This is a genomic window from Demequina soli (assembly GCF_000971195.1).
Lineage (GTDB): Bacteria > Actinomycetota > Actinomycetes > Actinomycetales > Demequinaceae > Demequina > Demequina soli.
Genome location: NZ_BBLZ01000005.1, coordinates 1 through 115,343, shown reverse-complemented (window position 1 = coordinate 115,343; position 115,343 = coordinate 1). Strand labels below are relative to the sequence as shown.

Annotated in this window: 101 protein-coding genes and 2 tRNA genes (1 of these 103 running past the window's edge); 57 read left to right on the top strand and 46 right to left on the bottom strand. The window is 71.5% G+C overall.

Going from position 1 to position 115,343, the window contains the following annotated elements; translation table 11 throughout:
- Positions 1 to 260: the 3' portion of a heavy-metal-associated domain-containing protein gene (locus tag AOM04_RS11735; RefSeq protein WP_062464979.1), read on the top strand. Its footprint begins 130 nt before the window's first position; only the last 260 of its 390 coding nucleotides appear in the window; its start codon lies beyond the left edge, outside the window; the stop codon is at positions 258 to 260.
- A gap of 13 nt (positions 261 to 273) precedes the next feature.
- Here the strand turns inward: AOM04_RS11735 and AOM04_RS11730 are convergent, their stop codons facing one another.
- Both AOM04_RS11730 and AOM04_RS11725 read right to left on the bottom strand, forming a co-directional pair.
- Entirely contained in the window at positions 274 to 990 is a 717-nt protein-coding gene (locus AOM04_RS11730; RefSeq protein ID WP_062464978.1) for a cache domain-containing protein, read from the bottom strand.
- Positions 987 to 1,748 carry a FadR/GntR family transcriptional regulator gene (locus tag AOM04_RS11725; RefSeq protein WP_062464977.1) on the bottom strand — a complete coding sequence of 254 codons (762 nt, stop codon included), beginning with the start codon at positions 1,746 to 1,748 and terminating at the stop codon, positions 987 to 989. The genes AOM04_RS11730 and AOM04_RS11725 overlap by 4 nt, the downstream gene beginning before the upstream one ends.
- A gap of 115 nt (positions 1,749 to 1,863) precedes the next feature.
- On the opposite strand from AOM04_RS11725, the gene AOM04_RS11720 reads away from it, so the two are divergent.
- The 4 genes from AOM04_RS11720 to AOM04_RS11705 all read left to right on the top strand — a co-directional run bounded on the left by AOM04_RS11720 (position 1,864) and on the right by AOM04_RS11705 (position 5,853).
- Positions 1,864 to 2,877, top strand: a complete 1,014-nt coding sequence (locus AOM04_RS11720) for an ABC transporter ATP-binding protein (protein WP_062464976.1) — start codon at positions 1,864 to 1,866, stop codon at positions 2,875 to 2,877.
- Between the two features lie 45 nt (positions 2,878 to 2,922).
- Complete coding sequence (locus AOM04_RS11715) at positions 2,923 to 4,086, top strand: extracellular solute-binding protein (RefSeq protein ID WP_062464975.1); 1,164 nt, start codon at positions 2,923 to 2,925, stop codon at positions 4,084 to 4,086.
- Between the two features lie 94 nt (positions 4,087 to 4,180).
- Positions 4,181 to 5,047 (top strand): ABC transporter permease, encoded by an 867-nt coding sequence (locus AOM04_RS11710; protein ID WP_062464974.1) that lies wholly within the window; start codon positions 4,181 to 4,183, stop codon positions 5,045 to 5,047.
- On the top strand, positions 5,047 to 5,853 hold the full coding sequence (locus AOM04_RS11705; protein WP_062464973.1) for an ABC transporter permease: 807 nt from the start codon (positions 5,047 to 5,049) through the stop codon (positions 5,851 to 5,853). Before AOM04_RS11710 ends, AOM04_RS11705 begins: the two co-directional genes overlap by 1 nt.
- Before the next feature lie 122 nt (positions 5,854 to 5,975).
- Here the strand turns inward: AOM04_RS11705 and AOM04_RS11700 are convergent.
- The 6 genes from AOM04_RS11700 to AOM04_RS11675 all read right to left on the bottom strand — a co-directional run bounded on the left by AOM04_RS11700 (position 5,976) and on the right by AOM04_RS11675 (position 10,958).
- A tRNA-Ala gene (locus tag AOM04_RS11700) sits at positions 5,976 to 6,051 on the bottom strand.
- A gap of 81 nt (positions 6,052 to 6,132) precedes the next feature.
- Positions 6,133 to 6,209: transfer RNA gene (locus tag AOM04_RS11695), tRNA-Ile, on the bottom strand.
- Between the two features lie 80 nt (positions 6,210 to 6,289).
- Complete coding sequence (locus tag AOM04_RS15005) at positions 6,290 to 7,153, bottom strand: DUF3566 domain-containing protein (RefSeq protein ID WP_228373705.1); 864 nt, start codon at positions 7,151 to 7,153, stop codon at positions 6,290 to 6,292.
- A gap of 140 nt (positions 7,154 to 7,293) precedes the next feature.
- A complete protein-coding gene (locus tag AOM04_RS11685) occupies positions 7,294 to 8,805 on the bottom strand; it encodes a SulP family inorganic anion transporter (RefSeq protein ID WP_062464972.1) in 1,512 nt (503 codons plus the stop codon).
- Between the two features lie 191 nt (positions 8,806 to 8,996).
- Positions 8,997 to 10,475 (bottom strand): catalase, encoded by a 1,479-nt coding sequence (locus AOM04_RS11680; RefSeq protein WP_062464971.1) that lies wholly within the window; start codon positions 10,473 to 10,475, stop codon positions 8,997 to 8,999.
- 30 nt (positions 10,476 to 10,505) lie between these two features.
- Positions 10,506 to 10,958 (bottom strand): Fur family transcriptional regulator, encoded by a 453-nt coding sequence (locus AOM04_RS11675; RefSeq protein ID WP_062464970.1) that lies wholly within the window; start codon positions 10,956 to 10,958, stop codon positions 10,506 to 10,508.
- Positions 10,959 to 11,105: 147 nt separating this feature from the next.
- Here AOM04_RS11675 and AOM04_RS11670 point away from each other — a divergent pair, with 147 nt between their 5' ends.
- A complete protein-coding gene (locus AOM04_RS11670; protein WP_062464969.1) occupies positions 11,106 to 13,604 on the top strand; it encodes an FAD-dependent oxidoreductase in 2,499 nt (832 codons plus the stop codon).
- 51 nt (positions 13,605 to 13,655) lie between these two features.
- Here AOM04_RS11670 and AOM04_RS11665 read toward each other — a convergent pair whose 3' ends face one another.
- The 8 genes from AOM04_RS11665 to dnaA form a co-directional block, all read right to left on the bottom strand.
- Complete coding sequence (locus tag AOM04_RS11665; protein WP_062464968.1) at positions 13,656 to 13,922, bottom strand: hypothetical protein; 267 nt, start codon at positions 13,920 to 13,922, stop codon at positions 13,656 to 13,658.
- A 94-nt stretch (positions 13,923 to 14,016) separates the two neighbouring features.
- Positions 14,017 to 14,505: a hypothetical protein gene (locus AOM04_RS11660; protein ID WP_156160718.1), complete on the bottom strand. Its 489-nt coding sequence runs from the start codon at positions 14,503 to 14,505 to the stop codon at positions 14,017 to 14,019.
- A gap of 119 nt (positions 14,506 to 14,624) precedes the next feature.
- Complete coding sequence (gyrA, locus tag AOM04_RS11655) at positions 14,625 to 17,249, bottom strand: DNA gyrase subunit A (RefSeq protein WP_082104607.1); 2,625 nt, start codon at positions 17,247 to 17,249, stop codon at positions 14,625 to 14,627.
- A gap of 10 nt (positions 17,250 to 17,259) precedes the next feature.
- A complete protein-coding gene (gene gyrB, locus AOM04_RS11650; RefSeq protein ID WP_228373704.1) occupies positions 17,260 to 19,263 on the bottom strand; it encodes a DNA topoisomerase (ATP-hydrolyzing) subunit B in 2,004 nt (667 codons plus the stop codon).
- A gap of 357 nt (positions 19,264 to 19,620) precedes the next feature.
- Positions 19,621 to 20,223 (bottom strand): DciA family protein, encoded by a 603-nt coding sequence (locus tag AOM04_RS11645; RefSeq protein WP_082104605.1) that lies wholly within the window; start codon positions 20,221 to 20,223, stop codon positions 19,621 to 19,623.
- Complete coding sequence (gene recF, locus AOM04_RS11640) at positions 20,216 to 21,340, bottom strand: DNA replication/repair protein RecF (RefSeq protein ID WP_062464964.1); 1,125 nt, start codon at positions 21,338 to 21,340, stop codon at positions 20,216 to 20,218. Before recF ends, AOM04_RS11645 begins: the two co-directional genes overlap by 8 nt.
- Positions 21,340 to 22,467, bottom strand: a complete 1,128-nt coding sequence (dnaN, locus tag AOM04_RS11635; protein ID WP_062464963.1) for a DNA polymerase III subunit beta — start codon at positions 22,465 to 22,467, stop codon at positions 21,340 to 21,342. Before dnaN ends, recF begins: the two co-directional genes overlap by 1 nt.
- 1,225 nt (positions 22,468 to 23,692) lie before the next feature.
- Positions 23,693 to 25,087, bottom strand: coding sequence for a chromosomal replication initiator protein DnaA (dnaA, locus tag AOM04_RS11630; protein ID WP_062464962.1), 1,395 nt, complete (start codon positions 25,085 to 25,087; stop codon positions 23,693 to 23,695).
- A 235-nt stretch (positions 25,088 to 25,322) separates the two neighbouring features.
- Between dnaA and rpmH the strand changes: the two genes are divergently transcribed.
- The 8 genes from rpmH (at position 25,323) to AOM04_RS11595 (ending at position 30,528) form a co-directional block, all read left to right on the top strand.
- Positions 25,323 to 25,460, top strand: a complete 138-nt coding sequence (rpmH, locus tag AOM04_RS14370) for a 50S ribosomal protein L34 (RefSeq protein ID WP_062204973.1) — start codon at positions 25,323 to 25,325, stop codon at positions 25,458 to 25,460.
- A gap of 53 nt (positions 25,461 to 25,513) precedes the next feature.
- Positions 25,514 to 25,807, top strand: coding sequence for a ribonuclease P protein component (rnpA, locus tag AOM04_RS11625; protein ID WP_439645077.1), 294 nt, complete (start codon positions 25,514 to 25,516; stop codon positions 25,805 to 25,807).
- On the top strand, positions 25,804 to 26,100 hold the full coding sequence (yidD, locus tag AOM04_RS11620; RefSeq protein WP_082104604.1) for a membrane protein insertion efficiency factor YidD: 297 nt from the start codon (positions 25,804 to 25,806) through the stop codon (positions 26,098 to 26,100). The genes rnpA and yidD overlap by 4 nt, the downstream gene beginning before the upstream one ends.
- Before the next feature lie 14 nt (positions 26,101 to 26,114).
- A complete protein-coding gene (gene yidC, locus AOM04_RS11615; RefSeq protein ID WP_062464960.1) occupies positions 26,115 to 27,134 on the top strand; it encodes a membrane protein insertase YidC in 1,020 nt (339 codons plus the stop codon).
- Entirely contained in the window at positions 27,131 to 27,610 is a 480-nt protein-coding gene (locus AOM04_RS11610) for a Jag family protein (protein ID WP_062464959.1), read from the top strand. Before yidC ends, AOM04_RS11610 begins: the two co-directional genes overlap by 4 nt.
- A 19-nt stretch (positions 27,611 to 27,629) precedes the next feature.
- Complete coding sequence (rsmG, locus tag AOM04_RS11605; RefSeq protein ID WP_062464958.1) at positions 27,630 to 28,268, top strand: 16S rRNA (guanine(527)-N(7))-methyltransferase RsmG; 639 nt, start codon at positions 27,630 to 27,632, stop codon at positions 28,266 to 28,268.
- 377 nt (positions 28,269 to 28,645) lie between these two features.
- Positions 28,646 to 29,536 (top strand): ParA family protein, encoded by an 891-nt coding sequence (locus AOM04_RS11600; protein ID WP_062464957.1) that lies wholly within the window; start codon positions 28,646 to 28,648, stop codon positions 29,534 to 29,536.
- Entirely contained in the window at positions 29,533 to 30,528 is a 996-nt protein-coding gene (locus AOM04_RS11595) for a ParB/RepB/Spo0J family partition protein (protein WP_062464956.1), read from the top strand. The genes AOM04_RS11600 and AOM04_RS11595 overlap by 4 nt, the downstream gene beginning before the upstream one ends.
- A 71-nt stretch (positions 30,529 to 30,599) precedes the next feature.
- On the opposite strand, the gene AOM04_RS11590 is transcribed toward AOM04_RS11595, so the two are convergent.
- From AOM04_RS11590 to AOM04_RS11560, 7 genes are all read right to left on the bottom strand, one after another.
- Positions 30,600 to 31,544, bottom strand: coding sequence for a D-alanine--D-alanine ligase family protein (locus AOM04_RS11590; RefSeq protein ID WP_062464955.1), 945 nt, complete (start codon positions 31,542 to 31,544; stop codon positions 30,600 to 30,602).
- A gap of 13 nt (positions 31,545 to 31,557) precedes the next feature.
- Positions 31,558 to 32,868, bottom strand: coding sequence for an aminotransferase-like domain-containing protein (locus AOM04_RS11585; protein ID WP_062464954.1), 1,311 nt, complete (start codon positions 32,866 to 32,868; stop codon positions 31,558 to 31,560).
- An 80-nt stretch (positions 32,869 to 32,948) separates the two neighbouring features.
- Positions 32,949 to 34,274, bottom strand: a complete 1,326-nt coding sequence (gene trxB, locus AOM04_RS11580) for a thioredoxin-disulfide reductase (protein WP_062464953.1) — start codon at positions 34,272 to 34,274, stop codon at positions 32,949 to 32,951.
- Positions 34,275 to 34,371: 97 nt separating this feature from the next.
- Positions 34,372 to 35,835: a protein kinase family protein gene (locus tag AOM04_RS11575; RefSeq protein WP_062464952.1), complete on the bottom strand. Its 1,464-nt coding sequence runs from the start codon at positions 35,833 to 35,835 to the stop codon at positions 34,372 to 34,374.
- Between the two features lie 31 nt (positions 35,836 to 35,866).
- Positions 35,867 to 37,573, bottom strand: coding sequence for a murein biosynthesis integral membrane protein MurJ (murJ, locus tag AOM04_RS11570; protein WP_062464951.1), 1,707 nt, complete (start codon positions 37,571 to 37,573; stop codon positions 35,867 to 35,869).
- Position 37,574: 1 nt separating this feature from the next.
- Positions 37,575 to 39,521, bottom strand: coding sequence for a DUF6049 family protein (locus tag AOM04_RS11565; RefSeq protein ID WP_062464950.1), 1,947 nt, complete (start codon positions 39,519 to 39,521; stop codon positions 37,575 to 37,577).
- 38 nt (positions 39,522 to 39,559) lie between these two features.
- Positions 39,560 to 40,105, bottom strand: coding sequence for an NUDIX hydrolase (locus AOM04_RS11560; protein WP_082104603.1), 546 nt, complete (start codon positions 40,103 to 40,105; stop codon positions 39,560 to 39,562).
- 100 nt (positions 40,106 to 40,205) lie between these two features.
- Here AOM04_RS11560 and AOM04_RS11555 point away from each other — a divergent pair, with 100 nt between their 5' ends.
- Both AOM04_RS11555 and AOM04_RS11550 read left to right on the top strand, forming a co-directional pair.
- Positions 40,206 to 41,666: a CCA tRNA nucleotidyltransferase gene (locus tag AOM04_RS11555; protein WP_062464949.1), complete on the top strand. Its 1,461-nt coding sequence runs from the start codon at positions 40,206 to 40,208 to the stop codon at positions 41,664 to 41,666.
- 146 nt (positions 41,667 to 41,812) lie between these two features.
- Positions 41,813 to 42,760: an endonuclease domain-containing protein gene (locus AOM04_RS11550; protein WP_062464948.1), complete on the top strand. Its 948-nt coding sequence runs from the start codon at positions 41,813 to 41,815 to the stop codon at positions 42,758 to 42,760.
- Between the two features lie 20 nt (positions 42,761 to 42,780).
- Here AOM04_RS11550 and ald read toward each other — a convergent pair whose 3' ends face one another.
- Positions 42,781 to 43,881, bottom strand: coding sequence for an alanine dehydrogenase (gene ald / locus AOM04_RS11545; protein ID WP_062464947.1), 1,101 nt, complete (start codon positions 43,879 to 43,881; stop codon positions 42,781 to 42,783).
- Between the two features lie 152 nt (positions 43,882 to 44,033).
- Between ald and AOM04_RS11540 the strand changes: the two genes are divergently transcribed.
- Positions 44,034 to 44,564, top strand: a complete 531-nt coding sequence (locus AOM04_RS11540) for an Lrp/AsnC family transcriptional regulator (protein WP_062464946.1) — start codon at positions 44,034 to 44,036, stop codon at positions 44,562 to 44,564.
- 66 nt (positions 44,565 to 44,630) lie between these two features.
- Here the strand turns inward: AOM04_RS11540 and AOM04_RS11535 are convergent, their stop codons facing one another.
- Positions 44,631 to 45,923: an MFS transporter gene (locus AOM04_RS11535; protein ID WP_062464945.1), complete on the bottom strand. Its 1,293-nt coding sequence runs from the start codon at positions 45,921 to 45,923 to the stop codon at positions 44,631 to 44,633.
- Positions 45,924 to 45,966: 43 nt separating this feature from the next.
- Here AOM04_RS11535 and AOM04_RS11530 point away from each other — a divergent pair, with 43 nt between their 5' ends.
- The 4 genes from AOM04_RS11530 to AOM04_RS11515 all read left to right on the top strand — a co-directional run bounded on the left by AOM04_RS11530 (position 45,967) and on the right by AOM04_RS11515 (position 48,256).
- Positions 45,967 to 46,437, top strand: coding sequence for a DUF805 domain-containing protein (locus AOM04_RS11530; RefSeq protein WP_228373703.1), 471 nt, complete (start codon positions 45,967 to 45,969; stop codon positions 46,435 to 46,437).
- Positions 46,434 to 47,072, top strand: coding sequence for a LysE family translocator (locus AOM04_RS11525; protein ID WP_062464943.1), 639 nt, complete (start codon positions 46,434 to 46,436; stop codon positions 47,070 to 47,072). Before AOM04_RS11530 ends, AOM04_RS11525 begins: the two co-directional genes overlap by 4 nt.
- Before the next feature lie 74 nt (positions 47,073 to 47,146).
- The gene (locus AOM04_RS11520) at positions 47,147 to 47,518 is read left to right on the top strand and encodes a DUF805 domain-containing protein (RefSeq protein WP_082104602.1); all 372 of its coding nucleotides are present in this window, start codon (positions 47,147 to 47,149) and stop codon (positions 47,516 to 47,518) included.
- A 63-nt stretch (positions 47,519 to 47,581) separates the two neighbouring features.
- On the top strand, positions 47,582 to 48,256 hold the full coding sequence (locus AOM04_RS11515) for an SDR family oxidoreductase (RefSeq protein WP_062464941.1): 675 nt from the start codon (positions 47,582 to 47,584) through the stop codon (positions 48,254 to 48,256).
- A gap of 180 nt (positions 48,257 to 48,436) precedes the next feature.
- Here AOM04_RS11515 and AOM04_RS11510 read toward each other — a convergent pair whose 3' ends face one another.
- Together AOM04_RS11510 and AOM04_RS11505 are read right to left on the bottom strand one after the other, a co-directional pair.
- Positions 48,437 to 49,528: an inositol-3-phosphate synthase gene (locus AOM04_RS11510; RefSeq protein ID WP_062464940.1), complete on the bottom strand. Its 1,092-nt coding sequence runs from the start codon at positions 49,526 to 49,528 to the stop codon at positions 48,437 to 48,439.
- A gap of 17 nt (positions 49,529 to 49,545) precedes the next feature.
- Complete coding sequence (locus AOM04_RS11505) at positions 49,546 to 50,133, bottom strand: PadR family transcriptional regulator (protein ID WP_228373702.1); 588 nt, start codon at positions 50,131 to 50,133, stop codon at positions 49,546 to 49,548.
- A 237-nt stretch (positions 50,134 to 50,370) separates the two neighbouring features.
- Between AOM04_RS11505 and AOM04_RS11500 the strand changes: the two genes are divergently transcribed.
- Positions 50,371 to 52,764, top strand: a complete 2,394-nt coding sequence (locus AOM04_RS11500; RefSeq protein WP_062464938.1) for a transglycosylase domain-containing protein — start codon at positions 50,371 to 50,373, stop codon at positions 52,762 to 52,764.
- A 54-nt stretch (positions 52,765 to 52,818) separates the two neighbouring features.
- Here AOM04_RS11500 and AOM04_RS11495 read toward each other — a convergent pair whose 3' ends face one another.
- A complete protein-coding gene (locus AOM04_RS11495; RefSeq protein WP_062464937.1) occupies positions 52,819 to 53,862 on the bottom strand; it encodes a lipid II:glycine glycyltransferase FemX in 1,044 nt (347 codons plus the stop codon).
- 22 nt (positions 53,863 to 53,884) lie between these two features.
- The gene (locus AOM04_RS11490) at positions 53,885 to 55,159 is read right to left on the bottom strand and encodes a carboxylate--amine ligase (protein WP_082104601.1); all 1,275 of its coding nucleotides are present in this window, start codon (positions 55,157 to 55,159) and stop codon (positions 53,885 to 53,887) included.
- 249 nt (positions 55,160 to 55,408) lie between these two features.
- Between AOM04_RS11490 and rpsF the strand changes: the two genes are divergently transcribed.
- The 6 genes from rpsF (at position 55,409) to dnaB (ending at position 60,209) form a co-directional block, all read left to right on the top strand.
- On the top strand, positions 55,409 to 55,699 hold the full coding sequence (gene rpsF, locus AOM04_RS11485; protein WP_062464936.1) for a 30S ribosomal protein S6: 291 nt from the start codon (positions 55,409 to 55,411) through the stop codon (positions 55,697 to 55,699).
- Positions 55,700 to 55,753: 54 nt separating this feature from the next.
- Positions 55,754 to 56,260 (top strand): single-stranded DNA-binding protein, encoded by a 507-nt coding sequence (locus AOM04_RS11480; RefSeq protein WP_062464935.1) that lies wholly within the window; start codon positions 55,754 to 55,756, stop codon positions 56,258 to 56,260.
- Positions 56,261 to 56,289: 29 nt separating this feature from the next.
- On the top strand, positions 56,290 to 56,526 hold the full coding sequence (gene rpsR / locus AOM04_RS11475) for a 30S ribosomal protein S18 (protein WP_062290299.1): 237 nt from the start codon (positions 56,290 to 56,292) through the stop codon (positions 56,524 to 56,526).
- Between the two features lie 15 nt (positions 56,527 to 56,541).
- Positions 56,542 to 56,988, top strand: coding sequence for a 50S ribosomal protein L9 (rplI, locus tag AOM04_RS11470; RefSeq protein WP_062464934.1), 447 nt, complete (start codon positions 56,542 to 56,544; stop codon positions 56,986 to 56,988).
- 512 nt (positions 56,989 to 57,500) lie between these two features.
- Positions 57,501 to 58,310, top strand: coding sequence for an endonuclease domain-containing protein (locus AOM04_RS11465; protein WP_062464933.1), 810 nt, complete (start codon positions 57,501 to 57,503; stop codon positions 58,308 to 58,310).
- Positions 58,311 to 58,832: 522 nt separating this feature from the next.
- Positions 58,833 to 60,209, top strand: coding sequence for a replicative DNA helicase (gene dnaB / locus AOM04_RS11460; RefSeq protein WP_062464932.1), 1,377 nt, complete (start codon positions 58,833 to 58,835; stop codon positions 60,207 to 60,209).
- Positions 60,210 to 60,241: 32 nt separating this feature from the next.
- Here dnaB and AOM04_RS11455 read toward each other — a convergent pair whose 3' ends face one another.
- A complete protein-coding gene (locus AOM04_RS11455) occupies positions 60,242 to 61,276 on the bottom strand; it encodes a LacI family DNA-binding transcriptional regulator (RefSeq protein WP_062464931.1) in 1,035 nt (344 codons plus the stop codon).
- Positions 61,277 to 61,581: 305 nt separating this feature from the next.
- Between AOM04_RS11455 and AOM04_RS11450 the strand changes: the two genes are divergently transcribed.
- The 5 genes from AOM04_RS11450 (at position 61,582) to AOM04_RS11430 (ending at position 69,595) form a co-directional block, all read left to right on the top strand.
- Entirely contained in the window at positions 61,582 to 62,898 is a 1,317-nt protein-coding gene (locus AOM04_RS11450; RefSeq protein ID WP_062464930.1) for an ABC transporter substrate-binding protein, read from the top strand.
- Between the two features lie 76 nt (positions 62,899 to 62,974).
- Entirely contained in the window at positions 62,975 to 63,919 is a 945-nt protein-coding gene (locus AOM04_RS11445) for a carbohydrate ABC transporter permease (RefSeq protein ID WP_062465026.1), read from the top strand.
- A complete protein-coding gene (locus tag AOM04_RS11440) occupies positions 63,912 to 64,721 on the top strand; it encodes a carbohydrate ABC transporter permease (protein WP_062464929.1) in 810 nt (269 codons plus the stop codon). The genes AOM04_RS11445 and AOM04_RS11440 overlap by 8 nt, the downstream gene beginning before the upstream one ends.
- The gene (gene lacZ / locus AOM04_RS11435; RefSeq protein ID WP_062464928.1) at positions 64,718 to 67,741 is read left to right on the top strand and encodes a beta-galactosidase, LacZ type; all 3,024 of its coding nucleotides are present in this window, start codon (positions 64,718 to 64,720) and stop codon (positions 67,739 to 67,741) included. Before AOM04_RS11440 ends, lacZ begins: the two co-directional genes overlap by 4 nt.
- Positions 67,742 to 67,819: 78 nt before the next feature.
- On the top strand, positions 67,820 to 69,595 hold the full coding sequence (locus tag AOM04_RS11430) for a glycoside hydrolase family 35 protein (protein ID WP_062464927.1): 1,776 nt from the start codon (positions 67,820 to 67,822) through the stop codon (positions 69,593 to 69,595).
- Between the two features lie 46 nt (positions 69,596 to 69,641).
- Here AOM04_RS11430 and AOM04_RS11425 read toward each other — a convergent pair whose 3' ends face one another.
- The 3 genes from AOM04_RS11425 to AOM04_RS11415 form a co-directional block, all read right to left on the bottom strand.
- On the bottom strand, positions 69,642 to 70,619 hold the full coding sequence (locus AOM04_RS11425) for a hypothetical protein (protein ID WP_062464926.1): 978 nt from the start codon (positions 70,617 to 70,619) through the stop codon (positions 69,642 to 69,644).
- Positions 70,616 to 71,071: a MarR family winged helix-turn-helix transcriptional regulator gene (locus tag AOM04_RS11420; RefSeq protein ID WP_062464925.1), complete on the bottom strand. Its 456-nt coding sequence runs from the start codon at positions 71,069 to 71,071 to the stop codon at positions 70,616 to 70,618. Before AOM04_RS11420 ends, AOM04_RS11425 begins: the two co-directional genes overlap by 4 nt.
- A 321-nt stretch (positions 71,072 to 71,392) precedes the next feature.
- A complete protein-coding gene (locus tag AOM04_RS11415; protein WP_062464924.1) occupies positions 71,393 to 71,896 on the bottom strand; it encodes a MauE/DoxX family redox-associated membrane protein in 504 nt (167 codons plus the stop codon).
- Between the two features lie 55 nt (positions 71,897 to 71,951).
- Between AOM04_RS11415 and AOM04_RS11410 the strand changes: the two genes are divergently transcribed.
- The gene (locus tag AOM04_RS11410) at positions 71,952 to 72,536 is read left to right on the top strand and encodes a TetR/AcrR family transcriptional regulator (RefSeq protein ID WP_062464923.1); all 585 of its coding nucleotides are present in this window, start codon (positions 71,952 to 71,954) and stop codon (positions 72,534 to 72,536) included.
- A gap of 62 nt (positions 72,537 to 72,598) precedes the next feature.
- The gene (locus tag AOM04_RS11405) at positions 72,599 to 73,249 is read left to right on the top strand and encodes an NAD(P)-dependent oxidoreductase (protein ID WP_062464922.1); all 651 of its coding nucleotides are present in this window, start codon (positions 72,599 to 72,601) and stop codon (positions 73,247 to 73,249) included.
- A 258-nt stretch (positions 73,250 to 73,507) separates the two neighbouring features.
- Here AOM04_RS11405 and AOM04_RS11400 read toward each other — a convergent pair whose 3' ends face one another.
- Both AOM04_RS11400 and AOM04_RS11395 read right to left on the bottom strand, forming a co-directional pair.
- Positions 73,508 to 75,970 (bottom strand): lysylphosphatidylglycerol synthase transmembrane domain-containing protein, encoded by a 2,463-nt coding sequence (locus AOM04_RS11400; RefSeq protein WP_062464921.1) that lies wholly within the window; start codon positions 75,968 to 75,970, stop codon positions 73,508 to 73,510.
- A gap of 46 nt (positions 75,971 to 76,016) precedes the next feature.
- The gene (locus tag AOM04_RS11395; protein WP_062464920.1) at positions 76,017 to 76,829 is read right to left on the bottom strand and encodes a CPBP family intramembrane glutamic endopeptidase; all 813 of its coding nucleotides are present in this window, start codon (positions 76,827 to 76,829) and stop codon (positions 76,017 to 76,019) included.
- Positions 76,830 to 76,876: 47 nt separating this feature from the next.
- Between AOM04_RS11395 and AOM04_RS11390 the strand changes: the two genes are divergently transcribed.
- Positions 76,877 to 77,563, top strand: a complete 687-nt coding sequence (locus AOM04_RS11390; RefSeq protein ID WP_062464919.1) for an MOSC domain-containing protein — start codon at positions 76,877 to 76,879, stop codon at positions 77,561 to 77,563.
- Positions 77,564 to 77,686: 123 nt separating this feature from the next.
- On the opposite strand, the gene purB is transcribed toward AOM04_RS11390, so the two are convergent.
- Positions 77,687 to 79,102 (bottom strand): adenylosuccinate lyase, encoded by a 1,416-nt coding sequence (gene purB, locus AOM04_RS11385; protein WP_062464918.1) that lies wholly within the window; start codon positions 79,100 to 79,102, stop codon positions 77,687 to 77,689.
- Positions 79,103 to 79,226: 124 nt separating this feature from the next.
- On the opposite strand from purB, the gene AOM04_RS11380 reads away from it, so the two are divergent.
- Both AOM04_RS11380 and AOM04_RS11375 read left to right on the top strand, forming a co-directional pair.
- On the top strand, positions 79,227 to 79,430 hold the full coding sequence (locus AOM04_RS11380; protein WP_062464917.1) for a hypothetical protein: 204 nt from the start codon (positions 79,227 to 79,229) through the stop codon (positions 79,428 to 79,430).
- Positions 79,427 to 80,743 carry an alpha/beta hydrolase family protein gene (locus AOM04_RS11375; RefSeq protein WP_062464916.1) on the top strand — a complete coding sequence of 439 codons (1,317 nt, stop codon included), beginning with the start codon at positions 79,427 to 79,429 and terminating at the stop codon, positions 80,741 to 80,743. Before AOM04_RS11380 ends, AOM04_RS11375 begins: the two co-directional genes overlap by 4 nt.
- Here AOM04_RS11375 and AOM04_RS11370 read toward each other — a convergent pair whose 3' ends face one another.
- Positions 80,744 to 81,130, bottom strand: a complete 387-nt coding sequence (locus AOM04_RS11370; protein ID WP_062464915.1) for a phage holin family protein — start codon at positions 81,128 to 81,130, stop codon at positions 80,744 to 80,746.
- A 37-nt stretch (positions 81,131 to 81,167) separates the two neighbouring features.
- On the opposite strand from AOM04_RS11370, the gene hisC reads away from it, so the two are divergent.
- On the top strand, positions 81,168 to 82,268 hold the full coding sequence (hisC, locus tag AOM04_RS11365) for a histidinol-phosphate transaminase (RefSeq protein ID WP_228373700.1): 1,101 nt from the start codon (positions 81,168 to 81,170) through the stop codon (positions 82,266 to 82,268).
- 24 nt (positions 82,269 to 82,292) lie between these two features.
- On the opposite strand, the gene AOM04_RS11360 is transcribed toward hisC, so the two are convergent.
- Positions 82,293 to 83,255, bottom strand: coding sequence for a glycosyltransferase (locus tag AOM04_RS11360; protein ID WP_228373699.1), 963 nt, complete (start codon positions 83,253 to 83,255; stop codon positions 82,293 to 82,295).
- An 82-nt stretch (positions 83,256 to 83,337) separates the two neighbouring features.
- Between AOM04_RS11360 and AOM04_RS11355 the strand changes: the two genes are divergently transcribed.
- The 3 genes from AOM04_RS11355 to AOM04_RS11345 all read left to right on the top strand — a co-directional run bounded on the left by AOM04_RS11355 (position 83,338) and on the right by AOM04_RS11345 (position 87,414).
- A complete protein-coding gene (locus tag AOM04_RS11355) occupies positions 83,338 to 85,113 on the top strand; it encodes a hypothetical protein (protein WP_062464912.1) in 1,776 nt (591 codons plus the stop codon).
- A 64-nt stretch (positions 85,114 to 85,177) separates the two neighbouring features.
- Positions 85,178 to 86,149 carry a glycosyltransferase family 2 protein gene (locus AOM04_RS11350; RefSeq protein ID WP_062464911.1) on the top strand — a complete coding sequence of 324 codons (972 nt, stop codon included), beginning with the start codon at positions 85,178 to 85,180 and terminating at the stop codon, positions 86,147 to 86,149.
- A 77-nt stretch (positions 86,150 to 86,226) separates the two neighbouring features.
- A complete protein-coding gene (locus AOM04_RS11345; RefSeq protein ID WP_062464910.1) occupies positions 86,227 to 87,414 on the top strand; it encodes a glycosyltransferase in 1,188 nt (395 codons plus the stop codon).
- 20 nt (positions 87,415 to 87,434) lie between these two features.
- On the opposite strand, the gene AOM04_RS11340 is transcribed toward AOM04_RS11345, so the two are convergent.
- From AOM04_RS11340 to AOM04_RS11325, 3 genes are all read right to left on the bottom strand, one after another.
- Entirely contained in the window at positions 87,435 to 90,131 is a 2,697-nt protein-coding gene (locus AOM04_RS11340; RefSeq protein WP_062464909.1) for an LGFP repeat-containing protein, read from the bottom strand.
- Positions 90,128 to 90,688 carry a hypothetical protein gene (locus AOM04_RS14635; protein ID WP_156160716.1) on the bottom strand — a complete coding sequence of 187 codons (561 nt, stop codon included), beginning with the start codon at positions 90,686 to 90,688 and terminating at the stop codon, positions 90,128 to 90,130. The genes AOM04_RS11340 and AOM04_RS14635 overlap by 4 nt, the downstream gene beginning before the upstream one ends.
- A 153-nt stretch (positions 90,689 to 90,841) precedes the next feature.
- On the bottom strand, positions 90,842 to 91,768 hold the full coding sequence (locus tag AOM04_RS11325) for a sulfotransferase (protein ID WP_062464906.1): 927 nt from the start codon (positions 91,766 to 91,768) through the stop codon (positions 90,842 to 90,844).
- A gap of 24 nt (positions 91,769 to 91,792) precedes the next feature.
- Here AOM04_RS11325 and AOM04_RS11320 point away from each other — a divergent pair, with 24 nt between their 5' ends.
- Positions 91,793 to 92,824: a lysylphosphatidylglycerol synthase domain-containing protein gene (locus tag AOM04_RS11320; RefSeq protein ID WP_169816441.1), complete on the top strand. Its 1,032-nt coding sequence runs from the start codon at positions 91,793 to 91,795 to the stop codon at positions 92,822 to 92,824.
- A gap of 66 nt (positions 92,825 to 92,890) precedes the next feature.
- On the opposite strand, the gene AOM04_RS11315 is transcribed toward AOM04_RS11320, so the two are convergent.
- On the bottom strand, positions 92,891 to 94,693 hold the full coding sequence (locus AOM04_RS11315; RefSeq protein WP_062464904.1) for a glycosyltransferase family protein: 1,803 nt from the start codon (positions 94,691 to 94,693) through the stop codon (positions 92,891 to 92,893).
- A gap of 338 nt (positions 94,694 to 95,031) precedes the next feature.
- Here AOM04_RS11315 and glf point away from each other — a divergent pair, with 338 nt between their 5' ends.
- The 13 genes from glf (at position 95,032) to AOM04_RS11250 (ending at position 109,291) form a co-directional block, all read left to right on the top strand.
- Positions 95,032 to 96,195: a UDP-galactopyranose mutase gene (glf, locus tag AOM04_RS11310; protein ID WP_062464903.1), complete on the top strand. Its 1,164-nt coding sequence runs from the start codon at positions 95,032 to 95,034 to the stop codon at positions 96,193 to 96,195.
- Positions 96,192 to 98,192, top strand: a complete 2,001-nt coding sequence (locus AOM04_RS11305) for a glycosyltransferase (RefSeq protein WP_062464902.1) — start codon at positions 96,192 to 96,194, stop codon at positions 98,190 to 98,192. The genes glf and AOM04_RS11305 overlap by 4 nt, the downstream gene beginning before the upstream one ends.
- Positions 98,185 to 99,072: an ABC transporter permease gene (locus AOM04_RS11300; protein WP_062464901.1), complete on the top strand. Its 888-nt coding sequence runs from the start codon at positions 98,185 to 98,187 to the stop codon at positions 99,070 to 99,072. The genes AOM04_RS11305 and AOM04_RS11300 overlap by 8 nt, the downstream gene beginning before the upstream one ends.
- A gap of 1 nt (position 99,073) precedes the next feature.
- On the top strand, positions 99,074 to 99,802 hold the full coding sequence (locus tag AOM04_RS11295) for an ABC transporter ATP-binding protein (protein ID WP_062464900.1): 729 nt from the start codon (positions 99,074 to 99,076) through the stop codon (positions 99,800 to 99,802).
- A 55-nt stretch (positions 99,803 to 99,857) separates the two neighbouring features.
- On the top strand, positions 99,858 to 100,976 hold the full coding sequence (locus tag AOM04_RS11290; RefSeq protein ID WP_082104597.1) for a glycosyltransferase family 2 protein: 1,119 nt from the start codon (positions 99,858 to 99,860) through the stop codon (positions 100,974 to 100,976).
- 27 nt (positions 100,977 to 101,003) lie between these two features.
- Positions 101,004 to 101,870 carry an ABC transporter permease gene (locus AOM04_RS11285; protein ID WP_228373698.1) on the top strand — a complete coding sequence of 289 codons (867 nt, stop codon included), beginning with the start codon at positions 101,004 to 101,006 and terminating at the stop codon, positions 101,868 to 101,870.
- Positions 101,863 to 102,597, top strand: a complete 735-nt coding sequence (locus AOM04_RS11280) for an ABC transporter ATP-binding protein (RefSeq protein WP_228373697.1) — start codon at positions 101,863 to 101,865, stop codon at positions 102,595 to 102,597. The genes AOM04_RS11285 and AOM04_RS11280 overlap by 8 nt, the downstream gene beginning before the upstream one ends.
- Positions 102,594 to 103,553: a hypothetical protein gene (locus tag AOM04_RS11275; RefSeq protein ID WP_062464898.1), complete on the top strand. Its 960-nt coding sequence runs from the start codon at positions 102,594 to 102,596 to the stop codon at positions 103,551 to 103,553. The genes AOM04_RS11280 and AOM04_RS11275 overlap by 4 nt, the downstream gene beginning before the upstream one ends.
- Positions 103,550 to 104,719 (top strand): acylneuraminate cytidylyltransferase, encoded by a 1,170-nt coding sequence (locus AOM04_RS11270; RefSeq protein WP_062464897.1) that lies wholly within the window; start codon positions 103,550 to 103,552, stop codon positions 104,717 to 104,719. Before AOM04_RS11275 ends, AOM04_RS11270 begins: the two co-directional genes overlap by 4 nt.
- The gene (locus tag AOM04_RS11265; RefSeq protein ID WP_062464896.1) at positions 104,716 to 105,942 is read left to right on the top strand and encodes a DUF6716 putative glycosyltransferase; all 1,227 of its coding nucleotides are present in this window, start codon (positions 104,716 to 104,718) and stop codon (positions 105,940 to 105,942) included. Before AOM04_RS11270 ends, AOM04_RS11265 begins: the two co-directional genes overlap by 4 nt.
- Positions 105,943 to 105,997: 55 nt before the next feature.
- Positions 105,998 to 106,873, top strand: a complete 876-nt coding sequence (locus tag AOM04_RS11260; RefSeq protein WP_156160715.1) for an N-acetylneuraminate synthase family protein — start codon at positions 105,998 to 106,000, stop codon at positions 106,871 to 106,873.
- A 79-nt stretch (positions 106,874 to 106,952) separates the two neighbouring features.
- Entirely contained in the window at positions 106,953 to 107,933 is a 981-nt protein-coding gene (locus AOM04_RS11255) for a glycosyltransferase family 2 protein (RefSeq protein ID WP_062464894.1), read from the top strand.
- The gene (locus tag AOM04_RS11250) at positions 107,930 to 109,291 is read left to right on the top strand and encodes a polysialyltransferase family glycosyltransferase (protein ID WP_062464893.1); all 1,362 of its coding nucleotides are present in this window, start codon (positions 107,930 to 107,932) and stop codon (positions 109,289 to 109,291) included. Before AOM04_RS11255 ends, AOM04_RS11250 begins: the two co-directional genes overlap by 4 nt.
- Positions 109,292 to 109,579: 288 nt before the next feature.
- Here the strand turns inward: AOM04_RS11250 and AOM04_RS11245 are convergent, their stop codons facing one another.
- Together AOM04_RS11245 and AOM04_RS11240 are read right to left on the bottom strand one after the other, a co-directional pair.
- Positions 109,580 to 110,227, bottom strand: coding sequence for a sulfotransferase family 2 domain-containing protein (locus tag AOM04_RS11245; protein ID WP_062464892.1), 648 nt, complete (start codon positions 110,225 to 110,227; stop codon positions 109,580 to 109,582).
- Between the two features lie 119 nt (positions 110,228 to 110,346).
- On the bottom strand, positions 110,347 to 111,393 hold the full coding sequence (locus tag AOM04_RS11240) for a sulfotransferase family 2 domain-containing protein (RefSeq protein WP_062464891.1): 1,047 nt from the start codon (positions 111,391 to 111,393) through the stop codon (positions 110,347 to 110,349).
- 139 nt (positions 111,394 to 111,532) lie between these two features.
- Here AOM04_RS11240 and AOM04_RS11235 point away from each other — a divergent pair, with 139 nt between their 5' ends.
- Positions 111,533 to 113,698 carry an acyltransferase family protein gene (locus AOM04_RS11235; protein WP_169816440.1) on the top strand — a complete coding sequence of 722 codons (2,166 nt, stop codon included), beginning with the start codon at positions 111,533 to 111,535 and terminating at the stop codon, positions 113,696 to 113,698.
- A 42-nt stretch (positions 113,699 to 113,740) separates the two neighbouring features.
- Here AOM04_RS11235 and cysC read toward each other — a convergent pair whose 3' ends face one another.
- Together cysC and AOM04_RS11225 are read right to left on the bottom strand one after the other, a co-directional pair.
- Positions 113,741 to 114,853 (bottom strand): adenylyl-sulfate kinase, encoded by a 1,113-nt coding sequence (cysC, locus tag AOM04_RS11230; protein WP_062464889.1) that lies wholly within the window; start codon positions 114,851 to 114,853, stop codon positions 113,741 to 113,743.
- A gap of 1 nt (position 114,854) precedes the next feature.
- Positions 114,855 to 115,343, bottom strand: a 489-nt coding sequence (locus tag AOM04_RS11225; RefSeq protein WP_156160714.1) for a sulfite exporter TauE/SafE family protein, incomplete at its 5' end; no start/stop codon positions are given.

Genomic DNA, 115,343 nt, shown 5'->3' with positions numbered 1-115,343 from the left:
ACCACGCGACCGGCAGCGCCGTCGTGCTGCTCGAGGCCGGCGCCTCGGCGGAGGACTTCGCATTCGAGGCCGACGCCGCCGTCCACGACGCGGGCTACACCCTCGAGGGCGCGCAGGCGCGCGTCGAGCGCGCCCCCAAGTCGGGCGGCTGCGGCGGGGGCGGCGCGTGCGGCTGCGGCGGCGGCGAGGCCTCGGCACCCGAGCCCGTGGCGACCGAGGGTTCCGACTGCTGCGGCGGCGAGGGCGGCGCCTGCTGCTGAGCCGCCCACCCGTTCAGTCCGCGCGTGCGACGGCCAGCGTGCCGCCGCAGCCGGGCACGGGATGCCACTCGCCCGCCCAGCCGAGCCGGCGCGCGGGCATGCCCGGCTCCACCCCCGCATCCGTGGCGGCGATCACGCGGCCCGCGGCCGTGCCGAGCACCGCGGGCACGGCGGCGTGCCCGAGCACGCCGTCGGTGAGCCGCTCGAGGCCCGCGACGGACAGGTCCGCGCCCACCACGCCGACGACTCGCCCCTCGGCGCGGACCGGCATGGTGAGGGTGAGCGTGAGCTCGTCCGTGCACAGGTAGTCGATGTACGGGCCCGTGAGGTAGGCGTCGCCGCCCCCGACGGCGCCGCGCCACCACTCGAGGCGCGTGTAGTCATGGAAGGACTCGTCGAGCGGGTCCTCGATCGAGGCGAGCCGCCGCAGCGCGCCGTCGCGCCCGGCGAGCCCGACGCCGTTGGCGGCGCTGACCCACCACGCGAGGTGCCACGGCGCGTCCTCGAGGAATCCCGGCGCCGCGACGAAGCCGGCGCCCAGCGTGGGACCCGCGCCCGCGAGCGCGGGCGCCACGAGCCACTCGACCGTCTCGTCGACCTCGGCGGCGCGACCCGTCCCCGCCGCGAGCGCGTGCTCGAGGCGGTCGCGCCAGTCGGCGACCTCGGCGAACACGGGTCCCAGGGCCGCGCCGAGCACGTCCGCGATCTCCAGCAGGGCCTCGGCGATCATGCGACCGCCTCCTCGCGCACGGCCAGCAGGCGGTCGACGAGCCAGCCGACCTGCTCCAGGACGATGCCCCGGGCACCCTCGGGGCTCTCCTCGCCGATCGCGGCGACGAGCCGGCGGTGGCGCTCCGCGTTGCCGCGCACCACCGCGCCGTCGCGCAGCGCGAGCCACAGGAGGGGGCCGAACTCGGACTGCAGGCGCACCTGCTCGCTCACGAGCCGCGCGGAGCGCGACAGCGCGGCGACCTCGAGGCGGATGCCGTTCTCGGCGCGGCGCGCCGCCGCGCCGCTCGCCGTCGCGCCGCCCTCGACGAGCAGCGCGAGCGCGCCGACCTCGTCCGGGGTCGCGAAGAGGGCGGCTCGCTCGGCCGCGCCCGCGGCGACGAGCCCGTAGAGCAGGCCCGTGTCGCGCAGCTCGACGCGCGAGGTGGCGGCGAGGCGGCCGACGAGGGCGACGCGCGCATCGTCCCCGCTGCCGCATACGAAGCTGCCGCCCGCGCGCCCGCGACGCGTCTCGATGAGGCCCGCGACGCGCAGCGACTCGAGCGCCTCGCGCGCCGTCACGGTCGCGACGCCGAACTGCCGCCCGAGCTCCTGCTCGGTGGGCAGGCGCTCGCCCTGCTCGAGCAGGCCCAGCTGGATCGCGTCGGCGAGGCGCTGCGTGACCGCCTCGGCACGTCCGGCGGGCGCGAGGGGCGCGAAGATCGCCGCATGCGTCGCGGACCGCGCCGCGGACGCCCCGGGACCCCATCTCATCGCCATGCGGGCCATTGTCGCCGCGCGCCGGCCCCTCGGAAAGGTCTGGATCCAGAGATTTAATCGAGTTGTTACACGCGAGGCCTTGTCAAAGACATCTGGAACTAGATGAATAGCCCGCATGGATTCAGCCATCCGCCTGCGCGGCCTGCACAAGCGCTTCGGGGAGACCGTCGCGGTCGACGACCTCGACCTCGACATCGAGCCGGGGGAGTTCTTCTCCATGCTCGGCCCGTCGGGTTCCGGCAAGACCACCGTCCTGCGCATGATCGCGGGCTTCGAGCGCCCCACCAGCGGCAGCGTCGCCCTGTTCGGCGCCGACGTGACCGCGCTCGCCCCGTTCCAGCGTCCCGTCAACACGGTCTTCCAGGACTACGCCCTGTTCCCGCACCTCAGCGTCCTCGCGAACGTCGAGTACGGCCTGCGGGTCGCCGGCGTCGCGCGCAAGGAGCGCCGCGCCCGCGCCGAGGAGGCGCTCGGCCAGGTCCGCCTCGCGGGCTACGAGGAGCGTCGCCCGCACGAGCTGTCGGGCGGCCAGCGTCAGCGCGTCGCGCTCGCCCGCGCGATCGTGCTGCGGCCGCAGGCGCTGCTGCTCGACGAGCCGCTCGGCGCGCTCGACCTCAAGCTGCGCGAGCAGATGCAGGTCGAGCTCAAGGAGCTGCAGCGCTCGCTGGGCATCACGTTCGTGTTCGTCACCCACGACCAGGACGAGGCGCTCACGCTGAGCGACCGGGTCGCGGTGTTCGACGCGGGCCGGGTGGTGCAGCTCGGCACCCCGCGCGAGGTCTACGACCACCCGCGCAACAGCTTCATCGCCTCCTTCGTGGGCTCGTCGACGCTGCTCGACCCGGACGTCGCGGCCGCGCTCGGCCTCGACCGCGCGCCCATGGCGGTGCGGCCCGAGCGCGTCACCCTCGACGGCCCGGCGGGCGGCGTGCCCGGCACCATCGCCGAGGTCATCTACACGGGGCCCGAGCACCGCCTCGTCGTCGACCTCGACGGGCTGGGCGCGCGCATCACCGCGCTCGAGCCCAACACCGGTGCCGCGCGCCCCCGCGCCCGCGGCGACCGCGTGACCGTGTCCGTGGAGCGGGGCGCGGCCGCGCCCCTCGAGACCGAGCCGGCCCCCGCCTGACCCCACCGCAGCACCCAGCAGGATCCACCCACGAAAGGAACACCCGTGTCGAAGTCCCCGTCCTACGCGGCGCTCAAGGCGGGCCTCGCGGCCGCCGCGATCGCCTCCCTCGCCGCCTGCGGCACCAGCTCCTCCTCCGGTGGCTCCGAGGCCGCGTCCTCGCTCGGCGCCACCGAGGGCTCCGTCTCGATCCTCGCATGGCCCGGCTACGTCGAGGACGGCTCCAACGACCCGTCCGTCGACTGGGTGTCCGGCTTCGAGGACGCGACCGGCTGCTCGGTCACCGCGAAGACCTACGGCACCTCCGACGAGGCGTACCAGCTCATGCAGAGCGGCGGCTACGACGTGGTGGCCGCGTCGGGCGACCTCACGCTGCGCCTCATCGCCGCCGACCTCGTCGCCCCGGTCAACACCGACCTCCTCGACAACTACGCGGGCATCTTCGACTTCCTCAAGAACAAGGACTGGAACTCGGTCGACGGCGTGAGCTACGGCGTCCCGCACGGCTACGGCGCCAACCTGCTCATGTACAGCACGGACGCGGTCACCCCAGCGCCCACCAGCTGGGACGTCGTGTTCGACAAGGCCTCCGACTACGCCGGCAAGGTCACCGCGTACGACTCCCCGATCTACATCGCGGACGCCGCGGTCTACCTCATGGCCCACCAGCCCGACCTCGGGATCACGAACCCCTACGCGCTGGACCAGGACCAGTTCGACGCCGCCGTCGCGCTGCTCAAGGACCAGAAGGCCAACGTCGGCGAGTACTGGTCCGACTACCTCAAGGAGATCCAGGCCTTCGAGTCCGGCGACTCGGTGGTCGGCACCACCTGGCAGGTCATCCAGAACTCCATCACCACCGGCAACACCGACGTGGTGCTGCCCGAGGAGGGCGCGACCGGCTGGTCCGACACCTGGATGATCGCGTCCGACGCCACCAGCCCCAACTGCGCGTACAAGTGGCTCGACTACATCGCGAGCCCCGAGGTCAACGCCGCGGCGACCGCGTACTTCGGCGAGGCCCCCTCGTCGCAGGCCGCGTGCGACTTCCGCGACGACTGCGAGGCGTACCACGCCGGCGACGCCGACTACGCGTCGAAGATCTGGTACTGGACCACCCCCGTGAGCGAGTGCCTCGACGGCCGCACGGACGTCGAGTGCGTCGACTACTCCGAGTGGACCAAGGCCTGGCAGGAGATCAAGGGCTGACGCCCGCGTGCGGGGGGACGATGCGCGTCGTCCCCCCGCACGGCCCTCGCCCCGGCCGCCCGGCCGGGCCCCCGCATCGTCCCCCGAAGGAACCATGACCTCGCCTCGCGTCTCCGCCTACCTCGCCCCCCGCCGGCGGCTCCAGCTCGCCGGCCTGCTCACGGCGCCCGTGCTGTGGCTCGGGCTCGTCTACGTGGTCGCGCTGGCCGCGCTGCTCGTCACCGCGTTCTGGACCGTGAACGAGCTCACCGGCCAGGTGCAGATCGAGTGGACCACCGAGAACGTGGTCGAGGTGCTCACCGAGGCGCTCTACCGGACCGTCACGCTGCGCACGCTGGGCATCGCCGTCCTGGTGACCGTGCTCGACGTGCTCGTGGCGGTCCCGGTCGCCTTCTTCATGGCCAAGATCGCCGGCCCGCGCCTGCGCCACCTGCTGGTCATCGCGATCCTCGCGCCGCTGTGGGCGTCCTACCTGGTCAAGGTCTACTCGTGGCGCGCGCTGCTGAGCGCGGACGGCGTCATCCACTGGGTGCTCGCGCCGTTCGGTCTCGACACCCCCGGCTACGGCATCGTCGGCATCGTCCTCACGCTGTCGTACCTGTGGCTGCCGTACGTCATCATGCCGATCTACGCGGGCTTCGACCGCGTCCCCGACCGCCTGCTCGAGGCGTCCGCCGACCTGGGCGCGCGCGGCTGGAGCACGCTGCGCTCCGTGGTGCTGCCGATGATCTGGCCGGCCGTGATCGCGGGCTCGATCTTCGCGTTCTCGCTGAGCCTGGGCGACTACATCACCGCCGGCATCGTGGGCGGCACCACCCAGATGCTCGGCAACCTCGTCTACACGAACGTCGGCGCGGCGAACAACCTGCCGCTCGCCGCCGCGATCTCCCTCATCCCGATCGCGATCATCCTCGTCTACCTCGCCGCGGTCCGCCGGACCGGTGCCCTCAGGAGCCTCTGATGCAGCTCGGACGCGTCGCACGCTACGTGCTCGGCGCGGTGACCGCCGTGGTCATCGCGATGATCTACCTGCCGCTGGGCGTGGTGTTCCTCAACTCGATCAGCGCCTCGGAGAGCATGTCGTGGCCGCCGCCGGGCTTCACGCTCGAGTGGTGGGGCCGTGCGCTCCACTCCGAGGGCGCGCTGCAGGCGCTCGGCACGTCGGTCCTGGTCGCGATCGCGGCGTCGGCGATCGCGCTGGTGCTCGGCACGCTGGCCGCGATGGCGCTGTCGCGCTACCGGTTCTACGGCAAGGAGACGGTCAACCTGTTGATCGTGCTGCCGATCGCGCTGCCCGGCATCGTCACCGGCATCGCGCTGAACAACGCATTCCGCACCATCGTCGGCGTGCAGCTGGGGGTGTGGACGCTCATCGTCGCCCACGCGACCTTCTGCATCGTGACCGTCTACAACAACGCGTTCGCGCGCCTCAACGCCTCCGGCACGCGCCTCGAGGAGGCGTCGCAGGACCTCGGCGCGGGCCTGTTCACCACGTTCCGCCTGGTGACGTTCCCGCATCTCAAGTCGGCGCTCCTGGCCGGCGGGCTGCTCGCGTTCGCGCTGAGCTTCGACGAGATCATCGTCACCACGTTCACCGCCGGTCCCGGCGTCACGACGCTGCCGCTGTGGATCCTGCAGAACATGTTCCGTCCGTCGCAGGCGCCCGTCGTCGCCGTCATCGCGGTGATCCTCGCGGTGCTGTCGGTGGTGCCGCTCGCGATCGCGCAGCGGCTCACGGCCAAGGACGCGGCGGCCGTGTCACGGTAGGCGGCGGGGCGGGTGGGGCACTGACGGGAGGCGCACCCTCAGAACCCCACCCGCCGACCCGACCCGCGCATCGTCCCGCGGGAACCACGAAGGCCCCCGCCGCGGCGGGGGCCTTCTCGATCTGGTGGAGCCTAGGGGACTCGAACCCCTAACCCCCTGCTTGCAAAGCAGGTGCGCTACCAATTGCGCCAAGGCCCCGTGCGTGGGAGACAGTCATCGTCCCACAGTCGGGAGTGGTTCTGAAGGTGACGAGCGCATCGTGCAGCCATCGAATCACCGTGGTGGGCCCAGGAGGACTTGAACCTCCGACCTCTTCGTTATCAGCGAAGCGCTCTAACCGCCTGAGCTATGGGCCCCTTCCGCAGCTTCAGCGCCGCGGCCCTCAACGATACCGGAATGCCGCCGTGAGACAAAATCGCCCCGACGGCCGCCTCCGTCAGTCGTCCGTGAGGGTCACGTAGACGCCGCCGACGACCGACGACACCACGTTGTAGAGGAACGCGCCGATGGTCGCGAGGGCCGTCAGCAGGACCACGTTGACCACCGACAGCAGGATGGTGGCGCTCATGATCTTGTTCCGGTCGAAGAACTGCATGATGTTCACCTCCTGGTCGGTGGTGAACAGCTTGACGACCCACTCGTTGACGAGCGCGAAGATGCCCATGCCGTTGAGCACGTTCCACAGCACGAAGACGGCGACGACCATCATGATGCCGAGCGCGATCGACAGCAGGAACGACAGCTTGAGCACGGACCACGGGTCGATGCGCGACAGCAGCACGCGGGCCTTGCGGGGGCCGCCCTTGCTCGACGGGGTCGCGAGGTCGTCGCCCGCCTTGAAGCTCTCGGCGGCGCGACCGGCCAGGCCCTTGATCCTCGCGGTGCCGGCGCCGAGCGCGGACTCGGTGCGTGCCGCCTCCTCCTCCGCGGGCGGGCTGAACGCCGCCGGGGTCGCGGGGGCGCCGGTGGGGGCGAAGCCCTGCGGGACCGTCTGCGTGGGGGCGGTCTGCGGCTGCGCGGGCGCGGCCTGGGTGGTCGGGATGCCGCCCGGGTTGGTCTGGGGGCGCAGCGCCGTGCGCTGCGGGGCCGTGCCCGTGGTCGGGGCGGACGATGCGGCGGGCGCCTGGCCGCTCACGGGCGTGCGGGTCGGGATGGATCCGCTCGTGGGCGCCTGCGGCGCGGGGGAGTCGCCGACGGGCATGAACGCGCGCCGTGCGGGGACCTGACCGGTCGTCGGCTCGGCGGCACGCGGCGCGTACAGGCCGCGGGGCGACTGGGTGGTGCGGTCGTCCGCGTTCATCAAGGCTCCCTGTCATCTGACACGCGCGAGGCGGTCCGTTCGAGCGCGCCCCGGTGTGCGCGCATCCACCCAAGCGTAACCGAGCACCACCGAGAGGTCATTCCCCCTGGTGGCGCGCCCCGCATCGGTCCCCGGCGGCGCTAGTGCCCGGCGCCGAGGTGGCCGCTCATGCGGCCGTGCATGGCGCGCGACGCGTCGTTGAGGCCGACGATCTCGACCGTCTTGCCCAGGCTCGCGTACTTGGTCTCGACCGCGTCGAGCGCCGCGACGGTCGAGGCGTCCCACACGTGCGAGTCCGTCATGTCGATGACGACGCGCGCGGGGTCGCCCGCGTAGTCGAACTGGCTGTAGAGGTCGTTGGAGCTCGCGAAGAACAGCTCGCCGGCGACGGTGTAGCGGCGCGCGCCGTCGGCGACCTCGCCGCCGGAGACCTCCGCGAGGTGGGCGACGCGGCGCGCGAACAGCACCGACGCGAGCAGGACGCCCGCGACCACCCCGTAGGCGAGGTTGCCCGTGGGCACCACGACGGCGACCGTGACGAGCATGACCGCGGTCTCGGAGCGCGGCATGCGGCGCAGCGTGGACGGACGGATCGAGTGCCAGTCGAACGTCGCCCACGCGACGAAGAGCATGACCGCGACGAGGGCTGCCATGGGGATCGCGGCGACCACATCGCCGAGCGCGACGATGAGGATCAGCAGGAAGACGCCGGCCGCGAGGGTGGACACGCGCGTGCGGGCCCCGCCCGCGCGGACGTTGATGGTCGTCTGGCCGATCATCGCGCAGCCGCCCATGCCGCCGAACAGGCCCGTGACGATGTTCGCCACGCCCTGGCCCCACGCCTCGCGCGTCTTGTCCGAGTGGGTGTCGGTGATGTCGTCCACGAGCTTCGCCGTCATGAGCGACTCGAGCAGGCCCACGAGCGCCATGCCGAGCGCGTACGGCAGCACGATGCGCAGCGTCTCGAGCGTCAGCGGCACGTCCGGGACGAACAGGCCGGGCAGGCCGTCGGGCAGCGCGCCCTCGTCGCCGACGGTGGGCACGTCGATGCCCGCGACGGCGACGACCGCGGTGACCAGGACGATCGCGACGAGCGGCGCGGGCACCGCCGTGGTCAGCCGCGGCCACAGCGCGATCACCACGAGCCCCGCGGCCGCGAGGGCGAAGACCGCCCACGGCTTGCCCGTGAGGTGGGGCAGCTGCGCCATCGCGATGAGGATCGCGAGCGCGTTGACGAAGCCGACCATCACGGAGCGGGGGATGAAGCGCATCAGCTTCGCGACGCCGAGCAGCGCGAGGATCACCTGGATCACGCCGCCGAGCATCACCGCGACCACCAGGTAGTCGAGGCCGTGCTCCCTCGCGAGCGGGCCGACCACGAGCGCGACCGCCGCCGTCGCGGCGGAGATCATCGCGGGGCGGCCGCCCGTGAAGGCGATGGTGACGGCCATCGTGAAGGAGGCGAACAGGCCCACGCGCGGGTCGACGCCCGCGATGATCGAGAACGAGATCGCCTCGGGGATGAGCGCGAGCGCGACCATGAGGCCCGAGACGAGCTCGATGCGCAGCACGCGCGGCGTGAGCGCGGCGCGCCAGGACGATGCGCGGGTGGCCTCGGGCACACCGGTGGCGGTGCGGGCGGCGGTGGGCATGGGGGACTCCGTACGGGCGGGGGGTGGGGGCCCGTCATCGTACCCGCGGCGATTCCCAATGACAGATGTGAACCGTGCGACGGGTGGGACGGCGACGCGCAGCGGCCCCCATCCCACCCGTCACATCTGTCATTGCAAATCGAGGGCCCGGGCCCCGCGGCTTGCGGGGACCGGGCCTCTCGAGGGGTACGTCAGACCGTCGCGGGCTCAGCGGCGGGCGACAGGTTCGCGCGCAGCGCGGCGCCGAGGTCGGCGTCCACGCTGGTCCAGTACTGGATCGCACGCTCGCGGATGTCGTCCGACTTCACCGCGCCCACGTGACCGGTGATGGTGTCGAGGAAGCGGGCCTTCGCGTCCGCATCGAAGACGTCGCGGTACATGGTGCCGGCCTGGCCGAAGTCGTCGTCCTCGGCGTGCAGCGTCGCGGCCGCGCGGACCATCGAGCCGTCCGACTGCCAGTTGCCCGCGTCACCCGCGCGCTCGGCGTCGGCGTGCGCGCCGCCGAGCGAGTTGGGCGCGTAGACCGGGGTCTCGGGCGAGGCGAAGGAGTAGCGCATCGAGCCGTCCTTCGCGTACGAGTGGCCGTTCGCGTCCGCGTTCCTGGGCGCGTTGACCGGGAGGTCGGCGTGGTTGGTGCCGACGCGGTAGCGGTGCGCGTCCGCGTAGGAGAAGATGCGCGCCATCAGCATCTTGTCGGGCGACGGGCCGATGCCGGGCACGAAGTTCGACGGCGCGAACGTGGCCTGCTCGATCTGCGCGAAGTAGTTCTGCGGGTTCTTGTTGAGCTCCATGACGCCGACCGGGATGAGCGGGTAGTCGCCGTGCGGCCACACCTTGGTGAGGTCGAACGGGTTGAAGCGGTAGTCCCTGGCGTCCTCGTAGGGCATGATCTGCACGCTCAGGTCCCAGCGCGGGAAGTCGCCGGCGTCGATGTGCTCGTACAGGTCACGGATGTGGTGGTCGCCGTCCGAGCCGGCGAGCTGCGCCGCCTCGTCGCCGGTCAGGCCGTGCACGCCCTGCTGGGAGATGAAGTGGTACTTCACCCAGAAGCGCTCGCCCGCGGCGTTGATCCACTGGTAGGTGTGCGAGCCGTAGCCGTTCATCTCACGCCACGAACGGGGCAGGCCGCGGTCGCCCATGAGCCACGTGACCTGGTGCGCCGACTCGGGCTGCAGCGACCAGAAGTCCCACTGCATGTCGTTGTCGCGCAGGTGCGAGCCGGGCAGGCGCTTCTGCGAGCGGATGAAGTCGGGGAACTTGATGCCGTCGCGGATGAAGAACACGGGGGTGTTGTTGCCGACGAGGTCGTAGTTGCCCTCGGTCGTGTAGAACTTCAGCGCGAAGCCGCGCGGGTCGCGCCACGTGTCGGGCGAGCCGGCCTCGCCGGCGACCGACGAGAAGCGCGCGAGCATCTCGGTCTCGACGCCGGGCTGGAACAGCGCGGCGCGCGTGTACGCGGAGACGTCGTGCGTGATGGTGAGCGTGCCGAAGGCGCCGCCGCCCTTGGCGTGCACCACGCGCTCGGGCACGCGCTCACGGTTGAACTGCGCGAGCTTCTCGACCAGGTAGTGGTCGGTCAGCGCGGTGACGCCGTCGTTGCCGACGGTGAGCGAGTGCTGGTCCGACGCCACGGGGGCACCGGCGTTGTTGGTGGTGAACTTCTCCGACATGGAGGCGCTCCTCTTCTCGTTAGGGGGCGGTCAGTCTTGGGCCGCGACGGCGGCGAGCGGCGCATCGGCCGTCTGGCAGTCGCGGCAGAGACCCCAGAACGTGACCTCGGCCTCGGCCACGACGAAGCCGTGGTCCTCGCCCGGGGTCAGGCACGGGGCCTGGCCCACCACGCAGTCGACGTCGGCGATCGCACCGCAGTGCGTGCAGACGACGTGGTGGTGGTTGTCGCCCACCCGCAGCTCGTAGCGGGCGGGGTGGTCTCCCGGCTCGATGCAGCGCGTGAGGCCGCGGCCGGTGAGGTCTCGCAGGACGTTGTAGACCGTCTGGAGGGACACGTCAGGCAGCGTCTCGACGACCCTCGCGTGGATGCCGTCCGCGGATGCGTGCGGCATGCCGTCGAGCGCGGTGAGCACCGCGCGGCGGGGCTCGGTGACGCGCAGGCCCGCCCCGCGGAGCAGGGTCGTCGCGTCGAGGTGTGTCATGCCGGCCACTCTACCCGGTTGTTTTGAGCAGTTCAAACAAAGGATCGCCGCGTCCGCGCCCCGCCAACCGGGACCAGATACCCCCAGGTGTGGATACCCCGGGGGATATTTTTGATGCAGAGCCCACATACCCCTGGAGGCATCACCATGAAGCTCATCGTCGTCGGCGGCGTCGCCGCCGGAGCATCCACCGCCGCGAGGGCGCGGCGCCTCGACGAGTCGGCCGAGATCGTCGTCTTCGAGCGCGGCCACCACGTGTCCTTCGCGAACTGCGGGCTGCCGTACCACGTGGGCGAGGTCATCTCCGAGCGCTCCCGCCTGCTGCTCCAGACCCCGGAGAGCCTGCGCGAGTCTCTCGACATCGACGTCCGCATCGCGACGGAGATCGTCGCGATCGACCGCGCCGCCAAGACCGTGACGGCGCGCGAGGTCGACACGGGCCGCGAGTACACCGAGACCTACGACAGGCTCGCGCTGTGCATGGGCGCCGAGGCCGTGCGCCCGCCGCTGCCCGGCATCGACCACCCGGCCGTCGAGGTGCTGCGCCGCATCGGCGACATGGACCGCATCAAGGCGCGCCTCGACGCGGCGCTGGCCGCCCAGAAGGCCGGCAAGCGAGGCGTCGTCACCGCGGTCGTCGTCGGCGCGGGGTACATCGGCCTCGAGATGGCGGAGAACCTCCACCACCGCGGCGTGCGCGTCGAGGTCGTCGAGCTCTCCGACCAGATCCTGCCGCCCGTCGACCACGAGATCGCCACCCCGGTGGAGCAGCACCTGCGCATGCGGGGCATCGGACTTCACCTGTCCACCGCGGCCGCGGCCTTCCAGCCGCTGTCGGACCAGGACGGCGACGACCGCGTGAGCGTCGAGCTCAACTCCGGAACCGTCCTCCAGGCGGACCTGGTGATCCTCGCCGCGGGCGTGAAGCCCGCCGTGGAGCTCGTCAAGGCGGCCGGCATCGAGCTCGGGCAGCGCGGCGGCATCAAGGTCGACGCCCACATGCGGACCTCGGACCCGTTCATCTACGCCGCGGGCGACGCCGTCGAGACGCCGCACCCCGTGCTGCCCGGCAGCTACCTCGCGCCCCTCGCGGGCCCCGCCAACCGCCAGGCCCGCGTGGCCGCCGAGAACATGTGCGGCCGCGACACCGAGTACCGCTCGACCCAGGGCACCAGCATCGTCAAGGTCTTCGACATGGTCGCCGGAGGCACGGGCGCGACGTCGCGCCAGCTCGACGCGGCGGGCGTCGACTACCGCGTGGTCCACGTGCACCCGTCGGGCCACGCCGGCTACTACCCCGGTACCGCGATGATGCACATCAAGCTGCTGTTCTCCCCGACCGACGGCCGCGTGCTCGGCGCGCAGGCGTGCGGCTTCGACGGCGTCGACAAGCGCCTCGACGTCTTCGCCATGGCGATCCGGGCAGGCCTCACGGTCTTCGACCTCGAGGAGCAGGAGCTCGCGTACGCGCCGCCGTTCGGCTCGGCGAAGGACCCCGTCAACATGGCGGGCTTCGTCGCCGCGAACACCATCCGCGGCGACTTCACCCTCTGGTACGCCGAGGAGTGGCCGCTTCCCGACGGCGCCCGCCTCGTCGACGTGCGCACGCCCGAGGAGTACGGCATCCACCACCTGCCCGGCGCCGAGTCCGTGCCGCTGGCGACCTTCCGCGACGCCGTCAAGGGCTGGACCGACAAGGACCAGCCGATCCGCCTCTACTGCGCGGTCGGCTTCCGGTCCTACCTGGCTCACCGCATCCTCGTCCAGAACGGCTTCACGGACGTCGCGACGCTGTCCGGCGGCTCGACCACGTTCGGCCACGTCCATGACGACCCCGCCGACCAGTACACGGCCCAGCCGCCCATGGAGAGCTACGCGGAGAAGGTGTCGGTCGCCTCGGCCGTCGCCGCCGCCACGGGCCAGCTGACCGACCTCGACTGCACCGGCCTCGCGTGCCCCGGCCCGATCATGCGCCTGTCGGGCGCGATGAAGGAGGCGGGCGTCGGCGACGAGATCCGCGTCACCGTGTCCGACCCGGGCTTCGCGCTCGACGGCCCCGCCTGGGCGTCGAAGAACGGCCACACCCTCGTGTCGATGGACCCCAAGGGCGCGGGCTTCGTCGCCACGTTCCGCAAGGGCGGCGTCGCGCCCGTCGCGCCGTCGGGCGGCGCCGGCGGCAACAAGCTGTCGATGGTCGTCTTCTCGGGCGATCTCGACAAGCAGCTCGCGGCGTTCATCATCGCCAACGGCGCGCTGGCCATGGGCCAGGAGGTGTCCCTGTTCTTCACCTTCTGGGGCCTCAACGCGCTGCGCCGGACGGACCCGCCCAAGCGCGACAAGAGCGTGATGGACACCATGTTCGGGATGATGATGCCCAGGGGCGCCGAGAAGCTCACCCTGTCCCAGATGCACATGGCCGGCGCCGGCACCGCGATGATCAAGAACGTCATGAAGCAGCACGACGTCCAGTCGCTGCCCGAGCTCATCCGCTCCGCCCAGGACAACGGCGCCCGCCTGCTCGGCTGCACGATGACGATGGACCTGCTCGGCATGGCGCCGTCCGACCTGCTCGACGGCGTCGAGCTCGCGGGCGTCGCGACCTTCCTGGGCGAGGCTCAGGAGTCGGGCACCACGCTGTTCATCTGAGCCACGCCGGCGCGCCGCATCGTTCTCACCAGGGACGATGCGGCGCCCGGCTCAGGCGGTCGGCGTCACGCCGGGGCCGAAGATGTCCAGGTAGGAGACGGCGATCAGCACGACGCCGGCGCTCAGCACGGTGACGATCCCGCCGAGCACCATCCCCGCGACGCTGCGCTGCCGCACCCCGAGCACGAGCGCGGCGATCGCGGTCCCGAGGGCCACCGCCCCGACCACGATGCCCCAGACGGGGGCCCAGAACATCAGCAGCGCTGCGATCCCGCACACGACGGCGATCACGTTGAGCCAGAACTTCCAGCCGTCCACGTGAGCCTCCGTTCGCGATGCCGCCGGTCCTTGGCAGGCTAGTCCACGAATGCCGCAGAAGGGGACGAAAGGACTGCGGCCCGGGATGACCGGATCACCAGCCGCCGAGCGTGACGGTGAGCGCGCCGTCGGTCAGCGCCACCCGCGCGACCCCGCCGGCCCGGGTGGGCACCAGCACGGAGTCGCCGTCCCACACGGACGCCCCGAGGCTCGCGTAGTAGTCGGCGAGCTCGCCGCGCGTGACCGACACTCCCACCGGCACCCCCTCCCGGATGACGGTGTCGCCCACATCGTCGGGCCAGGGGATGGCACCCCACAGGCGGTCGCCCGCGACCGTGAGCCAGTGGATATCGCCCGCCGCGACGGCATCGTTGCGCGAGAGCGTCGCCGACGAGGGCACGGCCGCCGGATCGGCGCCGGCGGGGCGCCCGACCGCCCCCGTCACGGCGACGAGGAGGATGACGCCCACGGCCGCCGCCGTCAGCGCGACCGCGTGGGCGCCGCTCGCACGCCAGCGCAGGACGGCCGCCGCACCCAAGGTGACGGCGAGCAGCATCCCGGTCAGCGTGAAGCCTGCACCCATCGTCGCCCCCGATCCGCACGCTAGCAGCGCGGTCGTCGAAACGCGACGGTCGGGCGGCACGGCCGGGACGCACGAGGGGCCGACCGCGTGCGCGGCCGGCCCCTCGTGTCAGGCGTGCGTCAGCCCTCGGCGGGAGCCTCCGGCGTGGCCTCGGCGGCCTCCCCGGCCACGGCCTCGTCCGACTCCTCGGCCTCGTCACCCTCGAGGTTGCGCTCGACGTTGCGGGCGATGCCGATGATGCGGTCGCCCTTGGCGGGCTTGGCGAAGATGACGCCCATCGAGTTCTTGCCCTTGACGGGAACCTCGGACACCGCGGAGCGCACGACCTTGCCGGACTCCATGATGACCAGCACCTCGTCCGTGTCCTCGACGAGCATCGCGCCGACCAGGTCGCCGCGCTCCTCGGTGAGGGTCGCGACCTTCACGCCGAGGCCGCCGCGGTGCTTGGCGCTCCACGCCGACGCGCTGGTGCGCTTGGCGTAGCCGTGACGCGTGACCACGAACGAGTAGGGGCCGTCGCCGGCGAGGACCTCGTCCTCGGCCGCCTCGTCCGACGCCTCGACGTCCTCGTCCCCGGCGACCGCGGTCCCGGCGAGGATGACGTCCATGGCGAGCAGCTCATCGTCCCCGCGGAAGCTCATGCCCTTGACGCCCGAGGTGGCGCGGCCCATCGGGCGCAGCTCCTCGTCCTTGGCGTTGAAGCGCAGGGACTGGCCCTGGCGCGACACCAGCATGAGGTCGTCCTCGGCGGACACCAGGCGCGCGGAGACCAGCTCGTCCGCGTGCAGCTCGCCGTCCTCCGACTCGACCTCGCGCAGGTTGATCGCGATGAGGCCGCCGGTGCGGTTGGAGTCGTACGCCTTGAGCTCGGTCTTCTTCACGAGGCCGCGCTTGGTCGCGAGGACCAGGTAGCCGGCGTCCTCGTACGAGCGCAGGTCGAGCACCTGGGCGATCTCCTCGCCCGGCTGGAACGCGAGCATGTTCGCGACGTGCTGGCCCTTGGAGTCGCGGCCGCCCTCGGGCAGCTCGTACGCCTTGGCACGGTAGACGCGGCCCAGGTTCGTGAAGAACAGCAGCCAGTGGTGCGTGGTGGTGACGAAGAAGTGCTCGACCACGTCGTCGTTGCGCAGGGTCGCGCCGCGTACGCCCTTGCCGCCGCGCTTCTGGGCGCGGTACTGGTCGGAGCGGGTGCGCTTGACGTAGCCGCCGCGGGTGATGGTGACGACCATCTCCTCCTCGGCGATGAGGTCCTCGATCGAGACGTCGCCCTCGTAGGGGTGGATGACCGTGCGGCGGTCGTCCCCGTACTTGCGGGTGATCTCGGCGAGCTCCTCCGAGATGATCGTGCGCTGACGCTGCTCGTTCGCGAGGATGTCGCGCAGGTCGGTGATCTCGACCATGAGCGCGTTGTAGTCGTCCGTGATCTTCTGGCGCTCCATCGCCGCGAGGCGGCGGAGCTGGAGGTTGAGGATCGCGGTCGCCTGCACCTCGTCGACGTCGAGGAGCTGCATGAGGCCCTCGCGGGCCTCCTCCACGGTCGGGGAGCGCCGGATGAGGGCGATGACCTCGTCGAGCGCGTCGAGCGCCTTGAGGTAGCCCTGCAGGATGTGGGCCTCGCGCTCGGCCTCGCGCAGGCGGTAGGCCGTGCGGCGCTGGATGACCTCGAGCTGGTGCGTGGTCCAGTGGCGGATGAAGCCGTCGAGCGACAGCGTGCGGGGCACGCCGTCGACGATCGCGAGCATGTTCGCGCCGAACGTCTCCTGCAGCTGCGTGTGCTTGTACAGGTTGTTGAGCACGACCTTCGCGACCGCGTCGCGCTTGAGCACGATCTCGAGGCGCTGGCCGGTGCGGCCCGACGTCTGGTCGCGGATGTCCGCGATGCCGGAGACCTTGCCGTCCTTGACGAGCTCCGCGATCTTGATCGCGAGGTTGTCGGGGTTGACCTGGTACGGCAGCTCGGTGATCACCAGGCACATGCGGCCCTGGATCTCCTCGATGTTCACCACCGCGCGCATCGTGATGAGGCCGCGGCCCGTGCGGTACGCGTCCTCGATGCCCCTGCGGCCCAGGATGGTCGCGCCGGTGGGGAAGTCGGGGCCCGGGATGCGTGCGATGAGCGCCTCGAGCAGCTCCTCGCGCGACGCGTCCGGGTGGTCGAGGTGCCACTGCACGCCGTCCGCGAGCTCGCGGAGGTTGTGCGGCGGGATGTTGGTCGCCATGCCGACCGCGATGCCGGCGGAGCCGTTCGCGAGCAGGTTGGGGAAGCGCGCGGGCAGGATGGTGGGCTCCTGCTCGCGGCCGTCGTAGTTGTCCTCGAACTCGACGGTGTCCTTGTCGATGTCGCGGACCATCTCCATGGCCAGCGGCGCCATCTTGCACTCGGTGTACCGCGAGGCCGCGGCGCCGTCGTTGCCGGCGGAGCCGAAGTTGCCCTGGCCCGCGATGAGCGGGTAGCGCAGCGACCAGGGCTGGACCATGCGGACGATCGCGTCGTAGATCGCGCTGTCGCCGTGCGGGTGGTACTTGCCCATGACGTCGCCGACGACGCGCGAGCACTTGGAGAACGCGCGGTCGGGGCGGTAGCCGCCGTCGAACATGGCGTAGAGCACGCGACGATGCACGGGCTTGAGGCCGTCACGGACGTCCGGCAGGGCGCGGCCGACGATGACCGACATGGCGTAGTCCAGGTAGGACCGCTGCATCTCGGTGTTGAGGTCGACAGCCTCGATCCGGCCGTGATCCATCTCGGGGGTCTCAGATGTCAAGGAACCTCACGTCCTTCGCGTTGCGCTGGATGAAGCTGCGGCGGGACTCGACGTCCTCGCCCATGAGCACGGAGAAGATCTCGTCCGCGGCGGCCGCATCGTCCATGGTGACCTGAAGCAGGGTGCGGGTGGCGGGGTCCATGGTGGTGACCCGCAGCTCCTCGTGGTTCATCTCGCCCAGACCCTTGTAGCGCTGCACCCCGTTGTCCTTGGGGATGCGCTTGCCGTTGGCGACGCCGTCCTTGAGGACCGCGTCGCGCTCACGGTCGGAGTACACGTACTCGTGGTCCGCGTTGGTCCACTTGATCTTGAACAGCGGCGGCTGCGCGAGGTACACGTAGCCGGCCTCGATGAGCGGGCGCATGTAGCGGAACAGCAGCGTGAGCAGCAGCGTGCGGATGTGCTGGCCGTCGACGTCGGCATCGGCCATCAGCACGATCTTGTGATAGCGCGCCTTGTCGATCGCGAAGTCCTCGCCCATGCCCGCGCCGAACGCGGTGATGAGGCCCTGGACCTCCTGGTTGGACAGGGCGCGGTCGAGGCGCACGCGCTCGACGTTGAGGATCTTGCCGCGGATCGGCATGATCGCCTGATTGTAGGGCTCGCGGCCGGCCTTGGCGGAGCCGCCGGCCGAGTCGCCCTCGACGATGAAGATCTCGCACTCGGAGGGGTTGCGGCTCTGGCAGTCCGACAGCTTGCCGGGCATGCCGCCCGACTCGAGCAGGCCCTTGCGGCGTGTCGCCTCGCGCGCCTTGCGGGCCGCGATGCGCGCCTGCGAGGCCTGCATCGCCTTGCGGATGATCTCCTTGGCCTCGTTCGGGTGCGCGTCGAACCAGTCGGTGAGCTGCTCGGACACCACGCGCTGCACGAAGGTCTTCGCCTCGGTGTTGCCCAGCTTGGTCTTGGTCTGGCCCTCGAACTGCGGCTCGCCCAGCTTGACGGAGATGACGGCGGTGAGGCCCTCGCGGACGTCGTCGCCCGTGAGGTTGTCGTCCTTGTCCTTGAGGATCGACTTCTCGCGCGCATACTTGTTCACCAGCGTGGTGAGCGCCGCACGGAAGCCCTCCTCGTGGGTGCCGCCCTCGGTGGTGGAGATGGTGTTCGCGTACGTGAACACGCTCTCGGAGTACGCGGACGTCCACTGCATCGCCATCTCGAGCGAGATCTTCTTCTCGGTGTCCTCGGACTCGAGCGAGATGACCTCGGCGTGCACCAGCTCGGCCTTCTTGGCGGAGTTGAGGTGCGCGACGTAGTCGATGAGGCCGCCGTCGTACTTGTACGTCACCGAACGGGACGTGGGCGCCTCGTCCGCCTCCGCATCGTCCTCCGCCGCGATGTGCTCGGGGCGCTCGTCGACGAGCGTGATGGACAGGCCCTTGTTGAGGAAGGCCATCTGCTGGAAGCGGGCGCGCAGCGTCTCGTAGTCGTACTCGGTGGTCTCGAAGATCAGCGGGTCGGCCCAGAACGTCTGCTGCGTGCCGGTCTCCTCGGTGGCCTCGCCCTGGATCAGCGTGCCCTGCGGCTTGCCGCCCTCGGCGAACGTCTGACGCCACACGTGGCCCTGGCGGCGGACCTCGGTCTCGACCTTGTAGGACAGCGCGTTGACCACCGAGATGCCGACGCCGTGCAGGCCGCCCGAGACGGCGTAGCCGCCGCCGCCGAACTTGCCGCCCGCGTGGAGGATCGTCATGACGACCTCGACGGTGGGCTTCTTCTCGGTGGGGTGCATGTCGACGGGGATGCCGCGGCCGTTGTCGCGACAGCGGACGCCTCCGTCCGCCAGGAGCGTCACCGTGATGGTGTCGCAGTATCCGGCCAGCGCCTCGTCGACGGAGTTGTCGACGACCTCGTAGACCAGGTGGTGGAGACCCCGCTCGCCCGTGGACCCGATGTACATGCCGGGACGCTTGCGGACGGCCTCGAGGCCCTCCAGGACGGTGATGTTCTCGGCGCCGTAGGCGGGCTCGTCGACCCGCTCCTCGCTATTCGCCACAGATTCGCCTTTCAAGCCGATGACGGGACCGCGCACGAGTCCCGTCCTATCTCGGCCCATTCTAGTGGCTCTGAGGGGCGGAATGGCGCGACTCACAGGCCTTTCAGGCGATGTCGACACCGCACCGAAAAGGCGTCACGGCCCCGGCCACCCGCGGAGAGGGCCACGACGCCCCCTCGCGCCGGGTCCTCGCGCAGGTTCCGGAGGCGCCCCCAGCACGCCTCCGGCCCTTGCGTCCGTACAAGGGTAGGGCGCGCCGCGCGGTGCCGACGGCCGTTCGGGATGTGGGTTATGTCACACAATGTCTTTTTTAGTGGACGACCCGGAGACGATGCGCGTGGCACCCCGGCGCGCGGTTCACCCGTACGTGTCGCGGGGGCCGCGACCCTTCACCGTGCGCGGACCCTTGGTCCACGACCGCGCCGTCGGTCCGAGCACCTTGAGCTCCGTGACGATCTCGCGGCCGAACTCCTCGTTGATCCGGTGACGGATCTGGCCGTTCATCATCTGCAGCTGCGTCGCCCACGCGGTCGACGTCGCCTTGACCGTGAGCACGCCGTCCTCGAAGCCGAGCGGCTCGCAGTGGTCGGCGATGCGGTCCCCGATCACCTCGCGCCAGCGTCCGGTCACGGACGAGACCTCGATCTGCTCGGTCCAGCCCATGCGGCGCAGCAGCGACGTCACCGCGTCGCCCATCGGCTTCGGGTCGCGACCCCGCCCGTAGGGCTGCGGGCTCGCCGAGTCGCTCGACCGGCGCGCGTCCTCCCGCTGCGCGCGACCGCGCTTCGCGCTCGTGCGCTTGGCACCGCGCTGGCGTGCCGCGAGGCGAGCCCGCTCCATCGCCTCGCGTGCCAGCCGCGCGGCGTCGACGGGGACCAGCGGATCCGACTCGGGCCCGCCCTGACCAGGGGAGACGCCCTCAGGAGTCTCCGGCGCATCGTCCCGGCGCTCGTCACTCATCGCCGACGCGCCCCTTGGTCACCGGGATCGCGCGGCCGGCGAGCGTCGCGGGGACGTCCTCGGCGACCGCCGCGGTGATGAGCACCTGACTCGCGCGCTCGAGGCGCGCGGCGAGGGCGGCGCGACGGCCCGCGTCGAGCTCCGCGAACACGTCGTCGAGGATGAGCACCGGCTCGCCGTCGTCACCCGAGTCGGGACCCGTGTCGGACGTGAGCAGGTCGTAGGTGCCGATGCGGAGCGCGAGCGCGCACGACCACGACTCGCCGTGGCTCGCGTAGCCCTTCGCAGGCATGCCGCCGAGCCGGATCTCCAGGTCGTCGCGGTGGGGTCCCGCGAGCGTGACGCCGCGGTCGAGCTCCTTGGGGCGCAGCTCCCGCAGCCGCTCGAGCAGCAGCGTCGCAATGTCACCCGGCGCCTGGGGCAGCATCTCTGCCAGGGACGACGTGTACTGGATCGCGCAGTCGCCGCCGTCCGGCGCGACGTCCTGATACGCCGTGGCCACGTACGGAGCCAGGCCCGCGACGGCCCGCAGCCGAGCGGCGACGATGCGTCCGCCCAGGTCCGCGAGCTTCTCGTCCCAGATGTCGAGCATCGTCAGGTCGCCGCGCGCGTTGCGGGAGGTCTTGAGCATCGAGGTGCGCTGACGCAGCACGCGCTCGTAGTCGCCGAGGTCGCCCGCCAGCGCGGGCTGGAGCGCGACGCACAGCTCGTCGAGGAATCCGCGGCGTCCCGACGGATCGCCCTTGACCAGCGCGAGGTCCTCCGGCGCGAAGAGCACCGTGCGCAGGACGCCGATGAGGTCGCGGGGCCGCGCGGCCCCGCGGTTGAGCCGCGCGGTGTTCGCGCGCCCGGAGTTGAGCGTCACCTCGAGGCCCAGCGAGCGGCCCGCCTTCTCGACCTTCGCGCGCACCACGGCACGCTCGGCGCCGAAGCGGATCAGCGGGGCATCGCTGGCCACGCGGTGCGAGCCGAGCACCGAGAGGTACCGGATCGCCTCGACGAGGTTGGTCTTGCCCTGGCCGTTGCGGCCGACGAACGTGGTGACGCCCGGTCCGAGCTCGACGTCTGCCTGCGTGTACGAGCGGAAGTCGGCGAGCTGGACGTGGGTGACGCGCACTAGGAGGCGATGCGGATGGGCACCAGCAGGTAGCGGAACTCGGCCGCGACGTCGCCGCCCGGCTCCGAGAGGCCCACGAACTCGACCGGCTTGGTCTCCTGCGTGAATCCGAACTGCACGAAGTCGGTGCCGAGCGCGGTCAGGCCGTCCAGCAGGTACTGGGGGTTGAACGCGACGGTGATCGGGTCGCCGTGGAGGTGCGCGGTGAGCGCCTCCGACGCCTGCGCGTCGTCGGACTGGCCGGCGTCGAGCGTGACCTCGCCCTCGGCGAACGCGAGGCGCACCGACGAGTTGCGCTCGGTCACGAGCGCGACGCGACGCGTCGCGTCGATGAGGTCCTGGGTGCGGACGGTGGCCGTGATGGGGCTCGACTCCGGGAACAGGCGACGCACCTGCGGGTAGTCGCCGTCCATGAGCAGCGACGTCGTGACGAGGCCGCCCGCCTCGAAGCCGACGAGGTCCATGCCCTGGCCGGAGCTCAGCGCGACGGTGACGTCGCCCGAACCCAGGGCCTTCGCGGTGTCCGAGAGCGTCTTGGCACGCACGAGGGCGACCGCGCTGATCGACTCGTCGGCCGGCTTCCACTCGAGCTCGCGGAGCGCGAGGCGGTAGCGGTCGGTGGCGAGCAGCGAGATGTGCGAGCCGTCGATCTCGACGCGGACGCCGGTGAGGATGGGGAGGGTCTCGTCGCGGGACGCGGCGGAGGTCACCTGGGCGACCGCCTGCTGAAGCGTGGTGCCGTCGATGGTCCCCGAGAGCTCCGGAAGCTCGGGCAGCGACGGGTACTGGTCGACCGGCATGGTGGCCAGCGTGAAGCGCGAGGCGCCGCACGTGACGGAGACCTTGGTGCCCTCGAGCGAGAGCTGGACGGGCTTGTGGGGGAGCGCGTTCGCGATCTCGCGCAGCAGGCGTCCGCTCACCAGGACCTCGCCCGGCTCCTCGACCTCCGCGGGGAACTCGCCGCGGGCCGACACCTCGTAGTCGAAGCTGGCCAGGCGCACGAGCCCCTCGGCGTCCGCGGTGATGCGCACGCCGGCGAGAACGGGGACCGGGGGACGCGCCGGGACGGCGCGCGACGTCCATGCGACGGCGTCTGCCAGGACGTCGCGCTCGACGGTGAACTTCATGCTTGCTCCTCAGGTGTCGAGCACAGACTATGCCACGGGTCCGACGTTGCCGGTAGGCCGTCGGGGGCGGCGTCGGGCGGTCGGGGCGCGAGCCGAGATGAAGGTCGTGTGGACAACATTCTCAGAGAGGGCTCGTAGTCGTATTAGGGGCCGTGGAATCTGTGGAACACGCGCATCGTCGCTGGAAATGGTGGACATCCGGATGTGTGGATCCTGGGGGTGGGAGCCGTGGACAGCACGATCGGGTCGGGGACGGCGTCGAATTCGCCCCCAGGATCCCTGTTTTTCTTCACAGGGCGTCCCCTGTGGACGGAGCACGTCATCCACGGGCGTCCACAGACTTTTCCACATTTGTGAGGGAATCGCGTCGCGCGTGTCGCCGACAAGGCCTCTGGGCGTAGGAAAAGCCGTGGCGATCAGGCATTTCGGCCTGATCGCAGCTGTCCACCGTGGGCGTGGCGAGGAGGATCGCTCCTGACGAACGATTTCGGCGTCTCCACGCGATCCCGACGACTGCTACGGCGTGTCGAAGGTCCGGATCCGCGTCCGGGTGCCCGAATCGTTCGCCAGGGCGCGTCGAGACGGCGTCCGTGCACGGGTGAGCGCGGGAGGCCGAGCTTCCCTGGGCGGCTCCTCGCGATGCCGGGACGATCCCTGCCCGGCGCACCGTCATCGGCGGCGGCGTCCCGTCCGTTCCTGGACAACGATTCGTGGCGCTGGGTGGTGCGGGAAGCGTCGTGCAGCCGGAGGCCCCGGAATCGTTGGCCTGGGCGGCTCGAGAGCCGGGCGACCGCCACGTGCGCAGCGGTCCGTGGGACGCGTCCCGGGCGCGGCCTCGCGCCGAGGCCGTCAGGGAGGCTCCTGGGCAACGATTCCGGCCCTTCCGGCCGCGGGCGGTGCTCCAGGCCGGCGACGGGGCCGAATCGTTCGCCAGGACGCGTCAGGACGTGTCAGGACGCCGCGGCCCCGGCATGGGCGCCGGGAAGCGCGGATCCGGGCCCACGGACGGCCTCGCGGCGCTACAAGCCCGCCGAGGGCCCGACACCGTCGCCAGCAGCGATCCTCAGGCTCCTCGCACCGCAGGTGACCCGACGGATCGGCCGCGGCACGCATCGTCCGCCCGCAGGACGAGGCCGCTGGGACAACGAATCGGCCCCTCCCGGGCCGTGAGGCGCGGAAGGGGCCGGAAACGTTCGTCAGGACGCCCTGGGAGGGGGCGCGGGTATCAGGCGCGCGACTGCTTGATGCGCGCGTGGATCTCGTTGACCTGGTTGTACATCTGGCGGCGCTGCGCGATCTGGTCCTCGACCTTCTTGACCGCGTACATGACCGTCGTGTGGTCCTTGCCGCCGAAGTGCTCGCCGATCTTGGGCAGGGAGAGGTCCGTGAGCTGCCGGCAGAGGTACATCGCGATCTGGCGGGCGGTCACGAACACGCGCGAGCGGCTGGTGCCCGTGAGCTCCTCGAGCGAGATGCCGAAGTACTCGGCGGTCTTGCCGATGATCGACGCCGCGGTGATCTCGGAGTCGTCGTCGGAGATGAGGTCCTTGAGGACCACCTGTGCGAGGGAGAGGTCGACCGGCTGACGGTTGAGCGCCGCGAACGCGGTGACGCGGATCAGCGCGCCCTCGAGCTCGCGGATGTTGCTCGTGATGTTCGAGGCGATGTACTCGAGCACGTCGGACGGCGCCTGGACGGCGTCCGCGGCCGCCTTCTTGCGAAGGATCGCCACACGGGTCTCGAGGTCCGGCGGCTGCACGTCCGTCATGAGCCCCCACTCGAAGCGGGTGCGCATGCGCTCCTCGATGCCGTCGAGATAGCGGGGGCTCACGTCGGAGGTGATGACCACGTGCTTGCCGGCGTTGTGGAGCGCGTTGAACGTGTGGAAGAACTCCTCGAGCGTCTGCTCCTTGCCCTGCAGGAACTGGATGTCGTCGATGAGGAGGACGTCGACCTCGCGATAGGTGCGCTTGAAGCTGAGCGACCGGTCGTCACGGATCGAGTTGATGAAGTCGTTGGTGAACTCCTCGGAGTTCACGTAGCGCACACGCGTCTGAGGCTTGAGGTGGCGCGTGTAGTGGCCGATCGCGTGCAGCAGGTGCGTCTTGCCCAGCCCGGAGCCGCCGTAGATGAACAGCGGGTTGTACGTCTTACCAGGTGATTCGGCGACCGCGAGGGCCGCGGCGTGCGCGAAGCGGTTGGAGGGACCGATGACGAACGTGTCGAACGTGTACCGCGGGTTGAGGTGCGGGTCCTCGACGACCGGGGCCGGTGCAGGCTCGGGCCGGCGCACCTGCGGGCGCGGCACGGACTCCTCCGCGCCGTCCTCGGACGGTGCCGGCGGGGTGATCGAGGCGTCGACGGTCACGGCGATGCGGACGTCGCGGCCGAGCACATCGCTCAGCGCCTCGGTCACGGGACCCCGCAGCGTGGTCTCCACGTAGTTCTTCGTGAAGTCCTCCGCCACCGCGAGGAACACGTTGTCCTCGACCACCGCGAGCGGCTTGACGAGCCGGAGGAACGACCGGTTCTGGGTGCTGAGCGATCCGTCATCCGCGAGGAAGTCGAGCGCCCCACGCCACACTGCGTCGATCGATTCCGAGGCAGGCTCTGCCGCCACTGGCCGTCACCCCCAAGCTTTCTCCACAGCGTTTCTCACAGTCGGTGCATGGCCCGTCACCTGCTCGTTACCGCGTCTCCGCGTGTCGATCTCGTGGTGGCCTGCCGTGATGGTGGAGCCTATCCTGTTCGGGTGCCCCACCCAAGACCGAGGGCGCGATTTGACCCCTCATGCGGGGAACGCGTAACGTTAGTGCGCTGATTTGACCATGCCCTGACAACACCGTGGAGTTACCGTGAGCAAGCGGACTTTCCAGCCGAACAACCGCAAGCGTGCCAAGACGCACGGCTTCCGTCTGCGTATGCGTACGCGTGCCGGACGTTCCATCCTGGCGTCGCGTCGCCGCAAGGGCCGCGGCAAGCTCTCGGCCTGAGGTTGCTGCCGGCCCACGCGCGCCTGCGATCCTCCGCGGACTTCCGTTCCGCGATGCGATCGGGGGTCCGCAGCGGCCGGCGCACCATCGTCGTGCACGTAGCGCTCACCGGCAATGCTGACCGCATGGCCGGTTTCGCCGTTTCTAAGGCGGTAGGAGGAGCCGTGGTCCGCAACCGCGTCAAGCGACGCCTGCGCGCGATCATGTCGACGCGCCTCGAGGACGTGCCCGCGGGCAGCCTCGTGGTGCTGCGCGCCCTGCCGCCGGCGGCCGACGCATCGTTCTCCGATCTGGAGGCCGACGTGGACGGCGCCCTGCGTCACGCCCTCGCGAAGGCGGCCCGATGAGCATCGCGGCGCGCGCGCTGACCGGGGCGATCCGCGGCTACCAGCTGACGATCTCCCCGCTGTCGGGTCCGCGCTGCAAGTACCACCCCTCGTGCTCGCACTACGCCGTCGAGGCGATCCGGGTGCACGGCGCGTTCGTGGGTGCGGGGCTCGCCTCCTGGCGTCTCCTGCGCTGCAACCCCTGGAGCAACGGCGGCGTCGACGACGTCCCGGCGAAGGGGGAGCGGCTATTTCGGCTTACGAGGAATAATGCCGCGATGCCGTCCGACCCGACCCCTGCCCACCTGATCTAAGGACTGACGTCTCGATGCTCGACACGCTTCTCTACCCGCTCGAGTGGGTGGTCGCCAACATCATGGTGATCTGGCACCAGATCTGGACGTGGGTCGGCCTCGATCCCGCCGCCGGCATCACCTGGGCCCTCGCCATCGTCGGCCTCGTGATCACCATCCGTGCCGCGCTCATCCCGCTGTTCGTCAAGCAGATCAAGGCATCGAGGGCGATGCAGCTGATCTCGCCGGATCTCAAGAAGATCCAGGACAAGTACAAGGGCAAGAAGGACCAGGCGTCGCGCGAGGCCATGAGCCGCGAGACGATGGAGCTGTACGCTAAGCACAAGACGAACCCGTTCTCGTCGTGCCTGCCGATGCTCATCCAGGCGCCGATCTTCTTCGCGCTGTTCCGCGTGCTCAACGGGCGCCTCGAGGGCAACGCCGCGAGCGGCACCTCGACCGCCGGCATCGGCATGCTCACCGATCAGGTGCAGTATCAGGCACAGCATGCGACGCTGTTCGGCGCCTCGCTGTCGGACTCGTTCTTCAACAGTGAGGGCTCGGCCGCGAAGATCCTGTCCGCCGTGCTCATCGTCATGATGGTCGCGACGACGTTCACCACGCAGCACCAGCTCACGCGGAAGAACCTGCCTGCCGCGGCCCTCGAGGGCCCGATGGCGCAGCAGCAGAAGATCCTCATGTACGTGCTGCCGTTCATCTTCGTGCTGTCCGGCCCGAACTTCCCCGTCGGCGTCCTCATCTACTGGACCACGACCAACCTGTGGACGCTCGGCCAGCAGTGGTACGTCATCCGCAACAACCCGGCACCGGGCTCCGAGGCGGAGCGCGCCTACCTCGCGCGCCAGGCGGCCAAGGAGGCCAAGCACGGCATCCGCGCCTCGGAGTCGAAGGACACCGTGGTGATCGAGCAGCCCCAGGTGGAGGCGCCGAAGGTCTCCGGGCAGCGCCAGCAGCCCAAGCGCAAGAGCCGTGGCGGGAGCAAGGCCAAGCCGGTCCCGGTGACCGAAGACGACGACAACAAGGACGTGTCATGAGTGACAGCATCAAGAAGCTCGACGCCGAGGGCGACGTCGCGGCGGACTTCCTCGAGGAGCTGCTCGACATCCTCGACATGGACGGCGACATCGACATCTCCGTCGAGGCGGGCCGCGCGAAGGTGGCGATCGTCGCCGAGGGTCCGAGCCAGGACCTCAAGCGTCTGGTCGGCGCCGACGGCGAGGTGCTCGAGGCGCTTCAGGACCTCACCCGCCTCGCGGTCCAGGCCGACACCGGTGAGGTGAGCCGCCTCATGCTCGACATCGCCGACTTCCGCGCGGGCCGCCGCGAGCGTCTCGCCGAGGTCGCGCGCGAGGCCGTGGCCAAGGTGCGCGCATCGGGCGACCGCGTCGCGCTCCAGCCGATGAACGCGTTCGAGCGCAAGGTCGTCCACGACGTCGTGCTCGAGGCCGGCCTCGCGTCGGAGTCGGAGGGCGAGGACCCGCACCGCTACGTGGTCGTCCTGCCCGCCTGACGTTTCACGTGAAACAACGATGACCGACGAGACGCCGACGGATCCCCTGCGCGACAGCGCGGCGGTGCGCGAGTACTTCGGGGACACCTACCCCCGAGTGCTCGCCTTCGCCGAGCTGCTTGCCGCGCAGGGCGTCGAGCGCGGCCTGATCGGCCCGCGTGAGGTCGAACGCCTCTGGGAGAGGCACATCCTCAACTCGGCTGCGCTCTCCCCGTTCCTGGGGGAGGGCCGCGTCGCCGACGTGGGCTCGGGCGCGGGCCTCCCGGGGATGGTGCTCGCGGCCATGGACCCGGCGCGCGACTACGTCCTCATCGAGCCGATGGAGCGTCGCGTGCAGTGGCTGTTCGAGGCTGCGCGGGAGTGCGGGATCGACAACGTGAGGGTCGTCAGGGGACGCGCCGAGGAGGTCGCGGAGTCGGTCGAGGCCGACATCGTCACCGCGCGCGCGGTCGCCGCGATCGACAAGCTGGTGAAGTGGTGCGCCCCGCTGTTGAGCGCCGACGGGCGGCTGGTGCTGCTCAAGGGCCGCAGTGCATCGGACGAGCTCGAGCGCGCGAAGTACACGCTGCGCAAGCACCGCCTCACGGGCCAGATCCACATCGCGGGCACCGTCGACGGCGTGGAGCCCACCACCGTCGTCGTGCTTTCCCACAGCTGATGTCCACAGGCTTCTCCACACCCTTCCGTGCGGGGAGGCGCCCCTCGAGGGCCCTTTGTCCACAGGGTTCATGCACCCCTATCAGGGGAGGACGATGCGCCGGAACCGCCGTGCGAAGCGGTGACGGCGAGCATCCCCTGGGGTAGAGTCGGGACCTCTGGGAAGCCCTCCCGCCCCGATGTCCGCGGCGGGTTGTTGTGTGTCAGAGGTCATGTTTCACGTGAAACACGACCGGCGGGAGGGGAGCGATCCTCAGCCGCGGAGGAGAAGGGAACTGCGTGTCCAACGAGCAGACGCACCATCCGATGGCGTCCGAAGGCGCGGCGCCTGGAGCGACCGGCGTTTCACGTGAAACATCGGATCCGTTCGACCGGCTCGTGGAGGACAACGACAGCCCCCTCGCCGCGGAGATGATGGCGACCGAACGCCACCGCCGCGCGCTCGAGTCCGCCACGTTCCCGCGCCCGCCCCGCACCCGCATCATCGCGGTCTCCAACCAGAAGGGCGGGGTGGGGAAGACCACCACCTCGGTCAACGTTGCGGCCGCCCTCGCCAAGCGGGGAGCGAACGTCCTCGTCATCGACGCGGACCCGCAGGGCAACGCGTCGACGGCGCTCGGTGTGGAGCACCGCTCGGGGACGCCGTCGATCTACGAGGTGCTGCTGGACGACGTTCCCATGCACAAGGTCGCACAGCGATGCCCCGACATCGACACCCTGTGGTGCGTGCCGGCGACGATCGACCTCGCCGGCGCCGACATCGAGCTGGTCTCGGTGGTGCGACGCGAGTTCCGCCTCCACATGGCGCTTCAGGCGCTGCTCGAGGGTCCGGGCAAGGACCTCGACTACGTCTTCATCGACTGCCCGCCGAGCCTTGGGCTGCTGACGCTCAACGCGATGGTGGTGGCCACCGAGGTGCTGATCCCCATCCAGTGCGAGTACTACGCGCTCGAGGGCCTCACCCAGCTCATGAAGACCGTGGAGATGGTGCGCAAGCACCTCAATCAGGACATCCACGTGTCGACGATCGTGCTCACGATGTACGACAGCCGCACCAACCTCGCCCGCGAGGTCGCGACGGAGGTGCGTTCGCACTTCCCGACGCAGACGCTCGAGCAGACGGTGCCACGGTCGGTCCGCGTGTCGGAGGCGCCGGGCTTCGGGCAGACGGTCATCACGCACGACCCCCATTCCTCGGGAGCGGTCGCCTACATGGCGATCGCACGTGACATCGCGGTGCGCGGCGCCGCGGGAGCGGAGAGCAAGTGAGCAGCAAGACCAAGCGGGGCCTCGGACGGGGACTCGGCGCGCTCATCCCCACCGAGCCGGACCTCTCGGGGGCCGAGCGGCCGCACGACGTCTTCTTCTCCGACACGTCGACGTCGACGATCCCCACCGTCACGGAGGTGTCGGAGGACGGCGAGCTGGTCCCCGTGCCCGGGGCGCGCTTCGCGCACATCGACCCGGCCTCGGTGGTGCCGAACCCGCGGCAGCCCCGCACGGTGTTCGACGAGGACGAGCTCGCCGAGCTCGTGGGCTCCATCAAGGAGATCGGCGTCCTCCAGCCCATCGTGGTGCGGCCCAACCCCGCGGGGGAGGGCTACGAGCTCATCATGGGCGAGCGGCGCCTGCGCGCCACCCGCGAGGCGGGCCTCACCGAGATCCCCGCGATCATCCGCGACACCGATGACACCGACCTGCTGCGCGACGCGCTCGTCGAGAACCTGCACCGCAGCCAGCTCAACCCGCTCGAGGAGGCGGCCGCCTACCAGCAGCTCCTCGAGGACTTCGGCATCACCCACGAGGAGCTCGCGACCCGCATCTCGCGCTCCCGTCCGCAGATCTCGAACACGCTGCGGCTGCTGCGCCTGCCGGCTCCGGTCCAGCGTCGCGTCGCGGCGGGCGTCCTGAGCGCGGGCCACGCGCGCGCGCTGCTCGGGCTCGACAGCCCGGAGGCGATGGAGCACCTCGCCAACCGCATCGTCGCCGAGGGTCTCTCGGTGCGCGCGACGGAGGAGGCGGTCGCGCTCGGCGTGGATGCCCCGAAGCCCCGCCGCGGCGCGTCCCGGGCCGGCGGCCGCACCGAGGCGCTCGACGATCTGGGTGGCCGCCTGGGGGACCGCTTCGACACGCGCGTGAAGATCAAGCTCGGACGCACCAAGGGATCCATCACCATCGACTTCGCGACGGTCGACGATCTTAACCGCATCGTGCAGCTCATCGACCCGGCGGACCCGGGGATCCACGGCCAGGCGTCCTGAACGGGCGTCCCGCGGGGACGGAGGAAGGGCCTCGGCGCATCGCGCCGAGGCCCTTCCGTGTGTCCGTCGCGTCAGGCTGTGACGCCGCGCTGCGCGGCACCGACGACGAGGTCCGCGTACACCTTGCCGAGGTCGAGACCCGCCGCCTCCGCGGCCTGTGGGAACAACGAGGTCTCGGTCATACCAGGGGTGATGTTGATGTCGAGCACCTGAGCGGTGCCGTCGGGCGCGAGGATCAGGTCGATGCGCGACAGGTCGCGCAGGCCCATGACGCGATGGAGGCGCAGCGCCGTCTCGGACGCGAGCTCGGCCTGACCGGACGAGAGGCGCGCGGGGGCGAAGTACTCGACCCGTCCCGGGTTGTAGCGCGCGTCGTAGTCGTACGCCCCGTCCGAGACGGTCTCGACCGCGGGCAGCACCCACGCATCGTCCCCCGTGCCCAGGACGCTCATGGCGAGCTCGGTGCCCTCGACGAAGCGCTCGACGAGCGCGACGTCGCCGTAGGCGAAGCAGTGGACCATCGCACGGGCGAGGTCCTCGCGGTTGCGCACGATGGACACGCCGAGCGCCGAGCCTCCGCGCGCCGGCTTGACCACCACGGGCAGCCCGAAGCGGTGGACGACGGCGTCGAGCACCTGCTCGGCACCGACCTCGCGGAACAGCGACTGCGGCAGCGTGACATGGTCGGGGGTGTCGATGCCGGCCCGGGCCATCACGGCCTTCGCGATCGCCTTGTTCCAGGCGACGCGCGCCTCGCGTGAGCCCGTGCCGACGAACGGCACCCCGACGAGCTCGAGGAGCGCCTGCAGCGAGCCGTCCTCGCCGGTGGCGCCATGAAGCAGGGGCCAGACGACGTCCACGTCGCCCGCACGCAAGGTAGGGATCAACTCCGTGTCAACGTCGAGCAAAGAAACCTTCTCGACGGTGCCCCGGAGCGCGTCCTGGACGCGGCGTCCGGAACGGATGGACACGTCCCGCTCGTGCGATAGGCCGCCGGCGAGGATGAGTGCGTGCATGACGTTCCCTTCGTCAGTACAGGTCGGGGGACGGGAAGTCGACGGCGTCGCCGGCGGCCCCTCCCGCGGTGCCGAAGATGCGCACCGTCTCCAGCTCGGCGTCCACCACCGTCGCGAGGCGGCGCACGCCCTCGCGGATCCGCTCGGGGGTGGGGAAGCAGTAGGACAGTCGCAGGTGGTCCGTGCCGGAGCCGTCGATGTAGAACGCGCTGCCGGACACATACGCCACGCGGGCCGTGATCGCGCGCGGGAGCATCGACTTCGCGTCGAGCCCGTCGGGCAGCTTGACCCACACGTAGAAGCCGCCGTCGGGCACGTTCCACGACGCCTCGGGGATGTGCTCGGCGAGCGCGGACACCATCGCGTCGCGCCGCTCGCGGTACTGCACCTGGAACTTCTTGATCTGGCCCTGCCAGTCGAAGTGGTCGAGGTACGTCGCGATCGCCATCTGCGACGCGTTCGAGGGCGACAGGATCGCCGACTCGGACGCGAGCACGAGCTTCTCGCGCACGGCGTGGGGGGCGACGGCCCACCCGACGCGATAGCCGGGGGCGAAGGTCTTGGAGAATGAGCCCAGGTAGATGACGCCTTCGGGGCTCATCGAGCGCATCGCGGGAAGCGGCTCCTGGTCGAAGCCGAGCAGGCCGTACGGGTTGTCCTCGAGCACCAGCACGCCGTACCGCTGGCAGATCTCGAGGACCTGGGGACGGCGCTCGAGCGACAGCGTGACGCCGCCCGGGTTGTGGAAGTTGGGCACCGTGTAGAGGAACTTCACGCGCTTGCCGGCGGCCTTGAGGCGCGCGAGCGTCTGCTCGAGGGCCGCGGGGATGAGCCCGTGCGCGTCCATGGGCACGTGCACCACGTCGGCCTCGTGCGCGCGGAACACGCCCAGCGCGCCCACGTAGGAGGGCGCCTCGGCCACGATGACGTCGCCCGGGTCGATGAAGATCTTGGTCACCAGGTCGAGCGCCTGCTGGGAGCCCGTGGTGACCACCACATCGTCCGGATGCGCGGAGATGCCCTCGAGCGCCATGACGTCGAGGATCCTCTCGCGCAGGTGCACGTCGCCCTGGCCCGAGCCGTACTGCAGGGCGACCTCGCCGTGCTCGACGATGAGCCGGCGGCTCATCTCCCCGAGCTCCTCGAGCGGCAGGCCGCCGATGAACGGCATGCCTCCCGCGAGCGAGACGACCTCGGGGCGGCTGGCGACGGCGAAGAGGGCCCGGATCTCGGAGGCGCGCATCTCGTGCGCGCGCTGCGCGTACGACCCGTACCAGGGGTCGAGCCGGGTGCCCTCGCGAGGGGTGGGAGTGCCGTCGCTCATGCGGCAAGTCTGGCACGACGACGGGGGTCCAGCCTGCATGCGGCTGGACCCCCGTGGCGGCGGACGATGCGGTGCGCGTCCTAGGCGATGACCTCGTCGAACAGCGCCGACAGCGCGGGCTTGGGGCGGGCCCCGACGACGGACTTCACGACCTCGCCGCCCTTGAAGAAGGACATGGTGGGGATGGAGGTGACGCCGTAGGCCATCGCGAGCTGCGGGTTGGCGTCCGTGTCGACCTTGACCACCTTGAGGCGGCCCGCGTACTCCTCGGCGAGCTCGTCGAGGAGCGGCGCGACCGCGCGGCACGGGCCGCACCAGGTGGCCCAGAAGTCGACGACCACGGGGACGTCGGACTCGAGCACCTCGGCCTTGAAGGTGTCGACGGTCGCCGGCACGGGGGCGGCGGGCAGCTCCGCGGCGGGGGCCTCGGCGGGCGCCGGAGCCTCCTCCGCGGCCTCGTCGGCGGCCGATGCGGCGTGGAGGGCGTCGAGGTAGTGCTGGGCGTCGAGGGCGGCGGAGCAGCCCGAGCCGGCGGCGGTGATGGCCTGGCGGTAGCGGTTGTCGACGAGGTCGCCGCACGCGAACACGCCGTCGACGTTGGTCGCGGTGGTGCGGCCGATGACCTGGACGTAGCCGGCGTCGTCGGTGTCGATGACGCCCTTGACCAGCTCCGAGCGGGGCTCGTGGCCGATCGCGACGAACAGGCCCGTCGCGGCCAGCGTCGACTCCTCGCCCGTGACGCGGTTGCGCACCTTCACACCGGAGAGCTTGACGTCGCCCTCGAGGCCGAGGACCTCGGAGTTCCACACGAACTCGATCTTCGGGTCCGCGGCGGCACGGTCGGCCATGATCTTGGAGGCGCGCAGCTCGTCGCGGCGGTGCACCAGGTACACCTTGGAAGCGAAGCGGGTGAGGAACGTGGCCTCCTCGACGGCGGAGTCGCCGCCGCCGACCACCACGACGGTCTGGTCGCGGAAGAAGAACCCGTCGCACGTCGCGCACCAGGACACGCCCTTGCCCGACAGGCGCTTCTCGTCCTCCAGGCCCAGCTCGCGGTACGCGGAGCCCGTCGCGAGGATGACCGCGTGCGCCGAGAACTCCTTGCCCATGCCGGTCGTGACGGTCTTGACGGGACCCTCGAGGCTCATCGCGGTGACGTCGTCGAAGAGCACCTCGGCGCCGAACCGCTCGGCCTGCGCCTGCAGGGTCTCCATGAGCTCGGGGCCCTGGACGCCCTCGACGAAGCCGGGGAAGTTCTCCACCTCGGTGGTGTTCATCAGCGCGCCGCCGGCGGTGATCGAGCCCGCCACGACCAGCGGGTTGAAGCCCGCCCGGGCGGCATAGATGGCGGCGGTGTACCCGGCGGGGCCGGATCCGACGATGATGACGTTGCGCGTGTCGCTCACGGTGCTTCCTAGGTCGAGGGGAGGCCCCACCGGGTATGGCGGGGCGGCGTCGTATGAACAGATGGTAGGGGGACGATGTTCCCGCGGGGTACGCGGGTCAGGAACCGGGGTCCGGGGGCGCCTGGATGCTCGTGGTGATCGACGGGCTCGGCTCGATCGACGGCTCGGGCTCGATGACGAATCCCGAGCCCAGCGGGGCCGCGAGCCATGCGAGCGCGACCATCACCGCGAGGACCACGCCCACGATCGCGAGGAACAGGACGACGCGCGACCCGTTGAGGGGTCCGCCCCGGTTGGCGCGCTCCCGCGCGCGGCGCAGGCTCCGGGCGATGCCCTCGGAGCGCGGCCAGCGGCGGTGAAGGGCCTCGAGCACCAGCTCCCACGTGCCCTGCTCGCGCACCACGTTCTGCTCGGCGACCATGATCTCGAGCGTGTCGAAGGCCGCCTCGTGGCGGTCGACCGCGTGATGGACGGACGCGGGCGGCGCCGAGGGCCCGAGGATGTCGTCGAGCGCGGCCACCTCGATGGCCTCGGTGGCGGCCTCCTGCTCGGCGGCGCGCGTGGCCGCCTCGCGCCGAGCCTGCTCGGCCGCCTCCTGCTCGGCGACCAGCTCGGCGCCCGCGTCGTGGATGGAGGCGGACAGGTCCGGCTCGGCGATCTCCTCGGCGAGCGCCGCCTCCGCGGACCGCTGCGCCGCGGCGAGGGTCTCCGCGGCCACGAGCGCCCGCGCGGCGGCGCGTGCGGCCTCCGCGCGCCGCTCCTCCTCGGCCGCCTCCCGGGCGGCGCGGTCGGCGGCCTCGCGCTCCAGCGCGGGCGTGAGCGCCAGGCCGTCCACGGCCGCGGGCAGCCCGATCAGGGCGCGCGAGTCCGCGGAGGACAGCGCGTCGACGAGCTCGGCGAGCGTCGCGGGACCCGCGCCGCGCATCGTCCCCACGGCCAGGGCTCGCGCGGGAGCGGGGAGGTCGTCGGGGAGGTCGTCGGCCGTCGCCTCGGCCGGGTCGATGCCGGTGAGGGCGCGCACGAGGATGGCGGCGAGCGCGTGGGCGTCGCCACGCTCGGAACGATGCGGCACGAGGCCGGCGCGCTCGGCGGCCTCGCCGTCGACGCCCAGGCCCCCGACCACGACCCGCCCGCGGGACGTCACGGTGATGCACGCGGGCCGCACGAAGCCGTGGGACAGGCCCGCGGCCTGCGCGACCGCGAGTGCGCGGGCCGCACCGCCCACGATCGCGACGGCGCGGCGGGCGTCGATGCGGTGGCGGTCGAGGATGGCGTCGAGCGCCACGCCGGGCACGTGCTCGATGGCGACGTAGGTGAGCGGCACGCCGTCGACGGTCTCGTGGCCCGTCGCGACGATGCGGGACAGGCGGGGGTCGCGCAGCCGCGAGGCGCGCGTGGCCTCCTTGCGGACGGCACCGGAGGCCTCGCTCTCGACGACGTCGACGACGGTGCGCCGGCCGAGCCGGAGGTCGTCGGCGAGATGCCTCGCGATGCCCGGGATGTCGTGGTCGACCTCGTCGAGCAGGGTGAACCGCGCACCCAGGACCGTGCCCGATTTCACCTGATACGCACCTCCGGATCCCGTTCGGGACCTATCGTACGTTGCGCCGCAGACGCTTCATCAAGGGGGCGACGAGGTCGCTCGCCTCGGGCACGCGCAGGGCCCGCAGGACCGCCCAGTAGAGGCCTCCCATGACCGGGACGAGCACCGCGAGGGCGACGACGGCGATGACGAGGGAGTGCACCTTGTCGGCCGGGTCGGGCGCGGGGATGAAGCGCAGCAGCGACCACCCCACCAGGCCGCTGAGGACCGCGCCGGCGAGCGCGCGCATCGTCACGGAGGCGTACGCGCGCACCCCCAGGCCGCCCACGCGGCGCCGCACGCCGTTGCCGCGCAGGAGCACGCCGACCACGTTCGACAGCGACAGCGCCAGCGCCGCGCCGGCCGTCCACCAGTACGGGTCGAGGAGGCGCTGGAAGGCCACCATGCCGACGAGCCACGCGATGGTGACGGGGATCTGGATGTAGAAGACGGCGCGCGCGTCCTCGAGGGCGAAGAACACGTTCTTGAACACGCCGAGAAGCGCGAGCGGGACGCCGCCGAGCGACAGCGCCATGAGCACGTACGCGATCGAGCGGACCACGTCCGCGCTCTCCGTCGGCAGGGCGAGGCGGACGATGGCGGGGGCGAGGGCGAACAGCACCGCGGTCGACCACAGCCCGAACACGGTCACCATGCGCATGCCGCGTTCCACCGTGGAGCGCAGCGCCGCCATGTCGTGGGCGGCCGCGTGCCGCGACATCGTGGTGGCGAGCGCGGTGAGCAGCGACACGATGATGAGCGAGTGGGGCAGCAGGTAGAGCATCATCGCGTTGAAGTACGCCGCATTGCCCGCGATGTCCCTCACACCCAGGTCGCTGCCGACGGCGCCGGCCTCGCTCGCGACGCGCGTGACGGCGATGACGCCCACCTGGTCGAGCAGGACGGCGCCCAGGGCCCAGCCGGCGACCGAGGTGACGCCCGCGAGCTCGCCCTTCGGGCCGCCCCAGACGGGACGCCAGCGGTACCCGCCGCGCAGCAGCGGCCAGATGAGGATGAGCGCCTGCGCGGCGATGCCGAGCGTGGCCGTGCCCGCGACGAGCCAGGTGGGCCCCGTGGACCACCAGCCCGGGTCGTCGAACGACGCGGCGTTGCCGTTGTAGCCGCCATACATGACCAGGAAGGCCGCGAGGCCGACGATCGAGACGACGTTGTTGAGCACCGGCGCCCACATGTACGGCCCGAACTGCTCGCGCGCGTTGAGCACCTGCCCGAGGATCGTGTAGACGCTGTAGAACAGCAGCTGCGGGATGCACCAGTAGGCGAACGCGATCGCGAGGTCGCGCTGCGGCGCATCCCAGCCCTGCGTGTAGATGCTCACGAAGACGGGCGCCGCGAGCGTGAAGACCACCGTGATCGCGAGCGAGCCGACGACGCCCAGGGTGACGATGCGGTCGACGGTCCGCTTGCCGTCCGGGCGGTGGAAGGCGCGCACGATCTGAGGCACGAGGACGGCGTTGAGCACGCCTCCGGCGACGATCGCGTAGAGCGTGTTGGGGATCTTGTTGGCGACGTCGTACGAGTTGGCCGCGATCCCGGTCGCGCCGATCGCGGCGACGAGCATCGCGTTGCGGATGAACCCGAGCGCGCGCGACACGAGCGTGCCCGACGCCATCACGAGGGTGTTGCGGCCCACCGAGCGGCGCGGCGGCTGCGGCGGGGACTCGACCTCGGGAGGCATCGCGTTGTCCTCGGTCATGTCACTCGTCCTTCTCGGCCGCGGGCGGCTGCGTGGGCGTGGGGGTGCGGGGCCCCGTGCGGGTCTCCTTGCGGCCGCGCCGGATGGTGCGGATCACCCCCATGATGAGCAGCAGCACGAGCCCGCCGGTGAAGACCGCGGTGATCGCCGTGCCCCAGTCGGCGCGCACGCGCACGCTCATGCTCACGGGCGAGGCGATGGCGATGCCGTCGGGGTTGCGCAGGACCGTCGTGGCCTGCACGTTGGCGGACGAGACTGCCGACACCTCGATCGGCACGGTCTTGGTGGAGTGCGCCTTGACGGTCACCGTGGGCGCCTCGCGGACCTGCAGGTTCGGGGAGAAGGACGTCATGTCGACCTGCACCGTCGCGTCGACGTCGAGGTCGTTGACCACCGCGACGGGCAGGCTGCCCTTGTCGGCGATGAAGTTGACGTCCGACCCGGCCGCGACGTGCAGCGCCCCCAGCGTGGCGTCGACGCTCGCGGTGGCCTCGACGGTGCGCAGCTCCCGGGCGGTGCTCTGCCCGCGCAGCGAGCGCGCCAGCGGCGACAGCAGGGAGCGGCCGCCGGGCGTGAGGATCGACGAGGGCTCCTGCGCGACCGTCGAGAGCTCCTGGAGGCGCGCGAGGCGCTCGGACAGGCCCGTGATGGTCGACGGGTCGAGGTCCTCCGCGACGCCGTGCTCGTGCGGGAGGGAGACGGGCGTGCCGGCCGCGTCGGCGGCCAGGCGGGTGAGGTCCACGGTCTCCACGAACGGGGCCTGCATGAGTGCGGACAGCGCCGTGGCGTCGGAGCTGTCCGACGGCGACCAGTCGTCGCCCGTCCACACCAGCACCGGGGACGTGGCGCCGGACGCGGTGAGGGCGCCCATCGCGATCGCGGCGCCGACCGCGCCGTCCGAGACCGCGGTGTTGCCCACCATGCCCGACAGCGTGGCGTCGGGGGTGAGGAGCGCGAGGTCGCCCTTGCGGGTCCCCGCCACGGTGGCGGCACGCGTGACGTCGTCGCTGGGTGCGGCATCCACGCCCCCCGTGACGAGCATGGCCCCCGCGGCCTCGGCCGCCGCGAGCCGGCCGGTGGGCCGGTCGGGATCCGCGGCGATCGCGAGCCAGGGGACGTCGTGCAGCGCGCTCACGGCGGCGCCCGACGAGCGTGCCAGCGCGTAGTCGAGGAGGCTCGTCTCTCCCGAGTGGGCGAGGGACACGAGGTCGGGATCGCCCGCGGGCAGGCGCACCACGGAGCGGTCGGACAGGTCGAGCGTGCCCGTGCCGATGTCCGACACGGTCGTGGGGTCGACCGCGAGCGTGACGCCCGCGATGTCCGTGGCGGCGGCGACGGCGCGCGCACGCGCGCCCAGGCCCGACGCGGTCGCGACCGCCGACAGGCGCAGCGTCGGCATCGAGGCGTCGACCCAGGTCACCGCTCCCGTCATCAGCGTGCTGCGGCCGTCGGCGGTGCGCAGCGCCAGCTGGACGCCGTGGACGCCCCACGTGCCGGACTCGAACGGAAGGCTCTTGGGCGGCGCGGTCACCGAGACCGTGGTCGAGGCGCCGGCGACGAGGCGCCGCACCTGCGACGGCTCGCCGCCGTCGGTGGCGGGCACCGTCACGGTGGAGCCGACCTTGGCCGTGCCCGCGTCGACCATCGTGGCGCCGCCGCCGTCGAGGAAGGCGGCGAGGGCGGTGCGGCTCTCGAGCGGCCGCTTGGTGACGCGCAGCACCACGGTCGCACCGTCGAGCGGCGTGATGCCGTCGTTCTCGACCGTCACGACGGCGGTCATGGAGCCGCGCGCCTGGACCAGCGGTGTGGGTGCCGACTGGACCGTGGTGGCGATGTCCGCGTTCGGCACGGGCTCCGCGATGGGCTCGGTCACGGATGCCGCGACGGCGGGCACGGCACCGGCCGCGGCCGCGGCCAGCGCCACCGCGCCCACGAGGGCGCGACGCACCGTGGCTCCCCACCTGGACCCGCGCATCGTCCCGCCGTTCACGGGGCGATGGCGAGCAGGCGTGCCGCCGCCTGCGCCATCTTCCGCTCGTTCGGGTAGGCGAGCTCGCGGGTCAGCTCGGCGACGGCGATCCAGCGGGCGACCTCGGCCTCGTGGTCGGGGTCGTTCTCCGTGGTGATGATGCCGCCCTTGGCCTCGAGCAGGTAGTGGTGGACCACCTTGTGGACGCGGCGGTCGTCGCCCGTGAACCAGTAGTCGATGATGCCGAGCGGCTGGATGATCTCCGCGTCGATGCCGGTCTCCTCGGCGACCTCGCGCACGGCGGCGATCTCGGGGGTCTCGCCCTCCTCGATGTGGCCCTTGGGCAGGCACCACTCCAGGCGGCCCGCGCGGTTGCGGCGGCCGATGCAGGCCGCGTACGCGATGCCGTCCTCGACGCGCACGGCGATGCCGCCCGCGGAGGTCTCGTTGCTCACGGGCAGGTGGGGCGCGCGGTGCGCGACGCCCTCGCGACGCTGTCGGACCGTCGCGCCCTGCGGAGGCATCGGCACGGGGCCGGGGCGCGGGACGGGCGGCGTGGGCATGGCCCAACTCTAACGACCCGTGGGGTGCCCTCCGGGAGGCGGGCCCGTGCGCGGAGGCCGCCGACGGGGGCGTCACGCCTCCATCTGGGACACTTGTGCGGTGACGACCCGCCCTGACACCCCGCCGACCCTCGACGTGCTGCGCACCCGCGCGGCCGGCCTGTGGTCGGCCCTTCCGCCCGAGATCGGACGCCTCGCGGAGGCGTTCGCGGAGGCGGGCCACGAGCTCGCGCTGGTGGGCGGGCCCGTGCGCGACGCGTTCCTGGGCCGTTCCAGCGCGGACCTCGACTTCACCACCTCCGCGTCGCCGGACGAGAGCGAGGCGCTGCTCAAGCGGTGGACGCGTTCGACCTGGGACATGGGGCGCGAGTTCGGCACCATCGGCGGGCGCCGAGGTGATCTGGTGGTGGAGATCACCACGTACCGCGCCGACGAGTACGACGGGGAGACGCGCAAGCCGGTGGTGGCGTTCGGCACCTCTCTTACGGGCGACCTCGCGCGCCGCGACTTCACGGTCAACGCGATGGCGGTGCGGCTGCCGTCCTTGGAGTTCGTCGACCCGTTCGACGGGCTCTCCGACCTGGCCGGCGGCCTGCTGCGCACGCCGATCGACCCGGCGGTGTCCTTCGGGGACGACCCGCTGCGCATGATGCGCGCCGCCCGCTTCGCGTCGCAGCTGGGCTTCGAGATCGAGCCCGCGACCTTCTCCGCGATGGCGGCCATGTCCGAGCGGATCTCCATCGTGTCGGCCGAGCGCGTGCGCGACGAGCTGGTCAAGCTGCTGCTCGGCACCTCGGTGCGCGAGGGCCTCGCGGCGCTCACGGACTCGGGCCTCGCGGCGCACGTGCTGCCGGAGCTGCCCGCGCTGCGCCTCGAGGTCGACGAGCACCACCATCACAAGGACGTCTACGACCACACGCTCACCGTGGTCGAGCAGGCGATCGCGCTCGAGACCGGCCCCGACGGCGCGGTGCCCGGGCCGGACCAGGTGCTGCGCCTCGCGGCGCTGCTGCACGACATCGGCAAGCCGGCGACGCGGCGCCTCGAGCCCGGCGGCGGGGTCTCCTTCCACCACCACGAGGTGGTGGGAGCGAAGCAGGCCGCACGCCGGCTCAAGGCGCTCCGCTTCGACAAGGACACCATCAAGGCGGTCGAGCACCTCGTGTTCCTGCACCTGCGTTTCCACGGCTACGCCGACGCGCGCTGGTCCGACTCCGCGGTGCGCCGCTACGTGGTGGACGCCGGAGCGGATCTCGAGCGCCTGCATCGTCTGACGCGCGCCGACGTCACCACGCGCAACCGCCGCAAGGCCGACCGCCTGTCGTTCGCCTACGACGACCTCGAGGCGCGCATCGCGGAGCTGCGCGAGCAGGAGGAGGTCGACGCGATCCGCCCCGACCTCGACGGCACGCAGATCATGGAGATCCTGGGGATCGCGCCCGGCCGCGAGGTGGGGCAGGCGTACAAGCACCTGCTCGAGCTGCGCATGGAGCACGGCCCGCTGGGCGCCGAGCGCGCCGAGGCGGAGCTCAAGGACTGGTGGAAGGCCCGCCAGGGCTGATCCCGCCGTGGGGGTCGGGACGCTCAGTCCTCAGGAATCGCGATCTGCGCGCATCTCGGGACGCTCAGTCCTCATCCCACGGCGCCCTCTCCACAGAAGTGCGCACCCGCCTGGTCCGCGTACACCGCGCCGGGCACCCTGGGCGCATGACCAGGCGCGAGCTCCTCGATCGGATGGCACGGCGGCTCGTCCCGCTGAGCTTCGCGGAGATGGTCGCGCTGAGCAGCAAGCAGGGAGTCAAGGCATGTCTCGACGCCGGTGAGATCGTCCGGGTCCTGCCCGACCAATACGCGTGGAGCGCCCATGCTCGGTCCTGGGTGGTGCGTGCTCATGCGGCACTCGCGTGGGCGGGACCAGCCTCCGCGCTGTGCGGCGCCTCGGCGCTGTACCTGTGGGGTGCCGCGGATCAACCGTCGACCGTCTCGATCGCGGCACCCTGGCAGGAGCGTCCGCGCGGACCGGGTTGGCTCCGCGTCAAGCGGTTCACGCATCCGCCCGCGGTGGCGGTGGTGCGCGGCTTCCGCGTGGTCGATGCGGACGTCGCGGTCGTGGTGGCACATGCAGAGCTTCCGCCGGGCCGACGTGCCGAGGCCGTGTACCGGCCCTTGCGCGCGGGACTGGTCACCTCCGAGTCCGTCGGCGCCGCGCTGGCGAGCATCGGCCGGGTGAGGGGTCGGGGCGAGCTCACGCGTCGCTTGGCGGCCGCTGCCCAGGGCTCCGAGAGCTACCTGGAGGAACGCTCGGATGCGATGGTGCTGCGCGGGCCCGAGTTCGACCGGCTGGTGCGTCAGCACCTCGTCCGAGCGGACGGTGCGCTCTACCGGCTCGACGCCTTCGACCCGGAGACCCTGACCGCATTCGAGTCGGACGGGGACGGCTCGCACAGCAGCCCCGAGGCCCGGCGACGCGACATCGAACGCGACGCGCGGCTCGCGGCGCTGGGCATCCTCACGGTGCGGTTCGACTACACCACCGTGATGAACCGTCCGGAGTGGTGCCGGAGCACGGCGCTGGCCACGATGGCGCGCCGAGCTCCGGCATCACAAGGACTGAGTGTCCCGAAGCGGCTCCGAGTCGCCGATTTGGAGGACTGAGTGTCCCGAACCCCGGGGGGTCAGGCCGGGATCGCCTGTGCCAGGTGCGGGAAGATCGCCGCCACCGGGGCGTGGACGATGCTGCCGTCCACCGTCGCGAGGCCGCGCGCGAGCGCGGGGTCCTTGGCGGTGGCGACCTCCCAGCCGTCGTTCGCGAGGCGCAGCGCGTAGGGCAGCGTCGCGTTCGTGAGGGCCAGCGTCGAGGTGTTGCCCACCGCGCCGGGCATGTTGGCGACGCAGTAGAACGTCGAGCCCTCCACCGTGTAGGTCGGCTCGGCGTGGGTGGTGGCACGGGAGTCCTCGAAGCATCCGCCCTGGTCGATCGCGATGTCGACCAGCACCGAGCCGGGCCTCATCCGCGACACCAGGTCGTGCGACACGAGCTTCGGGGCGCGGTCGCCCGCCACCAGCACCGCGCCGATGACCAGGTCTGCCTCGAGGCACGCGCGCTCGATCTCGTAGGCCGAGGACACCACGGTCTTCACGCGGCCCGCGTAGAGCGCGTCGAGCTGGCGCAGCCGCGGGATCGACAGGTCCAGCACGGTGACCTCCGCGCCCATGCCGACCGCCTGCGCGATCGCGTTCTGGCCGGACATGCCGGCGCCGAGCACGGTCACCTTCGCCGGAAGCACCCCCGGCACGCCGCCGAGCAGCACCCCGCGCCCGCCCTGGCTCGACTGCAGCGCGAACGCGCCGACCATCGTCGCCATACGGCCGGCGACCTCGCTCATCGGGGCGAGCAGGGGGAGGGAGCCGTCGTCGAGCGCGACCGTCTCGTACGCGATCGCCGTCGTGCCGGAGGACACGAGCGCACGGGTGAGCGCCTCGTCCGCGGCAAGGTGGAGGTACGTGAACAGCAGCAGCCCGTCGCGCAGGTAGCCGTACTCGGCGGCGATGGGCTCCTTGACCTTGATCACCATCTCGGCGGCCCAGGCCTCGTCGACGCTGCCGAGCGAGGCTCCGGCGAGCGCGTAATCCTCGTCGGAGAAGGCCGAGCCGAGGCCGGCACCCCTCTGCACGAGCATGTCGTGGCCGGCCGCGACCAGCTCCCGCACCCCCGCGGGGGTCGCGCCCACGCGGCGCTCGTTGTCCTTGATCTCTGCGGGGATGCCGATGCGCATCGCCCCTCCTCCCCGGCGCGCCAGCGCCGCACGTTGAAAGACGCATCGGGCGCATGTTCTTCGCCCGACCTCTACAATTCTTGAAGGAACTTCGCGCCAGGCAAGCAATCATGAAGCCGAGGCCCGATTCAAAAGGAAACGGAGAAGATTCGATGGAGCAGAGCCTGCGGGAGGGCCTCCGGGCGAAGGGTGTTCGGCTCGACGAGCTCGACGAGCGGATCCTATGGGAGCTCATGCGCGACGCCCGCATCCCCAACGCGGCGCTCGCGGCCCGCCTCCACGTCGCCCCGTCGACCACCCACACCCGCGTGCGCGCCCTCCGGGAGGCCGGGGTCATCAAGAGCGCGCACGTCGAGGTCGACTACGAGGCGCTCGGCCTCGACGTCCAGGGCATCGTCTCCGTCCGCCTGCGCGCGCAGGCCCGCCCGCAGATCAAGAGCTACGCCGCGAAGGTGATCCAGCTGCCCAACGTCCTGTCGGTGTTCTTCGTGGGCGGCACCATCGACTTCCTCATCCACGTCGCGTGCACGTCGACCGCGCAGCTGCGCGACTTCGTCGCGTCGGAGCTCAGCATGGACCCCGCGGTCGCGTCGACCGAGACGAACATCGTCTTCGACCACCTCATCGGCCAGGAGCACCTGGGCGCGGGCGGCCTCGCGGCGATGCGCGGCCCGATCCGGTAGGGCCCGGGCGGGAGGGCCCGACAAAGGAGGGACGATGCGCGACCCGGCCGGGCGCATCGTCCCGGCTCACGCGATCGGGGAGGGCACGCGCGGCGCCCGCGCGTAGACGAGCGCGACGGCGAGGTAGGCGACCGCGACGCCTGCCATCACGCCGGCGGAGTAGCCCGACGGCGGCAGCACGGCCGCGGCGACGGCGGCGCTGGCGAGGAACGCGACGTTGTAGGCCATGTCGTAGAGGGTGAAGGCGCGCCCGCGGTAGGCGTCGGCGGTGTCGTGCTGGACGATCGTGTCGACGGCGATCTTGCCGCCCTGGACCGCGAGGCTGATGATCACGGCCGCGGCGAGCAGCGCCCACCGCGCCGACGAGGCGGCGAGCAGCAGCTGGCCGGCCGCGCCCAGCACCAGCGCGCCGACGATCCACCGGTGGCGGCCCACGCGGGGACCGAGCCACGGGGTGAGGACGGCCGCGAGCCCGAAGCCGGCGGCCGCGAAGCCCAGCACCACGGTGAACGCGCCGAGCGACTGCTCGGGGTGCGCGGGGTCGCCGAGCAGCCGCCGCGACATGAGGATCGACGCGATGAACATGATCCCGTAGAGCAGCCGCTGCGCCGCCATGACGGCCAGCGCGTGGAACGGGGTGACGCGGCGCCGCAGGTAGGTCACGCCCGACGCGAGCTCGCGGCCCAGGGCGCGGACCTGCGCGCCCACGGCGAGCGACGCGAGCGGCGCCTCGGGGCCGAGCTCGTGGGCGCCGAGCAGCGTCGCGGCCCACGACGACAGCGCGAAGAACGCTCCCGCGCACGTGAGCGCCGCGAACGCGAGCGACGACTCCGACGCGGACGGGAACACGAACGTCACGACGCCGCCGATCGCCGCGCCGACGCTCGCGGCGATGGTGCCGAGCGTCGGCATGATGGCGTTGGCGGCCAGCAGCTCCTCATCCGGCACCACGTTCGCGAGGCCCGCGGACATGGCGGACAGCAGGAAGCGGTTGACCGACAGCGTGACCAGCGCGAGGGCGTAGAGCGTCCACACGGGACCGTCCGCGAGCAGGATGGCGAGGATCGCGGCGGCGAGCCCCACGCGCACGAGGTTGCCCACCAGCAGGATGCGCTGACGCGACCAGCGGTCGATCAGCGGCCCGACGAACGGCCCGACCACCGTGAACGGCAGGAGCAGCACGGCGAAGCCGACCGCGATCGCTCCCGGGGTCGCGGCCTGGGTCGGGTCGAAGAAGAAGGCCGTGGCGATGCCGACCTGGAACATGCCGTCGCCGCCCTGGGACAGCAGGCGCGCATGCGTGAGACGGCGGAAGCCTCGCGCCCTCCACAGCCGGGAGAGGTCGCGGGCCAGGGTCACGTGCCCAGCGTAGGGGCAGCCAGGGGGTCAGTAGAGTGACCGGGTGAGAGGGGAGGCCGGCATGGGCTTCGGTGAGGCGATCCGCACCTGCTACCGCGGCTTCGCGACCTTCCGCGGGCGCGCCGCGCGCGCCGAGTACTGGTGGTTCCAGCTGTTCGCGTCCCTCGTGTGGATCGTCGCGGCGGCCGGCGCGATCGCGCTGTGGTTCTCGGCCTTCCCCGACGGAGCGAGCCCGGCGGACGACCCGGCGATCGACCCGGGCTCCGTGCACCTCGCGCCCCTCACCCTCGCGTGGGGGATCGTGCTGGCCTTCGTGGTCGCGGTCGGCGTGCCGGTCCTCGCGGTCACGGCCCGCCGCCTGCACGACCTCGGCATGAGCGCCTGGTGGCTGCTGCTCGCCCCGGTCGGCCTGAGCATCGTGCTGCACGTGCTCGCCCTGCTGCGCGGCAACGAGGGCGCCAACCGGTTCGGGCCGGACCCGCGCATCGTCCACGCGGTGCGCGCCGCCCCGTGATCGCGCCCGACACCCTGCTCGCGTTCGCCGCGGTCGCCCTCGTCATCATCGTCATCCCCGGCCCGGGCGTCCTCTACGTCATCGGCCGCGCGCTCCAGCACGGCACGCGTCCCGCCGTGGTCTCCGCCGTCGGCCAGGCCGGCGGGCCGGTGCTGCATGCCGTGGTCGTCGCGCTCGGCGTGGGCGCGCTGATCGCCGCGTCCGAGGCCGCGTTCGTGGTGCTCAAGGTCGCGGGCGGCCTCTACCTCGTGTGGCTCGGCGTGCAGGCGTTCCGCCATCGCGGCGCCCGCCTCGCCGTGACGGGGGACGATGCGCCGGTCCCGCCCGCGCGGCGCCTCCTGGGCGAGTCGCTCGTCGTGGGCGTGTCGAACCCCAAGACGCTGGTGTTCATCGCGGCCGTGCTGCCGCAGTTCGTCGATCCGGGCCGCGGCGCGGTGGGCGCGCAGATCGTGGCGCTCGGCGTGACGTTCGCGCTGATCGGCATCGCGTCGGACTCCGTGTACGCGCTCGCGGGGGGCGCGGCGCGGGACTGGTTCGCGCGGTCGCCCGGCCGGCTCGCGACCATCCGCGGCGGGGGCGGCGTCGCGATGGCCGTCCTCGGCCTGGTGCTGCTGCTGTCGCGCCGCGCCGCCTGAGCGCGCCCATCACGGCGTCATGGCTGGTTAGGGTGTGGACGCCGGCGCTCGCCGGCACGCGAGAGGGGTGTGGGATGAACGGATACATGACCGCGCTGGCGAGGTACGCGCAGTTCACGGGGCGCTCGCGGCGGCTCGAGTACTGGAGCTTCGTGCTCGTCAACGGCCTCATCATCGCGGTGCTCGAGATCCTCGCGTTCACGACCGGCTTCGACTCCGACACGGGCTTCCACGGCCTCGGGCTGGTGTTCATGTGGATCGCCGGCATCTACGCGCTCGCCGTGCTGCTGCCGTCGCTGGCGGTGCAGTGGCGCCGCTACCAGGACATCGGATGGCCGGGCGCCGTGTCGATCGTCGGCTGGTTCATCCCGCTGCTCACGTTCATCGTGGCCTTCATCCCGGGCAACCCGGGGGCCAACCAGTACGGCCCCGACCCCAAGGCCTGACGCCGTCCTTTCCCTGGTCCGCAGCGGTTGCAGGCATGCACGCCGCGGGCCAGGGTGGGAGGTATGAGCCGGATACCCGAGCGCGTGGCGGTCGTGGGGGGCGCGGGCAGGGTGGCCCGACGCCTCATCCCCCTCCTTCTCCACCGGGGGCATGAGGTGGTCGCGCTCGCGCGCAGGGAGGAACAGCTGCTCGCGTTGCGGGACCTGGGTGCGATCGCGCGGCACCTCGACATCGAGAACGCTGACGAGCCCGACTTCGCGGCCGTGCTCGGCGGCTGCGACGCCGTGGTGTTCGCGGCCGGGGGAGGGCCCGACGGCAACGCGGCGCGCAAGCGGTCCGTCGACCTCGAGGGCTCGCTCAAGTCGATCGCGGCGGCCAAGCGCCGCGGCATCAAGAGGTTCGTGCAGGTGTCCGCGATGGGCGTCGACGCCGAGCCGGACCCGGACCGCGGCGACGTGTGGACCGCGTACGTCTACGCGAAGCGCGAGGCCGACATCGAGCTGCGCAGGTCGGGGCTCGCGTGGACCATCCTGCGCCCGGGTCTCCTCACCGACGGCCCCGGCACGGGCTGCATCACCATCGCGGAGAAGGTGCAGCCGTACTCGATCCCGCGGATCGACGTGGCGCAGACGATCGCCTCCTGCATCTCGAGGCCCAGGACCGCCGGACGCCAGTGGGAGGTCATCACGGGCCCGCACCCGATCGGGACCGTGCTGGACGAGCTGACCGCGGAGTAGCCTCCCGAGACGCTGCTCCACTCGCGGTTCGCGACGCGATGTGCAGCGGAGGGCTCCCGTGCCGCGCGCGCCGTGTGGGTCTCGGTCGGAGCGCGCCGGGCCGGAGACGGCGAAAGGCCGGGTCCCACCCTCAGCGGGACCCGGCCTTCCTGCCGTTCAGGCAGTCTCAGACGAGACGGTTCAGCGCTCGACCTCGCCGGCGATGAACGACTCGAGCTGGGCGCGGCCCTTCGTGTCCTCCATCTGGACCGGCGGCGACTTCATGAAGTAGGTCGACGCGGACAGGATCGGGCCGCCGATGCCGCGGTCCTTGGCGATCTTCGCGGCGCGCATGGCGTCGATGATGATGCCGGCCGAGTTCGGGGAGTCCCAGACCTCGAGCTTGTACTCGAGGTTGAGGGGCACCTCGCCGAAGGCCGAGCCCTCGAGGCGGACGTACGCCCACTTGCGGTCGTCGAGCCAGGCGACGTAGTCCGAGGGGCCGATGTGCACGTCGCGCGAGTCCTTGAGGCCGGCGAGCGGGCCCGACAGGTTCGAGGTGACGGCCTGGGTCTTCGAGATCTTCTTGGACTCGAGGCGCTCGCGCTCGAGCATGTTCTTGAAGTCCATGTTGCCGCCGACGTTGAGCTGGTACGTGCGGTCGAGGCGCACGCCACGGTCCTCGAACAGCTTCGCGATCACGCGGTGCGTGATGGTCGCGCCGACCTGCGACTTGATGTCGTCGCCGACGATCGGCACGCCGGCCTCCTCGAACTTCGCGGCCCACTCCGGGTCGGACGCGATGAAGACGGGGAGGGCGTTGACGAAGGCGACGCCCGCGTCGATCGCGCACTGCGCGTAGAACTTGGCGGCCTCCTCGGAGCCCACGGGGAGGTAGCACACGAGGACGTCGACCTCGCGCTCCTTGAGCACGGAGACGATGTCGACGGGGGCCTCGTCGGACTCGATGATGGTCTGGCGGTAGTACTTGCCGAGGCCGTCGAGGGTGTGGCCACGCTGGACCTGGACGTCCGTCTTCGGCACGTCGCAGATCTTGATGGTGTTGTTCTCGGACGACTGGGTCGCCTCGACGAGCTCCTTGCCGACCTTGAGCGAGTCGACGTCGAACGCCGCCACGAACTCGATGTCGGAGACGTGGTAGTCGCCGAACTGGACGTGCATGAGGCCGGGGACCGTCTCGTCGGCCTTGGCGTTCTTGTAGTACTCCACGCCCTGGATGAGCGACGTCGCGCAGTTGCCCACGCCGACGATGGCGGCACGAAGCTGAGCCATGGTTGGTGTCTCCTTGACTAGTGGTCCGCCGAGGCGGAGCCGTGGTGGTCACCGCCGGGGGCGGATCGTTCATTCTCGATGAGGCGGTCGAGCCACGAGATCTCGCGCTCGACCTGCTCGAGGCCGTGGCGCTGGAGCTCGGCGGTGTAGGCATCGTGACGCTCGTGCATGCGCTTGAGCCCCTCCGACACCTCCTCGAGCCGCTCGGCGAGACGGCTGCGCCGTCCCTCCAGGATCCGCAGCCGCGTGGCGGCGTCGGTGTGTGCGAACAGGGAGAAGCGCACGTCGAACGCGTCGTCGTCCCACGACGACGCGCCGGCGTTCGCCAGCTCCGTGGTCAGGCGGGCGCGCCCCGCCTCGGTGAGGCTGTACGCGATGCGCGCGCGCCGGGACGATGCGGGGGTCGGGTTGCCGGGCTCGTCGCCCGACGCCTCGATGAGCCCCGCCTCGACCATGCGACGCAGGCACGGGTACAGCGACCCGTAGCTGAGGGCCCGGAAGGGGCCCAGCTCGACGCCCAGAAGCTTGCGGATCTGGTAGCCATGATGCGGCCGGTCGCGGAGGATGCCGAGGATCGCCAGCGTCAGGACATCCGTCTTGGCCACCGCTCCTCCTCGCATCCCGGGGCCCGCTGTCGCGGGCCGATATCACGACCAGTTGTATCGCGCCGATACATCGGAGACCGTAGCGCACCGTGTCCGGACGCGCGAATCCGCCGCGCCGGGGGACAAGTCGCCCCCGCCGCGCGTTGGACGATGCGCCGGGCGCGCAGGCGTGCGGCGACGGCCGTCCGCGGGCCCGGGTCCGCGCGGCCGGAACCGAGCACTCCGTAAGGTGGTCACGTGACCGAACGCCCCCTCGCCCCCCAGCGCGTGTCCATGCACGCCTCCTCGACGTCCCCGCAGCCGCCCCGGTCGGGGCAGTCGCCCGTGCGTCGCAGCACCCGCTCCCACCAGGGAGGAGGCGCCTGGGCGAGCACCGGCGTGGCGGCGACCCCCGCATCGTCCACGGGTGCGAAGGGCGGCGGCCAGGGAGGCGGCGGCGGCAAGGGCACCCGCGGCAAGGACGGCAAGGGCGGGCTCCCGCGCTGGAAGCGGATCCTCCGGATCACGGGCATCGCGGCGCTCATCGCGCTGCTCGTGACCATCGCGGCGGGCGCCATCGCGGTGATGAGCGTCTACTCGAAGCTCGAGGTGCCGCAGGCGGCGGACGTCGCGCTCGCGCAGTCCTCGACCGTGTACTGGGCCGACGGCAAGACCGAGATGGCGAAGGTCGGCGAGGTCGACCGCCAGATCATCGACTGCTCGAACCTGCCCGACTACGTGCCGCACGCGATCGTCGCATCCGAGGACCGCACCTTCTACACGAACCCGGGGATCGACTTCAAGGGCACCGCCCGCGCGCTGTACAAGACCATCGTGCAGGGCGACAAGCAGGGCGGCTCGACCATCACGCAGCAGTACGTCGAGCGCTACTACGTGGGCGAGACCACCACCGACATCCCGGGCAAGATCAAGGAGGCGCTGCTCGCGCTCAAGGTGGACTCGGAGCAGACCAAGGACGAGGTCCTCTGCAACTACATGAACACCATCTACCTGGGCCGCGGCGCCTACGGCATCGAGGCCGCCGCCCAGGCGTACTTCGACAAGCATGCCGAGGAGCTCACGCTGTCCGAGGCCGCGATGATCTGGGGGATCGTGCCCGCGCCGAGCGCGTGGGACCCCGCCGTGAACCCGGCGAAGGCGGAGCAGCGCTGGAACTACGTGCTCGACGGCATGGTCGAGGCCGGCTTCATCACGCAGGCCGAGCGCGACGCGCAGGCCTTCCCCGAGCCGGTCGAGTTCTCCACCTCCGACACGTTCGGCGGCACCAACGGCTACCTGATCCGCACCGCGCTCGACGAGGCCATCGCGAAGCTCGACCTCACGCAGGAGCAGATCGAGATGGGCGGCTACAAGATCGTCACGACCTTCAAGAAGCACGACCAGCGGTCGGTGGTCAACGCCGTCCAGCACATGCCCGAGGGGCACGCGGACAACCTCAAGGCGGCCGCGACCACGGTGAACGCCCAGACGGGCGCCGTGACGGCGATGTACGGCGGGCCGGACTACCTCAAGGTCCAGCGCAACGCGGTCACCCAGGACATCTCGCAGGCGGGCTCGACGTTCAAGCCGTTCGCGATGATCGCCGCGCTGTCCAACGGCTTCTCGCTCGACACCCGGTACGAGGCCAACGACTCGATGACGCTGCCCGGCTTCGAGAACCCGGTGCGCAACTTCGCGGGTATCAACTACGGCTGGATCGACATGGTCCAGGCGACGCAGAACTCGGTCAACACCTACTACGTGCAGCTCAACGAGGCCGTGGGCCCCGACAAGACCATGCAGGCGGCGATCGACGCGGGCCTGCCGCAGGACACCGTCGGCCTGGACGACAACGCGGCGAACGTGCTCGGCACCGCCTCGCCGACCGCGATGCAGATGGCGCACGCCTACACGACCATCGCCGACGGCGGCGTCCGGAAGCCGACCTACACGGTGCAGAAGGTGATCGGCCCCGACGGCGGCACCGCCTACGAGCACCAGGAGGACTCCACCCGGGTGTTCTCGAAGGACGTCATCGCCGACACCACCTACGCGATGCAGCAGGTGGTGCAGGCCGGCTCCGCCACGCAGGCACGCGAGCTCGGCCGCCCCATCGCGGGCAAGACCGGCACGTCGAACGACAACAAGTCGGCCTGGTTCTGCGGCTTCACCCCGCAGATCGTCGGTGTGGTGTCGCTGTACCAGGTCGGCGAGGACGGCTCGGTGCAGTCGATCACCCCGTTCGGCGGCTACTCGGAGATCACCGGCGGCACCGTGCCGACGGACATCTGGGTGTCGATGATGGGCCCGATCCTCGACCGCATGGACGTGGTCGACTTCCCGCCGCGCGCGAACGTCGGCGAGGCGGTCAACCCCAAGCCCACCTCCACGCCGTCGTCGACCCCGTCGCCCACGCCGTCGTCGACCCCGTCGCCCACGCCGTCCCAGACCGCGGCGCCGGAGCCGTCGGTGACGCCCGAGCCGGTCATCACGCCCGAGCCGTCGGTGACGCCCGAGCCGGTCATCACGCCCGAGCCGTCGAGCACGCCCGAGCCCACGGCGACCGCGGGTGCCGCGGCCGATCCGGCCGCCACGCCGGGCACCGGGAAGAAGTCAGGGACGTCCACCGGGAACGCCGCGGCCGCGGGGTAGCCGTGCCGGGACGATGCGCCGCGCGGCTCATCGTCCCCGGTCGCCCGGGCGCGGCTAGCGTCGCAGCGCGTGCTTGAGGCCGAGCGCGGCCACGAGCGCGCGGTAGCGCAGCGGCTTGAGCGGCACGTCCCACGCGCCGTCGCACTCGACGATCTCGCCGAGCTGCTGCTTGAACTCGCGCACACCCATGAGCTGCGGCGCGCGGTCGGAGCCGACGCCGAAGAGGTCGTACTCGCGCACGCCCTCCTGCTTGAGCGTCATGAGGATCTCCCACTTGATCCGCAGCGCCGCGTTGGTGTCGCGCGCCTCGAGGTTGTTGCCCGCGTAGTAGTCGGTGCCGCCGTCCTCGTGGACCACGGCGATCACCCAGGCGACGGCGCGGCCGGGGGTGAGGTCGCCCTCCGGCCCGGTGTCGTGCCGGCGGGCCACCCAGATGCGCGCGTGCGGCGCGAGGGTGTCGAGCATGCGCAGGTACATCTCGGCGGGGAAGATCCCGAAGCCGGCGCCCGCCGCGGTCTCCCGGTAGATCGCGTAGAGCTCCTCGAACTGCTCCGCGGTGAGGCCGGTCTCCTCGGTGACCGTCATCGCCTCGTCCTTGAGCGTCTGGCGGATCTTGTAGCGGCCGCGCTTGGAGAAGGAGGCCATGATCGCGTCGGGCTCGGGGGTGAGGTCGACGATGACGGTGCGGTCGAACGTGACCGTCTGGAGCAGCTCCCGGAGGTCCGGCGCGGCGTGACGCGCGTGCATGCGCAGGAACACCGCCCACGGGAAGCGGGCCCGCACGTCCGCCGCGAGGGCGTCGCGGATGGCCTTCTCGTGCTCGGGGGTGCGCTCCACCAGGGGGATCGGGCCGTGCTTGGCCCACACGTAGGGGAAGCCGCGGACCTCGTAACGCGACAGCGACACGACCGCGACGGGCGTGCCGTCGGCGTCGAGCACGGCGAGGCGGACCAGGTGCTCGCGTCCGGGCACGGTCGCGTCGTACGCGTCCCACGCCGGCGCCTGCTCGATGGGGACGGGGTGGTCGGCGGTGCGTGCGAGCTCCAGGAACCGGGCGTCGGAGACCTCGTCGACGCTCAGGGGCGCGGGGATCGTCATGGCACCGAGACTAACGGGACCCTCAGAACCCGCTCTCGGTCGGCCGCGGGTAGTGCTCGCGGTACTTCCGGACCAGCCGGTAGTCGAGCGCCCGCACCCACAGGCGCCGCTTGAGGGACGCGTCGCCCCGGTAGCGCAGGGGGTGGAGCACGCCGTGGCGGCGCTTGGCGGCCACGACCCGCGCCTTGAGCTCGGGGTCGAGCAGGTAGCGCAGCAGGAACCGGTACGGCACCACGGAGTAGAGCACCTGGTCCGTGGGGGTGCGGGGCGACGCGGGGGCGTCGCCGAGCGCCTCGGGCAGCAGGTCGCGCGCGACCATCTCCGCGACGTTGACGCCGGCCGCGGTGACGTAGAAGTTGTTGCGGCCGATGCGCGGGTTGACCTCGAAGAAGACGCTCTCGCCCGTGCGCGAGGAGACCTTGTAGTCGAAGTTCGCGAAGCCGTAGTAGCCGGTGCGGTCCAGCAGGCGCGCGGCCGCGTCGAAGGCCTCCTCGTCGACGTGCGTGAGGATCGCGGCGGGGATGCCGAGCGTGCCGGGGGTGTGCTCCTCGAGCAGCACCTGGCCGCCGGCCACGAGCGTGACCTCGCCCGCGGAGTCGCGGAACGCGGTGAGCGAGCGCATGTGCGTCTCGTTGCCCGGCACGAACTCCTGGAGCAGGAACTCGCTCGGGTAGGCGCGCGCCTCGAGCTGGGCGAGGACCTCCTCGATCTCCGCCTCGGACGTGAAGTGGTGGATCTTCTGCTTGCCGGGGAAGTCCACCTCGAACCAGTCGGCGCTGTCGGCGGGCTTGCCGATCACCGGGTACTCGAGGCGCGCCTCGCGCAGCCGCGCGAGGGCCTCCGCCGGGGCGACGGACCCGGCCGGCGCATCGTCCCCGGTGAAGCCGACCGCGACGGTGAGGGGCGTGCGGATCCCGACCTCGTCGCACGCGGTCGCGAAGGCGACCTTGGAGGACACGCGGTCGAACATGCCGAGGTCCGGCAGCGGCAGCAGCCAGCGCGGGTCCAGGCGGTCGCGGTGCTCCGCGAGCAGCCGCACGTGGAAGTCGAGGTTGGTGAAGAGGACGAGCTCGTGGTCGGGGTGCGCCGCCGCGATCTCGTCGAGCCGGCGCAGCAGGGTGTCCGCGGTGAACACGTCGGGCTCGATGATCCAGCGGGCGAGCGTCGAGTGCCTGCCGAACGTCGTGACGCGCGGGCCGAGCACGATGGACTCCCAGCCGAACCGCTCGTGCGCGGCGCGCTGGAACGCGTACGTCCCGATGTCGCCGCCCAGCCCGACCACCAGCACCTGCTTCATGGACACCTCCGGATCAGCCCGGTTCAGTCTAGGGGGAGCCCTCCGGGTGGCCCCGGACGATGCGCGCGGGGCGACCCGTGCATCGTCCCTCCCCAGGGCGGGACCTGATACTGGCGCATCGTGCCAGGCGGACGGTATCCTTGACCGTCGCGGAAACCCCCTGGCCCCCTGGCCGGGCGGTCCGCGGCTGCATCACCCTCCTGCCACGGAACGTCCGTGGCCGCATGAGTCCAGAGGAGGTGGGTATAGATGCGTCAGTACGAGATGATGATCATCCTCGACCCTGAGATCGACGAGCGCACCGTCGCTCCGTCGCTCGACAAGTACCTGCAGGTCATCACGGGTGACTCCGGTTCCGTCGACAAGCTCGACATCTGGGGCCGTCGTCGCCTTGCGTACCCGATCAAGAAGAAGAACGACGGCATCTACGCCGTCGTGAACTTCACGTCGGAGTCCGCGACCGCCAAGGAGCTGGAGCGCCAGCTGGGTCTCAACGAGACCATCCTGCGCACCAAGCTGCTTCGTCCGGACGCCCGCTAAGGGCTGCTCTCTCCCGACTCTCACCAGCACCACACGCAACCAAGGGGAACACACATGGCAGGCGAAACTCAGATCACCGTGATCGGCAACCTCACCGGAGACCCGGAGCTGCGCTTCATCTCCTCCGGCGCGGCCGTCGTCAACTTCACGGTGGCGTCCACCCCCCGCACGTTCGACCGTCAGTCGAACGAGTGGAAGGACGGCGAGACCCTGTTCATGCGGTGCTCCCTGTGGCGTGAGGCCGCCGAGAACGTCGCAGAGTCCCTCACCAAGGGCATGCGCGTGATCGTCACCGGCCGTCTTGTGGCCCGCTCGTGGGAGCAGAACGGCGAGAAGCGCACCGTCACCGAGATGCAGGTCGACGAGGTTGGCCCGTCCCTCCGTTACGCCACCGCCAAGGTCACGCGCACGCAGCGCGGCGGCCAGGGTGGCGGCGGCTTCGGCGGCGGCGGCAACTCGGGCGGCTTCGGCGGTGGCGGCGGCTACAGCAGCTCGCCGGCCGGCGGCTCCTCCAACGACCCGTGGGCGACGGCCCCGGCGTCGGACGAGCCCCCGTTCTGACAGGTACTTTTTCATTCAGGAGTCTTCACATGGCTAAGCACGACATCCGCAAGCCGCGCAAGAAGGTCAACCCGCTCAAGGCCGCCAAGGTCGACAAGGTTGACTACAAGGACACCGCGCTGCTTCGCAAGTTCATCTCCGACCGCGGCAAGATCCGTTCGCGCCGCGTCACCGGTGTCACCGTCCAGGAGCAGCGCGAGATCGCGCGCGCGATCAAGGTCGCGCGCGAGATGGCGCTCCTTCCCTACTCCGGCTCCGGCCGCTGATCGGGGGTCTGACACATGGCTAAGGTCATCCTGACCCACGAGGTCTCCGGCCTCGGCATCGCCGGCGACGTCATCGACGTCAAGGACGGTTACGCCCGCAACTACCTGGTTCCGCGCAAGCTCGCCACCCCGTGGTCGGCCGGCGCCGAGAAGCAGATCGACGCTCTCCGCAAGGCGCGCCGCGCCAAGGAGATCGCGACCGTCGAGGGTGCCCAGGCTGCGCGCGACGCGCTGCAGTCCGCCCCCGTCGTCGTCGAGGTGAAGGCCGGCGAGTCCGGTCGCCTCTTCGGCGCCGTCTCGCCCGCGGACATCGCGGACGCGATCGGCTCGCGTGCGACCGTCGACAAGCGTCGCATCCACATCGCCCAGCCCATCAAGGCGCTCGGCGAGTACGAGGTGAAGGTCACCCTTCACACGGACGTCACCGCCAAGGTGGCCGTCAACGTGGTTGCCGCGAAGTAGTTCTCGCAGCTGAGACGAGGCCCGTCGCCCCCTCCGCTTGTCGGCTGGGGCGGCGGGCCTCGTTGCGTCGTGGGTGGGGTGGCTTGGCCGCCTCCGCCTCCGCGAACTTTGAGGTTCCGCTGTGCAAACCGGGCCGCTTTCCTCGGAGGACCTCAAAGTTGATGCCGGCTCGCGCCGGGGCTGCCGCAACTTTGAGGATCCGCGCGGCAAAGCAGCTGGAAATCCGCGCGCGATCTCACAGTTGTGGTGACGACTCGCCTCGGCACCCAGCCGCGACCGATGTCCCCGGCGCCCGCGAGCCCACCGTCGGACCTCCACCTGTGGAGAGAACGGCCGCGCCGTCGGACGGGCGCCTCACGATGGATCGCATGTCCACCCACCGCACGTGCGATGAGCGCCTCGCCCGCGTGCTCGCCTCCATGACCGACGGGCGGCGGACCCTGCCGCGGGCGGCGCTCGCGAAGGCGCTGGGCGAGCACGTGCTGTAGCGCGCGGTCGCTGCCGGCGCGCTGGTGCGTGTCCTTCCGGGGATCTACGCGCCGGCCGCGACCGCGACCCTCCATGAGGTCCGGTGCCACGCGGTCGACACCGCCACGGCCGGCCGCGCCGTGATCGCGGGCCGGTCGGCGCTCCATCTGTACGAGCCGCGCCTCCCCGAGCCTGCCCAGGTGGAGGCCGCGGTGGCGCCCGGACGGCACCGCCCGTCGGCGCCGTGGCTGCGGATGCGCTTCCGCGAGCGGCCGCCGCTGACCTCACGGCGCGAGGACTGCGACCTGCTCACCCGCGAGGACGCCCTGATCGACGCATGGATCCGCGCGGAGACCGACAAGCGCAAGGGCCTTCTCTACGAGGCGCTGTGGCTGAAGGTCGTGACCCCTAAGCAGGCGATCGCGGCCGCCGCCAAGGTGAGGCGCGTCCCCGACCGCGGCGAGCTGGACGGGATCCTCGGCGAGTTCCTCGACGGCGCGACGTCTCCGGGCGAGGTGATGGCGCGGCGCGAGGTCTTCACGCGTCCGTGCGACCAGGTCCTCGAGCGCCAGGTGGAGATCCGCACGCCCCGCGGCGTGCGTCGCGCGGACCTGCTCCACCGCGAGGGGCGCGTGGTGGTCGAGTGCGACAGCGAGGCGGCGCATGGCGGTCGCGAGGCCCGTCTGCGCGACAACGAGCGCGACGCCGAGCTGGCGGTTCTCGGGCTGGTGACGCTGCACTTCGACTACACCGTCCTGCGCGACCGCCCGGACTGGTGCCGGACGATGCTCGACGCGGCCGTCGCGACGAGGCTCGCCCAGCAGTCGCCCGGGCTCGCCTCGCCGCAACTTTGAGATCGCGCAGCGGAGACCACCGCCGTTTGCGGGGTGGATCATCACAGTTGCGGGAGGAGGCGGGCGCGTCGCCGCCGGCCTCATCCGCGCCCACGACAACTGTGAGGATCCGCTGCCGCGCGTCCGCGCTTTGCGAGGCGGAAGCTCAAGGTTGGCGGTGCCGGGCCCAGCCCGGCACCCCTCCGACGAGAATTGGCACCCGGAAGCACGACACGCCGGTCGCGACACGCCGGGGACTTGTCCACCCGACTTGTCCACAGCATCGTCCCGCTCAAATGGCGACGTAGAACGCCCATAGCCGACCTATTCGCGGATTCATCCACATCCTTGTCCACATGCGCCACGCATGGTTGTCCACGGCGCGACGCGCTCCATCCACGGGTCATCCCCAGTTCTCCACGGGTCATCCACGGATGGCCCGCGAGCCGATTTGTCGGCCGGTGGATCCGGGCCTAGATTCGCGAGCCTGACCCGACTGTCTGAGGGCGGCGGGAGACTGTTCACGAACGAAGGGAGAGCCGCATGTCCGTCGACGAGCTCGAGGCCGCGTACGGCTCCGAAGGGGGATCGCCCCGCACCTTCGATCGTCTGCCGCCGCAGAACATCGAGGCGGAGCAGAGCGTGCTGGGCTCGATGCTGCTGTCGAAGGACGCGATGGCGGACGTCGTCGAGGCGGTCCGCTCCGACGACTTCTACAAGCCGGCGCACGAGCAGATCTTCGACGTCTGCGTGAAGCTCTACAACGCCGGCGACCCGGTCGACGCGCTCACGGTGAGCGCGGAGCTGCAGCGCCAGGGCATCCTCACGCGCGTCGGCGGCGCCGAGTACCTGCACACGCTCATCTCGGGGGTGCCGTCCGCGGCATCCGCCGGCTACTACGCGCGCATCGTCCGCGAGCAGGCGATCCTGCGCAAGCTCGTCGAGGCGGGCACGCGCATCACGGGCCTCGGCTACGACGGCGAGGGCGCGGAGGTCGACCAGATCGTCGATGCCGCCTCCGCGGAGATCTTCGCCGTCACGGAGCGCCGCAGCTCCGAGGACTACCAGGCGCTCAGCGAGATCATGGAGCGCACGCTCGAGGAGGTCGACGCCGCGTCGTCGCGCGACGGCAGCATGCTCGGCGTGCCCACGGGCTTCCGCGAGCTCGACGACCTCACGGGCGGCCTGCAGGCCGGCCAGATGATCGTCATCGCGGCGCGACCCGCGATCGGCAAGTCGACGCTGGGCCTCGACATCGCCCGCTCGTGCGCGATCCACCACAAGAAGGCCGCCGTCATCTTCTCCCTCGAGATGAGCCGCGAGGAGATCGCGAAGCGCATGCTGTCCGCCGAGGCCGGCGTGAAGCTGTCGAAGCTCACCAAGGGCCCGATGGGGCCCAACGACTGGGAGCGGCTCGCCCAGACCGCCGCGTCGGTCGCGAACGCGCCGCTGTACATCGACGACTCGCCGAACATGTCGCTCATGGAGATCCGAGCGAAGTGCCGCCGCCTCAAGCAGCAGCACGACCTCCAGCTGGTGGTGCTCGACTACCTCCAGCTCATGACGTCCGGCCGCCGCGTCGAGTCGCGTCAGCAGGAGGTCTCCGAGTTCTCGCGCGCGCTCAAGCTGCTCGCGAAGGAGATCGAGGTCCCGGTCATCGCGATCTCGCAGCTCAACCGTGGCCCCGAGCAGCGCGGCGACAAGAAGCCGATGCTCTCCGACATGCGTGAGTCCGGCTCGATCGAGCAGGACGCCGACATCGTGATCCTGCTGCACCGCGAGGACGCCTACGACCGCGAGAACCGTCCCGGCGAGGCCGACTTCATCGTGGCCAAGCACCGTGCCGGACCCACCGACACCATCGCGGTCGCGTTCCGCAAGGACTTCGCCCACTTCACGGACATGGCGCAGGACCTCTAGCAGGGACGATGCTCAGGCCGGCTCAGGCCGGCTCAGGCCCGCGGCGGCGCCGTGGTCGCGCGCACCACCAGCTCGAGCGGCACGATGCCGTCCTCGACGCGCTCCGGGCGCGGCGTCTCCATCTGCGCGAGCAGCAGGCGCACGAGCTCGCGTCCCATCTCGGGGAAGTCCTGGCGGATCGTGGTCAGGGGAGGCGAGGTGAAGCGGCTCAGCGCGATGTCGTCGAAGCCGACGACGGAGACGTCGGCGGGGACGCTGCGGCCGGCCTCGTGGAGGGCGAGCATGAGGCCGAACGCCATCTCGTCGTTGGCGCAGAACACCGACGTGACGGCGGGGTCGGCGGCGAGGACCGTGCCGGCGGCGTAGCCGGACTCGGAGCTCCAGTCGCCGATCGCCGCGTCGGGCGGCGTGAGCACGCCCGCCTCGGCGAGCGCGGTCCGCCAGCCGGCCGCTCGCATGCGCGCCGGCTCGGAGTCGAGGGGGCCGCCCAGGTGGTGGACCACCCGGTGGCCCAGCCCGAGAAGGTGGTCGACCGCCATGCGGGCACCGGTGAACTCGTCGGAGGCCACGTGCGGGTAGCGGCCGTGCGGGCGCGAGTCCGACACCGCGACGGGCATGGTGGCGGGCAGCGCGAGCTGGTCGCCCGCGCCGCCCTCCGCACGGATGATGATGATCCCGTCGACGGTCTGGTGCTGCAGGCGACGCGCGGCCGGCTCCCAGCCCTTCGCGCTCGTGTCGGGGACCCGCAGCAGCGTGACGCTGTAGTCGCGCTCCTCGGCGGCGCGCAGCACCGCGTCGGTGGTGAGCGCCTCGCCGGTGCGGTCGAACCGGCGCGCCAGGAGGCCGATGGTGCCGTAGCGGCCGTCGCGCAGCGCACGGGCGGCGCGGTTGGGCGTGTAGCCGAGCTGCTCGATCGCGCGCATGACGCGGTCGCGGGTCTCGGGGCGGACCGGTCCGGTGCCGGTCGACACGCGGGAGACGGTCTGGGCGGACACGCCCGCAAGGCGCGCGACGTCGGCGATGGAGGGACCCGTCTTGCGGCCCCCGCGCGCTCCCTTGCCCGTCATGCATCGGAGTGTAGCCATACCGCGCGCCGGCTCGGGTGTTAACGTCCCCATCCGCGCGCCGCCGCGTCACTGTGAGGCGAAACTCCGTTATCCGATCGTGACACTGGTGGGACTGGCGCGACCCCCCGGGCATGGCTATGTTTACCTAAACAATCTCCTTGGGGAGTGCATCGCGACGGCGCGGTCGGCATCACACCGAGCGGTCGAGGGCGACGCGGAACCACGGAGACGGTTTGACCCGGTGGGCGTTCGACGTGGTGCGCCTTGCGATCCGGGAGCATCCCACCAGGGAAGGGTGAACCTCAATGAAGAAGTTCCGTACCGGGTTGGTGGTGGCCTCGACGGCCACGCTCGCCCTCAGCCTCGCCGCCTGCTCGAGCGGCGACTCGACCGACTCCTCCAGCGGCGGCGCCACCGGCGGCGACGCGATGGGCAACACGCTCACCGTGTGGGCCTGGGACCCCAACTTCAACATCTACGCCATGCAGGCGGCCGAGAAGATCTACCAGAAGGACCACCCGGACTTCACGCTGGACATCCAGGAGGTCACCTGGGACGACGTCCAGACGAAGCTCACGACGCTGGCCCAGTCGCAGGAGTACGACCAGCTCCCCGACATCTTCCTCATGCAGAACAACGCGTTCCAGAAGAACGTCATCAACTACCCGGACATCGTCACCGACATCACCGACTCGGGCGTGGACTTCAGCCAGTTCCCCGCGGGCGTGACGGCGTACTCGACCATCGACGGCAAGAACTACGGCGTGCCGTTCGACTCGGGCACCGCGATCAACGCGATGCGCACCGACGTGCTCGAGCAGGCCGGCCTCACGATCGACGACTTCACCGACATCACGTGGGACCAGTACGAGACCCTCGCCAAGCAGGTCCTCGACAAGACCGGCAAGCCGCTGCTCTCGGGTCAGGCGGGCTCGTCCGACATGATCCTCATGATGCTGCAGTCCGCCGGCGCGAGCCTCTTCGACGACCAGGGCAACCCCACCATCGTCGACAACGCCGCCCTCAAGGCCGCCATCACGGTCTACGCGCAGATGGTCAAGGATGGCACGTTCTCCGAGGTGAACTCGTGGGACGAGTACATCGCGACCCTGGTCAACGGCACCGCCGCCAGCGCCATCAACGGCATCTGGATCTCGGGCTCGATCCAGAGCGCCGAGGACCAGTCCGGCAAGTGGGCCGTCACCGACCTCCCGGCCCTCGACGGCATCGACGGCGCGACGCACTACTCGGCCAACGGCGGCTCCTCGTGGGCCGTGTCCTCGAACGCCGACGTGGCGCTCGCCGAGGACTTCCTCAAGTCGACGTTCGCGGGCTCGACCGAGCTCTACGACGAGATCCTCCCGGCCTCGGGCGCGGTCGCGAACTGGCTCCCGGCCGGTGACTCCGCGGTCTACTCGGAGCCGCAGGCGTTCTTCGGCGGCCAGCCCATCTACTCGGACGTCCTGAAGTTCGCGGCCGAGGTTCCGGCCAACAACACGGGCGCCTACTACTACGAGGCCCGCGACGCGGTCTCGGCGGCGATCACCAAGATCATCAACGGCACGGACATGGACTCGGCCCTGCAGGAGGCGCAGGACAACGTCGAGTTCGCGATGAACTGACACGCCCATCGGTGAGGGAGGGGGCCGAGGTCTCGGCCCCCTCCCGACCCAGGCAAGGAGATACCCCGTGTCGACGATGACGCCCGTCGTGGTCCCCGACCGCGCACCCAAGAAGAACCGCAACGCGCCCAAGGCGAAGATGTCCAAGGACGCGCGACGCCGCAGCCTCACGGGATGGATGTTCCTCATCCCCGCCGCCGCGCTCATCGGCATCATGATGTTCTGGCCGATGCTCCAGGCGCTCATCCTGTCGATGAAGACCGGCAAGGGCGCCAACCTCAACTTCGCGGACCCGCTCTGGTACAACTACGAGCGGATCCTGCACGACGACATCTTCAAGCTCACGGTCACCAACACCCTGCTCTACCTGGTGATCCAGGTGCCGATCATGCTGATCTCGGCGCTGCTGCTGGCGAACATCCTCAACAACCCGCGGCTCAAGCTCAAGGGCATGTGGCGCACCGCCATCTTCCTGCCCGCCGCGATCTCGCTCGTGTCGTACTCGCTGGTGTTCCGCACGATCTTCTCGACCGACGGCCTGGTCAACGACTGGCTCATGGCCCTGCATCTGGTCGACGGCCCCGTGAACTGGCTCGGCCAACCCAACACCGCGCGGCTCGTCATCATCCTGGGCCTGCTGTGGCGGTGGACGGGCTACAACATGATCTTCTACCTGGCGGGCCTGCAGAACATCGACCCGACCACGCTCGAGGCCGCCAAGATGGACGGCGCCGGGCCCATCCGCACCTTCTTCTCGGTGACGGTCCCGCAGCTCAAGCCGATGATCGTGCTGACCGTGATCATGTCGATCAACGGCACCCTGCAGATGTTCGACGAGTCGTACAACCTCACGCTCGGCGGGCCCGCGAACACGTCGATGACGATGTCGCACTACCTGTACAAGATCTCGTTCCAGAACAACCCGAACTTCGGCTACGGCGCCGCGGTGTCCTACGTGATCCTGATCATGGTCGCCGTGCTCGCCGCCATCCAGATGAAGGTAGGTGACAAGCGTGACTAGGACGCTTCGCGAGGTGCCCAAGTACGTGTACCTCACCCTCGTGGCCCTCGTGTCGGTCGCCCCGCTGTACTTCATGGCGGTCTCGGCGACCAACAGCACCCAGGACGTGCTCGCCTCGCGCATGTGGCCGGGCTCCCACCTGCTCGAGAACTGGCAGACCCTCACCAGCCAGCAGGACGTGGGCGCCGCGATGTACCACTCGACGGTCAACGCGGTCCTCACCACGGTGCTCGCGCTGGTCGTCAGCTCCATCGCCGGCTACGGCTTCGAGGTCTACCACTCGCCCAACAAGGACCGCCTCATGTGGGTCCTCATGCTCGCGATGATGATCCCGTTCGCGGCCACGATGATCCCGCTGTTCCAGCTGTTCGCGGACTTCGGCATGGTGAACTCCTCGTTCGCCGTCGTGCTGCCCGTCATCGCGACGCCGCTGCTCATCCTCATGTTCCGGCAGTCGGCACGCAGCTTCCCGCACGAGATCATCGAGGCGGCCCGCATGGACGGCCTGCGGGAGTTCTCCATCTTCTGGCGCATGTTCGTGCCGACCATGCGGCCCACGTACGCGGCCGCGGCGGTCATCACCTTCATGGCGGCGTGGAACAACTTCCTGTGGCCCAAGGTCATCCTCGTCAAGAGCACCGTCCAGACGATGCCCATGCTGATCTCGAACTTCAGCGCCGGCTACGTCATCGACTACGGCGCGCTCATGCTCGCGGTGCTCATCGCGTCGCTGCCCACCATCGTCATCTTCTTCGTCCTGCAGCGCTCCTTCGTCGCAGGCTTCACTGGAGTCGTCAAGTGACCTTCGATCCCTCCCGGATCACCGACCCCACGTACGTCCACGAGCACCGGCGCGTCGCCCACAGCGACCACCGGTGGTTCGTGGACGGCGCGGAGGCGGCGTCCGGCACCAGCAGCTTCGAGCAGAGCCTCAACGGCCTGTGGAAGGTGCACCACGCCAAGAACCTCGCGATGACGCTCCTCGGGTTCCAGGACCCGGCGACCGACGTCGACGGCTGGGACGACATCCCCGTCCCCGGCCACCTGCAGATGCACGGCTACGACCGCCCGCAGTACGTCAACGTGCAGTACCCGTGGGACGGCCTCGAGGACCTCGAGCCCGGCCAGGTCCCGACCCGCTGGAACCCCGTCGCGAGCTACGTGCGCGACTTCACGCTCGACACCGCGCTCGCGGACGGCGAGACCCTGTCGGTCACCTTCCACGGCGCCGAGAGCGGCATCGCGGTGTGGCTCAACGGCGCCTACGTCGGCTGGGCGACGGACTCCTTCACCCCGTCGGAGTTCGACCTCACGCCGCACCTGAGCGACGGCGTCAACCGCCTCGCGGTCCAGGTGTTCAAGTGGACGGCCGCCTCGTGGCTCGAGGACCAGGACTTCTTCCGGTTCCACGGCCTGTTCCGCGACGTCACCCTGTACCGGCGTCCCGCGGTCCACGCCGAGGACCTCCACGTCCACACGGACGTCGCGGAGGACCTGGCGAGCGCCGAGCTCTCCGTCGACGTGACCCTCGTGGGCGAGGGGACGATGCGCGCGCACCTGCGCGGCGTCGGCGAGCTCTCCCCGGGGCCGGACGGGCGTCTCGCGATCACCCTCGCGGAGCCGCGCCTGTGGAGCCCCGAGGACCCCCACCTGTACGCGCTGCTCGTCGAGGTGCTCGACGCGGACGGCGCGGTCACCGAGGTGATCCCGCAGCGCGTGGGCCTCCGTCGCGTCGAGATCCGCGACGCGATCATCACGGTCAACGGTGAGCGCGTGGTCTTCGACGGCGTCAACCGCCACGAGTTCGGCCCGCGCGGCCGCGTCATGACCGCCGCCGAGATCGAGGCGGACCTCCAGATCATCAAGCGGGCCGGCATCAACGCGGTCCGCACCAGCCACTACCCGAACTCGAGCGCGTTCTACGAGCTCACGGACCGGTACGGCCTGTATGTGATCGACGAGATGAACCTCGAGACCCACGCCATGTGGGACCGGGTCATCCAGGGCGAGCTCACGGTCGAGCAGGCCCTGCCGGGCGACCGTCAGGAGTGGAAGCCCGCGCTGCTCGACCGCGCCGCGAGCATGCTCGAGCGCGACAAGAACCACGCGAGCGTCATCATCTGGTCGCTCGGCAACGAGTCCTTCGGCGGCTCCGTGCTGCTCGAGGTCTCCGACTGGTTCCGCGCGACGGACCCCACCCGCCCCGTGCACTACGAGGGCGTCCACTGGGACCCGCGTCACCCGCAGACCACGGACGTCACGAGCCAGATGTACACGTTCGCGGCCGACGTCGAGGCGCACCTCAAGGAGCACCGCGACAAGCCGTTCATCCTGTGCGAGTACGCGCACTCGATGGGCAACTCGTTCGGCGCGGTTGACAAGTACCTCGACCTCACCGAGCGCGAGCCGCTGTTCCAGGGCGGGTTCATCTGGGACTTCGTCGACCAGACGCTCCCGATGACCGACCGCTACGGACGCGCCTACCAGGCCTACGGCGGCGACCACCTCGAGGCGCCGCACGACGGGGAGTTCAGCGCGAACGGCATCGTCTTCGCCGACCGCACCCCGACGCCGGCGTACCAGGAGGTCCGCTACCTCTACCAGCCGTTCCGGACCGCGATCTCTCGCGACGGCATCGAGATCCGCAGCCGCCGCCGCTTCTCCGGCACCGCCGACGTCGAGGCCGTGGTGACGCTCGCCCGCGAGGGCGTGACGCTCGCCGAGGAGACCCTCGACATCGACGTCGCGCCCCAGGCGACGGCCACCTACCCGCTCCCGTTCGCGATCCCCGCGACGGCCGGCGAGTACACCGTCGACGTCGCGTACCGCCAGCGCCGCGCCACCGCGTGGGCGCCGGCGGGCTACGCGGTCGGCTGGGAGCAGGCCGTGATCGCGGTGACGGACGATGCCCCGGCGACCCGCGCATCGTCCCCGGGCCCACGGGTGGTCGAGAGCACGCACAACATCGGCGTCCACGGCCCGCACTTCTCGGTGACGTTCTCGCGGCTGTACGGCGCGCTGACGTCGTACCGGTACGGCCGCACGAGCGACGGCGGGCGCGAGCTGCTGCGCCGCGAGCCCCCGCAGCCGAGCTTCTGGCACGCGCCCACGTCCAACGAGCGCGGCTGGGGCATGCCCTTCCGCGACGGCCAGTGGCTCCTCGCGAGCCGGTACCGCAGGCCGCGGGCCGGCTTCGAGAAGCCGCGCGTGACGCGGCACGATGCGGCGGTCGAGGTGACCTTCGGGTACGAGCTGCCGACGGTGCCGCCGAGCGAGGTCGACGTGTCGTACCTGGTGGACGGCGACGGCCGTGTCGAGACGACCGTGACCCTGCGCCCGGGCGAGGGGCTTCCCGACCTGCCCGAGATGGGCATGCTCTTCACGCTCGATGCCGACCTGCATCGGCTGCGCTGGTACGGCGACGGTCCCGCCGAGTCGTACGTGGACCGCCGCGGCGGCGCACGCCTGGACGTGTGGGAGGGCGACGTGCGCACGCAGCTCACGCCGTACATGCGACCCCAGGAGTCCGGCAGCCACACGGGCGTGCGGTGGGCCGAGGTGCTCGACGACGCGGGCTTCGGGATCCGGCTCGACAGCGCCGACGGCATGGAGCTGTCCGCGCTGCCGTGGACGCCGTTCGAGATCGAGAGCGCGCTGCACGCCAACGAGCTGCCGCCCATCCACCGCACCATCCTGCGGCCCGCGCTCGCGCGCCGCGGGGCGGGCGGCGACCAGTCCTGGGGCGCCATGACGCACCCCGAATACCGGGTGCCCGGAGGGGAGCTGACGTTCACGTTCGGCTTCCAGGGCGTCCTGCGCTGACGATCCGGGCCCGCCCCCGCCTCCCGTGACGGGGGAGGGGGCGGGCCCGTCGCATCGTCCCTTCCAAGGAGAACCCACATGACCGACTTCGCGATCGGCGACCAGGACTTCCTGCTCGACGGCCGGCCCCACCGGGTGCTCTCGGGGGCGCTGCACTACTTCCGGGTCCATCCCGACCTGTGGCGCGACCGCATCCGCAAGGCGCGCCTCATGGGCCTCAACACCATCGAGACCTACGTGCCGTGGAACGAGCACGAGGCCGCCAGGGGCGTGTTCCGCTTCGACGGCGGGCTCGACCTCGAGCGGTTCCTGCGCGAGGTGGCGGAGGAGGGCATGCACGCGATCGTGCGGCCGGGGCCCTACATCTGCGCGGAGTGGGACGGCGGCGGGCTGCCGGGCTGGCTGTTCGAGATCCCCGGCGTGCGGATCCGATCGACCGAGCCGGGCTACGCGGCCGCCGTGGGCGCCTTCCTCGACGAGGTGCTCGCCCGTGTGGTGCCGCTGCAGGCCGACCGCGGCGGACCCGTGATCCTCATGCAGGTCGAGAACGAGTACGGCGCGTACGACGTGGTCGAGCCCGCCGAGCGGGCGGAGCACCTGCGGTGGCTCACCGCGCGCTTCCGCGACGGCGGGGTCACCGTGCCGCTGCTCACGGTGGACCAGCCCGCGGACGGGATGCTCGAGCGCGGCTCGATCCCCGAGCTGCATGCCACCGGGTCCTTCGGCGGGCAGGTCGAGTCGCGCCTGGCCACGCTGCGCGCGCACCAGCCCACCGGGCCGCTCATGTGCTCCGAGTTCTGGTGCGGGTGGTTCGACCACTGGGGCGCGCACCACCACACCGCGCCCGTCGCGGCCTCGGCGGAGGCGCTCGACGCGCTGCTCGCCGCCGGGGCGTCCGTCAACGTCTACATGTTCCACGGCGGCACCAACCTCGGGCTCACCAACGGAGCCAACGACAAGGGCGTCTACCAGCCCACCGTCACGTCGTACGACTACGACGCCCCGCTCGACGAGCTCGGGCGGCCCACCGCGAAGTTCTGGGCCTTCCGCGAGGTCATCGCGCGTCACGCGGAGGTGCCGGACGCATCCGAGCTGGCCGGCGCATCGTCCCCCCTGGTGGTGCCGGCCGATGCGCCGCTCGCCTATGCCGGGTCGCTGCGCGAGTACGTCGACGAGCGGGGCGGGTGGACCGCACACGACGCGATCCCGACCTTCGAGGACCTCGCGACGTACCGCGGCCTGCTGGTCCACCGCGCGACCCTGACGGCGGGCCCCGCGCCCGCGGTGCTGCGGCTGGGCGAGGTCCGCGACCGCGTCCACGTGCTGCTCGACGGCGCCCCGGTGGGAATCCTCGCGCGCGACGCCCACGACGAGGCGCTCACGCTGCCGCGCGGCGAGGGCGAGCTCACGCTCGTGGTCGAGGACCAGGGCCGCGTCAACTACGGCCCGCGCATCGGCGAGCCCAAGGGCGTGATGGGCCCCGTGACGCTGGGCGGCGCCCCGGTGACCGGTTGGAGCTCAACGCCGGTCGACCTCGACGGGCTCGAGGACTGGGCTGCGGAGCGGGTGCCGGCCGCGCTCGAGGCGGGCGCGGCGATCTACCGGGCCTCCGTCGACATCGCCGTCCCCGGTGACCTGGTGATCGAATGCTCCGGGCTCGGCAAGGGCCTCGTGTGGGTCAACGGCCTGTGCCTGGGGCGCTACTGGCGCCGGGGGCCGCAGCGCTCGCTCGTGGTGCCGGCGCCGCTGGTCGCCGACGGTGTCGCGCGGGTCACCGTGCTCGAGCTCGACACCGTGGTGGAGCCGGTGCTCCGGTTCGCGCCCGACCTGCTGCTCGGGCACACCGAGTTCTGATCTCGGTGCGGCCGCGGCGGAGGAGCGCCGCGGCCGCACCGTCGGCTCATCGCGGCCGTGCCGCGGCGAGCAGCTCGAGGGTGGACGAGCCGTGCGGCACTGGGAGCCGCGCGTGCCATCCGCCGGCGGTGAGCGTCGCGACGTCCGCGCCCGCGTAGCCGGCGAGGTCGGTCATCGCGATCGCGTCGAGCCGGCTCAGTGCCATCGTCAGCCGCGACGCCGAGTGGACGGGCGCGTTGCCGCGGGTGAGCGGCTCGTGGCGGCCCAGGATCTCGAGAGCGGCGCCGTCGCCAGCCACGATCGCGCCCTGGAGAACCATCGGCGACCACGCGTGGCCGATGCGCCGCACCAGGCCGCGCGGGCCGTCGCCGGTCGGGGCGAGCACCCGGCGAGGGTGGCAGGCCCAGGCGGCCACCGTCGGGCGGGCGGCGACCACGTCGCGGATGTCCGCGGTCAGCGCGAGGTCGCCGGCGGCGTCGAGCGGCCTGAGGTCGGCCGTCAGCCCGGCGGTCGCGGCGGCCAGGGCGAGGCCGGCGGGGCCGGCGGGTCGCGCATCGTCCCTGGTGGGGAAGGTGGCCCGGAGCGCGTCGGTGAGGAGTGCGAGGCTCGCGCGTGCGGAGCCGCTGAACGCGAAGCCCACGCCGCCGCCGTCCCTGGTGTGGATCCGGTAGCGGCCGCGCAGCAGGTTGACGGAGTCCTCGAGGGCCACGATGTCGGCGAGCGCGATGCGGTCGGCGGTGAATCCGCGCGGGGGAGCGGGGCGGCGACGGTCGGCGTCGTGGCCGTCACGGCTGAGGACCGTGAGCCCGGCGTCGTCGACGACCAGGAGGTGGTCGTACAGGTCCATGTCTGGCGTGGCGTCGCGGCGCGGGATGTTGCGCGGGACCTTGAGGACCAGGCGCGCGGCAGCGAGATCCACGGGGTGGTCCCGGAACAGCCGGGGGACGTCGTCGTGGTGCGCGACCGCGTCGATCCACGGCCCGAAGCGCGCATACTCCACGGACTGCGCGTACGGGTTGCTCATGCGCCGGCGCCGATCCTGTGGAGCGCGTCGGCGAGGGCGGCGACCTCCGCCGGATCGAGCCGGTCGAAGATCTGGCGACGGGCGCTCGCGCGGTGCGCGGGGATCGCCTCGCTCAGGCGGGCGAGGCCGGCGTCGGTGAGGAACGCCTCCTGCCCGCGGCCGTCCTCGACGGAGCGCCGCCGGTCGGCGAGTCCCTGGGTCTCGAGGGCGCGCATGACGCGGGTGACCGCGCCGAGCGAGAGCCCAGTGCGGGCGGCGAGCTCGCTCATCCGCAGGGCGTGGCCGGGCGCGTCGGAGAGGTGCATGAGCGCGTGGTACTCGGACAGCGAGACCCCGGCGACGGGGCCGAGATCCGCGGTGAACGTGCGCGGCAGGGTGAGGGCGACGCGGGCGAGCTCGCGCAGGAGGGCGTCCTCCTCGGGGCTCAACGGGTCGGTGGGCGACGGTGCCATGCAAGTACTTTACCTGTGAAGTACCCGTGGTCGTCGCGACGAGGCGTGCACCGGTACGCACCTGTCGGGTGGGTGCCTAGGTTGGCACGTTGCCACGATGTGCGCCCGCACAGCCGAGACGACCGGCAAGCACGCACGGGTGCGCTACATCGTGGCAATTCCTCGACACCGCGGTCTACCTGGGGATTCTTCCGTCAGTGTCGGAGGCTGCCGGTCACCGACCGCTGTGGTCGCCGCGCAGGTGTCCGCGCTGCAACGCGCGGCACGATCAGGCGCGTGTGCGGTGGTGCGGTCGCGAATGGCGCGAGCCGTCGGCACTTCCTATGCGTCCCGCATCCATCCGTCAAGCGACAGGCGCGAGCGGGGCAGCACGACGAGGAATGCGCCCAGAGCGATGAAGCCGGCGCGTTCGAGCAGGTGGAGGGGGTAGTTGGTGGTGCCTTCTGCGACCTCGCCGCCTCCGCCGAAGCAGCCGCAGTCGATGCTGAGGCCGTGCGCCCAGGCCCAGATGACGCCCGTGGTGTACGCGGCCATCATCGCGAGCCACATCACGGCCGCGGCGCGGGTGAAGAGCCCGGCGACCAGGAACGCCGCGAGGAGAAGCTCGAGGAACGGCTGCAGGGTGCCCACGAGGGGCACGACGGTCTCGGGGAGGATGCGGTAGGCGCGGACCGCGATGATCGACTGCGGGATGTCCAGCAACTTGGGCATCGCTGCGGCGATGAGGCTGGCGGCCATGCCGAGGCGGACCGCGGTGGACAGCCACGGCTGAACGGTGCTCCAGGTGATGCGGGACGTCGAGGTGTCCGGTGCGACGGTGGTCATGGTCCTCCCCCGGGTTCTGTGCGCGTGATCGTGTGAGTGGAAGTATATTAGTCAGGTGACAAACCGATCGCCTTCGCCGCGCCTCTCGCCCGACCAGCGGCGCGAGCAGATCGAGGCGGTCGCCGCGCGCCACTTCGAGCGCGACGGCGTGGCGGGTGCCTCCATGAGCGCGATCGCCCGCGACGCGGGCGTGACCCGTCCGCTCGTCTACCACTACTTCCCCGGCAAGCAGAGCCTGCTCGAGGCGGTGCTGCAGCGCGAAGCGGACCGGCTGCTCGTCGCGACCGCCCCGGACGAGACCCGCTCGCCGCAGGAGAACATCGAGCGAGCGCTCCGTGCGTACTTCGCCCACTTCGCCGAGAGCTCCGGCGGTATCCGGGAGCTCTATGCCGCCGATGAGGCCGGCTCGCCCGAGGTGACTCGCATCGCTGCCGCGAACCACGTGGTCCAGGTCGACCGTCTCATCGCTGCGACCGGAGCGCCCGACACGCCGGAGCGTCGACTGTCGTTCGGCGCATGGCTCGCCTTCGTGGAGTTCGCCGCGCGTCACGCCGCCGACGCGGGTGTTGGCACCGAGCAGGCCCTCGAGGCCTGCATGAGCGCATGGCGGAGCGTGCTCGAGTCGAGCACCGCGCCCTGAGCCCGCGCGGCATCAGCCGCCCCATCAACCCCTCGCCACCTAGTGATCCAGGAGCACAGCACATGAAGATCGTCGTCATCGGAGCAACCGGAAACGTCGGCTCGCGCACCGTGGACGAGGCGCTCGCCGCCGGGCACGAGGTCATCGCGTACGTGCGTCGGCCCGAGGCCGTCGAGGCCCGCGCCGGCCTGACCGTGGCCGCAGGCGACGCCTCGGACAGCGCCGCGCTCGCCTCCGCGGCCGCGGGCGCGGACGCGGTGATCGTGGCCATCACCGGTTCCATGCGCGACGCGTCGTTCATGCAGCGCGCGCTGCCGAGCATCATCGACGCGGTCCGCACCGCCGCCGTTCAGCGCGTGGTGCTCGTCTCGGCGTTCGGCGCGGGCGATACCGCCCCGAAGGCCTCGGGCTTCGCACGCCTCCTCTACCGCACCGTGCTCAAGGGGTTCTTCGCCGACAAGGCCGCCGCCGACGCACAGCTGGTCGCCTCGGGCCTGGACTACACGATCACGTATCCGGTGAACCTCAAGGACTCCCCGACGCTGCCTGAGGCCGCGGTCCAGCCGCTCGCGACCGTCGCCAAGGTGCCGGGGCTTCCCACGCTGCCGTTCGCGAACGTCGCCAAGGCCCTCGTCGCGATCGCCGTCGACCCCGCAGCCTCGGGCGCACGCCTGCTCATCACCACCCCCCAGGGGTGGACGCCTACCGCCTGACGCCCGGCCGACGCATCGGCCAGCCGCGCGATCGTCGGGTCGTCGCAGCCTCGCCGTGGCCCGACTGGCGCGCCGATATGCCCACGACGAGGGCGGTCCCGCCCGGCCTGCTGACGTCCGCGGGCCTTGCGCGTGAGGCGAGGTGTGATGCGACGGCGGCCCCGGTGCGAAAGTGCGCACCTTGGATATTGCCGCACTAGAAAGGCAACATTGCTCACCTAGGGTCCGATTGCCGAAGTCGAGCGACAACTGACAGACCTACAGCTCCCCGTGGCGCTCCATGTACTTCATGGCGGCGAAGCCCAGCGGGATGGGCAGCCAGTAGGTGACCAGGCGGTACACGAGCGTCGCGGACAGCGCGATGCCCCACGGCACGCCGGCGCCCGCGAGGCCGGACGTGAGCGCGAACTCGACGGCGCCCAGGCCGCCCGGCGTCGGCACCGCGGAGCCGACCGCGCTCGCGACGAAGTAGAGGACGGCCGAGTCGATGACGGCCATGTGCTGGCCGAACGCCAGCAGCGCCGACTGGAACGCCCCGATGTACGCGACCGTGAGCAGCAGGCTGCCCGCGAGGCCCATCGCGAGGCGCCACGGCTGGCCCAGGATCTGGGCGAGCCGCGGCCAGGTCTGGCGCAGCGTGGGGACGATGCGCCGCTGCACCCACGCGCGGACCTGCGGCACGAGCAGCGCACCGGCGATCACCAGCACGACGACGCCGATCGCGATGATGATCGCGGTCGAGGGCAGCGCGGCGAGCGCGCCCTGCGAGCCCGAGGCGATGGTGAGCGCGATGAGGCCGAGCACCGTGACGACGGCGGCGCTCACCTGGACGAGCGCGGCGGTCGCGACCGCGAGGGGCGGCGCGACCTTGCGCTTGGTCAGGAGGCGCACGTTGAGCGCGACGGGGCCCACGCCGGCGGGGACGGCGACCGAGATGTACGCGGTCGCGAACTGCGCGATGAGGACGCGCCAGAACGGGATGCGTACCGGGCTGAACGCGGCCAGCGCGAGCGCGGCACCCACGTAGGTGAGCATCGAGAACACGAAGCCCGCGACCATCCACCAGGGGCTGGCCTGCTGGACCGCGTCGAGGAAGTCCTGCGTGTTGAAGCCCGCGAGGATCACGGCCGCCGCGACGAGGCCGAGCACGATGGTGAGGACCGTGCGCCAGCCGAACCGGACGATGTTCTCGCTCGCGACCTCGGCGTCGGGGGAGCGCGCGAGGATCGCCTCGCGCACCGAGTCGAGCAGCTTCGGCTCGGTGCTGTCCTTGACCGCGGCGCGCGTGACCGGCGGAAGCGCGATGGCCTGGAGCAGCGGCGCCGCCTGCTCGACGGGCTCCGAGCCGAGCGCGCGGAACGCCGAGTCGACCGCCCGCTGCGCGCCGACGCGCGCGGCGATCATGGCGAGCACCTGCGCGACGTCGATGCGCTGCGCGAAGGTGCTGGTCGCCGCCTCGCCCAGGTCCCACGCGGTGAGCCACACGTTGGGGGCGTCGAGGTCGGTGTCGAGCCCCACGAGCACCGTGTCGCCCGACAGCTGGCGGTGCGAGATGCCGGCGCGGTGCGCCGTGGCGACCTCGGTCCAGATCGCGTCGAGCAGCGCATCGTCCGCCTCGTCGACGGGGACGTCGGCGAAGGGGCGCGCGGCCGGGGGGCGTTGGTAGACCAGCAGCATCGTGTCGCGGATCTGGCCCATGCCGAGCACGCGTCCGGTGCGCACGCCGGCGACGCGCGCGGCGTGCGACACGAGCGCGGTGGCCTCGGCGCTCTGACGCAGCGACACGTCGGGCCGGGTGTCGATGCCGCGCAGGCGCAGCGACGTCCACATCTTCGACACGAGGCCGGCGGCCTGCTGGTCGCCGTCCAGCGCGATCACCACGTACCGGTGGTGGTCGGCCGTCGTCATCGCGTACACGCGGCCGTCGCGGGTGCGCGCGAGCGCGTCCGTGACCTCGTCGAGCTCGGGGTCGGGGGTCTCGTGCTCGATGTCGGCGCGCACGAGCACGCTCGGCTCGAAGCCTGCGCGTCTCAGCCCCTCGACGAGCGTGTCGCCGTACGCGCGGTCGGCGGTCGAGCCGAGCCAGTAGCGCAGCGCGAGGCCCGCGACCCGGCCGAACAGCACGGTGAGCAGCGTCGACGGGATCGTCACGACCGCGAAGATCACGGCGATCGCGAGCCCGAGCCACAGGATGTTCCACGACAGCGACAGGCTGCGGCGCGTCGAGCGACGGCCCGCTGCGGTGAGCAGCGCGGAGATCGCGGCCACGTAGGCGGGCAGCTGGATGGTCGAGGCGCCGCGCGGGGTCAGGCTTGCCTGCAGCTCGGCGGTGCCCCACTGGAGCAGCATGAACGCCGCGACGAGCGTGACGATGACGCCGAGGATCGCGGCGCCGAGCGCCTCGATGATGCGTCGCGGCTCGCGGCGCACGAGCATGTCGACGATCATGATCGCCGGGATCACCACCGCGAGGATCGCGGTGAACAGGTTGACGGGCGCGATGAGGAGCCGCTGCAGCAGCGGGGAGATCGACGAGATGTCCTGCGTGAGGCCCTGCGTGGTGCCGATGGCGAACTCGCCGATGAGCAGCACCGCCACGATGCCGAGCGCGGTCAGCAGGAGGCCGATCACGTCGGTGAACCGGCGGACGCGGGTCTCGGGCTCGTCGACGATGCGCACCGTCGGCGCGTCCACGCGCGTCAGGGATGCGTCGGCGGCCATGCGGCGAGTCTACGGGTGCGCGGGGCGCGGAAGTCGGAGGCGGGGGCTACGCGACGCCCAGCGACACGAGCCAGGCGTGCGGGACCACCTCGGGCCCGATGAAGGACACGGCGTCGATGGTCCAGTGCGCGATCACCAGCGGCGCCAGGCGTCCGCGGCGCACGTACATGAAGCCGAACACCAGGCCCATCGCGACGTTGCCGAGCGCCATCGGCCAGCCCTGGTACAGGTGGTAGCCGCCGCGCAGCAGCGCCGCGAGGATGATCGCGGTCCACGGCGACCGCCCGAGGTCACGCAGGCGCGTCAGCACGAAGCCGACCACCACGAACTCCTCGAGCACGCCCGCGGCCGCGGCGGACAGCAGGAGGATCGTCGCCGACCACCACGCCGACGGAAGCCCCGACGTGTCGATGGTCACGGTCTGGCCCAGCGCGCGCGAGATGGCGTACAGCGCCAGCCCGGGCAACCCGATCGACGCGGCGAGGATCATGCCCCAGCCCACGTCTCCCCACCAGCGGCGCGCCGGCCCCACCAGTCCGAGGCGGACGCGCGACGAGACGCCGTGCTGGCTCAGCAGGTACAGCGCGAGCGCGACCGGCACGAGCGCGAAGCCGATGCTCAGCAGCTGCCGGATCAGGTCGATGACGTCGATCGACGAGCGGCTCGGGTTGAGCGTGGTGGTCTGGCCCGAGATGGGGGTCGAGGACATGTACCGCTCGATGAGGCGGATCGCCGCGTACACGGCGGTCTGGCCCAGCGACAGGCCCAGCACGATCCAGACCTCGGCGCGCATGCGGCCGCGGCTCGGCAGGGTGACCTGAGCGGGAGGCGCGTCGTGCGCGGGGGCTGCGATGTCCATCGTCACGCCACTCTAACGAGCGGGGGTTCCCGGCCTACGCTGGCGGGATGCGCATCGTGTCCCTCAGCAGGTACCCCGTCAAGGCCATGCAGGGGGAGGAGCTGGCCGCGGTCGGCGTCGACGCGCGCGGCCTGGTGGGCGACCGCGCGCTCGCGGTCGTCGACGGCGAGGGCCTGTTCGCCTCGGGCAAGCGCGGCTCGCGGTGGCGCCCCTTCGAGGGCGTGATGGGGTACGCGGCACGGATGGTGGACGATGCGGTGGTCGTCTCGCGCGGCGCCCTCGCCTGGGACGCGGGGGACCCCGCGCTCGACGCCGACCTCAGCGCGCGTCTCGGCGAGCCGATGCGCATCGTCGCCGACACGGGCGAGCCGCGCACGTTCTTCGACTCGCGGCCGGTGTCGATCGTCGGCACCGCGACGCTCGACTGGTGCCGCACGGAGCTCGGCGCCGACGCCGACCCGCGCCGGCTGCGCGTCAACGTGGTGATCGACACCGACGAGCCGTTCGTGGAGGAGGGCTGGATCGGGTCCGAGCTCACGCTCGGCGGCGTGCGGATGCGCGCGGTCAAACGCAACGAGCGGTGCCGCGTCATCGACCTCGCACAGAACGGCGTCGACGCGCCCACCCGCTGGCTCAAGCCCCTCGGCGAGCGCCGCGACGCGTGCGTGGCGGTCTACTGCGAGGTGCTCGAGCCGGGCGCGATGCGGGTGGGGGACCCGGTCCGCCTCGCCTGAATCTGCTCCGCGATTCGCTCGGCACGGTTCGCGCCGTGACACGCGGGCGGAACCCGCGCATCGTGCCCCCGACTTAGGCGTGTCGGATGGGAAACCGTGCTGAGCGAATCGCGCAGAGAGGGCTCAGCCCAGGAAGCGGTCCACCAGCGTCTCGGCGAGGCCCACGTACGAGCCGGGCGTGAGCGCCTCGAGGCGCGCCGCCATCTCCGGCTCGAGCGACAGCCCGCCCACGAACGTGCGGATCGCCTCGGCGTTGATCTGCTGGCCGCGTGTGAGCTCCTTGAGGCGCTCGTACGGGTTCTCCATGCCGGGTACGCCGGCGATCGAGGCCGCGCGCATGGCGGACTGGATGGGCTCCGCGAGCACCTCCCACGACGCGTCGAGGTCCGCGGCGAGCGCCGCCTCGTTGACGGTGAGGGCCGTGAGGCCGCGGCGCACGTTGTCGATCGCGAGCAGCGAGTGGCCGAACGCGACGCCGATGTTGCGCTGCGACGTCGAGTCGGTGAGGTCGCGCTGGAGGCGGCTCGTCACCAGGGTCGCGCCGAGCGTGTCGAACAGCGCCGCGGAGATCTCGAGGTTGGCCTCGGCGTTCTCGAAGCGGATGGGGTTGATCTTGTGGGGCATCGCGGACGAGCCGACCGCCCCCGCCACGGCGGCCTGCGCGAAGTAGCCCAGCGACACGTACGTCCACACGTCCGTCGCGAGGTTGTGCAGGATCCGCCCGAAGCGCGCGACGTCGGCGTAGAGCTCGGCCTGCCAGTCGTGGCTCTCGATCTGCGTGGTGAGCGGGTTCCACGTGAGCCCGAGGCCCTCGACGAACGTCCGCGACACCTCGATCCAGTCGGTCTCGGGGACGGCCGCGGTGTGCGCGCCGAAGGTGCCCGTGGCGCCGTTGATCTTGCCCAGGTACTCCTGGCCGTCGATGCGGCGCAGCTGGCGGCCCAGGCGGTGCGCGAGCACCGCGAACTCCTTGCCCAGCGTGGTCGGGGTGGCCGTCTGGCCGTGCGTGCGCGACAGCATCGGCACGGCCTTGGCCGTGCGCGCGAGGTCGGCGACGTCGTTCACCAGGGACGATGCGGCGGGCAGCCACACGTCCTGCACGGCGCCCTTGACCATGAGCGCGTAGGACAGGTTGTTGATGTCCTCGGAGGTGCACGCGAAGTGCACGAGCTCGCCGAGCGGCTCGAGCGAGGTGCCCTTGATGCGGTCCTTGATGAGGTACTCGACGGCCTTGACGTCGTGGATGGTGACGCGCTCGTGGGCGGCGTGCTCGGCGATGCCGGCCGCGTCGAAGCCTGCCGGGATGCCGCGCAGCAGCGCCTTCTCGTCGTCGGTGAGCACGCGCGTGCCGGGCACGGCGGCCGTCTCGCACAGGTGGATGAACCACTCGACCTCGACGTGGAGGCGCATGCGGTTGAGCGCGGGCTCGGACAGGTGGTCCACGAGCGGGGCGACGGCGCCGCGGTAGCGGCCGTCGAGCGGGCCGAGCGCGATCGCGGGCGAGAGGGAGGCGAGGGAGGTCCAGTCGGTCACGCGCACATTGTTCCACGCACGCGCGGCGCCCGTTCCGGCCGATGTCCCCGGCCCCGGGGACGATGCGCGCCCTCCCCAGATCGGGCCGTCACCAGGGCGCCCCGCGGCCCGTCCTGCCTACGGTCCCGTCATGGATGACATCGCCGCCCTCGTGGCGCAGGCCCGCATCGCGCTCGCGATCGCCCACGCGCGCCTCGTCGCCGCGCGTCGCGTGCGGTGGGAGGGGGTCCACGGGCGCGTCTACACGGCGCGGCTCGACGAGGCCGCGGCCCGCGTCACCGCCCTGACCGGGCACGTGGACGCGGCCTCCGCGGCCGTCGGGCCGCCGCCGTGACGGAGCCCATCTGGTCCGCGGGCGGCGCGGGCGGCACCGTCGCCGTGGTGGAGGACCTCGAGGCCGCGGTGGGTGCGCTCGTCGACGCCGCGGGGGAGCTCGAGCGTGCCGCCCGGCTGCTCGGGGTGGCGAGCCGCACGGTCGCGTGGGATCCGCGCGCCGGACCGGCCGCCGCCGGGCTGCTCGACGCGGCCGCAGCATCGTCCCGCGAGGCCGACGGGATGCGCGCGCTCGCGACGGCGCTGCTCGGCACGGCCCGCGCCTACCTCGAGGCGGAGGCGGCGGCCCGCGCGCCGGTGATCGACGCCCGCGGCGTGCTCGAGGGCGTCGCCGACTGGTTCGGGACGGTGGCGTGGGCGTACGGCGCGGCGGCCCGCGCGCGGCTCGCCGCGCTGCCCGGCGCCGGCAGGCTCGCCGGCACCCCGCTCGGGCTCGACGCGATCGGGCTGCCGCCCACGACGGCGCTGGCGCGGCGCGACACGGCGCAGGGGCTGCTCTCCGGGCCCGGCTTCGACGCCGGGGCGCGGGCGCTCGCGCGCGCGGTCGCGCTCGCCGAGGCCGCGGAGCCGCGCTACCGCACGGTGGAGGCGGTGGGGACGGCGGGCGACCGCGCGCCGGACTCGGTGGCGGACGTCATGCGTCGGCTCGCGTGGCTGGAGTCGCTCGGCGACGGCTCGGTCGCGATCGAGACCGTGCGCGACGGCACGGGCACCCGTCACCTGGTCTACGTCCCGGGCACCGAGGACTGGGGGATCACGGACGCCAACACGGCGGACGCGCAGGCCGACCTCGCCGCGGTCACGGGCGGCTGGCCGGACGCGGCCCGGGCCGTGGTCGACGCGATGGCGGCCGAGGGCATCGGCCCGGACGATCCCGTGCTCATCGCGGGGCACAGCCAGGGCGGGATCATCGCGACCGTCGTCGCCGCCGCCCTCGCGGGCCGCTACCGCGTCACCCAGGTGGTGACCGCGGGCGCGCCCACGGGCCGGCTCGCGCTGCCGGCGTCGGTGGGAGCGCTGCACCTGGAGAACACGCGCGACCTGGTGCCGGGGCTCGACGGGCGCGCCAACCCCGCCACCCCCACGCGCGTGACGGTCTCGCACGACAGGCGCCGCTCGACCCGGCCCGACTCCCCGGACGGCTCGCGCACGGTCGCCCAGGCGCACGGCATCCGCGGCTACGAGGCGACGGCGCGGCTGGTCGACGAGGGCGTGTCGGACTCCACGCGTGCGTGGGTGGACGGCGCGCGCCCCATGCTGGCGGGGGGCGCCGGGACCGTCACCACCTACCGGCCGGTGACGGGAGCGGGATGATCAGCGGCGCGCGCCGGGCACGATCGCGGTGAGGATCGCCGTGACGATGCTGATGAGCAGCGCCGCGAGCAGCGTCTCCCAGAAGGCGCCTAGCGTGAGCTCGGCCCACGGCACGAGCGTGGTCAGCCACGCGCTGAACCACAGCATGAACCAGCTGGTCACCAGGGCGAACAGGCCCAGCGTGAGGATCTTGATGGGCAGCGACAGCACGTCGACGATCGGCTTGACGAACGCGTTGGCGAGCGCGATGACCGCGCCGATGAGCAGGAACACGCCGATGCGGGCCCACGGGCCGGCGTCGCCTCCCTCGACCACGACGTCGAGCGGGAGCAGGGTGACCACCCAGACGGCCACCGCGGTGATCGCGGACACGAGGACGAAGCGCATGTGCGTCATTGTTCCACGCGGTGCCATGCTGTCTCCCATGTCCGACGCGCGCCCCGCCGACCTGCCCACGCCCCGTCCCGCCCTCGCGAAGCTGCCCCCGTACGTGCCGGGCGCCCGGGGTGCCGCCGACGCGGCGCCGCCCGTGAAGCTGTCCTCCAACGAGAGCCCGCACGGCCCGCTGCCCTCCGTGGTCGGCGTCGTCGAGTCCGCCGCCGCCGGCATCAACCGCTACCCCGACATGGGCGCGGCCGAGCTCACCGAGCGCATCGCCGCGCACGTGGGCCGCGACGCCGCGGACGTGGTCGTGGGCGGCGGCTCGGTCGCGGTGCTCGCGCACCTGCTCCAGGCGTACACGGGCCCCGGCGACGAGGTGATGTTCGCGTGGCGCTCGTTCGAGGCGTACCCGATCCTCGCCCGCATCGCCGGCGCGGAGTCCGTGATGATCCCGCTGACCGCGGACGCCCGGCACGACCTGCCGGCGATGATCGCCGCCGTCACCGAGCGCACCCGCGTCATCATGCTGTGCTCGCCGAACAACCCGACGGGCCCCATCCTCACACAGGCCGAGCTCGACTCCTTCATGGCCGCGGTCCCGACCCGCGTGCTCGTGGTGCTCGACGAGGCGTACGTCGAGTACGTGCGCGACGACGCGGTCGCGGACGGCCCCGCGTCGCTCGACCGGTTCGCCAACCTCGTGCTGCTGCGCACGTTCTCCAAGGCGTACGGCCTCGCGGGCCTGCGCGTCGGCTACGCCGTCGGCCCCGCCGCGCTCATGGCCCCGGTGCGCGCGTGCGTGACGCCGTTCTCCGTGTCGGGCCCCGCGCAGGCCGCCGCGATCGCGTCGCTCGACGCGCGCGACGAGCTGCTCGAGCGCGCGGCCGAGGTGGTAGCCGAGCGCACCCGCGTGCTCGCGGCGCTGCGCGAGCAGGGCTGGAGCGTCCCGGACTCGCAGGGCAACTTCGTGTGGCTGGGGATCGGCGACGCCACGGGCGACCTGGTCGCGCACCTCGGCGGTGCGGAGCCGGCGATCCTCGTGCGCCCGTTCGCCAGCGAGGGCGTGAGGGTCACCATCGGCCACGCCGCGGAGAACGATGCGTTCCTCGCCCGGATCGCGACGTACGGCGGCGCGCGGGCCTGAGCCCGCGCATCGTCCCCGGCGCTGTCAGGCGTCGGCGCGCGATGCGAGCGGCGGCATCGGCGTCCAGGCCTTGTCGGCCCAGATGCGGCGGCCGTCGCGCCACCCGTGCACGAGCGCGTCGGAGCCCTTGAGCGTGTGCTCGACCGCGAGCAGGCGCACCACCTCCTTGGCGAAGGTGAGGCCCGTGCCGAGCCCGAAGCCGAGCCGGTTGAGCCGCCCGTGCGCCTCGAAGTACCGGCCCACATAGGCGCGGTTGCGCATGACGTGGTACTTCGCCAGCGCGCTCGAGTCGTTGAGGTGGCGCAGGCCCAGGTTGATCTGCTTCTGCTGACGCTTCTTCTGCAGCACGAACTCGTCGACGTAGACCACCGTGGTCTCGAGCGAGGCGAGCCACGCGTAGACCGCGTCGTCCCACGAGATGAAGAACCGCGGGTCGGGCAGGCCGATGCGCCGCACCACGTCGGCGTGGATGAGCATGCCCTCGAAGGTGCCCGAGTTCGTCACGGCGTAGCCGTCGGTGTTGAACGTGCCGACGGAGTACGGCAGCGGCACCCCGAGGAACTGGTTGAACTTCGCCTGCCAGTAGAACGGCGTGCCGTCGACGTCGTAGCGGCGGCCGTGGATCACCTGGAAGCGGGCCATCCACGGGCCGAGGCGGTCGAGCGCGTCGGGGAGGATCTCCACGTCGTCGTCCATGAGCCACACCCAGTCGGCGCCGTGCTCGAGCGCGACGCGCGTGCCCTCGGAGAAGCCGCCGGCGCCGCCCGTGTTGGTCTCGAGGCGGTGGTTGACGAGCATCCCGGCCGGGAACCGGTCCTGCCACGCGGAGACCACCGCGGGCGTGTCGTCGGAGCTCGCGTTGTCCACGACGACGATCCGATCGGCCGGGGTCGCCATGGTCGACGCGCTGCGCAGGAGCTCGTCGAGAAGCGCGGAGCGGTTGAACGTGACGATGACGATCGCCAGCGTCGAGGACGGGTGAATCACCACACAAGGCTACCTGGGTCCCGCGGGCCCGCCCCCGGGACCCGGCGGGCGTCGCGGCGGCGTCGGCCCTAGGGTGTGCGGCGTGGAGCCCACCATGATGCCGGCCGCTGCCCGGGGCTGGACCGCGCTGGCGCTCGCCGCCGCGGCGGTCGCGCTCGCCGCCCACGTGCTGCTCCTGTGGGGCGCGACCACGCCGGTGTTCCCGTACGACGAGGTCACGCTGCTGCAGATGTCGCGCCTGCTCGCCGGCCAGGACCACTCGCTCGTGATCGGCGCCGGCTACTTCCCCGGGTGGGCGCTGGTGATCGCGCCCTTGTGGTGGTTCACCTCGACCCCCACCACGCTCTACATGGCGTCGCTCGTCGTGGGTCTCGTCGTGTCGGCGGCCACCGTCCTCCCGCTCGCGGCGCTGGTCCGGCGCGTCGGGCTCGCCCGATCCCAGGCGTACGCCGTGGCGTGCGTGGTGCTCGCGATGCCCGCGGTCGCCGTCCAGGCCGCCTTCTCGCTGTCGGAACGGCTCCTGCTGCTCGCCGTGGTGTGCCTCGCGCTCGCGGTCCAGCGCCTGCACGAACGCCCGACGCCCGCCCGCGCCACGATGCTGGCGCTCGCCGCGACCGCGACGTACCTGGTGCACCTGCGCGCGCTCGCCCTCGTGGCCGTCACGCTGGTCTGGCTCGTGCTGCTGCTGCGGCGCGACCGGCGCTCCGCGGCGACGGGGCTCGCGGTCCTCGTGGTCGCGGGCCTCGCCGTCCACGGTCTCGGCGTCGCGCTCAACCTCGCCGTCATGGACGCCGTGCCCACCCAGGGCACGGGCCTGCTCGCGGCGCTGAGCGACCCGGCTCCGCTGCTCATGCTCCGGGTGCTGGCGAGCCAGCTGTGGGCGCAGCTGGTGGGGACGTTCGGCCTCGTCGCGGTCGGGGCCGTCGCGGTCGCGCAGGCGGCGTGGGGCGCCGCGCGCCGTCGCCGGCCCGACCCGGCGCTGTGGCTGGCGGGGGCGATCGTCGCGTCCGTGCTCGTGTCGGTGCTGTCGTGGGCGGACCCTGCCGTGCTGTACGCCGAGGACTGGCGGCGCCTCGATGGATGGATCTACGGCCGCTACCTCGATCCGGTCGCGACCCTCGTGGTCGCGCTCGCGCTCGCGCTGCTGATCCGGCGCGTCCCGGGGCGAGTGCACGCGTGGGCCGCCGCCGCGGGCGCGCTCATCGTCACGGCGACGCTGCTCGCCGCCGCGCCGTACGCCTCCACGTGGGGATACGTCACCGTCGCGCACGTGCCGGGGCTCGCGCCGTGGCTCGGGCTGCTGCCCGCCGAGCGCTTCGACGAGGGACTCCACCTGCTGCCGACGCTCGGCAACGCCAACCGCATGTGGCTGTGGGCATCGCTCGCGACGGCGGCCGCGTTCGCGCTCGTCCTCGCGCTGCGGCGCCGCCCGCTCGCGGCCGTGGCCCTCGCGGGCCTGCTCGCGACGGCGGCCTCGGTGGCATCGGACCCGGCCACCGACCGGTTCCACGCATCCGAGGGGCGCGTGCCGGCGCCGGTGGCCGAGACGCGGGCCGTCCTCGCGGAGCACCCCGAGACCAGGGTCGCGTACGTGACCGGCTGCGCGCCGTCGGCGGGTCGCGGTCCGGTGAGCCGCAACTACTTCGGCTGGTGGCTGGTGCCGGCCGTGATGGAGGGCGTGGCCGACGGGTCGCCCGACCTGGCCCGCTACGACCTCTATGTCGCGTGCGAGGGGTGGCCCGGCGCATCGTCCCTGGACGCGACCCCGGTGCCCGGCTCCCTGGCCTACGGGAGCGAGCTGTGGGTGCGGCCCGGCCCGGTGGCGGACGGGCTGCGCGTGCCGGACCCATCGCGCTGAGCCCGCGGCGCGTCGCCCGGCCGCGCAGGAGGGGAGCGGTGCGCGCTCGGTTACCCTGGTGTGCGTGAAGCTCATCGTCCAGGTGCCCTGCCTCAACGAGGAGGAGACCCTCGCCACGGTCCTGTCCTCCATCCCCTCGCAGATCGACGGCATCGACGAGATCGAGCTGCTCGTGATCGACGACGGCTCGACCGACCGCACCGGCGAGATCGCCCGCGAGTTCGGCGCGCACGTGCTGCGCCACGCCCGTCCCATGGGCCTCGCGCAGTCGTTCCGTGACGGCATCGACTACGCGATGGCCAACGGCGCGGACATCGTCGTCAACACCGACGGCGACAACCAGTACCCGCAGGAGCGCATCGGCGACCTGGTCCGCCCGATCCTCGAGGGGCGTGCCGAGATCGTCATCGGCGACCGTCAGACGCACAAGATCGAGCACTTCTCCGCCTTCAAGAAGGTCATGCAGCGCTTCGGGTCGTGGGTGGTGAACAAGGCCGCCGGCACCGACCTGCCGGACGCCGCGTCGGGCTTCCGCGCGTACTCGCGCTACTCGATCTACCGTCTCAACGTGGTCACGCAGTTCAGCTACTGCATGGAGACCATCATCCAGGCGGGCAACAAGCGCCTCGCGATCGAGTCCGTCGAGATCGACACGAACGCCAAGACCCGCGAGTCGCGCCTGTTCAACAACATGTTCGAGCACATGATCAAGTCGGGCCAGGCGATCCTGCGCTCGTACATCATGTTCAAGCCGTGGACCATCTTCGCGTCGCTCGCGACGGTGTTCGGGCTCATCGGCCTCTACCCGTTCGTGCGCTACGCGATCCTGCTGGCGATCGGCGACGGCGGCAACCACTTCCAGTCGCTCATGCTCGGCACGCTGCTGCTCATCGGTGCGCTGCTGTCGGTGGCGCTCGGCGTGCTGTCCGACCTCAACAAGACCAACCGGATCCTCACCGAGCAGATGCTCGAGCGGGAGAAGGAGCGCCAGTACGGCCCGGTGCACCCGGCGGCCGAGCGCACCGAGGTGGCCTGACGGGCGTCGCGGCACCGTCGCCCGGCGCATCGTCCCGTCCTTTGACCCCCTCGCGAGGGCCCGCCTACTATCGAGCGGTGGATCCCAACCGCCTGGTCGTGCTCGCGTCGACGTATCCGCGGTGGCCCGGCGACGAGGTCCCCGCGTTCGTTCATGAGTTCGCGCAGCACCTGGGCGACCACTTCGCCTCCGTCTCCGCGCTGGTGCCGGACTTCCCGGGCGCCGCGCGCACCGAGACGATGGACGGCGTCGAGATCCGCCGGTTCACCTACTGGTGGCCGCGGTCGGGCCAGTCGATCGCCTACGGCCGTTTCAAGCCGAGCCTCCTGTCGAAGGTCAAGGGCGGGGCGTACACCGTCGCGCTGATGGCTGCCGCCGTGCGCGCGGGCCGGTCCGCCGGGGTCGTCAACGCGCACTGGCTCGTGCCGCAGGGCTTCGCCGCGGTCGCCGCGTCGCGCCTCACGGGCACGCGCACCGTCATCGTGGTCCACGGCGCCGACGTCTTCACCCTCACCGGCGGCCTGTCCCGCCGCCTCAAGGCGTGGACCCTGCGCCACGCGGACCGCGTGGTCGCCAACAGCTCGGCGACGCTCGCGGCGTGCCGCGAGCTGCACGAGCGCGACGACTACGCCGTCATCCCCATGGGCACGGTCGACCGCTACGACCCGACCCCCGCTCCGCCCTCGGACGCCGTGCGCCTCGCGTTCGTCGGCCGGCTCGCCGACGGCAAGGGGGTGGACGATGCGATCCGTGCGGTCGGCGAGGCCCGCGCCCGCGGCGTCGCGGCCCGGCTCGAGATCGCGGGCGACGGCGTGATGCGCGACGACCTGGAGGCGCTCGTCGACGCGCTCGACCTGCGCGACCACGTCACGTTCCTGGGATGGATGACGCCGGACCAGCTGCCCGCGATCCTCGCCCGCAACGACGCGCTCGTGGGCCCCTCCCACACCACCGAGGCGGGCTGGAAGGAGGCCTTCGGCCTCGTGTTCGTGGAGGCCGCCCTCGCGGGCCGTCCCGCGATCGGCACCCGCAGCGGCGGCATCTCCGACATCATCGAGGACGGCGTGACGGGCTACCTCGTCGACGAGCGCGCCGTGACCCAGATCGCCGATGCGATCGCCGACCTCGCCGCGGACCGCGACCGGGCGCTCGCCATGGGCGCCGCGGCGCGCGAGCGCGCGCTCGACCAGTTCACGTGGGACGCCATCGCGCGCCGCTACGCCGAGGTGATGGTCGCCGGCGAGACGGAGCAGGCCCGCGCCTGACGGCGGGCCCGCCCCCGGGCCTACTTCTTGATGACGGTGACCTTGCCGTTCACGATCTTCACGGTCGCGTACTCGAACGCGAACCGGTACCCGCCGGTGATCGCGACGCGGTCGCGGGTGGGGTATCCCCACGCGCCCTTGGGCCCGCCGTTGTTCCAGTAGGACGCCGTGATGCGCCAGCTCGAGCCGAACCGCACCGTCTTGCCGTTCGGGGAGAGGTAGAGGTCTGCCTTGGTGAAGCGCTGGTAGGTGCCGCCGCCGGCGGTGACGGCGTTCGTGGTCGGGGTGCCCATGCTGCGCTCCCCGCCCGCGGCGGTCCACGCGTCGTATGGAGCGCCGGTGAGGACGCGTGCCTTGCCGTTCACGGACCACACGGTCGCGTGGCTCAGGTCGAAACGGGACCCCCCGGAGACTCGGACCGGGTTGCTCAGCGGCCAGCCCCACGAGCCGTCCGGGCCTCCGGCCTTCCAGTACATGACCGGCACGCGCCACTTCGCACCGTAGTAGACCGATGCGCCCGACGAGTCGAGGAAGAGGTCGCCGTTGGCGAAGCGCTGATAGGTCCCAGCCGCGGTGGTGACCGCCGCGGTGATCGGGGAGCCCAGCGACGAGGCGCCGCCGCGCGCGCTCCAGGCGTCGTACATCGGGGTCGAGGCCACGGTGACCGCGCCTCCGACGACCGTGACCGTCGCGTGCTCGAACTCGTAGCGGTCCCCGGCGTCGACCGTGACCGGGTCGCCGAGAGGCCAACCCCAGAGCCCGTCGGGGCCCCCGGCGTCCCAGTACAGGCTGGTGACGGGCGACTTCACGCTGAGCACGGTCGCGCTCCCGCCGGACGTGACGAAGAGGTCGCCCTTGAAGAAGTGCTGGTAGCTCCCCCCCGCGGTGGACTGCGCGTTCGCGATCGCGGCACCCAGCGTGGTCGTGCCGCCCTCAGCGAGCCACGTGTCGTACATCGCGCCCTGCAGGATGCGCACCTTCCCCTCGACGGCCCACACCGTCGCGTGGGTGAAGTCGAAGCGATATCCGCCGGAGATCGTGGCGCGGTCACGGACGGGCCATCCCCACGACCCTGTCGGGCCGCCCGACTTCCAGTACGTCTTGGGCACCCGCCAGCCCGACGCCAGGAAGACCGAGCCTCCCGCCGCGGGAAGGAACAGGTGCCCGCGCGTGAACTCCTGGTACGTGCCGTCACCCGACGTGATCGGGTCCGCGACCGCGATCCCGACCGTGCCGTCGCCGCCGTGGCCGACCCACGCATCGTGCATGGCGCCGTCAACGATGCGGACCGCGCCATCGACGCCGTAGGCGATCGCGTTCGTGAACGGGTGCGCCCAGCCGCCGGAGACGGAGTACCGGCTGCCGAGCGGCCAGCCCCACGCGCCGGTGGGACCGCCGTTGGCCCAATAGGTCTTGGTCATGCTCCAGGAGGCGCCCTGGAACGTCACCTTGCCCGCCGTCGTGACGTACACATAGGCGCGCTCCAGCGCGATGTAGCTGCCGCCGGTGGGGCTCACGACGCGGCCCACCGGGATGCCGAGCGAGGACTCCCCACCGTGGCGGGCGTAAGAGGTGTACATCGCGCCGGTGAGCACGACGGGGGCGCCGCCGATGCCGAAGCCGGCCGCCTGCTCGAACCGGTAGCTCCAGCCCTCCGCGTTCGCGGTGCGGTCGCCCTGGGGCCAGCCCCACGAACCGGACGGGCCCCCGGCGTCCCAGTACAGCGGCGTGATCCGCCAGTCGGAGCCCATGAAGGTCGAGTCGCCGTCGGGGTCGACGAACAGGTAGCCCGTGGTGGTCTGCAGGTACGCGCCCTTGCCCACCGTGACCGGCCCGGACACGACCGTGCCGAGCTTGCTCTCGCCGCCCCGCTGAAGGTAGTCCGCCGCGACCAGGTCGGCGGCCGTGGGCGGTGCGGAGCCGAACCAGTCGTTGTAGTAGAGGAAGAAGTTGCGGTTGCCGTACGACGAGCACGAGTTGCCCGAGCCGTAGCCGGCGTTGAGGGCCGCCTGGTTGGGCTGGTACGGCGTGTAGATGTACAGCCCCGCGGTCGCCTGGTTCCTGATCGTCACGTACGAGCCGCCGCAGCTCTTGGTCGGGTTCCACTGGATGTAGTTGGTCATGCCCGCGACGTAGCCGTACGAGTTCGGGTTCGCGCGGTACTTCTTGAACTGGCGCGCCGCCATGTAGACCTGGTTGAAGAAGCCGGCGTACTGCGTGTCGCATGCGGCGGTGTCGGGGCACGCGAACCCGGTCGCCTTGGTGTAGCGGTACTGGCTCGGGTAGGTGTTCGTGACGAGCCCCTGCTCCTTCTGGAGCAGGACGAGCAGCACCTTCTGGCTGACGCCGCACGCGCGCGCGACGCCGTTGATGATCTGGGCCGCCGTCTGCGTCACGGCCGAGTAGCCCTTGCAGTAGGCGTCGGCGCTCTTGGCGGTGGTCTTCTGCGTGTAGTCCTTGAGGCACACGATGGGGTCGTTGGGTCCCGTGCTCAGGTCCTCGCGGCAGGTGAGCACCTTCTTGTCGAGGAAGGTCTGGACCTGGGCGGCCGTCATCGCGTTCGAGTCGTAGAAGGCGGAGTCGGTGATGATCATGCCGGGGTCGAACGTGGTCGCGCTCACGGCCGTGGCGGGCGCGGCGCCGCCGACGATGCCGGAGGTCAGCAGCCCCGCGAACAGCCCTGCGTTGACGAGCGCGGCGACGATGCGCCGGGTCACGGGACGTCCACCTCGACGGCGGCGGACGTGCCCTCGGCGTCGCCCGACACGTAGGCGAGGGTGAGCGACCACGTGCCCGAGACCCTCGCGGCGTCGATCTGGAGTCCCTCGCCGCAGCCCGTGGTGGAGGCGGACATCGCGCCCGCCCCGGTGAGCGTCACGGTCTCCCCGCCCGACGTGAGCGTCGCGGTGCACGTGCCGCCGTCCTCGGCGACGCCGTCGACCACCCCGCCCACCAGGAACTGGCCGTCGACCACCCCGAAGCGGGTGACGGTGACGTCGACGGTCGCGCGCGGCTGCGCGGAGACGGAGGCGGAGGCGGACGGGGACGGGGAGGCGCTCGGGCCGTCGCTCGGCGTGGCCACGGACGATGCCGTGGCGCTGGGGCTCGCGGACGCCTGCGGGGTGCTTGGCGCGGCGGCCGTCGCGGAGGTGGAGGGGGCGCCGCTCGGTGCGGGCGTGGTGGAGGCCCCGTCGGTCGGGTGCGAGGTGCAGCCCGCCGCGGACAGCGCGACCACCCCGACCGCGACTGCCTTGGCCCAACCGATGCGCCTCATGCACTGCTCCCATCCGTGACGCGGATCGGGCGGATCGCCCGAACCTGCCTCATGCATGAGCGACCCTAAGCGCGCGCGACGCGTCCTCAGGCGAGGCGCGGCGGCGCGTGGGGCATCGTGAGCGACGTCACAGACGCCGCCCACGCAGGCGGATCAGTAACCCCACTCCGTCACGAGGTCGCGCCCGGTGAGCTCGGAGACGTAGCGGACCTCGTCGACCAGCTCGCTCTTGAGCGCCGCCTCGAGCTCGGGGTCCACCTGGATGCGGTCGGCCGCCGTCATCAGGGCGGGCTCGACGACCTTCTTCTGCAGCTCCGTGTAGCGACGCTGGCCGAGCAGCTTGCGGACGGGCACCTTGACCACGTCGGAGCGGGCGATGCGGTTGAGCAGCGGCGACCGGGCCGACTTGGACTCGTGGACGCCGCGGAAGTCGGGACGGAACGCCGTGTCGGCGACGCCGATGTGGGCCAGGATGTCGCCGTAGAGGCGGTCCGCGTCGGAGCGCAGGTCCGAGTTGAGGGCGACGAGCACCGCGTCCTTGCCGAACGCGGCGTGATAGCGCTCGATCTGCTCCCGGAAGCGCACGCGGTCGCGGTAGTGCAGGAGCGACGGCACGGGGGCACGCGACGGGACGCGGCGGCCCGCCTTGCGGTCCTCCTCGGCGGCGACGGCCTCGGTGAGGTCGGTGATGTCCTCGACGGTCTCGTTGACGTACTGGCGGTGCAGCGACGCGAGCATCGAGATGGGCTCGCGCAGCATCACGACGATGCGCGCGTCGGGGTTGTGGGCCTTGATGTCCGTCGCGGCGTTGCGGGAGAACAGGTACCAGGTCGACGCGTCGCCCGTGAGCTGACCGTCGGCCGCGGACTCGAAGCACTCCTCGTACGCGCGCTGGTCGGGGACCTGGATCTTGCGCAGGTCGCCGTGCACGCGCAGGCTCTCCTCGCGCAGGTCGGAGGCCATGTAGCCGGGCTCCTTGGGGACGGACACCGCGATCTCGGGGTGCTCGTCGAGGAACGTCGCCAGCGCCGTCGTACCGGACTTGGGCTGGCCCACGATGAAGAAGTCGACCGGACGCATGCCGGACAGTTTATGGTGAACGGCGTGAATCAAGAGCCTGAGCAGAGCGCGACCGACGCCGAGTCGATCCCGCAGCCCGCCCCGCGCAAGCCTCGCCGCATGCGCTCCGTGATCATCCGGTGGGCCTTCTACCTGCTCATCATCGCCGCCTTCGGCTACTTCATCGCGACCGTCGACTGGGCCTCGCTCGAGGGTGCGAGCGTCAACTGGGGCTGGCTGGTGCTCGCCTCGGTCATCGCGCTCGGCTTCCGCTACCTGGGCGTCATCGTGTGGAGGCGCGTCCTTACGCGGCTCGGCGCGCACGAGCTGCCGCGTTTCCGCACCATGTCGGACATCTACGCCAAGGCGTGGCTCGCGCGCTACGTGCCCGGCACGGTGCCGTGGATCGCGGGCAAGATCTACATGGCGGCCCAGCACGGCATCTCGAAGTCCAAGCTCGCCGTCTCGACCCTCGTCGAGGCCGCCGCGCAGGTGGTCGCGGTGGGCACCGTGTCGCTGCTCATGCTCGCGGTCGACCCGCGCATCGGTGAGGTGTCGCCCTTCTTCCGCGTGGTCGTCGCGATCGGCGCCGTGCTCGGCCTCGTGGCGATGGCGCCGCCGGTCTTCAACCGTCTCCTCGCGTTCGGCCTCAAGATCCTCAAGCGCGGCACCCCCGTCGAGGTGGGGTGGAGGCTCGTGAGCGAGGCGCTCGGCCTCTACGCGTTCGGTGCCCTGCTGTCCGGCGCCGCGTTCGCGCTCATGACACGCGCGGTCGCGCCCGAGGTGCAGTCGTCGGACATGCTCTTCCTCATCGGCGCCTTCGGGTTCTCCGGAGTGGTCGGCATGCTCACGCCGCTGGTCCCGAGCGGGCTGGGCACGCGTGACGCCACGCAGATGGCGCTGCTGCTCATCGTGCTTCCCGCCTCGACGGCGGCGCTCGTCGTGCTCGTGAGCCGCGTGTGGTCGGCCGCGGTCGACGTGCTCTTCTGGCTCGTCGCGTACGTCCTCGAGCGCGTCCCGCGCCGTCCCGCGCCGCCGGCCCCCGCCGAGCCCGAGGTCGACGCGCCGGCCGGCTGAGCCGCTCCCGTACGACGAAGGCCGCCACCCCGACGGGTGGCGGCCTTCCTTGTCGGTGCGCGCGGGTCAGCGCGTGGCGTCGCCGGCGGCGACCACCTCGTCCTGGGTCGTGCCCGGCAGCACGAACACCGTGTAGTTGAAGTTGTCCGCGTCGACCATGGTCGCCGCGTCGTGCGTCTCCGCGAAGCCCTGGTTCGTGCAGGAGACCACGACCTCGTCCTGCGGCTCCTCGCCCTTGCTCGGGTTGAACAGGTCGATCTCCGTCGGCGCGAGCCAGAAGCCCAGCCAGTTGAGCGTGGTCGGGCGGCCGTTGGGGCCGGGGTCGCACGACATGTCGAAGGAGATCGAGTCGACCGGTTCGCCCGTGACCTTCTCGATCGTCGCGATGCCGCCCGCGATGCGCTGCGGGGCGTTCCGCTCGAGCGTCGGGTTGGACAGGATCGCGTAGTAGCCGAAGCCCGCGATCATCGTCCCGCCGAGGATCCGCGGCCACCGCCGCAGCACCAGCATGAGGATCTGCGCGGCGAGCATCGCGAGCGAGGCGATGATCCAGAACCGGTTGCCGTTGCCGAGGGTCGGCGTGAGCGGGATCGGGTGCTCCTCGGTGGGCCACAGCCCCTGCCACGCGCGCAGCGCGGAGATGTTGCCGGGACCGTAGGTCGAGCCCCAGATGGGAACGGAGTCTGCGAACACGTACGTGGTGATGAGCGACACGACCGCGGTGCCGGCGACCGCGGCGATCGCCATCGCGCGGGACATGCGCAGCAGCAGCGCGCTGATGCCGAGCAGCACCGCGACGATCACGAACGGCGCGATGTAGCGCGTGTACACGTAGGGGTCGAAGCGCACGCCGTCGGGGTAGGTGAACACGCCGGGCTTGGCCCAGTAGCTCCACGAGATGATCGCGCCGGCGAGCGTGACGCCGAAGATCAGCACGCCGGGCCCGAACCGGCGCTCGCGCACCACCTCGTTGTAGGTCCACGCGCACAGCACGATCGCGCCGAACGCGAGCAGGCCCATCGTGCCGAGCAGCTGGCCCCACGACTGCATGAAGATGGTGCGGGACATCGCGGCCAGATCGAAGTGCACCAGGTTCCGGATGATGCTGCTGCCTTGCGCGAAGCCGCCGATCGTCACGAGGGTCGACAGGCTGTCCGCGACCGACTTGGTGATGTACGCGGCGGGCAGCAGCGCGACCAGCATGAGGGCCGCGCCCCGGCGCCGCTGCTTGTCCAGCACGACCACGCCGACGAGCCAGATGGCCAGCGCGGCGATGAGCGACAGCGCGCGCGGGTGCGTGAAGAGCGTCGCGAGCGACGATCCGAGCAGCGCGGCGCCCCACCAGAAGCGCGGACGCTCCCAGAAGCGGATCGCGGTGTAGAGGCTGAGCACGATGAGGAAGCCCAGCAGCTGCTCGGCGAGCACGTAGTCGGCGAGGCCCGTGTAGGCGGGCATCGTCATGGTGATGGCCGATGCGGTGATCGCCTGGGGCAGGTTGAGGCCCACCCGGCGCGCGATCCCGACGAGCGGCAGCACCGTCGCGACCGCGATGACGTTCATGATGAAGTTCGCGGCCGGGTAGACCACCGTCGGGTCCGACGTGAACCAGTACAGCGGCGCGATGACGACCGATGCGCCCGGGTAGTAGCCGTTGGACGCCATCGGCGGCACGCCGGACTGGCCGGCGAGGATGCGCGCGAGCTCGAAGATGCCGTTCTCGTCCCACGGCGTGCGCGGCGCCCACGCCGTCTGCGCCACCACGATCATGACGATCACCAGGAGCAGGACGGACACCACCGCCATCGCCCACCACCAGCGGCTGGCCGGCACGGGCGTCGGTCGCGAGCCGGCGCGGAATCCGGTGGGCATGGCCAACGTCGTCGGGTGCATGCGGATGGGGGTCCTCTCTGGGTGACGGCGCTCTCGGCGGCGAGGGCGGGGACCCCGGCGGCGTGCCGACTCGGTGGCGCCGGTCAGGATCGTCCGGCTCCGTGCGCAACGATACTTGACACGCACGCGCGGGCCACGGGGCCCGGCGCCGCTCCAACGCCCCGTCGGGCGCGGTGGTTCCCGCACGTGCCCGATGCCCCGGGCCGGCCTCCGGCAGCGTCCGTCGCCACGGGTCCCGTGCTCACGCTCGGGTACTGTGGAGCCGACTATGCAAGGCGCGCGGCAGCGTGCGAGGCACAAGCGAAGGACCAATTTCAATGACAGATGTCGTCGTCGTGGGAGCCGGCTTCTTCGGCCTGACCGTGGCCGAGCAGCTCGCGTCCCGATTCGACGCGAAGGTCACGATCATCGACCGTCGCCCGCACATCGGCGGCAACGCGTACAGCGAGCCGGAGCCCGAGACGGGGATCGAGGTCCACACCTACGGCACGCACCTCTTCCACACCTCGAACGAGCGCGTGTGGGAGTACGTCAACCGCTTCACCGCCTTCACGCCCTACGTGCACCGCGTGTACACGAACCACCAGGGCGAGGTCTTCCCGATGCCCATCAACCTGGGCACCATCAACCAGTTCTTCCGCTCGGCCTACGGGCCGGAGCAGGCGAAGGCCGTCATCCGCGAGCAGGCTGCCGAGCTGGGCGGCAAGGAGCCCGAGAACCTCGACGAGCAGGGCGTCAACCTCATCGGCCGCCCCCTGTACGAGGCGTTCATCAAGGGTTACACGCAGAAGCAGTGGCAGACGGACCCCAAGGACCTGCCCGCCTCCGTGATCTCCCGCCTGCCGGTGCGCTACACGTACGACAACCGCTACTTCAACGACACGTACGAGGGACTGCCGGTCGACGGCTACACCGCGTGGCTCGAGCGCATGGCGGACCACCCGAACATCACCGTGAAGCTCGGCACCGACTTCTTCGACACCACGCAGCCGCTGAACAAGGACGCGCTCGTGGGCAAGGTGCCGGTCGTCTACACGGGTCCCGTCGACCGGTACTTCGACTACGCCGAGGGCGACCTGTCGTGGCGCACCATCGACTTCGAGCAGGAGGTGCTGCCGGTCGGCGACTTCCAGGGCACCGCGGTCATGAACTACGCCGACGCGGACGCGCCGTACACGCGCATCCTCGAGTTCCGCCACCTCCACCCCGAGCGCGACTACCCGACCGACAAGACCGTCGTGGTGAAGGAGTACTCGCGGTTCGCCGAGAAGGGTGACGAGCCCTACTACCCGGTCAACACCCCGCAGGACCGCGAGCGCCTGGGCGCCTACCGGGAGCGCATGGCGGGCGAGAAGGACGTGTTCTTCGGCGGCCGCCTGGGCACGTACCAGTACCTCGACATGCACATGGCGATCGGCTCGGCGCTGTCGATGGTCGACAACAAGCTGGCGGCCCTGTTCGGTCCCGAGGTGGAGCGATGACCGCCGTGGCGGCCGCCGCCTCGGCCGCGGCGAGCGAGACCGGCGACATGCGCATCGTCCACCGCGTGGTGCTGCCGACGGACTCCGACCCGGACACCTTCCCGCTCTACGTCGACCTCACCAACGCCCGCCCGGGCCGCGAGGAGGAGGTCGGCTCGCCCGAGGCCGCCGTCCTCGAGGTCACCCCGATCCAGACGGTCTCCGACGAGGAGATCGAGATCACGGGGCGCCGCTCGATCCGCCTCGAGGACCGCGCACGCGTGTCCTTCTCGACGTACTTCAACGCGTTCCCCGCCGCCTACTGGCGCCGCTGGACGGACGTGGACAAGGTGCGTCTCGAGGTCGAGCTGTCGGGCCCGGCGACGCTCGTGATCTACAAGTCGAACGCGCGCGGCCGCACGCAGCGCGTCGAGCTGGTCGCAGCCGAGGCCGGCCGTGCCTCGTACGACCTCCCGCTGTCGCCGTTCGGCGACGGCGGCTGGTACTGGTTCGACCTGCACGCGACCGAGGGCGCCGTGGAGCTCCTCGCGGCCGAGTGGAGCGTCGCCGAGCGGTTCGCGCGCACGCGCGGCACCGCGTCCATCGCCATCACGACGTTCAACCGCCCCGACTACTGCGTCGCGCAGCTGCACCAGCTCGGCCGGGACGAGGGCCTGCGCGAGGTCATCGACACCGTCTACGTGGTCGACCAGGGCAACCAGCTCGTGTCCGACGAGCCGGACTTCGTCGAGGCCGAGGCCGGCCTCGACGGCCGCCTGTCGCTCATCCGCCAGGGCAACCTCGGCGGCTCGGGCGGCTTCTCGCGCGGCATGTCCGAGACGCTCGACGCGGGCGCCTCGAGCTACGTGCTGCTGCTCGACGACGACGTGGTGTCGGAGCCCGAGGGCATCTTCCGCGCGGTGACGTTCGGCGACTTCTGCCGCCGCCCCACCATCGTCGGCGGCCACATGTTCTCGATGTACGACAAGGCCGCGCTGCACGCCTTCGGCGAGCGCATCAACCCCTACACCTTCTGGTGGGGCGAGATCCCCGGCACCAAGGGCGAGCACGACTTCGGCCACCGCCCGCTGCGGTCGACCCCGTGGCTGCACCGCCGCGTCGACGTCGACTACAACGGCTGGTGGATGTGCCTCATCCCGGTCGAGGCGCTGCGCGCCGTCGGCCTGTCGCTGCCGGTGTTCATCAAGTGGGACGACTCCGAGTTCTGCCTGCGCGCGGGCGACGCCGGCATCCCGACCGTGTCGCTGCCCGGCGCCGCCGTGTGGCACGTGCCGTGGCTCGACAAGGACGACTCGATCGACTGGCAGGCCTACTACCACCAGCGCAACCGCTGGCTCGCGGCGCTGCTCCACTCGCCGTACCGCAACGGCGGCGCGCTGCCGCGCCTCAGCTTCGCCGCGGACGTCAAGCACCTGCTGTCGCTCCAGTACTCGGCGGTCGAGCTGCGCCTCAAGGCGCTCGAGGACCTGCTCGAGGGGCCCGAGCACCTGCACGCGACCATCGGCACCCAGCTGGGCGAGGTGCGCCGCATGCGCGCCGAGCACGTCGACGCCGTCGTCACCAAGGACCCCGCCGCGTACCCCATCACGCGCCGGCACCGCCCGCCGTCGAAGGGCCGCCTCCCGCATCGTCCGACCAACCCGGTCGTGTTCGCCCTGTCGGCCGCCACCGGCGCCCTGCGGCAGATGCGCTCGGTGCGTCCCGACGCGCTGGAGATCCCGGAGGAGCGCGTCGCCGCGGCGGCCGCGAAGTGGTGGCGCCTGTCGCACCTCGACTCCGCCGTGGTGACGAGCGCGGACGGCACGGGCGTGTCGATGTACATCCGCGACCCGCAGACCTTCCGCACGTACCTCGGGCGCAGCCTCGCGCTGCACCGCAAGGCGTTGTCCCGCTGGAACCAGCTGCAGAAGCGGTACCGGGAGGCGATGCCGGAGTTCACCTCGCCCGAGCAGTGGCGGGACACGTTCGCGGCGAACGCCGTCGACGCGGATGAGTGACACCGGGCTCCGTCCCCTGCCCCAGGGGATGGAGCGGCCGGGCGTCGCGCGCGGCCTGACGAGCATCTTCGCGCACCGGTACCTCCTCGAGCTGCTGGTGCGCAAGGAGCTGCGCGTGCGCTACCAGGCGTCCGTGCTCGGCCTCGCGTGGAGCTACGTGAAGCCGGGCGCGCAGTTCGCGGTGTTCTTCTTCGTCATGGGCGGCTTCCTCAACATGTCGAAGACGCTGCCGCCGTTCGCGATCTTCCTGTTCAGCGGCATCATCGTGATCAACCTGTTCACGGAGATCCTGGGCAACGCGACGCGGTCCATCGTGTGGAACGGCCCGCTGGTGCGCAAGATCTTCCTGCCGCGCCAGCTGTTCCCGGTGTCCTCGGTGTTCGTGGCGCTCGTGCACTTCCTGCCGCAGGTGGTGATCCTCATCGCGGGCGCGTTGTTCTACGGCTGGCGGCCGGACGCCACCGGGGTCGCCGCCTTCTTCCTCGGGACGTTCATCGTCATCGCGTTCGCGCTGGGGCTGGGCCTCATCTTCGCGGCCGTCAACGTCGCCTTCCGGGACATCGAGAACACGGTCGACCTCATCCTCATGGTCGCCGTGTGGTTCTCGCCCGTCCTGTACTCGATGTCGATGGTGTGGGACACGTTCGGCAGGGGCTCGCTGCTGTCGCAGCTGTACGAGGCGAACCCCCTCACCATCGCGGTCGAGCTGTTCCACCGGGCGTTCTGGTGGGCCGCCGCGGACCCCTCGATCCGCGAGGGCGCGCTCATCCCCGACCTCATGACCCGCGGCGTCATCATGCTCGTCGTCTCGCTGGCGCTCCTGGCGATCGGCGACCGCGTCTTCACGCGCATGTCCCGCAAGTTCGCGCAGGAGCTGTGACATGACCGAGAGCATCGTCGTCGACAACGTCACCAAGCGCTTCCGCATCCGCCACGTCCGCTCGCTCAAGGAGGTCGTGGCGCGCGCCTCGACCCGGCGGTCCGAGACCGTCGACGACTTCCTCGCGCTCAGGGACGTGTCGCTCACGATCAACCAGGGCGAGACCGTCGCCCTGCTGGGCTTCAACGGCTCGGGCAAGTCCACCCTGCTCAAGTGCATCTCCGGCGTGCTCACGCCCGACGAGGGGCAGATCGGGGTGCGCGGCCGCATCGCGGGCCTCATCGAGGTCGGCGCGGGCTTCCACCCCGACCTGACGGGCCGCGAGAACGTGTACCTCAACGGCGCGATCCTGGGCATGTCGGAGGAGCAGATCGAGGAGCGGTTCGACGACATCGTCGCGTTTTCCGAGATCGAGGCCTTCATCGACACCGAGGTGAAGTTCTACTCCTCCGGCATGTTCCTACGCCTGGCCTTCTCCGTCGCGGTGCACACCGACCCGGACGTGTTCCTGGTCGACGAGATCCTCGCGGTGGGCGACGAGCCGTTCCAGCAGAAGTGCCTGGCCCGCATCCGCGAGCTGCGCGCTCAGGGCAAGACCCTCGTGATCGTGAGCCACGACCTCAACATGGTCGCGGACCTGTGCGACCGGGGCATCCTGCTCGAGCACGGCAACGTGGTCATGGACGACGAGCCGCACGCCGTCGTCCGCCGCATGCGCGGCGAGGAGTGATCGCCGCGGGGTGGCGAAGTCGGGGGTCCAGGCGCGGGATGTCACAATAGGGGCCATGTCCGCGCCTGTGTCCCCCGTCGACGCGCACCCGCGCGACGAGGAGCCGGTGCTGCTCGACGTCTCTCCTGAGACGTCCGACCGCGTCACCGAGCCGACCGCGCGGCTGGTCGCCAGCTTCGTGATCCCGGTCCTCAACGAGGAGCGGCACATCGAGGCAGCGATCCGCTCCGTGCTCGCGCAGGAGGAGCTCGACGACTTCGAGGTGCTGGTGCTCCTCGGGCGCTCGCGCGACCGCAGCGCCGAGATCGTCGCCGCGCTCGCGGACGAGGACCCGCGCGTGCGCCCGATCGCGAACCCGCGCAACGCGATCTCCGTGGCCATGAACCTGGGCATCGCGGAGGCGCGGCACCCGGTGGTGGTGCGCGTCGACGCGCACTCCGTCCTGCCGCCGCTTTACGCCGCGACCGCGCTGCGCACGCTGTCGCGCACCGGCGCCGTGAACGTCGGCGGCCGCATGCGCGCCGAGGGCATCTCCCGCTTCGAGCAGGCCGTCGCGTGGGGGTACAACTCGCCCGCCGGGCTCGGCGGCGCGATCTACCACACCGGCGGCGAGGAGGGCCCGGCCGAGTCGGCCTACCTGGGCGTCTTCCGGCGCGAGCCGGTGCTGGCGATCGGTGGCTTCGACGAGGGCCTGTCCCGCGGCGAGGACTGGGAGTTCAACCGGCGCCTGGCCGAGGCCGGCGGGATCGTCTGGTTCGACCCCGAGCTCGAGGTGGTCTACCGGCCGCGCCCCAACATGCCGGCGCTGACGCGTCAGTTCCATGCCTCGGGCCGCTGGCGCGGCGAGCTCATCCGCCGCCTCGGCACCCGCCAGCCGATGCGGTACTTCGTGCCGCCGGCGCTGCTGGTGGCGCTCGTGGTCGGGTTCGGGCTGCTGGTCTCCGCCCCGTTCGTGGGGGGGTCCGCTGCGGCGGTGATGCTGGCCCTCGGCGCGAGTCCGTTCGTGGTCTACGGCGCGTGGATCGCGGGCACCGCGGCGCGCGCGGACGTGCCCGGCGCGGTGCGGCGGCGCCTCGCCGTGATCCTGCCGACCATGCACCTCGCGTGGGGAGCGGGATGCATTGCGGGTATCGTGAAGGCCCCCCGAGGGCACAATTCCTTCTCGGGGCGGTAGAACCGCCACGGCGGATGCAGGAGAGAAGTGACCAACATCGACTATGGCGCCGTCGCGCGCGACGCCGGTCTGCCGCGTGTCGGGGCCCGGCCGACGCTGCCCGCCTACCTGCGTGAGCTCTGGCGGAGGCGGCACTTCGCCACGACGATGGCGCGCTTCCGTGTCGAGGCCAGCACCGCGGAGAACCGTCTGGGCCTCGCCTGGGTGGTGCTCGACCCGCTGCTCCAGGCGGGTGTCTACGGGCTCATCTTCGGCGTCATCATGCCGGGCTCGTCCCGGCCGCAGCCGTTCGTCCCGTTCCTGGTGACGGGCTTCTTCATCTTCACGTACTTCTCGAAGTCCTTCTCCCAGGGTGCGAAGTCGATCACCGGCAACCTGGCGCTCGTCCGCAGCCTCGCGTTCCCGCGCATGCTGCTGCCCCTGTCCGCGGTGCTGCGCAACCTCTACGAGCTGGTCCCGATGCTCGCGGTGCTCGCGGCGATCCTGATCGGATTCCGCCAGTACCCCACCTGGTCGTGGCTGCTGATGATCCCCATCGTGATCCTCATGACGATGTTCAACGTGGGGGTGGCGCTCGTAGCCGCCCGACTCACGGTTCATCTGCGCGACATCGGGCAGCTCATCCCGGTGATCACCCGCATCCTTTTCTACATGTCGGGGATCTTCTACTCGCTCGAGCTGGTGCTCGCGCCGCCGAAGCACCCTGCCTGGATGCTCGCCTTGGCACAGCTCAACCCGGTCCACGACTTCATCGAGCTGTCGCGCGGCGCGCTGCAGGAGGCGCACGGCGTGCCGGGCCGCCTGTGGATCATCGCCGGCGTCGCCGCGGTGAGCATGCTCGGCTTCGGCATCGTGTTCTTCTGGCGTGCGGAGGAGAGGTACGGACGTGAGTGAGCTCGGAAAGCCCACGATCGCCGTCGACGGGCTGCACGTCGAGTACCGCTCGTTCGCGTCCGGCAAGGCTGCCAGCGACCGTCGCGCGCTGCTCAAGCGTCAGCGCGGCCTGCGCGTGGTGCACGCGCTCAAGGGCGTGTCGTTCGTCGCGCACGAGGGCGAGTCGATCGGAGTGATCGGGCACAACGGTTCCGGCAAGTCGACGCTCATGCGGACGCTCGCGGGGCTGCAGGCGCCGTCCCGGGGCGCCGTATACGCGGCGAGCCGTCCGGCGCTTCTGGGCGTCAATGCCGCCCTGTTGGGCGACCTGTCCGGTGACAAGAACGTCACGCTGGGTGCGCTCGCGCTCGGCCACGCCCCGTCCGAGGTCGAGGGGATCCGCGACGAGATCGTCGAGTTCTCCGGCCTCGGAGACTTCATGGACCTGCCGATGAAGACGTACTCGTCCGGCATGCAGGCCCGCCTGCGGTTCTCGATCGCGATCTCGCGCGACCACCGCATCCTGCTGGTCGACGAGGCGCTCGCGGTCGGCGACAAGGAGTTCCGGGCCAAGAGCGAGCAGCGCATCCGCGAGTTGCGCGACCAGGCCGGCACCGTGTTCCTGGTGAGCCACTCCATGAAGTCCATTCGTGACACCTGCACGCGGGTCCTGTGGATCGACCACGGCAACCTGGTTATGGACGGACCCACGAAGCCGGTGGTCAGGGCCTACCTGAGGTCCAAGTGAACCACGCCTGGGTCGAGTCGCCCCTCCAGCTGCTCAACGCGGTCGAGTGGGCGGCGGAGCGCCGCGAGCCCGTCGTCATCGGCCTGCGCGAGGACGTCGCGTCGCTCGCGCCGCTGGCACGGTGGCTGGACACCGCGCTGGAGGCGACCGGCCACACGGAGGTGACGCTCGCGTGGGCAGCGACGCCGTGGGCGGCGGGGCTGCGAGACGCGCGCCGGCGCATCATCGGCGATGCCTTCAGCGGGCAGTTCCGCATCCTGACCGCGCTCGCGAGCACCCGCGACGTCACCGTGCTCGACGACGGCACCGCCACGCTCCACCTCGCGCGCGTGCTGAGCGGGGACGAGCCCTTCGCGCGCATGGGCCAGCGCGAGCACCCGCCGGCCCGTGCGCTCGGCGAGGCCGCCCGCATCCGCCTCAGGCGCGCCGCTCGCGCCGGCCGGCTCAGCCTCTTCACCGCTTACGCCGACCATCCGTCCGTGACGGTCCTCACCGAGCACGGCGTGCGCGTCGAGCCCAACCGGTACGCGTGGCTGCGCGGCGTGCGGGACGTCCCTCACACCGCGGTCGGCCCACGCGTCGTGCTCGGCTCGGCGCTCGTGCCCGACGGGTACATCTCGGAGGCGAACTACCTCACGTGGGTGGCGGACGCGGCGCGCGGCGCCGCCCACTATCTCCCGCATCGTCGGGAGACGCCCGCGCTGCTCGCGAAGCTCGCGGACCACGGCGCCACGGTGGTCACCACGGACCTGCCCGCCGAGGTGGTGCTGGCGTGCGCACCCGGTCTCGAGGAGGTCGTGTCGCTCCCGTCCAGCACGCGGGCGACGCTCGCCGCGATCCTGCCCGACGCCGTTCGCCACCGCACCGTATCCGTCCCGGAGGCGTGGTGGACGCCGGCGGCCGACGTCGCCCTGCGGAGCGTGCTCACCCCACTCGACACCCAGGAGCAGCCATGACCCCGACCGACATCTCCGCCATCGCGATCATCCCCGCGCGAGGCGGATCCAAGGGGGTGCCGGGGAAGAACGTGGCGCGCGTCGGCGGCGTGCCCCTGGTCGCGCGCGCCGCCCGCGCCGCGCTCGCGGCGCCGTCCATCGACGCCGTCTACGTGTCGACAGACGACGAGGCCATCGCCGATGCCGCACGTGCGGTCGGCGCGCAGGTGATCGCCCGTCCCGCCGAGATCGCGGGCGACACCGCCACGTCGGAGTCGGCGCTGCTGCACGCTCTCGACGTGCTCGAGCAGCAGGGGATCCGACCGCGCGCGCTCGCCTTCCTCCAGGCCACCTCGCCCTTCATCGACACGGCCGCGCTCGACGGGGCTGTCGGCGAGGTGCTCGCGGGGACGTACGACTCGATGTTCTCCGCGTTCGAGACGTACGCATTCCTGTGGCAGCGCACCGACGCCGGCGCGGCGGGCGTCAACCACGACCACTCGTTCCGTCCCCGCCGCCAGGACCGCGAGCCGCACTACCAGGAGACCGGCGCCTTCTACGTGATGGACGTCGCGGGCTTCCGCGAGCGTGGATTCCGCTTCTTCGGGCGCGTCGGCATCGCCGAGGTGGACGCCTCCACGGGCGTCGAGATCGATGCGGTCCACGAGCTCGACCTCGCCCGCGCGCTCGCCCCCGTCGTGGACACGCGCGAGCCCGTCGACGTGGATGCCCTCGTGATGGACTTCGACGGCGTGCACACCGACGACACGGTCGTGGTCGACCAGCATGGCGTCGAGTCCGTCCGCGTGAGCCGCTCCGACGGCATGGGCATCGGACTGCTGCGTGCGACAGGGCTGCCGATGCTGATCCTGTCGAAGGAGCGCAACCCCGTCGTCGCGGCGCGCGCCGCAAAGCTGGGTGTCGAGGTGATGCACGCGGTCGACGACAAGGCGACCGCGCTGCGCGCCTGGTGCGAGGACAAGGGCCTCGACCCCGCGCGTGTGGCGTACGTCGGCAACGACGTCAACGACGTGCCCGCGCTCGAGATCGTCGGCTGGCCGGTCGTGGTGCCGGACGCGCACGGCGACGCGGCGAGGCGGGCCCGGGTGACGCTCACGCGGCCGGGCGGCGCCGGCGCGCTGCGCGAGCTCGCCGAGCTCATCCTCGCGGCGCGGGACCTGGGGTGACCGAGGCCGCGCCGCCGATCAGCCTCCTCGTGGTCGCGGACTCGGACTCCTACCTGAAGTGGGCGGTGTCGCGGCTGCTCGAGGCGCCGTCCAGCTGGAGGACCGAGCTGCTCGTCGTGCGCAACGCGGTCACGCCCAGCGCGGAGCAGATCACGGCGGCGGTCGACGGCCGGCTCGAGCACGAGCCCGCCGTCGTGTCGTTCGACGCGCTCGAGGCGCGCCTGCGCGCCGAGCGTCCGGACGTGCTCCTGCTCGCGTGCCGCGGGCCGCTCATCCAGCTGCTCGTCGAGGAGCGGTTCGGCGGGGTGCCGCCCTGCAAGGTCGCGGTCGCCGGCATCCCGGGCATCTGGCTCCCGCCGACCGAGCTCGGCGTGACGCTGCGTGCGTCCGTCGACATGCTCGTGGTCCACAGCGTGCGCGAGCGAGCCGCCGTGGCGACGATGCTCCCGCGCGGACGCATCCGGGAGGTCGGCCTCGCCTCGCTCGTCGACGATCGCGCCGTCGGGGGTGGCGAGCGGCCGCGCGTGATCTTCGCCCCCCAGGCGCTCGTCCCGCACGACGTCGACCATCGCCGTGCGCTGCTGGCGGGCCTCGTCGCCGCGGCGCACGCGAATCCCCAGCTGGACTGGATCATCAAGCTCCGCGGGACCGAGGGCGAGGCGCAGACGCACGCCGAGCACGCATCGTTCCCGGCGCTCGCGCGGGACATCCCGGCGGCGGGATGGCCCGCGAACCTCCGTTTCGCGCATGGACCCCTGCGTGACTATCTCGGTGACTGCGCGGGCTTCGTGACGGTGAGCTCGACGGCGGCGCTCGAGGCGATCGCCGCAGGTGTGCCCGTGATCTGCCTCGACGACTTCGGCGTCGACGCCGGGGCCATCAACGTGGTGTTCGAGGGCTCGCGCCTGTTCGGCTCGCTCACCGACCTCGCGAGGCTGGGCTTCCGAGACCCGGATCCCGCCTGGTGCCACGACAACTACTTCCACCCCGCGGACGAGTCCGACTGGATCGCGCGCGCCGAGGCGATGGCCCGCGACGGCGGTACCGCGACCCTCGCCGGCTACCGTGCGCCTCGCGGCGGCATGCGGGGCGCGGCGCGTCGCGCGCGTCGGCGTCACGAGGCTTTGGGGTCCGCGGACACACCGCTGCGGCATCTGGTCGCGTCGACGGCGGCGGGCGCCGTGCGCGCGCTGCACCGTGCGCGTGAGGGGCGGGGTGCGTGAGCACACGGAAATCCGGCTACCGTATACCGCAGCACATAAGCGAAGGGAGCCCCTGGTGGCTGACGCAGTGAAGATCGGCGAGCACCTCGTCGGAGACGGACAGCCGGTCTACGTGATCGCCGAGATCGGGCTCAACCACAACGGCAGCGTCGAGACGGCGAAGCAGCTGATCGACGTGGCCGCCGAGGCGGGTTGCCAGGCGGTGAAGTTCCAGAAGCGCACGCCGGACATCGCGACGCCCGAGCACATGAAGGCCACGCCGCGCGAGACTCCGTGGGGCACGATGACGTACCTCGAGTACCGCTACAAGGTGGAGTTCGAGAAGGACGAGTACGCCGAGATCGACGCGTACTGCCGTGAGAAGGGCCTCGACTGGTTCGCGTCGCCGTGGGACGAGCCGAGCGTCGACTTCCTCGAGTCGATGGACGCCGTGGCCTACAAGATCGCCTCCGCCTCCGTGACGGACCTGGGCATGCTGCGCAAGATCCGTGAGACCGGCAAGCCGGTCATCCTGTCGACCGGCATGTCGACGCTCGAGCAGATCGACACGGCCGTCGAGACGCTGGGCAAGGACAACCTGGTCATCATGCACGCGACCTCGACGTACCCGCTTCCCCCGGAGGAGGCGAACCTGCGCATGATCCCGACGCTGAAGGACCGCTACGGCGTGCCGACGGGCTACTCGGGCCACGAGCCGGGCCTGCAGATCTCGCTCGCCGCGGTCGCGCTCGGCGCGGTCACCGTGGAGCGCCACATCACGCTCGACCGCACCATGTGGGGCTCGGACCACGCCGCCTCGCTCGAGCCGCAGGGACTCACTCACCTCGTGCGCGACATCCGCATCATCGAGACCGCGCTCGGCGACGGCGTCAAGAAGGTCTTCCCGGGCGAGCTCGCCCCCCTGAGCAAGCTCCGCCGCGTCGACGGCTGACGCGCCTCGGTGAGCACGCACGAATCGAACCGAGTCGCCGCCCGCCTTGCGGGCGGCGACTCGTCGTCGGGGGCGGCGCATGGTTGACGCTCCCCGTGTCACACTGATCCTTCCCGTCAAGGACGGCGAGGACTACGTCGGCACCACCATGAAGAGCGTCGCGCTGCAGTTCGACGATCTCTCCGCCCTCGAGGTCATCGCGATCAACGACGGCTCGAAGGACGCCACGGGTGACGTGCTGCGGTACTACGGCAGGCATCTGCCGAACTTCCGCGTCATCGAGAACGATGCGCCCTCCGGCCTCGCGTCCGCCCGCAATCAGGGGCTGCGCCTCGCCACGGGGCGCCGCATCGCGTTCATCGACGGGGACGACTGGATGGCGCCGCGGCGCCTCCAGTCCCTCGCGGACGCGATGGACGCGCTCGACTGCGACTTCGTGCGCACGGACCACGTCACCGCCGCCGGCTTCCGGCGCGAGGTGGTCCGCGCGCCGTGGTTCCAGCGCCACCAGGCGATCGCGCCGCGCGAGGCGATCATGCCGCGCAACCAGCGGACTATGGTGGACTACCCCTACGCGTGGGCCGGCATGTTCGACCGGCGCCTGTACGACGACGGGTTGCTGGCGTTCGACGACGGACTCTTCACAGCGGAGGACCGGCCGTGGATCTGGCGTCTGTTCCTCGAGGCGCGATCGTTCGCCGTCGTCGACGCGCCCTACCTCTTCTACCGCCGCGAGGTCGAGGGATCGCTCACCCGGATCATCGACTCGCGTCAGCTGCACTTCATCCGCGCCTTCGACCTGGCTCGCCAGGTGCTCGAGCGAGCGGATGACGCCGAGCGGTTCTGGCCGAAGCTCACGTGGAACACGCTCGCGATCTGCGAGCACCAGCTCACGCGCGCGGGTCAGATGACCAGCGCCGACCGCCAGACCCTGCAGCACGGAGTGCGCGACCTGATGGCAGCGCTCCCCGCCGAGCACGTGGCCGAGGCGCTGCGCAACGGCCCCGGCCGCAGGCGCCTCGCGCTGTCGCGCTACCACCAGAAGGGGAGCGACTCGTGACCCAGATCTTCATGTCGACATCGCTCAGCGCTATCGCGACCGTCGTCGCGGCGATCGACGCGGGGCTCGTCGAGGACAACGGGCCTCGTCTCCTCCTCGCGGTCAACGGTGCCCCCGTGCCCGAGGTGACCACGTCGCTGCTCGACCAGCCCGGAGCGAAGCCGTTGCTCGACCGCTTCGATCGGGTGATCGACCTCAACGAGTTCACGGCCCCGCACGCGCCCAACCACTGGAACCCCCGCGACGTCGACCTGCCGGTCTTCGCGCGCGTGCTCCGCGACGACTGGGACCTCGGAACCGAGGACATCGAGCTGTTCGTCCAGAGCCCGCAGGTCGCGCCCGCCAAGACGCTCATGCGGATGTTCGAGTCGGGCACCGTCCACGTGATCTCCGACGGGCTCATGAGCTACTCGCCGCTGCGTTCGGAGATCCCGTACTCGATCCAGTCGCGGATCGCGTCCCTCATCTACCTCGACCTGCTCGACGGGGTGAGGCCGGTGCTGTTCTCGGAGCTCGACATCGAGCTGCGCGCTGTCCCGGCCGATGCGGCGCGCGCCGCGTTCGCCCTCGCCGCCGACGCGGAGACCGACCCGCTGTTCGCGGAGATCTGCGCGGACCAGCGCCCCACCGCGCTGGTGCTCGGACAGTACCTGTCCTCGATCAGGCTCATCCCCGCGAGCGAGGAGATCGCGCTCCAGGAGAGGATGATCGAGCGTGCGATCGGGATGGGTGCCGAGCGGGTGCTGTTCAAGCCGCATCCCGCCGCCCCTCCGGCCGCCGTGTCCCGACTGGTCGAGGGGCATCTCGACGTCGACATCGTCGTGGTCGACACGCCGTGGGTGGCGGAGTCGCTCATGCCGCGGATCAACTGCGTGGGCGTCATCGCGGCGTTCTCCACGGGACTCGCGACAGCGAGGTCGATCTTCGACCTGGCCATCGACGCCGTCGGACCCGAGGAGCTGCTCCCGCGGCTCGATCCATACGAGAACTCCAACCGCATCCCTCTCGTGGCCGTCGACGCCCTCACGCGCGCGGACGACACCTTCCGGGCGCCCGAGGCGCTTCAGCGGCTGGTCCGGGCGGTCGGCTACGTGCAGCAGCCCAAGATCGTCGCTCACCTGCGCGACGAGGCGATCGACGTCATCGGATCGCTCTCGGTGGCGGACCGCGAAAGGTACTTCCCGGCGAGCCGTCTCGCGAAGCTGGGGCTGCCCGGCGGCAGCCTGAAGGGCGAGGGCATGCGCGCTGTGATCACGCATCAGCTCGACAAGTCCGATCAGGGGCAGGTGTTCCACCGTGCCGTCTCCGTGCTGCGGGGACGCACGCGCAGGGCCGTGAAGGTGCTGCGCGGCCACTGACCGCCGGCTGCGCGACGAGGGGCGCCCCACCATGACGGTGGGGCGCCCCTCGCGCATCGGTGGGGGCGCCCGGCCCGCGTCGATCGCGGCCAGGGGACGATGCGGGAGCCGCCGGGACGGCATCGGCGGCGGTGTTCTCGTGGTGGCCTCTGGAGGCCGAGAGGGCGGACCCGCGGTGAGACCGAGCACGGCTCGGTCGACGGTCACGGACACCATGACGCCGCCGGCTCCCGCACGCGGTTCAGCGGCGGGGCGGTGGTGGTTCCGCTCTCCGTGTCGGAGGGTCGCTCAGGCGCGCGCGAACGCCGTGTCGTAGCCCAGGAGGTCGAAGTCCTCGCGGTACCGCTCGGCGACGATCGCGGCGACCTCGTCGGTGTAGTAGTCCTGCCAGGCGTCGCGCTGGCTCACGCGGCGCGGCGTCAGCGACTTGAGCGGGCGGGCGCCCGCCTGGGCCGCGAGCTCCTGGAGCCGCGTCCAGTCCTCGTCGATGCGCTCGAAGCGGATGAGCTCTGTCGGGAGCAGCAGCCCCGAGTCCGCCTTGAGGCGGGCGACCTGCGACTGGGCGTGGGGGTCGGTCACGTCGTCGGCGAGCCCGCAGGCGACAGCCGCTGCCTCGGCGAACGACTGGTTGCGGGTGAAGCCCAGCGCGCCGAGCCTGCGGTACCAGCCGACGCCCACGATCTTGTCGGCCCAGAAGGACACGAGGCGGTCGTAGGGGTTGCGGACCACGCTGAAGACCGTGTGGTCGGCGTAGGTGGTCGCGAGCTCGCCAGGCTCTGCCGTCTTGTACGGCATGTCCTCCGCGTGAGGGTTCCTCCACCGCGTGTCCTCGACGTAGGACTCCAGCAGCGCCGCCTTGACGGCGGTGTTCGCGACCTTGGCCACGGCGACGTAGACCAGACGCGGCTCGTCCCAGACGGTGATCCTCCACTCCATGGGAGGACGGTATCAGGTTGGCGGGTACCGTCCGGACCGGGGATGAACCGCCTCGAGAGGGACACCGAGGTGCGTGCGAGCGCCCGGCCCTCGACGCGGACCGGGCCCTCGCGCGAGGCTCAGCGGGCGGTGAGCCGGCGCTTGACCTTGCTCGCGAGGCTCGGCGTCGGTGTCGGAGCAGGGACCTTGACGTCGCGGGCCGCGGTGAGCTCGGCGCGCGCGCTCTGCAGGTCGGCCCTCAACTCGCGATTCTTGGCAGCGAGCCCACGGATGCGCATGTCGAGCTCGTAGACCCGCTCGTTGATCGCCCGACGCGACGCGATCTCGCGGAAGTCGGCGGCCGTCCAGTCGACAGGCTTCGCCATGACCTTCCGCTCGAAGGACTCGTCCCACAGGTCGCCGAAGCGCTCGAAGTCCGACGCGTAGATGACCTCGAGACGGTCGAGGATGCCGTTCTCGAACACCTCGCGGCCAGCCTTCAGCGGCGTGTCGTTCTCATTGCCGAGCAGCAGCTCGGGCGAGTGGCCCTGCGTGCGGATGAGGTGCTCCCGCAGGTCCGTGGTGAGCTGGCCGATCTCGCTCATGTCGTAGATGGTGCCGTAGGGCACCACCGCCTCGTGCAGGCGGGCGGTGTGCGTGGTGAAGTGGCCGTCGCCGCGCGCGACGCCGCCGCGGGGCCCGTCGAGCTCGAGCGCCGTGACGAACTTCTCCCAGTCACGGAGCACGTCCTCCTTGGACTCCGGGGTGCTCGGGATCCAGGCGCGACCGCCGTACTTCCGCCAGCTGTACGCGGGCTCGCCGACGAGGAACTTCGACTGCCACGCCGAGAAGATCCGCAGGCGCGGGTCACGGACGACCGCGAACACGAACCACCCGTTGTCCGGGCTGATCTGCGCGCGCTGCTCCTCCGTCATCTCGCTCAGCTTGGGCGTGTTCACCCACCGCTTGCGCGTGTGGATGAGCATGCGTCGCGTCGACTGCAGGGCCGGGGTGTCGAGCAGCTGGTCGATGTCCTGTCCGGAGATCTCGGCCAGCAGCCACTTGATGGACGTGCACGCGTTCTTGCCGATCGACACGAAGAGGATCTTCTGCTCCGGCAGGACCCACGTGTTGTAGGCGCCGCTTGCCGCCGACGCGTCGCTCGGGGAGACGGGGGTGATCTTCATGCGCGAAGTATCCCACGCACGTTCCGTGCCTCCTGGCAGCACCCTTTTGCGCGGCGGTCGCCTCCCTCGCACCCCTACACTTGTCCGCGCTGTGGGGGCACACGGGCCGCCGCGCAGTCGTGGAACAGGGGGCACCGTGGTGACTGTCGTGCTGGATCGCGAGGAGCGGGAGCCGCAGCCGACGAGCTCCGAGGCGACACGCGTCTCGGGCCACGCGGCACCATCGGCCAGGAGGCGCGACATCCAGGCCCTGCGCGCGGTCGCGATCGGCGGCGTGCTGGTCAACCACCTGGCGCCTCACCGGTTGACGGGCGGCTACATCGGCGTCGACATCTTCTTCGTGATCTCTGGCTACCTCATCACCGGGATCATCGCGCGTGGCATCGTGGGCGGGCGGTTCCGCCTGTCCCAGTTCTGGAATCGGCGCGTGCGCCGTCTCATGCCGGCGTCCTTCCTGGCGATCCTGGGAACCACGCTTGCGATGCTTGTGTGGGTCCCGTCGGCGCTGTGGCGCCAGTTCTCGGAGGAAGCGGTCGCCTCGACGCTGTACGTCGAGAACTGGTACCTCGCGGCGGCGGGCTCCGACTACTTCCGCGAGGACATCCCGGTCTCACCGTTCCGGCACTTCTGGTCCCTGTCGGTCGAGGAGCAGTACTACGTCGCGATCCCGATCCTGATGGTGCTGCTCCTGCTGGCGCTGCGCCGGTCCGCGCGGCGCTTCACCATCGCTCTGCCGCTGGTGCTCGCCGGCGCGGGCATCGCATCGTTCCTCGCCGCCGCCGGCGGCGTCGCCAACGCGGGCATCGACGTCTTCTACCCGACCACCACCCGCGCGTGGCAGTTCGCGCTCGGCGGCATCGTCGCGACTGCGCCGGCCGTGCTGCGAGAGCTGGGCGCGTCGGCTCGCATCCCCGACTGGCTGCGCGCCGGCAGCGTCTGGATCGCGTGGATCGTCCTCATGGGCTCGCTGGCGGTGTTCGACGCGCAGACCCCGCATCCGTCGTGGCCCACGCTCGTGCCGACGCTCGCGACCGCGGTGGTGCTCGGGATGGGCTCGACGGCTCTGCGCTGGGACTCCGTGAGGCCTGCGGGCCTGAGGCCCGTGCAGTGGCTTGGCGACGTGTCGTACTCGCTCTACCTGTGGCACTGGCCGGTGATCATCGTCTCCGGCTACGCGTTCTCCGAGGCACCCCGCGTCCCGCTCGTGATCGCGCAGCTCGCCGTATCGCTCGCACTGGCCGCGTCGAGCTACGCGTGGGTGGAGCGTCGCTACCTCGACCCGAGGCGTGATCACCTGTTCACGCCGCGCCGCGCGGTCGCGATGCTGGTCGTCGGCACCCTCTGCGTGCTGACCGTCCCGAGCGCCATCCTCGTCCAGGCCAAGGTCGTGGAGGCCAAGGCCATCGCAGCGGTCGAGGAGCTGATCAAGGATCAGCCCGCGTGCTTGGGCGCTGACGCGGCCGCCCGCCCGGACGAGTGCGCAGGCACCCTCTACGAGGCGCTTGTGCCGGATCAGGCCGTGGCCAACGCCGGCGCCCGCCTCGTGCGCGATCGACTCGAGGGGGAGGGCTGCTTCCTCAGCTGGCGCGACGAGGGCTACGCCTCGTGCCACCTGGTCGGCGGCGATGGGACCGGGCCTCGCGTCCTCATGGTGGGCGACTCGCACGCCGAGCAGCTCACCAACCTCGCGCTCGAGCTCGCCGATGCGTACGACTGGGATCTCACGGTCGCGTTCCGCAACAGCTGCCCGTACACGTTCGCCGTGCGCACGTCCTTCGGGCCGGCCGTGGCGGACCTGTGCGCCGAGTGGCAGCAGGCGATCGCCGACGATCTCGGGACCGGCGACTACGACCTCCTCCTCACGAGCCAGCTGTCCGGTGTCACCTGGAAGAGGTTCGACTACCCGAGCCGCCGTGCGGCGGGCGTGGACGGCCTCGTGGCGGCCTGGCAGGTCGCCGTGGACTCGGGTGCGCGCGTGCTCGCCATCGCGGACAACCCGCATGCGGTCGACGGTGTCCAGGAATGTGTCGCGGAGCACGGGCTCGGCGCCCGCCGCCGCTGCACGCTGCCTCGCGAAGAGGCCTTGCAGTTCGATCCGCAGCTCCGCGCCGCGCGCGCGTTCACCAAGGATCAGGTCGCCGTGATCGATCTCACGGACGACTACTGCGGGGAGGTGCTATGCCGTTCCGTGGTCGGCGGAGTGCTGGTCTACCGCGACTCGGGCCACCTCACCCGCCTGTGGGCGTCCACGCTCGCTCCGCAGGTCATCGACCGCGCCCCGGCCGGCTTCCTGTCGGGGACGTGAGAACGCCCGCCACCTCACGAACGGAGGCGGCGGGCGGTGACGTCAGATGACGTAGGAGGCCTCGGCGGTGCCGAGGATGGCGTGGAGGATGCGCTCGGCCGCGTCGTCGACGCCCTCGTCGCCTTCGCCGACGACGATGTCGGCGTCGTGGGGGGCCTCGTAGGGGTCGGAGATGCCGGTGAACTCCTTGATCTCGCCGGCGCGGGCCTTGGCGTAGAGGCCCTTGCGGTCGCGGGCCTCGCAGACCTCGATGGGGGTGGCGACGTGGACGAGGACGAAGCGGCCGTGCTCCTCGGCCATGGCGCGCATCTCGGCGCGCATGGTGGCGTAGGGCGCGATGGGGGCGCAGACGGCGATGCCGCCGTGGGCGGCGAGCTGGGCGGCTACCCAGCCGATGCGGCGGACGTTGAGCTCGCGGTCGGCGCGGGAGAAGCCCAGGCCGGAGGACAGCATGGCGCGGACCTCGTCGCCGTCGAGGAGGGTGACGCGCTGGTGGGACTCGGCGCGCAGGCGGCGGGTGAGCTGGCGGGCGATGGTGGACTTGCCGGAGCCGGACAGGCCGGACAGGAGGACCACGATGCCGGTGCCGCGGGCGCGTCCGGCGCGACGGCGGGTGGTGACGGTGGAGGCGAACATCACCTCGGCGAGGTGGGTCAGGAGCGCGTCGACGTCGTCGGTGACGATGTGCGCGGCGGCGGGGCGGGGCAGGACGCGGACGTCGCGGTCGGTGCGGCGGGCGGTGGCCACGGCGCGGGACAGGGCCTCGGTGTCGCCGTGGTCGACGAGGATGAGGGCGTCGTCGCGGTCGGCGACGTCGTTGCCGACCGCGAGGGTGGCGTGGTCGAGCATCTCGAGGCTCGCGCGGGGGCGGATCTCGGCGAACGCGGCGGTGGCGGGTTCGCGCAGCATGGTGACGTCGCCGGCGATCCAGGTGCCGCGGCCGGTGGTGAGGGAGTCGGTGACGTCGACGCGGGCGATGGGGGTGGCCTCGGTGTCGAGCAGCTCGAAGGTGGAGGGCACCACGACGTCGTCGACGAGGAGGGTGGCGATGTGGGTGTCGCCGGCGGGGATGAGGTAGCGCAGGCTGGTGCCGTAGGCGCCGGCGCGCATGAGCTCGAGCTCGTTGAGCTGGTGACGGGTCAGACGCAGCTGCACGTCAGTCCTCCTTGTGCGGTCCGGTGGCCTCGCGGGCGGCGCGGGCCGCGGCTTCGTGGCGGCGGGCCTGCCAGATGAAGAAGTCGAAGCCGAGGCGGTGGCGGATGAGGGCCCAGGCGAGGGTGCCGCCGACGAGGGCGGTGGCGAGGGCGGCCAGGGTGAAGGCGTTGGATGCGCCGAGCATCTTCAGGCCCGAGACCATCAGCACGATCGCGAGGGCCCGGCGGACCAGGCCGCCGCCGCCGACGCGGGAGGACAGCTGGGCGCCGAGGTAGGTGCCGGGGATGGAGCCGATGATGACGGGGATGGTGACGGACCAGTCGACCTCGCCGAACCACAGGTGGGCGACCGCGGCGGAGACCACGAGGGGCACGGCCTGGACGAGGTCGGTGCCGACGAGCTGGTTGGCCTTCAGGGCGGGGTAGAGGGCCATGAGGGCGATGATGATGAGGGAGCCCGAGCCGACGGAGGTGAGGCCGACCATGAGGCC

Coding starts and splice junctions, on each gene's coding strand:
- AOM04_RS11730 (WP_062464978.1), bottom strand. CDS start 990: ATGATCGCCGAGGCCCTGCTGGAGATCGCGGACGTGCTCGGCGCGGCC.
- AOM04_RS11725 (WP_062464977.1), bottom strand. CDS start 1,748: ATGGCGATGAGATGGGGTCCCGGGGCGTCCGCGGCGCGGTCCGCGACG.
- AOM04_RS11720 (WP_062464976.1), top strand. CDS start 1,864: ATGGATTCAGCCATCCGCCTGCGCGGCCTGCACAAGCGCTTCGGGGAG.
- AOM04_RS11710 (WP_062464974.1), top strand. CDS start 4,181: ATGACCTCGCCTCGCGTCTCCGCCTACCTCGCCCCCCGCCGGCGGCTC.
- AOM04_RS11705 (WP_062464973.1), top strand. CDS start 5,047: ATGCAGCTCGGACGCGTCGCACGCTACGTGCTCGGCGCGGTGACCGCC.
- AOM04_RS15005 (WP_228373705.1), bottom strand. CDS start 7,153: ATGAACGCGGACGACCGCACCACCCAGTCGCCCCGCGGCCTGTACGCG.
- AOM04_RS11685 (WP_062464972.1), bottom strand. CDS start 8,805: ATGCCCACCGCCGCCCGCACCGCCACCGGTGTGCCCGAGGCCACCCGC.
- AOM04_RS11680 (WP_062464971.1), bottom strand. CDS start 10,475: ATGTCGGAGAAGTTCACCACCAACAACGCCGGTGCCCCCGTGGCGTCG.
- AOM04_RS11675 (WP_062464970.1), bottom strand. CDS start 10,958: ATGACACACCTCGACGCGACGACCCTGCTCCGCGGGGCGGGCCTGCGC.
- AOM04_RS11670 (WP_062464969.1), top strand. CDS start 11,106: ATGAAGCTCATCGTCGTCGGCGGCGTCGCCGCCGGAGCATCCACCGCC.
- AOM04_RS11660 (WP_156160718.1), bottom strand. CDS start 14,505: ATGGGTGCAGGCTTCACGCTGACCGGGATGCTGCTCGCCGTCACCTTG.
- gyrA (WP_082104607.1), bottom strand. CDS start 17,249: ATGGATCACGGCCGGATCGAGGCTGTCGACCTCAACACCGAGATGCAG.
- AOM04_RS11645 (WP_082104605.1), bottom strand. CDS start 20,223: ATGAGTGACGAGCGCCGGGACGATGCGCCGGAGACTCCTGAGGGCGTC.
- dnaN (WP_062464963.1), bottom strand. CDS start 22,467: ATGAAGTTCACCGTCGAGCGCGACGTCCTGGCAGACGCCGTCGCATGG.
- rnpA (WP_439645077.1), top strand. CDS start 25,514: ATGCGATCGGGGGTCCGCAGCGGCCGGCGCACCATCGTCGTGCACGTA.
- yidD (WP_082104604.1), top strand. CDS start 25,804: ATGAGCATCGCGGCGCGCGCGCTGACCGGGGCGATCCGCGGCTACCAG.
- yidC (WP_062464960.1), top strand. CDS start 26,115: ATGCTCGACACGCTTCTCTACCCGCTCGAGTGGGTGGTCGCCAACATC.
- AOM04_RS11610 (WP_062464959.1), top strand. CDS start 27,131: ATGAGTGACAGCATCAAGAAGCTCGACGCCGAGGGCGACGTCGCGGCG.
- rsmG (WP_062464958.1), top strand. CDS start 27,630: ATGACCGACGAGACGCCGACGGATCCCCTGCGCGACAGCGCGGCGGTG.
- AOM04_RS11590 (WP_062464955.1), bottom strand. CDS start 31,544: ATGCACGCACTCATCCTCGCCGGCGGCCTATCGCACGAGCGGGACGTG.
- AOM04_RS11585 (WP_062464954.1), bottom strand. CDS start 32,868: ATGAGCGACGGCACTCCCACCCCTCGCGAGGGCACCCGGCTCGACCCC.
- murJ (WP_062464951.1), bottom strand. CDS start 37,573: ATGACCGAGGACAACGCGATGCCTCCCGAGGTCGAGTCCCCGCCGCAG.
- AOM04_RS11560 (WP_082104603.1), bottom strand. CDS start 40,105: ATGCCCACGCCGCCCGTCCCGCGCCCCGGCCCCGTGCCGATGCCTCCG.
- AOM04_RS11550 (WP_062464948.1), top strand. CDS start 41,813: ATGACCAGGCGCGAGCTCCTCGATCGGATGGCACGGCGGCTCGTCCCG.
- ald (WP_062464947.1), bottom strand. CDS start 43,881: ATGCGCATCGGCATCCCCGCAGAGATCAAGGACAACGAGCGCCGCGTG.
- AOM04_RS11540 (WP_062464946.1), top strand. CDS start 44,034: ATGGAGCAGAGCCTGCGGGAGGGCCTCCGGGCGAAGGGTGTTCGGCTC.
- AOM04_RS11520 (WP_082104602.1), top strand. CDS start 47,147: ATGAACGGATACATGACCGCGCTGGCGAGGTACGCGCAGTTCACGGGG.
- AOM04_RS11515 (WP_062464941.1), top strand. CDS start 47,582: ATGAGCCGGATACCCGAGCGCGTGGCGGTCGTGGGGGGCGCGGGCAGG.
- AOM04_RS11510 (WP_062464940.1), bottom strand. CDS start 49,528: ATGGCTCAGCTTCGTGCCGCCATCGTCGGCGTGGGCAACTGCGCGACG.
- AOM04_RS11495 (WP_062464937.1), bottom strand. CDS start 53,862: ATGACGATCCCCGCGCCCCTGAGCGTCGACGAGGTCTCCGACGCCCGG.
- AOM04_RS11490 (WP_082104601.1), bottom strand. CDS start 55,159: ATGAAGCAGGTGCTGGTGGTCGGGCTGGGCGGCGACATCGGGACGTAC.
- rpsF (WP_062464936.1), top strand. CDS start 55,409: ATGCGTCAGTACGAGATGATGATCATCCTCGACCCTGAGATCGACGAG.
- AOM04_RS11480 (WP_062464935.1), top strand. CDS start 55,754: ATGGCAGGCGAAACTCAGATCACCGTGATCGGCAACCTCACCGGAGAC.
- rpsR (WP_062290299.1), top strand. CDS start 56,290: ATGGCTAAGCACGACATCCGCAAGCCGCGCAAGAAGGTCAACCCGCTC.
- rplI (WP_062464934.1), top strand. CDS start 56,542: ATGGCTAAGGTCATCCTGACCCACGAGGTCTCCGGCCTCGGCATCGCC.
- dnaB (WP_062464932.1), top strand. CDS start 58,833: ATGTCCGTCGACGAGCTCGAGGCCGCGTACGGCTCCGAAGGGGGATCG.
- AOM04_RS11455 (WP_062464931.1), bottom strand. CDS start 61,276: ATGACGGGCAAGGGAGCGCGCGGGGGCCGCAAGACGGGTCCCTCCATC.
- AOM04_RS11450 (WP_062464930.1), top strand. CDS start 61,582: ATGAAGAAGTTCCGTACCGGGTTGGTGGTGGCCTCGACGGCCACGCTC.
- AOM04_RS11445 (WP_062465026.1), top strand. CDS start 62,975: ATGACGCCCGTCGTGGTCCCCGACCGCGCACCCAAGAAGAACCGCAAC.
- AOM04_RS11430 (WP_062464927.1), top strand. CDS start 67,820: ATGACCGACTTCGCGATCGGCGACCAGGACTTCCTGCTCGACGGCCGG.
- AOM04_RS11425 (WP_062464926.1), bottom strand. CDS start 70,619: ATGAGCAACCCGTACGCGCAGTCCGTGGAGTATGCGCGCTTCGGGCCG.
- AOM04_RS11420 (WP_062464925.1), bottom strand. CDS start 71,071: ATGGCACCGTCGCCCACCGACCCGTTGAGCCCCGAGGAGGACGCCCTC.
- AOM04_RS11415 (WP_062464924.1), bottom strand. CDS start 71,896: ATGACCACCGTCGCACCGGACACCTCGACGTCCCGCATCACCTGGAGC.
- AOM04_RS11405 (WP_062464922.1), top strand. CDS start 72,599: ATGAAGATCGTCGTCATCGGAGCAACCGGAAACGTCGGCTCGCGCACC.
- AOM04_RS11400 (WP_062464921.1), bottom strand. CDS start 75,970: ATGGCCGCCGACGCATCCCTGACGCGCGTGGACGCGCCGACGGTGCGC.
- AOM04_RS11395 (WP_062464920.1), bottom strand. CDS start 76,829: ATGGACATCGCAGCCCCCGCGCACGACGCGCCTCCCGCTCAGGTCACC.
- AOM04_RS11390 (WP_062464919.1), top strand. CDS start 76,877: ATGCGCATCGTGTCCCTCAGCAGGTACCCCGTCAAGGCCATGCAGGGG.
- AOM04_RS11380 (WP_062464917.1), top strand. CDS start 79,227: ATGGATGACATCGCCGCCCTCGTGGCGCAGGCCCGCATCGCGCTCGCG.
- AOM04_RS11370 (WP_062464915.1), bottom strand. CDS start 81,130: ATGCGCTTCGTCCTCGTGTCCGCGATCACCGCGGTGGCCGTCTGGGTG.
- hisC (WP_228373700.1), top strand. CDS start 81,168: ATGTCCGACGCGCGCCCCGCCGACCTGCCCACGCCCCGTCCCGCCCTC.
- AOM04_RS14635 (WP_156160716.1), bottom strand. CDS start 90,688: ATGAGGCGCATCGGTTGGGCCAAGGCAGTCGCGGTCGGGGTGGTCGCG.
- AOM04_RS11325 (WP_062464906.1), bottom strand. CDS start 91,768: ATGCGTCCGGTCGACTTCTTCATCGTGGGCCAGCCCAAGTCCGGTACG.
- AOM04_RS11315 (WP_062464904.1), bottom strand. CDS start 94,693: ATGCCCACCGGATTCCGCGCCGGCTCGCGACCGACGCCCGTGCCGGCC.
- glf (WP_062464903.1), top strand. CDS start 95,032: ATGACAGATGTCGTCGTCGTGGGAGCCGGCTTCTTCGGCCTGACCGTG.
- AOM04_RS11305 (WP_062464902.1), top strand. CDS start 96,192: ATGACCGCCGTGGCGGCCGCCGCCTCGGCCGCGGCGAGCGAGACCGGC.
- AOM04_RS11300 (WP_062464901.1), top strand. CDS start 98,185: ATGAGTGACACCGGGCTCCGTCCCCTGCCCCAGGGGATGGAGCGGCCG.
- AOM04_RS11295 (WP_062464900.1), top strand. CDS start 99,074: ATGACCGAGAGCATCGTCGTCGACAACGTCACCAAGCGCTTCCGCATC.
- AOM04_RS11290 (WP_082104597.1), top strand. CDS start 99,858: ATGTCCGCGCCTGTGTCCCCCGTCGACGCGCACCCGCGCGACGAGGAG.
- AOM04_RS11270 (WP_062464897.1), top strand. CDS start 103,550: ATGACCCCGACCGACATCTCCGCCATCGCGATCATCCCCGCGCGAGGC.
- AOM04_RS11255 (WP_062464894.1), top strand. CDS start 106,953: ATGGTTGACGCTCCCCGTGTCACACTGATCCTTCCCGTCAAGGACGGC.
- AOM04_RS11245 (WP_062464892.1), bottom strand. CDS start 110,227: ATGGAGTGGAGGATCACCGTCTGGGACGAGCCGCGTCTGGTCTACGTC.
- AOM04_RS11240 (WP_062464891.1), bottom strand. CDS start 111,393: ATGAAGATCACCCCCGTCTCCCCGAGCGACGCGTCGGCGGCAAGCGGC.